The organism is Mesobaculum littorinae (genome assembly GCF_004011175.1).
Lineage (GTDB): Bacteria > Pseudomonadota > Alphaproteobacteria > Rhodobacterales > Rhodobacteraceae > Tranquillimonas > Tranquillimonas littorinae.
Map to the genome: position 1 here is coordinate 956,847 of NZ_RQXX01000001.1, position 99,422 is coordinate 1,056,268.

The following is a 99,422-nucleotide window of genomic DNA, read 5'->3' on the forward strand; positions in this document are numbered from 1 at the left end:
AGTAGCTCGAGCGCGAGCGAGGCCCAGAGCTGGTACTCATCAAGATCGCCGACGCCCTTCCGCGCGAGGGCGCGACCAACGTAGACCTTCGACTTGGCATGCAGCGCATCGCTGTCGATGGCGATGTAGACATTCTCAGGCATCGATGAGAATCCTCGCGAGGCTTCGGCCGGACCCGTGGGCCGACCGGCTGCGTCCGTGTAGGACGCGCCAGTTGTCAATGATTAGGATGTCGCCCTGCCGCCAATGAAGCGCGTACGAATGGGCGCGCGTAATCCTGTCCGCGACTAGTTGCATAGCTTCTCGGCCACGCTCGCCCAGAGGCTCAAGGCAGCCGGGATCGTAGCGCAGAAACGTTCCGCCCGGCGCAAGGATGGTCGAATAGAAGGATCGTCGACCAGTGCGAACGAGGACAGGTGCCTCTTCGAGAAGCGCAAGCTCCTCGCGCTCAAAGCCGAGCTTGCGCCAATCGAGCAACGTCGTTGCCGCAGGTGTCTCGCCTGGATCGATACACCCGAGAAGCAGGTAGCGGCATGGTCTCGGGCGATGACTGAGTTCAATATGAAACGGCAAAGCGCCTAACCCATATTGCGCGCTCAGGGATCGTGGATGCGCATCTTCGGCGACAATCGGTTGGACAACCTCACGTAGTTGCCCCGAACGTCCGGCAACACGGGTGCCTAGGCAATCGCCTAGCTTGACCATCTCCTGCAGTATCGCGTCGGAGGTCTCTCCATCGCTTCGATGGAGAGACCAGCCGCTCTCGTACAATGGTCCGGAATCTTGTTCGGGATCCGAGACGACGACGTCGCCTGCAGTCATCTGGCAGCCCTGGATTGCTTTCTTCACAGCACAATATAATCAATGCTTAATGCAGTGCGTCAAGCGCCCCTTGCATCGAGCTTCGGTTGACCACAGATTACGGCATGTCCGCTTTCTCGCCAGAGCCATCTGCAGTGAATAGGATGACGAAAAGGCCATGGGCGAAATGGCTGCCTTCCCATATTTTCACCTGAAGGCTGATGGGGTAGTTTTCGTCACACACCTGACATTGATCGCTGTCGCAGCGCATATCCAATCCCGCCCTTGGCCGCGAGCACACCTTTGACCCCACTCTTTAGAAGCCGGTTCGCAGACTGAGGACGCTCCTGATAGCCCGCAAAACGAATGGCTTGCCCGCCGCCACTAGTCAGATCGCTGTCAGCCCCTTCGGGCAATGCCAGGGCAAGAGCTTGTCATACTCAGACAATGGCAACTTATTTGCAAGCTTTTCGAAAACCCATGTGAAGTAGGCATGCGGCTCAACTCCATTCAGTTTGCATGTGCCAATCAGGCTGCTCATAATTGTCCAGACCTTGCCGCCGAACTCTGATCCAGCGAAAAGGGCATTCTTGCGAAGCAAAGCCAGGGGCCTGATCGTGTTCTCTACCGCGTTGTTGTCCATCTCCACGCGTCCATCTGTCAGAAATATGCGCAATCCGTGACGAATTTTCATCGTGTAATTAACCGCTTCACCGAGGACTGATTTCGATGGGATCTGAGAGCTGAGCACCTCCAGGTAACCGAACAGATCATCAACGATAGGTTTGCTTTGAACCTCTCGAACAGCCTGCCGGACCGCTGCCGACGCATTTTGTGACAGCAACACCTTTTCGATTCCGTAGAGCTCTCCTATGCGCCTCAGCACCTCTCGTGCCTCGATTGAACCACTCTTCTCTATCGGCTCGAATTTCCGCCTCGCATGCGTCCAGCAGAAGGCAAGGGTGAGTGGCCCGCCAGCTCGATCTTTCCTAGTCAAGCGGTTGTATCCCGCATAGGCATCTACTTGCAGGGTGCCTTTGAACCCTTCGAGAATTGCCTCTGCGTGCCGCCCTTCGCGCGAAGTGGCAAAGTGAAACGCAACGGCGGATGGCTTATTGCCCATCCAGCGACGGTCATCTCGACATAAAGCCCAAGCAAAACAGGTTTTAGTCTTTCCCAGGCCGGGCTGTAAAACAGGTATTCGCGTTTCATCTGCAAAAAGCTTCGAGTCGGCCTTGATATCTATAAGCAACGCTTCATAGATCGGCTTCAGTAGAGCGCCCGCCTTCAGTGTTAAGCGGCTGAGCGTAGCTCTGCTCAATCGGGCTCCTGAGCGGCCAAATATTTGCTCAAGTCGGTACAGTGGTAGGAAATCTGCATACTTCGATACCAAGATGCCAACCACCGCACTATCGTCGAAACGAGTGTAGTCAAATACGCGGGATTTCGTTCGGGCTTGCACAAAACGATCGCAGTTTCGACAAGTGTATTTTTGATAGACCTCTTTTTTGATGTATATCTCGGCAGGTTTATGAGCCAATTTTTCAATTATCTGCGGAACCATTCTCACTCTGCCGCAGCCACAGGAACAAAACTGGTCAGGCTCCGGTTCGATGATCTGCGTTTCGCGACGAAGGTGCTATGGGGTCTTAAGGTGTTTTTTGCCGAGCATCCCACGAGGCTTCGCCTCTACCTTTTCGGTTGTCGTGCCGACCACGTTCTCAATATCATTCACCTCAGATACGTTGCTTCCGCTGGATTGAATGGTATTCAATGAATTCTTCCCAACGCGAATGCCTCTGAGGTGGCTCTTCTCGCTACTTGGCCCAAACCTTTCCCTTTGGAAGTTCTTGAGCTGAGCTTCTTTTCTCTTAAGAGCCGCGTGCAATACCTTCGTCTCCGCTGTCGCTGTCGACAGTCTGGCTTTCAGTTTGACAAACTCATCATCGCGTTGACGATCCGCCTGTTTGATCGTATCCGAGAGATCTTGAACATACCTGTCCTGGTGGCCTGCGAGTTGGGCGCAGGCCGCTTGTATAATATCCATCCCATCATCCCAGTGGCCCAAAAGGGTCTTGGCTCAAAACCGCAAGCAAGACCCGAGTGTGCATGCCCGTGGGGTGACGGGCATGAGGCTTGGCTTCTTCGTTCTTGTCGGGGATAGATGCGATGTCGCGCCGAGCGATTTTTCGAGGCCCTCGGGATTGGCGTCCCGGGGCCTCAACTCTTCCAGAGCCCTTTGCTTCTAGTTCATGTTCCGTCTCCGCCGTTAGCAGTGTAGCGGTCCGGAAAAAGAACTTCAGGGCGAGTAGCCAATGCTTGCGCCAAGATCAGCTCGATGCGCGCGGATCTACTTTTCCCAAGTGAAACCGCACTGACAGAAGACACGCTAACCTCAGCGCGTCTCGCAATCTCAGCGAAGGTCAGGCCACGCAGGGAAAGCTCGTATCGGATTCGAGCATGTCTTTCTCTATCGATGGCCAAATCCAATGGGGCGCCTTTCACATTCGCGAATCACTTAAGAGGGAAGTGGCGCACTGAACAATGAAGATCAATAGTGAAGTTGATATAAGAAGTTGACGGATATTTGTGAAACGCTGCTGTCGGTCGAATAATCAGAATTTTTCGCAAGGGCAATAATAAGTTTTTCGCAAGTCGTCATCTCAGCTATAATGGATTAGTAGTATGCGCTTTGCGCGGGATTCGCCCTATTTTTCGCAAATCCTTAATTAATTTTTCGCAATTCTTTCGGACGCTTGCTTGGCGTCGTTTTTTTCTGCACCTTTTTTGACGTTGCCGGCCAGTAGCCCATTCAGGGTCGGCAGTTTCAAGGTCTTGGCTCGACTTGGTCAGGCAAGGTGTATCTGTTCCTCGCGGCCAAGAGGCGCTAGACCTGAGATCAACTCGCGCGAAGAGAATGCGGGCGACTTGGCGAAGGGCAGAGCACGATGGCTATCAAGAAGAGCGATATCTACAGATCCCTGTGGGACAGCTGTGACCAGCTGCGGGGTGGCATGGATGCTTCCCTCTACAAGGACTACATCCTCACGCTTCTGTTCGTGAAGTACGTCTCTGACCGCGTGGGCAAGCCCGACGCGTTGATCGAGGTCCCCCAGGGCTGTTCTTTCGAGGACCTTCAGAAGCTTCGTGGCACCAAGGACATTGGCGAAGGTATCGACACGGCCATCGCCGGGATTGCCGAGGCCAACGACCTCAAAAACGTCATCGACCGTGCCTACTTCAACGATTCCGAGAAGTTCGGCCGTGGCGCCAAGATGGTCACGACGCTGACCGCGCTCATCAACATCTTCAGCCGGGAAGAGCTAAACTTCAGCCGCAACCGGGCCGATGGCGACGACATCCTGGGCGACGCCTATGAATACCTGATGCGCAACTTCGCGACCGAGTCCGGCAAGAGCAAGGGGCAGTTCTATACACCTGCGGAGGTTTCGCGTGTCGTCGCCGCCGTTGCGGGCGTCAGTCGCGCCACGAGCCCGAAGCAGACCGTTTATGACCCCACCTGTGGCTCCGGATCGTTGCTCCTGAAGGCCGCTGACGCCGCCGACGTCCCGCTCACCATCTACGGGCAGGAATTCGACATCACCACCCGCGGCCTGGCCAAGATGAACATGATCATGCATGGGCGCGAGGATGCAGATGTCGCCCAAGGCGATGTCATCGCCGAGCCCCAGTTCAAGGCGTCAGAAACCGAACTTCTCACCTTCGACTTCGTCGTCGCCAATCCGCCGTTCTCGGCCAAGGCCTGGGGCTCAGGCCTGACCAGCGAAACCCGCTATGGCCGCTTTGACCTCGGTATGCCGCCCGACAAGAACGGCGACTTCGCCTTCCTGCTGCACATCTTGGGTTCGATGAAGGCCGCCGGCTCCGGCGCGGTCATCCTGCCCCACGGCGTGCTCTTCCGCGGCAACAAGGAAGCCGAGCTTCGCGAGAAGATCCTCAAGCGCGGCTACATCAAGGCGATCATCGGCCTGCCCGCGAACCTCTTCTACGGCACCGGCATCCCGGCCTCGATCATCGTGCTCGACAAATCCCAGGCCCAGGCCGAGCGCCCCGTCTTCATGATCGACGCCTCGCGCGGCTTCATCAAGGACGGCAACAAGAATCGCCTGCGTGAGCGGGACATCCACAAGATCACCGACGCCTATACGCGCCAGGCCGAGATCGCGGGCTATTCCCGCCTCGTCCCCTGGGCCGAAATCACGCGTAACGACTTCAACCTTAACATCCCGCGTTACATCGACGGCTCCGACCCCGAGGATCTGCAGGACATCGAGGCGCACCTGAAGGGTGGCGTGCCCAACCGCGACATCGACGGGCTGGCTGAGTTCTGGGAGGTCATGCCCGGCATCCGCGCCACGCTCTTCGGGCCGAACCCGCGCCTGGGCTATTCCGATCCGCTGGTCGAGCCGGAGGAGGTGCGCAGCACCATCCGCAACCACGCCGAGTTCGCCGCCTTCCAGACGCGCGTCCATGGCATCCTCGATGGCTGGGCGGGGGCGAATGCGCCGCGCATGGATGGCATCCAGGTGGGCGAAAAGCCCAAGGAGCTGATCCACACCATCGCCGAGGACATGCTCGACCGCTTTGCCGATGCGCCCCTGATCGACCGCTACGAGGCGTATCAGCGGCTCATGTCCTACTGGGCCGAGACCATGCAGGACGATGTCTTCATCATCGCTCATGACGGCTGGGAGGCGGCGAAAGAACTTCGCACTGCACGGCATGAGTACGTAAAGTCAAAAGACGGCAAGAAAGATAACATCAAATGGCTGGAAGAAGCCGACCTCACCGTGAACAAGGTGCGCCTTGTGGCCGATGTCATCCCGCCCCGGCTGATCGTCGCGCGCTTCTTCCCTGAATTGCAACAGGCCGTCGATGACGCGCAGGCCAAGGCCGAAGAGCTGGGCCGCGAGATCGAGGAACTGGTCGAGGAACACGGGGCCGAGGGCGGACTGCTGGCGGATGCACTGACCGAGGCGGGCAAGCTGACCGCGGCCTCCGTCAAGGCACGCCAGAAATCCGGCGAGGCCGAGCCGGAGGAGGCGAAGCTGCTGAAGCAGGTGGCCAAGCTGATGACGGCCGAAACGGCGGCGAAGAAAGCGGTCAAGGAAGCCGAAGAGGGGCTGACCGAGACCACGCTGAAGAAATACCCTGAGCTGACCGAGGAAGAGATCCGCTCCCTGGTCGTGGATGACAAATGGCTGACCGATATCGCCGATCTGATCGAGGCCGAGATCGAGGCGCGGACCGAGCAGATGACCGCCCGGGTGCGGGTGCTGACGGAGCGGTATGGGCTAACCATCGGATCAGTGCTCGAAGATTGCCGCGCCGCCGATGAAAAGGTCTCGAAGCACCTCTCGGCAATGGGGTATTCAGCATGAACCCCATTCCAGATGATTGGTCTCGACTGACGCTTTTGGATCACCTGAAGCGACCGGCCACATACGGCGTGGTTAAGGCGGGAACTTTCGTATCTTCAGGCGTGCCAATGTTGCGCGGCGGCGACATTAAGTCGGGTCGCATCTCTACTGATGTGCCCTTAATTACCCATGAAAAAGATGCCGAGTATGCGCGAACGCGCTTGGAGGCGGACGACGTGGTTGTCGCACTGGTCGGCTATCCCGGCGAGAGTGCTATAGTCCCGCCTCGGCTCGTGGGCGCCAATATTTCGCGGGCGGTTGGTCTTTTGCGCCTTTCAGGCGGATTGAGACCGGACTACCTCGTCCACTTTCTTAATTCGTCTATGGGGCGCTCGGAATTCCTTCGTCCGGGTGCCGGATCAGCGCAAATGGTCGTCAACCTAAAGGACCTGAACAAGCTCGAAGTGCCTTGCCCGCCAACCTCCAAAGAACAGGAAGCCATCGCCGAAGCGCTTTCGGATGCGGATGCGCTGATCGAGGGGCTGGAGCGGCTGATCGCCAAGAAGCGGCTCATCAAGCAGGGCGCGATGCAGGACCTCCTGACCGCCAAGCGCCGCCTTCCAGGGTTCTCGGGGGACTGGGACAGCTTCCTGCTCGGCGATTTCTTGAACTTCAAAAACGGTCTCAACAAGGCGAAGTCTTTCTTCGGACACGGGACGCCGATCGTGAACTACATGGATGTGTTTGGCGGTGGCCGCATTGACGCTGCGTCGATCGCCGGCTTGGTGGAAGTGACGACCGCAGAGCAATCTGCCTACGGGGTGAAGGACGGAGACATCCTCTTCACTCGAACTTCCGAAACCCCCGATGAGATCGGCTTGGCCGCCGTCGCGGATGGCGTCCCCGAAGGAACGGTATTCAGTGGCTTCGTGCTTCGTGGTCGGCCCCAGAATGAAAAGCTCACACGGAACTTCTCGAAGTATTGCTTCCGCTCCGAACCGATCCGGAGACAGATCATCTCAAGGGCGACCTACACCACGCGCGCACTGACGAACGGGCGACAGCTTTCTCAGGTCGAGATCTACGCGCCGAACGACGCCGCCGAGCAGGATGCAATCGCCTCCGTCCTGACCGCCATGGAAGCTGAGATCCAAGCCCTCGACACCCGTCTCGAAAAGGCGCGGCAGGTGAAGGAGGGAATGATGCAAAACCTTTTGACCGGACGGATCAGGCTGGTCTGACACCTTATTTGAACGAGTGATTTCCAGAACGGAGAGGTCCCCATGAGCAAGATCGGCGAGGCGGAACGCAAGGCCCAAGATAGGGTCATCGACCTGCTCTGTGGTGACAAATCCGGCACCTCGGGCGGCCTCGGCTGGCGCTACCTGGGCGACTGGCAAAAGCGTGAGGGCAACGCCAACATCGAGCCCTCCCTGCTCCGCCCCTGGCTGGAGGCGCGCGGCTATGCGCCCGAGGTCATCACTCAGGCCATCACCCGCCTTGAGCGCGAGGCGCGGATGGAGGGCACCAAGCTTTACGAGGCCAACCAGAGCTTCTACGACATGCTCCGCTACGGCGTGGCCATCGCCCCTGGCCCGGGCGAGGCCCCCGTCACCGTGCGCTTTGTCGACTGGGGCGATGCGGGCGCAAATGACCTCGGCGTGGCCGAAGAGGTCTCGATCAAGGGCAAGGACGCCAAGGCCTGGAACAAGCGGCCCGACCTGGTGCTCTATGTCAACGGTATCGCGCTTGGCGTGGTGGAGTTGAAGAGATCCACCGTGGGCGTGGGGACCGGCATCCGCCAGACGCTCGACAACCAGCGGCCCGAGTTTATTCAGCACTTCTTCACCACGGTGCAGATCACCTTTGCGGGCAATGACAGCGAGGGGCTGCGGTATGCCCCGATCAAGAAGCCGCAGCCCTATTGGCTGGCCTGGAAGGAAGAGAGCGAGATCTCGGCCCGGCTTGACCGCGATGTGACCCAGATGATGGCGCCGACGCGGTTCCTAGAACTGATCCACGACTTCACGTTGTTCGACGCGGGCATCAAGAAGATCGCCCGCCCGAACCAGTACTTCGCCGTGAAGGCCGCACAAGAGCGCGTCGGCTCGCGAGAGGGCGGGATCATCTGGCAGACTCAAGGCTCGGGTAAGAGCCTGATCATGGTGATGCTGGCACGCTGGATCCGGGAAGCGTTCCCGGATGGCCGTATCCTGGTGGTCACCGACCGCAAGGAGCTGGACAGCCAGATTGAGGACGTATTCGGCAATACCGGCGACAAGGTGCGGCGCGCGCGATCAGGCAACGACCTGATGGCCGCACTCGCCGATCCGACGGATCGCATCATCTGCTCCCTCGTCCACAAGTTCGGCAAGAAGGAAGAGGGGGAGCTGGAAAGCCTGATCTCCGATATCCAGAACGCCAACATCGGTGCGCCCAAGGGCGAGTTCTTCGTCTTCATCGACGAGGCGCACCGCACCCAGTCCGGCAAGCTGGCCAAGGCGATGCGCAAGGTGCTGCCCAAGGCGATGTTCATCGGCTTTACCGGCACGCCCCTGCTGCGGTCCGACAAGGGGACTTCGCTTGAAACCTTCGGCCCCTACATCGGCAAGCCTTACCGATTTGACGAGGCAGTCGAGGACGGCGTGGTGCTGGACCTGCGGTATGAAGCCCGCGACATCGACCAGAGGATCAGCGCTCCTGAGAAGATCGACGCCTGGTTCGAGGCCAAGACAAAGGGGCTGACGCCGATCGCTAAGGCGACGCTCAAGCAACGATGGGGTACACTTCAACGTGTGCTGTCGAGCCGTGACCGGCTGGAGCAGATCGCCAACGATATCATTCTGGATATGGAGATGAAGCCGCGCCTGAACGCGGGCATGGGGAACGCCATGCTTGTGGCGGGCTCCATCCCCGAAGCGTGCGAGCTCTTCGAGATATTCCGGAAGTCCGGGTCAATTTTGGCCGACAAGTGCGCAATCGTGACGTCCTACAAACGCGCCGCCCCGGAAATCACCGGTGAAGAAACCGGCATGGGCGAGACCGAGAGACAGCGCGTCCACCGAGTCTACACCGAGCTCTTGGGCGATACGTCGGAGGAAGAGTACGAGGAAGAGGCGCTACGGCTGTTCAAAAAAGAGCCGGGGCGGATGAAGCTGCTGATCGTAGTGAGCCGACTGTTGACCGGCTTCGATGCGCCGACGGCCACCTATATCTACATCGACAAACAGATGCGGGACCATGGGCTGTTTCAGGCGATCTGCCGGGTGAACCGCTTGGACGGGGATGACAAGGATTTCGGCTATATCGTCGACTACAAGGATCTGTTCCGGAACATCGAAAGCGCGGTGGACGACTATACGTCCGAGGCATTCGATGCCTTCGACAAGGAGGATGTCGAAGGCCTGATCACGGATCGTGCCGAGCAGGCCGATACGGATCTGCGGACGGCGCGCGATGCCTGGCTTGGGCTTCTCGATGCGGTCGAGCAGCCTAAGGGCGATGATGAGCTCTTCGCGTATTTCTCCAGCCCCGAAGGCATCGAAAGCGATCCGGACGCGGAAGAGAAAGCTCGCCGCCGCCAAGCGCTTTACAAGTTGGCGGGGCGCTATGCGCGTGCCTACACGAACGTCGCCGCCGAACCGGACGGATCGGGCTTCAACGAGCTGGAGCTGGCGGAAATGCGCAAGGAGGTCGAGCATGCCATCGGCGTCCGCGATGCCGTGCGGCTCCACAGCGGCGATGCCGTTGACATGAAGCTCTACGAGCCGGCCATGCGCCACCTGATCGACAATTATATCAGGGCCGACGACTCTCAGGCCATCTCTCACCTGGATGACATCAGCCTGATTGACCTGGTCGAGAGCAAAGGGGCCCAAGCCGAGGATGATCTTCCGGCGCCCTCCAAGCGCAAGCGTGAGAACGTCGCCGAGGCGATCGAGAACAACGTCAGGAAGCTGATCATCGACGAAACACCGGTGAACCCAAAGTTCTACGAGAAGATGTCAGAGTTGCTGACTGACCTGGTGGCGCAGCGCCGAAGCGGCGCGATCGAGTACGCCGAGTATTTGGAGAAGATCGCGGAGCTGGTAAGGGTCGCGAAATCCGGGCATGGCAATACCTATCCTGAGAGCATGAAATCGCCCGGGCAGAAGGCGTTGTTCGACAACCTGGGACAAGATGAGGCCCTAGCGCGCCGGGTCGACGAGGCAGTACGGGCGACTGCCCCCCACGGGTGGCGCGGTCATACGATGAAAGAAAAGAAAGTCAGACGCTGCCTGGAAGCTGAGATTTCGGATCCCGACACTGTGGATACGCTACTGCAGATACTGAAGAACCATGGTGAATACTGAACACCACATCATCGGAGGAACGCCGGTCGAGGTCCGCTGGAAGGCGATCAAGAACCTCCATGTCGGTGTCTATCCGCCTGTCGGCCAGGTCAGAGTTGCCGCCCCGCTGAGCGTCAGTCTCGATGCCGTCAAGCTGGCTGTCCTCACGAGAATGGATTGGGTTCGTCGCAAGCAAGCCCGTTTCCTCGCTCAGGAGCGCCAGACGCAACGGCAGTACGTCTCCGGCGAGACACACTTCGTTTTTGGCCGGCCTCTTCGACTGGATGTGATCCATTGGGACAAGAAGGTCCACCGGATCGAACTCATCGGCAGTGACCGGCTCCGCTATTCGGTGCCGGCAGACACAACGCCTGCAGTACGCAGGCGTTGGCTGGAGAATTGGTACAAGGCTCGCCTGAGGGAGCACGTGGCTCCACGGCTCGAGCATTGGTCATCGCATTTAGGCGTTGCCACCGAAACCTGGGGCATCCGGCCCATGAAAACGAAATGGGGCAGCTGCAATCCGGACAAGAAAATCGTCTGGCTTAATCTCGAGCTCGCCAAGAACCCCGTTGGGGCGATTGAGTACGTACTGCTGCATGAGCTCGCCCACCTGATATCGCCGCGCCATGATGAGCGTTTCATCAAGGTCCTTGACGACAATATGCCGAAGTGGCGCAGCATACGCGACGAGCTCAATCAGTATCCGCTTGCTGCGTGGGAAGATCTGCAGACTTTGGCTCGGTGACGTCGTCGCTCGGCCTGTCGGTTGCGCGCGATTTTTCCAGGGCCTGCCGCCGCAGCTCCATTCCCCGTTCCACAAATCGCCGAACACGTTCCGGATCTGGTTCGACATCTCGTATCGAAGAGCGGTAGGCGATGGTGACCTGGATGGCGCCAACGATGCATGCGCCGATACCAAACACGACGAAGATGATCTCGAACTCAATCACGAAGCCGCCTCCCTAGTGTGATGAGCGCGTGAAATCGGTTCAATGCAACGTGGGGTGACATTCGAGATCAGCTGCCCTTTGCAGCACCCGTGCCGCAGTTCTCAGACTCGGTTGGCTCGCCTGGCCGGCACGCTTGAAAGCTTCGACAGCGGCGTCCAGGGCCACGTCGCTGGTGCCCTGCCTGCGCCCTTCGCGCCAGATGAACATGACCAGTTCGTCAGTCGTTAACGCTCGTAGGGATATCGGTGGGCATCTGCTCAGAAGCGGCTCGGGCAACGCGTGGTAGTTGTTGAATGTCAGGACCCAGATGACCCAGCTCATGTCGAACTTGACCTGATAGAATGGGCAACTCCAGCTTCGTGCGGTCAAGGGCTCCAACAGGGGTAGCAGCGCCTCCGACAGTCCGAATGCGCGGCCTGACATGGACGTCGCAGTCCCAGACTTCTCGACCTCATCAACGACCATGACCGGATTGCCGACATGTTCCATAAGGATCGTGGAAATGAGACGCCCGAGGCCGGCGCTTCCCCATCCACGCTGGGACCCGACGACACCGAATGAAGCATTTTCATTCGTTGCCTCGATAACGGTCGTGGGTACGGTCAAGAGGCGGCCAAGACGCCGCGCCCAAAAGCTCTTGCCAATCCCGGGAGGGCCATCGAGCAGGATGGGCGGCAGGCGAAGACCTATGGTGCCTTCTCTTACCGACCTGCGCATGGCCCTCCAGACCTGTTCGGTCGCGGGCCCCATCCAGGGCATTTCATCGTGAAGGGCCGCCGCGATTTCGTCCGCTTGGTGTTCGGTCTTCACCGTCGCAAGCCGAACGCCGCCTGCCAAGGCGGTCAATCGCTCCCGTTCATCCCTCTGCAAATGGCCCATCCCTGACGCTTCCTGGCGGCGTGCAATAAGCTTCTTGACGCGTTTCTGGATCCTGCTCCTCTCGAGATGGGTTATCCTCGTCTCATGCAATTCCTGATTGTCAACTCCAAGCAGTTCGACTTCATGCGCCGGCTGGTCGACCTGGCCACTTCGCAATAGCCGCAGGTGCTTGATGAAGCGCTTTTCAAGGTAGTCAGCGGTCTGCTCGACGGGAAAGATCTTGCACTGAATGAAAGGGATCGTCGCCATCTCACTCGACCTCCGCTCTTGTTTTGTTGAAAATGGATGGGTGGTGATAGGCGGCCGAAACGACGCGGCGCCAATCGATCCCTTCAAAGAGCGCTTCAAACTGTGCCTTCGTCAGGGTCATCGTCCCGTCGGAAAGTTTGGGCCAGACGAAGCCTGCGCCTTCGATACGCTTGTAGATCAGCACGAGGCCGGTGCCGTCCCACATCAGGACCTTGATCTTGTCACGACCCTTCGAGCGGAAGACGAAGAACGCACCGGAGAAGGGATCGAGTTCGAAATTGGTCATGACGTAATTGGCCAAGCCATCCATCCCCTTCCGGAAGTCGACAGGGTGAGTGGCCAGATAGATACGATAACTGCTGGACGGCGCGATCACTGACACTGCCCCGCAACATGGATCAGCTTCAGAAGGTCTGCTTCGTTGATGGACAAAGGAAATTGTAGGCAGATCCCGCCCACGTACAGATGAGCAGAGCCGGCTGAGCCATTGCCTGCAGTGGTCGTTTGGGGCGCCGCCGGCGCGACAGCCGGTTCGACTGATATCTGCGCGAAGGCTGGCCCATCGACGGAGATCTTTTCGCCTCGCTCTCGCCGATCAGCAACCCACCACTTTCTCACCAGGCATTCGTGGGCATCCAGCTCGGCGGCGACATCTCCAGGTGACATGCCATCTTCCCGAAGGCGCCTGGTCGCCTCGCGTTTGAGTTCGCTCGGCCAAATCCTTTTGCCCGACGGGGAGGTCCGGATCTTGAACCCCCAGACTTCACGTTCCGCCATAGTCGCCTCCGATCGTAGTTCGGATGCAGACTAGCGGACGACAGGTGGTCAGGTTTAGAGGGCAATCAGGGGGTCAGATGCAACGCTTACCTTTCGACCGGGGATACAGGCGCGTATGCCCTTGCTCTGCAACGCTTCCCTGAACCAATCAGCGTCGTAGCCTCGGTCGCCGAGCAACCACTCGACATCCGGCAAGCTGCTGAGCAGCGCCCGCGCGCCGATGTAATCGCTGACTTGTCCTGCTGAGACGAAGAAATTGATCGGACGGCCCTTGCTGTCGCAGATGGCATGCAGCTTCGTGTTCATACCGCCCTTGGTGCGACCGATCAGGCGGCCACGCCCCCCTTTTTTACGCCCAGGCTGGACGCCGTGCGATGAGCCTTCAAGTAAGTCGCATCAATCATAACAGTCTTCTCCTCGTGGTCCTCGCCCGCCAACCCCGCCAGCATCTGAGCAAAGATGCCCTTCTCACTCCACCGCTTCCAACGATTGTAGAGTGTCTTGTGGGGGCCGTATGCGGCAGGAGCATCGCGCCACCGCAAGCCGTTACGATTTATGAAGATAATCCCACTCAACACGCGCCGGTCATCGACGCGCGGCTTGCCATGCGACTTCGGGAAGTAGGGCTCCAGGCGCGTCATCTGCGCATCGTTCAGCCAGAAGAGATCAGACATATCACCGCTCTGTTTTGGCGCGGTGAATCATCTCACGCAGCTCAAATCAATGGGTCCTGAGCCTAGGCGGCCTGGGAATCCGCATTCCAGGCGCGACCGTTTTTGCGGATCGGGATGCGCGCTTCGGCCCCTCGCTCGTTAATCGCGACAAGGCATCGCCTGGTGTCATAGGCACCGTCGGCCGTGACCGAGCCGATCTCTTCATGCTCGGGAAGTTGCGCCAGCAAATCCGGCAGCATCGGGCTGTCGCCTTGCCGACTGGACGTGAACTCGACGGCCCGGACATCGCCGGTCTGCCGTCCATGCCAATATGGACCTTGCGCCACTGCCTACGACGCGAAGCACAATGCTGGCGCGCCTGCCATTCGTCGTCACCGCGGAACTTGATGCCGGTGCTATCAACAGGCAGGGTCACGGGGCCGTCCGAGCGGCGATAGGGGAAATGCACGGCAAGCGGGCCTGGCGCCGGCAGAGCGTGGAATAGTCCGGAACGGGCGAATCCAGCCCCGCCATCTCGATCAGGCTGGCAACAAACCCGACAGCTTGTCGTAACGGCAGGCCGAACAACACCTTCAGCGTCAGGCAGGTCTGAATCGCGCTCTCAGAGAAGGTCTCGGGATGACCGCGCTTGCCGATCTTCGCTGCATGCCAAGTCATCGCGGGTCTAACCAGATCGAGAGAGACCCGCGTCGGCGCAGAGCGGCATTGTAGTCGGGCCAGTCCGTCGTGCGCCAGCGGGGAGAGGGGGGCTTCGGCATGGTCGGAAGCTAACGGTCAGGATTCACGACGTGAATCCGTCTCACCGATAAGTGCAAAAACGCCCAAACTCACAGAAAAAAGCGTCAAACCCTGACAAGGGGAGCTCATCAGATGACTAAAATCAATTTACTTTCTATGAATTTAAATGGTGCCCGGGGGCGGAATCGAACCACCGACACGAGGATTTTCAATCCACTGCTCTACCCCTGAGCTACCCGGGCACGGGTTCGCGGGCTGGCCGTTTCTGGCCTGTCCCGCTGGGGTGGCGACCTTCTAGACCCCGCATCGGGGGGTGTCCAGAGGCTCGGCGCCAAAAAAACGCCGCCCGGCCTAGTGCCGCTGCGGAAGCGGCGCGGCGGAGGCGGCATCCTCCTCGCCCTCCTCCTCGCTCGGCACAGCATAAGATCCGGTCAGCCACCGCCCGAGGTCGATATCGGCGCAGCGACGCGAACAGAAAGGGCGATACTCGTGCACCGTCTCACGGGCGCAGATCGGACAGATCATGAGAAAACCTCCTTCGGCAGAAGCGTAGACAGCGGCAGACGGTCGCGGCGGCGCTGGAGTTCGAAAAGCCCCAGGGGGGTCCACCCGGCCAGCACGGTCTCGACCGGGTCCGAGCGGAAGGCGGCCCGCAGGATCTGTTCGAAGTTCCGCCGCTCCTTCTTGGCCAGCGGCGCAAGATCGATGACAATCTGTCCGCCCAGGCCCCGGCAACGAAGCTCGGCCGGAAGCCGGCGGGCCATGGCGATGTCGGCCTTGAGGCCGGCGGCGAGTGACGTGTCACCCCCGGTATTCACGTCGACGGCCACAAGCGCGCGGGTCGGTTCGATCCACAGATGGCCGCCCCCGGGCAGATCGACGCGCGGCGACAGGCAGCGCGCGACCAACTCCTCGGCACCTGTGCGGGCCAAGGACCCCGGCCCCTCCTCCAACGCGTCGGGCGTGGGCCAGTCGCGCCACGCAAGCTCATGCGCGCCGGGGCCGTCGGCCAGAAGCTCGGCCCCCTTCCCGGGGTCACCCAGGACCCGGTCGGCAAGGTCGGCCATCGCCGCGATGTCGGCGGCGATTTCGTCGTCATCCGCCGTCTCGCTGGCCGATCGCAGGATCAGGCCGGCGCCCTCGGGCAGCTCCTGCCCGGAGGCGATCTCGAGCAGCGCGACGCGCCGCTCTTCGTCGCGGATGGCGCGGGACACGTTGATCCCCGGCGCACCGGGCGTGACGATCGCATACCTGCTTTTGAACAGAAGCCTGCGCGCGGCGGTCGCGGCCTTGCCGTCCATCGCCCAGCCCTGGACCTGCACCAGCAGGCTTTCGCCCGGCTTCAGCCCCTTGCCGTCGCGCAGGTAAAGCATCCCCTCGGGCAGGCGCAGCATCGCCCCGCCCTGCCCCGTCATCGCCCTGTCGACCGTCGCGCGGGCGATCGCCCCCGGCCGCAGGGGCGTGTCGGGCGCATCGACCAGCAGGTCCTCGATCTGACCGTCCTCGATCAGCACCGCGATATCGCGATCCGCGACGTGGTCCAGCACGACCTGTCGGCCCTTCATGTGTTTTCTCCGGCGATGGCGCGGGCGACGGGATAGCCTGCGGCATCCAGCAGCTGCGCGGTCTCGTGAAGCGGCAGGCCCACCACCCCGGTGAACGAGCCCTGCATCCACGGCACGAAGGCGCCCGCGGGGCCCTGGATGGCATAGCCGCCGGCCTTGCCCTGCCAGTCGCCGCTGGAAAGGTAGGCGTTAACCTCGGTATCCGAGAGAGATTTCATGCGAACCGTCGACACGGAATCGCGGGTCCAGACCCGGCCACCCCGCCGGACCGCCATGGCCGTGATCACGCGGTGGCGCCGTCCGGACAGGGCGTAAAGGAACGCCGCTGCCTCGCCCGCATCGGCCGGCTTGCCCAGGATACGGCGGCCAAGCGCGACCGTCGTGTCGGCGCACAGGACGATGTCGTCATCCTCTGCTGGCACGGCAGCTGCCTTCTCCTGCGCCATGCGGGTGCAGTAGGGGCGCGGCAGCTCGGCCTTTGCCGGCGTTTCGTCGATGTCGGGGGCGCGGATGTCGTCCGGCACGATGCCGATCTGCGCCAGAAGCTCGCGCCGCCGCGGGCTGCCCGATCCGAGGATCAGGCGCGGGCGCGCGGTCTGGGCCCCTTGGGCCCGGGCCTCGTCCGCCACCTTAGCGGAAGCGATAGTTGATGCGTCCCTTGGTCAGATCGTAGGGCGTCATCTCGACCTGGACCTTGTCGCCTGCGAGCACGCGGATGCGGTTCTTCCGCATCTTGCCTGCCGTATGCGCGATGATTTCATGGCCGTTTTCCAGCTCGACCCTGAACGTCGCATTCGGCAGGAGCTCCTTCACGACGCCGGGAAATTCGAGCAGTTCTTCCTTGGCCATGTTTACTCCTGAGTGCGTTATCCCGCCTCTGGGGGCGAGCGGCCCTTAAATGCGCCCAATGCGCAAAGGTTTCAAGGCCTTTGACACAGAACGCTTGGCGGACGGGTTCGGTTCGCCCGGCTTTGTTCGCCCCAATGCCCCGCCACATCGACTTCGCCCGCGCCCCGACGCGCGGCGATGGCGGGCATATCGACGTCATGGATCAGCCAGCCCGGCCTGTCCGCCTCGGCCTCGGCCAGGACACCGGTTTCGGGCCAGCCGGTGTCGGGGGGGGCGTAGATCCCCGCCTGCCCGCGGTTGACGTCGATCACCGCGCAGCCGTCCACCCGCCCCAACAGGGGGGCAACCGCCGTGACCGCGCCGCCCTCCAGCGCCCGGGCCATGGCGGCGACGCGCAGCCGGGACGCCCCGTGGCGCGTTTCGGTGCAGGCGGGCAGCAGCAGCAGATCGGCGCGCAGCGCGGCGGCCAGCGCGGGAAATTCCGAGTCGTAGCAGACCAGCACGCCGATCCGCCCCAGGTCTGTGTCGAAGACCGTCAGCGGATCGCCGGGGGTAAGCGGCGTCTCGGCCCGTTCCCACGGCGTCATGATCTGCTTGTCCTGATGCGCCGTCGCGCCATCGGGCGCAACCATGTGGGTGCGGTTGATCGCGCCACCCGGCCCCGTGGGGCAGGAGCCCACCAGGATATGCGTTCCCGTCTCGCGGGCCAGCGTGGTGCAGAGGTCAAGCAGAGCGGCCTCGGCCCCCGCCGCGCGGGCATACCAAGCCCTTACGTCGCGCGGCGCGGGCGTGCCGATCAGCGCGGCCTCAATCCCGGCATATTCGGGAAAGACCAGAAGATCGGCCCCCTGCCCGACCGCATCTTCAACCCAACCGCGCAGCTTGGCGGCAAAGGCGTCCCATGTCGGGTGCCATTCGGGCGCGTATCCCGCGACGGCCAGCCTCACAGCGGCTTGGCCCACAGCGTCATCGGCTTCTCCGTCTCCTCGGCCTGCCCCAGATCGCGCCACGCGAACCGCGCCTGCGGCGCATCCAGCGGGGCATAGCCGCGCCGCCGCCAGAAACCGTCGAGCGGGCGATACTCTGCGGGGCGCGCGGGATGGTCGGCGGGGCGGTCCACGGCGGCAAAGACCGACAGCCGCCGCCCCAGCGCGCGGGCGTGATCTTCGCGCGCATCGAAAAACGCGTGCCCGGCGCCCTGCCCGCGATAGGCCGGCAAAAGGACGCTTTCGGCACAATAGAAGACCTGCGCGGGGTCGAGCCCGGCAGCCGCGAGCGGGCGCGCGAAATCCTCGGCATGCGCCTCCATCGGGGTGCCGGTCGCGGCGCCCACCAGCCGGGTCCCGTCGCGGGCGGCAACGACGATCGCCCCCGGCGCGCGGTAGGCTTCGAGGTACCGGCGTTCGTAGGCGCGGTCACCGTCGTAAAGGTAGGGCCAGTCGCGGAACACCGCGATCCGCAGGCCTGCCAGATCGTCGAGAACCGGCGTGACCGCATCACCCGTCAGCACCTGATACTCCAGCGTCACAGGTTCACCTGTTCGATCCAGTCGATCAGGTTGTAATGCGTGGAAACGCGCGCGATCCCGTCGCCCCGCACCTCGAAGAAGCTGCCCACGGGCAGGACGTAGCGCTGCCCGCGGGCGGCTGGCAGGCCGTCCTGCGTGGCCTTGTAGACGCCGTTGATCGTGAACTCCGCGGCATAGCGGCCGGGCTTGTCGCCCTCGAAGATGACCAGAGACTCGACCCGCTCGGCATAGGCCTCGGCGGTTTCGCCCAGAAACCTGCGAAAGGCGTCGCGGCCATGGCGCACCTCGCCCTGGTTGACGTGGTGCGCGACATCCTCGGTGACGAGCGCGGCCATGCCATCGGCGTCGCCCTCGTTGAAGGTCTTGAAATAGTGGCGAATCAGGTCGCGGCTCATCACGGGGTCCTTTCGGCTGGTGAACTCTGGACGGAACGCGCGGCGGCGGACCTAGGTGCCCGCCTGGATCGCGCAGATCAGGGTAAAGAGCCGCCGCGCGGTGGCGAGATCGAGCGTCACGCGCCCGGCCAGACGGTGCTGCACGAGGCGCGCGCCCTCGGTATGGATTTCGCGCCGGGCGGTGTCGATCGTCTCGATCCGGGCGGGCGGCAGGCTGTGCACCGCGTCGTGGTAGCTGTCGCAGATCTGGCGGTAATCCTTGGCGACCTGCCGCAGCGCGTCCATCGACAGGTGCTGGCGGACCAGCGGCTGCCCCTCCGCGTCCGCAATGTCGAACCACAACCGCCCCTCGCTGCGCGACAGAACCAGGCGGAACCCGTCGCCCGGCAGCGGCGCCCCCGCGGGATCGAGCGGCACGAAGCTGTTGGCTTCGAGCAAATCGAAAATCGCGACGCGCCGCTCCTGTTCGGTATCCGCATCGGCGGGTGGCAGTCCCGCCGCATCGACCCGGATGTCGACCAGCCGGGTCATTCGTTCAGCCGGTCGAGCCTTGCGCGTACCGACGCACCATGCGCGCCCAGACCTTCCGAGGCGGCCAGCGTCTCGGCAGCGGGGCCCACGGCGGACAGCGCCCCGGGCGTCATGCGGGCCATCGTCGTGCGTTTCATGAAATCGAGCGCCGACAGACCCGAGGAAAATCGCGCCGAGCGGGCGGTGGGCAGCACGTGGTTGGGCCCGCCGACGTAGTCGCCGATCGCCTCGGGCGTCCACTTGCCCAGGAACATCGCGCCCGCGTGCTGGATGTTGGCGGCCAGAACGTCGGGGTTGGCGACGCACAGCTCCAGGTGCTCGGGCGCGATCTGGTCGGCCAGGGCCGCCGCTTCGCCCAGGTTGCCGACCTCGATGATCGCGCCGTTGTCGCGCCAGCTGGCGGCAGCGATCTCGCGCCGCTCCAGCCCGTCCAGCAGGCGGTTGACCGACTCGGCCACCGCGGCGCCCATCTCGGGGCTGGTGGTGATCAGGATCGACTGGGCGCTTTCGTCGTGCTCGGCCTGGCTGAGAAGATCCAGCGCGATCCAGTCGGGATCATTGTCGGCGTCGGCGATCACCAGGATCTCGGACGGGCCCGCGATCATGTCGATGCCCACGCGGCCGAAGACGCGGCGCTTGGCGGCGGCCACGTAGGCGTTGCCGGGGCCCGTGATCTTGTCCACCGGGGCGATGGTGCTGGTACCATAGGCCAGCGCGGCGATCGCCTGCGCCCCGCCGATGCGGTAGACCGTATCGACCCCCGCAAGACGCGCGGCGTAAAGCACCAGCGGGTTGACCGCGCCGCCGGGCGTGGGGGCGGTGATGACCAGCCGTTCGACGCCCGCCACCTTTGCCGGGATCGCGTTCATCAACACCGACGACGGGTAGGATGCCGTTCCGCCCGGGACGTAAAGCCCCGCAGCCGACACCGGCCCCCAGCGCCAGCCCAGCGTCGCGCCGGCGTCGTCCTTCCACTCCGCATCCTCGGGCAGCTGACGGCGGTGGTAATCGCGGATCCGCTCGGCTGCGAGGTCGAGCGCCGCGCGCTCGGCCGGCGGCACCTGCGCGCACTGGGCCTCGATCTCGTCCTCGGTGAAGGCCAGCGTGTCGGGCGTCAGCGTCAGGCGGTCGAAGCGGCGCGTCAGTTCGATCACCGCGTCATCGCCGCGGGCACGGACATCGGCGATGATCCCGGCGACCGCGTCGTCGACATCGGGACTGTCTTCGCGCTTCGAGGTCAGGAGCGCATCGAACTGCGCATCGAAATCGGCGTCGGAGGTCGAAAGATACTTGGGCATGGCAACCTATTCCGGGTGGCGCGGCCGGGCGCCGGATGGCGCGCGGTAGGGCCGCGTGACGTCGCGCAGAAGGCATTCCAGCGCCTCGACCTCGATCCTGATCGCGCCGTCGCCGGCCAGCGTCAACACGATGTGGCCCGAGGGCGCGTCGGTCTCTTCCCACGACAGTGACAGGACCGACAGGATCTGGTCGGGGTCGGCGCGGTCTATGCCCTGCACCTGCACGCCCAACACGTTCTCGACCACCAACATGCTGCGGATCCGTTCGGGCCCCTCGCGGCGCAGCGCGGCCTCCGACAGCTCCCACCGGAACCGGTTGGCCAGCAGCGCAAAGCGCCGCGCGCCCTTCTGCCACGCCATCTCGGAGACCGGCAGGACGGCATCCTGCAACAGCGCCGAGATCGCGCCCAGGTCCTCGGCATCGAAGGCGGCGAGCCGCAGCGGGCGGTCGCCGCCCTCCTCGAAGCGGGCGTCTTCGCTCATTCCTCGCGGACCCTCTCGATGCTGGCGCCGCAGGCGCGCAGCTTGTCCTCGACCCGTTCGTAGCCGCGGTCGAGATGGTAGACCCGGTTCACCCGCGTCTCGCCCTCGGCGGCAAGCCCGGCCAGGATCAGCGACACGCTGGCGCGCAGGTCGGTGGCCATCACCGGCGCGCCCTTCAGCCGCTCGACCCCGGTGACGGTCGCGGTCCCGCCCGAGACGTCGATCTTGGCGCCCATCCGCGTCAGTTCGGGGGCGTGCATGAAGCGGTTCTCGAAGATCCGCTCTTCCAGCACGCTGGTGCCTTGCGCGGTGCAGAGCAGCGCCATCATCTGCGCCTGAAGGTCGGTGGGAAAGCCCGGGAAGGGTTCGGTTTCGACGTTCACCGCCTTGACCCGCCCGTTCTTGCGAGAAACCTTCACCCCGCGCTCTGTCTGCTCGACAGAGATCCCGGCCTCGTCGAGCTTTTCGCAGAAGGCCCCGACCAGGTCGATCCGGCCGCCCAGGCACTCGACCTCGCCGCCGGTGATCGCGGGAACCAGCATGTAGGTGCCCAGCTCGATGCGGTCGGTCACCACCGGGTGGGTCGCGCCGTGCAGCGCGTCGACCCCCTGCACGGTGATGGTCGAGGTGCCTTCGCCCTCGATCTGCGCGCCCATGCGACGCAGGCACTGCGCCAGGTCCACGATCTCGGGTTCGCGCGCGGCCTGCCGGATCTCGGTCGTGCCCTTTGCCAGCGTCGCGGCCATCAGCACGTTCTCGGTGGCGCCGACCGAGACGAGGGGAAACTCGACGATGCCGCCCTTGAGCCCGCCGGGGGCCTTGGCATGCACGTAGCCGTCGCGCAGGTCCAGCTCGGCCCCCAGCGCCTCGAGCGCGCGCAGGTGCAGGTCCACGGGGCGCGCGCCGATGGCGCACCCACCCGGCAGCGACACCTTGGCCTGCCCCATCCGTGCCAGCATCGGCCCGAGGACCAGGATCGAGGCGCGCATCTTGCGCACGATGTCGTAGTGGGCCGTGAGGTTGTCGATCGAATGCGACGACATCGCCAGCACACGCCCGCCTTGCAGCGACGAGACCTCGGCGCCCAGGCTTTGCAGCAGCGCGGTCATCGTGGCGATGTCCGACAGGCGCGGCGCGTTGGTCAGCGTCAGCGGCTCGTCCGCCAGCAGCGTCGCCGGCATCAGCGTCAGACACGCGTTCTTGGCCCCCGCGATGGGGATTTCTCCGCGAAGCTCGGCTCCGCCCTTGACGATGATCGAATCCATGTGCCTGCCCTTATCGTCTCGAAACTGCCGCGCGAAGTTGCCGTATCTAGCCCCCGCGCCTGTTATGTGCTGCGGCCCGGATCGTCGTCCGGTGCCGCGTCCTGTTCCCCGGGGCCCGCCCCCGCCTCGCCGTCCTGCGCCCCGCGGGGTGCAGCGGCGCGGCTGCGGGCCTGCGCCTTGCGTCGGCCGAGGTTGGCCTTCAACGCGGCCTTCAGACGGTCGGCCCTGTGCTGTGCGCCGCCCGCTCCGGTCTTGCCCTGCCTGTCGTCGGAGCCTGAGCCTTGTGTCATGGGGCCTGTCTAGCGCAGCCATCCGCCGGGGTCCAGAATCCGCCGCGCGTGTCGGCGGCATGGCAGGCCTCTGCCGACATCCCCGGCCCGGCGCGCCGCCATTGCAGGGTGTCGCGACGAAAACAGGCGGATTTCCGTCTTGCGCCCCGCGACGCATCCGTCTATTCACCCGCCACGCACCGCAGGACGGCCCCGCACGGGACGGTCGGGCGGCGCAAAGGCCCCTCTCCGCCGCGGCGGATCGACGAGGCAGGCTGCCGTAGCTCAGGGGTAGAGCACTCCCTTGGTAAGGGAGAGGTCGAGAGTTCAAATCTCTCCGGCAGCACCATTCACCAGGTCCGACGTTCCCGCACAGCGCCCGTGGCGCATTCAAGGTTTGCCGGTGATGGGCAGGGCCTTCGCCCCCTTGCAGCGGATGACGCAGCGCCGCCCGGTGGCCCTTCGGGCTCATAAAGGGAGCCAGACCAGGTGAGGCGGACCCACCGTGCGGATCGGCCCACCCGGCCAAGCCCACCCATCATGCAGGCAAAAGACGCCCTGCCCTATGGCGCCCCCGCCGCCCGGTACGAAAACCGGATGACAGCAGGGTCGGCGCGTCAGGCGTCGGCGCGGCGCTCCAGCAAAGCGGCTACGGCGCGGACGACACGATACTGGCCTTCCTGCGCGATGCGGAAATCCTCGCCATAGATCGTCTCGTCCGCGGCTTCGGTAATCAGGCTCACGGGGTAACCCGGATCACCCTCGGCACGGCGGGTGATCGGGATGCATCCCGCCTCGACCTCGAAGGCGCGGCTGGCGACGTACCGGTCGTAGAGGTTCAGCATCCGCCGGTTCTGCGCCGCCAGGTCGGGGAAATCGGCAAGCGCCTGGACCGCAGCCTGCGCCACCTCGGCCGCCAGAGCCTCCTCCGCCGGATCATAGCGCAGGATCAAAAAGAACCCCTTGGGGATCGTCCACTGGGCAAAGCCGTCGGGAATGTAGCCCGACAGTGGCCGGGTCCATTCATGCGCCGGATAGCCGTGAAGGTTCACATGTACCGGCGCCGCCAGCCGGGCACGCGCCAGATCGCGGATCGCGCTTTCGTGCCGCCCTGCCCCGTGGCTGAGATCCGCGCCGCTGGCCGTATAGCGCGCCGCGTGATGCATGTGGTTGGGGTGAATCGCGCAAAGTTCGCGAAACAGCGCATAGCCGTCGGGATTCTCCAGCGGATTGACGGTGAAGCTGACGCGCCCCTCGGCAGCCAGATCGCGGGCCGCCCGCAATGCGCCGACCATGGGCGAGCTTTCGTTGGGATGCTGCCCGGCCGAGATCGCCAGCCGCGCGGGGCCCGTGCCCTCGATCATCCGGCCCGACACCTCGCGCCCCTGCCGCGACCGGCAGGCATAGGGCGTGCCGCCGAGTGCTGCCAGATGGGCCGCGATCTCGGACGGCATCAGCCAATGCGTCGCGGCATCGAGCGACGGGCGCCCGCCCCGGTCGCTGTCGCGGTCGGGCGCCGCCGCGGCCAGACGCATGGTGACCGACGGCGCCGCACCGACACGGATCCGCGGCACCACCTGCCCCAAGCAGACAGAACGTTGCCCGGGGTCCAGCCCCAGCCGCGCGCGAAAGATCTCGAGGCTGGCGAAATAGATCTCCTCGTGCAGCGCCTCGGCCAGCGACACGGTCTCGCACCCCACGGGCAGGACCATGTCCTCGGCCGGGACCGTCGCGTCGATCTCGAGACGGTCGAAGAACGGGCCTTCGGGTTCGTCGGGCGTCAGCGGATCGAGGGGGAGCGCCGCGATCACGCCGCAGATCTCGTCGAAAAGCCGTTCGTAGTCGGTGTAAAGCGGCGCCTCGCCCCCGTCCCGCATCGCGACCAGGCCGCAGCCCGCCAGAACGGGCCGCCCGTCGGCGCCGTCGCGCCAGCGAACGGGCACGCGCACGCGGTGCTGTCCCAGGTCGGTCTCGATCTCGTAGGCCGCGTCCTCGGCCGGATGCTCTGGCTGGGGCTCGAACCGGATCTCGCAGCCCTCGACCAGCGCATGCAGAGGGTAGCATTCCAGGCGGAACCTGTCCGCATCGGCGCCCGCCACCACGGGATAGCGGATCACCGCGCGGGTGGCGCCCTCAAGCAGGCCGTCCTCGACCACGTCGTGCAGCAAGGTCTTGTAGGCCGAGCGCACGCGCAGGGCCCGGCCCCGTGCCTGCGCGCGCCGTTCGGCGGCGCGGCGGTCGGTGACGCTGTCGAAGGTCCAAGCCGTCGCCGCGTTTTCGGGCAGCGTGTCGAGCGTGCGCGGCAGGGTCAGATTCAGCAAATCGGTCATTTGGTCTGCCCCAGCGGATCCAGCCGGTCGCGCAGCCAGTCGCCCAGCAGGTTCAGCCCCAGCACGGTCATCATGATGGCGAGCCCGGGAAAGATGGTGACCCAGGGCGCGGTCTGGATGTAGTTGCGGCCGTCGGCCAGCATGCCGCCCCAGCTGGGGATCAGCGGGTCGATGCCCAGTCCGAGGAAGGTCAGGCTGCTTTCCAGCAGGATGTTGTTGGCCACGTTCAGCGTGCCCAGGATGACGAGCGGCCCCATCGCGTTGGGCAGGATGTGCACGAAGAGGATGCGCAAATCGCCCAGCCCGTAGCTTTTCGCCGCCTGCACGTATTCGGACTGGCGCAGCGACAGGACCGAGCCGCGGATCAGCCGGGCGTATTGCACCCATTGCGCGACGATCATCAGGATGATGATCCGGTCGAGCCCGGGACCGATGATGGCGATGACGGTCATCGCCAGCAGAATGAAGGGCAGTGCAAGCTGGATGTCGGCGAAGCGCATCAGGAACATGTCCCACGGCCCGCGGTAGTAGCCGGCGAAAAGCCCGATGACCGTGCCGATGACGACGGCGCCCAGGGCCGAGACGATGCCCACGAAGAACGAGATCCGGCCGCCCACGACGACGCGGGCCAGGATGTCGCGCCCCAGCGGATCGGTGCCCAGGGGATATTCGGCGCTGGTCAGGGGCGGGGTCAGTCGGGCGACCAGGTCCTGCCCCATCCCGCCACCGGGAAACAGCAGGGGCGACAGGATCACGGCCAGGCCCATGATCCCGGTCAGGATCAGGCCGGCGGTGAATTCGAAGCTGCGGAAGGCTCTCATTGGATCACTCCAGCCGGATGCGCGGGTCGAGCGCCATGTAGACCAAATCGACGATCAGGTTCACGAGGACGATCATGATCGCGAGGATCGAGATGACGGTTTGCAGGATGGGATAGTCGCGCTGCGAAATCGCCTCGACCGCCAGTGTGCCCATGCCGGGCCAGTTGAACACCAGCTCGACCACCACGAGCCCGCCCATCAGGGTCCCGAACTGCAGCCCGAGGTAGGTGACCAGCGCGATCGACGAGTTCCGCAGCGCGTGCTTGTAGATCACCGACCGTTCGCTCAGCCCCTTGGCGCGGGCGACCATGATGAACTGCGCCGACAGCACCTCGAGCATCGTGGTCCGCACGATGCGCAGGTTGGTGGCGGTCAGGATGACGCCGATTGTCACGGCCGGCATGATCAGCGAGGCCGGGCCGGTCAGCCCCGAGGCCGGCAGCCAGCGCAGCGTGACCGAGAAGATCAGGATCAGCATGATGCCGAGCCAGAAGTTCGGGAACGACAGCCCCGCCAGCGACAGCACCCGGATCACCTGGTCACCGAAGCTGCCGCGGTGGCGCGCGGCGTAGATCCCGAGCGGGATCGAGATGAGCAGCGACACGATCAGCGAGGTCATCGCCAGAAGCAACGTCGCCCCCAGCGCGCCGGTGACGATGGGCGCGATGGGACCGCGGAAGAAACTGTTGCCCAGGTCGCCCGTGAAGAGGCCCGAGACGAAATCCCAGTACTGGACGAGGAACGGGCGATCCAGCCCGAGCCCTTCGCGCACGCGCGCCAGGTCGTCGGCCGAGACGTTGGCGCTTTCGCGCAGCATCATCACGGCGGGGTCGCCCGTCAGGCGGATCGCGAACGAGATGAAGAGGGTGACCACGAAGAGGACGAACAGGGCCTGCAATCCCCGCTTCGCGATGAAGCCTATGACTGGCATGGCTGCTCCTGCCGGTGGCCGGCGCCGGAAGAACCGGCGCCGGGTGGGGGGTTACTGGTCCGAAAGGCTGACGCTGTTCAGGCGCAGCCGCTTGTCGGGGGCAGGCACGAACCCCTCGACCCCGTCGGCGACGGCATAGACCGTCTCTTCGTTGTAAAGCGGGATGTGGTACGCCTCTTCATGGGCGAGACGGGCGATCTCTTGCAGGATCTCCTCGCGCTCCGCCTGGTCGGTCGAGTTGCGTTGCTCTTCGAGCAGCGCGTTCATCTCTTCCGAGGTGCCGTAGGGGTTCCACTTTTCGCCTTCGTGGTAGGACAGGTACGCGGTGTTGTCGAAATCGAAGGTCCAGCCGCCCCAGCTGAACTGGTACATCTCGTTGGTCCGACCCTGCGGGACGATCTCGTTCAGGAACACGCCGTCCTCGATCGGGTTCAGCCCGACCTTCAGGCCCACGTTCGCGAAGAAGCCGGTCAGCGCCTGCGCGACCTCGTTGAAGGTCGAATTGCCGGCCCGGTAGTCGATGGTCATCTCGGCGCCCTGCGGCACGCCGGCCTCTTCCAGCAGCGCCCGCGCCGCTTCGGGATCATAGGCGTAGCCTTCCATCTCGGGATCGTAGCCGAAGGACAATTCGCCCTGAAGACTGTCGATCGGCTGGCCGCGTCCGGCGAGGAAGGCATCGATCAGCGCCTGCTTGTCGATCGCCATGTTCAGCGCCTTGCGCACGCGCAGGTCCGCGGTGGCCGCGGGCTCGACGGTCTTCAGCGCCAGAGAGTAGATCGTGGGCCCGGGCACCGACACGATTTCGAGGTTGCCCGCGGAGTCGATCGTCGGCACGGCCGAAAACGCCACGTCCGCCATGATGTCGACCGCGCCCGACTGAAGCTCGGCCAGCCGCGTCGCGTCTTCGCGGATGAAGCGGAAGACGAGGCCGTCGACCTCGGGCACGCCATCGAAATAGTCCTCGTTCGCGGACAGCTCGACCTGCGCGCCCTGGGTGTAGCTTTCGAACTTGAACGGGCCGGTACCGACCGGGTTCATGTCGAATTCTTCCTCGCCCACTTCCTCGATGTAGTCGGGCGGCACGATCATCGCGCCGTAGCCGGCAAGCTTGGTCAGCATGACCGGATCGGGCTGCGCCATGTGGAAATCGACGGTGTAGTCGTCGATGATCTCGACATGGTCGATGGTGGTGTAGTTCGATTGCTGCGGGCCGGTGCCACCGACCTCGCCCAGAAGACGGTCGAAGGTGTACTTCACCGCCTCGGCGTCGAAGGGTTCGCCATTGTGAAAGCTGACGCCTTCGCGCAGCTTGAAGCGCAGGCGCATGCCCTCGTCCAGCACCTCCCAGCTTTCGGCAAGCCCGGGCTGAAGGTCGAGGTTCTCGTCACGGCGGACAAGGCCGTCGTAGATGTTGCTGGCGACCGATCCCCAGGCCACGAGGAAGGTGTCGACCGGGTCCCAGTTCTGCGGGTCCTGCCGCTGCGCGACGGTCAGGATGTCCTGCGCCGCGGCGGGCGCCGCGAGGCTTGCGCAGATCCCTGCGGCGAAGACGGTGGAGAGATTGAGTCTCATGCTTGGATACCTTCCTGCAGTGCTTTTTCGAACAGATGATGGTCGTCGGCCAGGATGTGGCCGGGCGCCACCTCGATGAACCCGTGGCTTTGCAGCGGCGCATCCACCGCACGCACGGGGCTGGGGATGTCGCGCCCCAGTTCGACACGCTTCGGCGGCGTCTCGGGGTCGAGCACGGGCACCGCCGCCAGCAGGCGACGCGTGTAGGGATGCTGCGGGTTCTCGAAGATCTGCCGGCGGGTGCCCATCTCGACGATCTCGCCCAGGTACATGACGGCGATGCGATGGCTGACCCGTTCGACCACGGCCATGTCGTGGCTGATGAAGAGATAAGCGAGCCCCCGCTCGGCCTGCAGCCGCATCATCAGGTTCAGCACCTGCGCCTGCACGCTGACGTCCAGCGCCGAAACCGCCTCGTCCGCGATGATCAGCCCCGGCTCGACCGCCAGCGCCCGGGCGATGCAGATCCGCTGCCGCTGGCCGCCCGAGAACTCGTGCGGAAGCCGGTCGGCATGGTCTGCCGACAGGCCCACCGCCTCGAGCAGGTCCGCCACCTGGCCGTCGGGATCGCGCAACAGGCCGTGCGTGGCCATGGGTTCGGTCAGCGACTGCTTGACCGTCCGGCGCGGGTTGAGCGATCCGTAGGGATCCTGGAACACGTACTGGATTTCGCGCTTGAACCGCTTCCGCTCGGCCTCTTGCAGGGCAAAGATGTCGGTGCCGCGATAGAGCACGCGCCCCGAGATGGGCTGGACCAGCTGCTGCAGAGTCTTGCCGACCGTCGATTTGCCCGAGCCGGATTCGCCCACCAGCGCCAGCGTCTCGCCCGGCACGATGTCGAAGCTGATGTTTTCCGCGGCATGGACGCGGTGCGTCACCCGGCCCAGGAAGCCCGAGGTCAGGTCATAGCGCGTGGTCACGCCCTCGAGCTTGACCAGAGGATCGCCATACTTCGGCGCGGGGTGGTCGAAGGCCGCGTCGCCCTCGCCCGTCAGGGCGAAGGGCTTCGGCGCGTCCGCGCCCTTCATCGCGCCGATCTTCGGCACCGCCGCCATCAGCGTGCGGGTATACTCGGCCTGCGGCGACAGGATCACGTCACGCACCGTGCCGGTCTCGACCGTCTTGCCGTGGCGCATCACGACCACCCGGTCGGCCATCTGCGACACCACGCCCATGTCATGGCTGATGAAGATGACCGCGGTTCCCAGTTCGTCCTGCATGTCGCGGATGATCTGCAGGATCTGCGCCTGGATCGTGACGTCGAGCGCGGTCGTCGGTTCGTCCGCGATCAGCAGATCGGGGTGGCACGACACCGCCATCGCGATCATCACCCGCTGCCGCATGCCGCCCGACAACTGGTGCGGATACCGCCCCAGCTGGTCGCGCGCGTTGGGCATGCGCACGAGGTCCAGAAGGCGGATCGCCTCGGTCCGCGCATCCTTGCGTGACAGGCCGCGATGCAGGCGCAGCGCCTCGGATATCTGATCGCCGATGGTGAAGACCGGATCGAGCGAGCTCATCGGTTCCTGGAAGATCATCGCGATACGGTTGCCGCGCACCCGGCGCAGGGTGGCATCGTCGGCCTTCGTGATCTCAAGCGGACCGGTCTCTTCGTACAGCGTGATTCGACCCGAGGTGACCGAGCCGCCGACATGCCGCAACAGCCCCATCGTCGCGAGCGAGGTGACGGACTTTCCCGACCCGCTTTCGCCCACGATCGCGAGGGTTTCGCCCTTGCCGACGCTGAACGAGAGGTTCTGGACCACGGATTTCGGACCGAACGCGATCGACAGGTCGTCGACCTCAAGCAACGTCCCCGTGCTGGCCATGCGCTACCCCTTCTCAAGACCCAAGGCGGAGGTTCGTAGGTGCTACGATTTCAGGCGAAGCACAAGTAACGGGCACCCGGGCGCGGCCGCGCCCCCCGGTCAGCCGCCGCCACACGCGGCCCAGTGACGCCCAGGCACGGCGAGTGGGCGGGAAATGCGGGGCTGTATCCAAAGGTCCCTCGGCCGACACAAAGCAACCCTGAGGCGCTTACGCAAACCCGAGGATACCCGACGAATTGCATACAAGAATATGATCTTGTGCGACACTCCGCCGCAACCCAAGTCCAAGGTGCATCGAGATCGCGCGCCCTGCCCTGCGCGGGCGGCGTCGGACTGTCGCCCGGGCCGCGCCGCCACGCCACTTCGCCGATGCATGGTAGAGCGGCAGCGCGGCGCCCGGGCAAAGGCGGCACCCGCCCCCGGACTGGTTGGACCGGGGGCGGCGCGGATCAGATCGATTTGACCAGGCGCAGCGCGTCGTAGATCGCCGCGTGGGTGTTGCGCGCGGCCACCGCATCGCCGATGCGGAACAGCTGGTAGCGGCCCTCAGGATTGCGCGTGATGTTTTGCGGGTTGCCCGCGACCAGCGCCTCGTAATCGACCTCGCCCAGGTTGGTGGAGCCGGGACGCAATTCGAAATACACGTCGTCGAGCGGGCGCGTGCCATGATTGACGACGACCTGATCGACATGCCGGTCGGGGCCCTTGCCGCCGTAATCGCTTCCGACCGACGCGCAGAGCGCGTTGCCGTCGCGCCGGACGGCGTCCAGCCGCCAGAGCACGGAAAAGGTCACGTCGCGCGCCTGAAGCTCGCGCACCGCAGGCGTCAGCGACATCGCCATGACCTCGGACGCAAAGCCCCGGTCGCGGGTCATGATCTCGACCCGGGCGCCGGTGGCGGCGATCTTCTCGGCCGCCTGCAACGCGGCATAATCGCCCGCGTCGTCGTAGATCAGCACGTTCGATCCCGGCTGTGCGTCGCCCGACAGGATGTCCCAGGCCGACACGACCAGATCGTCGCCCGCGCTCAGAACCTCGGTATGCGGCAGACCGCCCGTGGCCACGATCACCACGTCGGGATTTTCCTCCCGCACCGTGCCCGCGTCGGCGAAGCTGTTGAAGCGGAAGGTCACGCCCATGCGTTCGCATTCGGCAAAGCGCCACTGAATCAGCTGCATCATCTCGTGCCGCCGCGGCGTCTGCGCCGTCAGCCGCACCTGCCCGCCGGGATCATTCGCGGCCTCGTGCACGATCACCTCGTGCCCACGCTCGGCCGCGACGCGCGCGGCCTCAAGCCCCGCCGGGCCGGCGCCGAGGATCACCACCCGACGCGCCGTTTCCGCGGGGACGGCGACATGCGGCTGCTCCAGCTCGCGCCCCGTCGCGGCGTTGTGCAGGCACAGCGCCATGCCGCCCTGATAGATCCGGTCGAGGCAATAATTCGCGCCGACGCAGGGCCGGATGCGGTCCTCTTCGCCGCGCATGATCTTGGCCACGATATGCGGATCGGCCATATGCGCCCGGGTCATCCCCACCATGTCCAGCTTGCCGCTGGCGATGGCATGCCGCGCGGTCGCGACATCCTGGATCTTGGCGGCATGGAAGGTGGGGAATTGCGTGGCCGCACGCACCTCGCCCGCGAAATCCAGATGCGGCGCGCTGCGCATGCCCTGCACCGGGATCACATCGGTCAGGCCCGCGTCGGTGTCGATATGCCCTTTCACGACGTTCAGGAAATCGACCAGACCGCTATCCTTGAGCCGGCGCGAAATCTCGAGACCGTCGTCGCGCGACAGGCCGCCCGGCAGATCTTCGTCGCCGGTGTAACGCACGCCCAGCAGGAAATCCTCGCCGCAACGGTCGCGGATCGCCTTGAGCGTCTCGAAGGTGAAGCGCAACCGGTTGTCGAGGCTGCCGCCATAGGGGCCGTCCAGGTCGTTCGTCAGCGGCGACCAGAACTGGTCCATCAGGTGCCCGTAGGCCTGGATCTCGATCCCGTCGAGCCCCGCGGCCTTCATCCGTTCGGCGGCGCTGGCATAATCCTCGATGATTCGGGCGATGTCCCAGTCCTCGGCCAGTTTTGGGAACGCCTTGTGCGAGGGTTCACGCTCGTGCCCTGCCGACACGACGGGCAGCCAGTCGGCCTTGTCCCACCGGGTGCGGCGGCCAAGATGCGTCAGCTGGATCATCACCGCGCAGCCGTGGTCGTGGCATTCGTCGGTCAGCTGCTTCATCCAGCCGACGACCTCGTCCTTCCAAGCCAGGATGTTGTTGAAGACCGGCGGGCTGTCCCGCGCCACGCTGGCCGATCCGGCGGTCATGGTCATCGCCACGCCGGCCCGCGCCCGTTCGGCATGGTAGGCGCGGTACCGCTCCTTCGGCATGCCGTCCTCGGGGTAGGCGGGTTCGTGGCTGGTGATCATCAGCCGGTTCTTCAGGGTCAGGTGCTTGAGCTGGTACGGCTGGAGGAGCGGATCGCTGGTCATCAAGATCTCCCTTGCTGACCCGAGCGATTCCACAGAATGTGCAGTTGCGTCAAGTTCGCGTTCATCGCTGTTCATTTCAGTGTTGCGATCCGGGGCGCGGCGGGGATACACACCGCCCATGGGCGAGACCGTGGATAACAGCGACGACGCGAAGGGCTGGCGCGGCTCGCGCGAGGTATGGCTGGACGCGGCGCGCACGGCGTTTCTGGAAAACGGCATCGACGCGGTGAAGATCCAGCCGCTGGCCTCGGGGCTGAACCTGTCGCGCACCAGTTTCTACTGGTTCTTCAAGGACCGCGCCGCGATCCTAGAAGCGCTTCTGGACGACTGGGAGGCGACGAACACCGCGGCACTGGTCGCCGGATGCGAGGCCTATGCCGACACCATCGCCGAGGCGGTTCTGAACCTGCTCGCCGTGTTCCTCGACGAAAGCCGCTTCGTGCCGCGGTTCGACCTCGCGGTGCGCGGCTGGGCCCACGGCGCGACGGCGGTGATGGACAAGGTGGCCGAGGCCGATCTGCGCCGTCTGGCCGCGATCCGGGCCATGTTCGCCCGATTCGGATACGCGGCCGAAGAGGCCGATGTTCGCGCCCGGACGATCTATCTGGTGCAGATCGGCTATATCTCGATGCAGACCCGCGAAAGCCGGGCCGACCGGCTGGCGCGGATTCCCGCCTACGTGAAGACCTACGCAGGCCAGCCCGCGACCGAGGCCGAGCTTGCGCGGTTCCGCGCCCACTTCGCCGACCTGCCCGACCCCGCCTAACCCGCCGGCGCCACGCCCCTTCCCCGCCCGCGTCTTCCCCGCCCGCCTCTTCCCAGCATGCGCCCCACCGGGTCGCGACTAGCGCTGCGCCGCGACCAGCCAGTCGCGGAAGGTGCACGCGCGGGCCGAGGCGCGGGGATGCGTGCGCAGGTAGAACCCGTGCGGCGAGGGCATGCGGTCCGGCACCGCGATCATCAGCTCTCCGCTTTCCAGAAGCGGTCCGATCAGCCCGGTCCAGCCCAGCACCGCCCCGGCCCCGTCGCGCGCCAGCTGCAGCGCGATCATGTGGTTGTTGACGGCCAGCCGCGGCCCCGTCGGCGCGCCCAGCCCGAGGCTGTCGAACCATTCCGGCCAGCCGGTCCAGTCGGTCTCCTCGGCCACCAGGTGAATGAGCGGGGTGTGCAGCAGGTCCTCGGCCCGCGTGATCCCATGCGCAGCCACGTAGGCCGGGGTGCCGACGGCAACGATCTCGTCGTGGAAGAGCAGGCGGTGGGTCTCGTCATCCGCGTCGACCGCGCCGTAGTGGATCCCCAGATCGGCCCGCCCGCCAACAACGGTCACGTCGCTGACCATCTGCGACACGACGATATCGGGATGGCTGCGCCAGAAGGCGGCGATCTGCGGGGTCAGCCAGAAGGCGCTGACCGTCGTGGTCGCCTGGATGACCACGTCCTCGCTTTCCGCCGCGACGCGGATCTCGCGCACCGCGTCCGACATCCCCTCGAACCCGCGCTGAAGTGCTACGAAAAGATAGGCGCCGGTCTCGGTCAGATCGACGCCACGGTGCTGGCGCCGGAACAACGGGCGCGCCAGCTCGGCCTCGAGCCCCTTTATCTGGTGACTCACCGCGGCGGGGGTGACGTTCAGCTCGGCCGCGGCCTCCTTGAAGCTCAATCTTCGGGCGGCAGCCTCGAAACAGACCAGGGATGTCATCGACGGCAGGTTGTAAGGGCGGGCCATGAGGTCGCATTCGCTCGTGGAGATGTCGGAAATCGTCAAGGTTAGTTTAACTAACCCGACATTAGAATTCTTGGCATTGTCGCGTGGTAACTCCTAGCGCAAGGCATCAGATCAAGTAAACCAGAACCCCGCTTGGGAGGTAGCCGCCCGTGACCCACACCCTCGCCGAACTCCTGTCGCGCCGCGAACCCGGGTTTTCACTTGAACGCGAGTTCTACAACGATCCCGGCATCTATGATGCGGATCTCGATACCCTGTTCTACCGTGACTGGCTTTACGCCATCCCCGCCTGCCAGCTGACCAAGACCGGTGCCTATGCCAAGGTGCAGATCGGCGCCTACAACGTGATCATCGTGCGCGGCGCGGACGGCGAGATCCGGGCCTTCCACAACTCCTGCCGTCACCGCGGGTCGGTGCTGTGCAAGGCCCGCGAAGGCCATGTTGCCAAGCTGGTCTGCCCCTATCACCAGTGGACCTACGAACTGGACGGGCGGCTTCTGTGGGCCCGCGACATGGGCCCCGATTTCGACCCCAGCAAGTACAGCCTGCGCCCGGTGCACCTGCGCAACCTCTGCGGGCTGATCTACATCTGTCTCGCCGAAAAGGCGCCCGATTTCGACGCCTTCGCCGACCTCGCCCGTCCCTATCTCGAGGTGCATGACCTCGACCGCGCCAAGGTGGCCTATAGCTCGACCATCATCGAAAAAGGCAACTGGAAGCTCGTGTGGGAAAACAACCGCGAATGCTACCATTGCGGCGGGACCCACCCCGCGCTCTGCCGGTCCTTCTCGTCCGACCCCGAGATTGCCGGCGTGTCGCCCGATGGCTCGATCTCGGACAAGCTGCAGGCGCATTTCGACCGCTGCGCCGCCGCCGGCGCCCCGGCGCAGTTCCGGCTTGCGGGCTTCGCCGGGCAATACCGTCTTGCCCGGATGCCGCTGCAGGACACCGCGGTCAGCTACACGATGGACGGCAAGGCCGCCGTCAGCCGCCCCCTCGGCCGGGTGGCGCTGCCCGACGCGGGGGCGCTTCTGGCGTTCCACTATCCCTCGACATGGAATCACTTCCTGCCCGACATCTCGCTGACGTTCCGCGTCGTCCCCATCGGCCCGCAGGAGACCGAGGTCACGACCACGTGGCTGGTCGACCGCGATGCCGTCGAGGGCGTTGACTACGACCTCAAGCGCCTGACCGAGGTCTGGATCGCCACAAACGACGAGGATCGCGAAATCGTCGAGGCCAACCAGCAGGGCATCAACTCGCCCGCCTACCGGCCCGGCCCCTACAGCCCCGAACAGGAAACCGGGGTCGAGCAGTTCATCGACTGGTATATTCGCAGCATGCAGCGCGGCGTCACCCCGCAGGCGATGGCCGCGGAATGAGCGGGATGACGTCCCTGCCCCAGTCGATCGCATACTGGTCGGACTCCGAGCCGCTGGAATGCGTGTCGTCCCTCCCCGAGGCGCCGAACGTCGTGACCTTTACCTTTCAGGCCCCGTCCGGCGCGCTGTTCCACTTCAAGCCCGGGCAGTTCATCACGCTTGAACTGCCGGTGCCGGGGGGGCCGCTTCACCGCACCTACACGGTGTCGTCCTCGCCCTCGCGGCCGACATCCCTGACGGTGACGGTCAAGGCGCAGAACGCGTCGCTGGGCACACGCTGGATGCTCGACCACCTGCGCCCCGGCGTGCGTCTGAAGGCAACGGGCCCGGGCGGCAGTTTCTCCTATTTCGACCACCCGGCCGAAAAGTACCTGTTCATCTCGGCCGGCTCGGGCATTACCCCGATGATGTCGATGATCACGCACATGTACGACGCCGGGCGCGACCCCGACGTCGTGTTCGTCAACTGCGCCCGCCGCCCGTCCGAGATCATCTTTCGCGAGCGGCTGGAACACATGGCGTCGCGGATCACCGGGATCGAACTGGCGTGGGTCATCGAAGAGACCGACCGCTATCAGCCTTGGACCGGGTACCGGGGCACCCTGAACCAGCTGATCCTTGGCCTCGCCGCGCCGGACTACCTCGATCGCGAGGTCTTCTGCTGCGGGCCCGAACCCTTCATGACCGCGGTGCGCGAGGCATTGGCGGGCCTTGGCTTCGACATGGTTCACTATCACCAGGAAAGCTTCCACGCGCCGCTGCCGGAAACCGGCTACGTGCCCGAGGACGTCACGCTGGACGAAGAGGCCAAGGCCGTGATCGAGTTCGTCTCGTCCGGCGTCACCGTCGAATGCTCGGAAACCGAAACGCTTCTGGGCGCGGCGCGCACGGCGGGCCTGGCGATCCCTTCGGGCTGCACCTTCGGCGTCTGCGGCACCTGCAAGATCAAGAAGACCGAAGGCCAGGTGCACATGGTCCACAACGGCGGGATCACGGACGAGGACATTGCCGAGGGCTACATCCTCGCCTGCTGCTCGAACCCCATCGGCAAGGTCAAGGTCGAGGCCTAGGTTCGCGCCGAGGGATCGGGCCACGCGCCTTTCCGGGTTGGGCACCACACGGGGCCCTATTCGGGGGGGGGCATTCTGGGCCCGCCTTGGTAGACCGTCTCGCAATCCTAGATCGCCTTGCCCGTGTCGAGGCTTTCCATCACCGCCGGGTCCCGAGCGTTGCGCGTCATCAGCTTGCACAGCCGGATCATCACGTCCTTGCGCTCGGTCGGGTGCAGCCGCCGCCAGCGACCCTCGTCGAAGGCCTCCCGCGCCTTCAGGGCAGCGAGGTCGACATCCTCGGACCCGCAGGCGGCGACCTGCGCCAGGTCCGTGCCCGTGCCGATGCGGGGGTGATCGTTCAGCAGGCGGTGGAGCGAGGGCCGCAGATCGATATTGCCCGCCATATCTCCGGTGATCTCGGGGAACGCGGTGTTGGCCAGCGGCCGACCCGCTGCGGTGCTTCGGCGCAGGGTGTCGCGGAACCGCTCCCGCGCGGCGCGCAACACCTCGCCCGGGCGGTGCTATACCGAGCTGCGGCTGAAACGGGCACGCCGCCTGCTAATGCGGACCGGACCTTCGGTGTCGGAGGTGCCCGTGGCCTGCGGCCTCCAGAGCCCCGGCGATTTCATTCGCCTCTACCGCACTGCCTTTGGAAAGACGCCGCGCCAGCAGGGCGGCCGCATCGCCTGACCCGCGGGCGCGGGCCATTGCGACCGCCTGCCGCGTGTCGGTGGACAAAGCGCGAGGCGGATGGTTGACTTCGCGCCAACTTGGCGGTTCAGCGTCACTAAGGGCCTGCCCTGCCGACGCCCCCCGGCGTACCGACCCTTGCGCCACGCCCGAGGTCGGGCTGCGCCATTCGACGGAGACAGGACATCATGCCCAGCCACCCCAGCCGGACCGCGGCGCGACCCGACGCCCACCACCCAAACGACCTTCCCGCCGGGACCGCCCGGCCCCCTGACCACGCCGCGCCCCTCTCCCGGCGCGCGCTCCTGACCACCGTGGCGGCGGGCGGTGCGGCGCTTGCCATGCCCGGTATCATCGGTCGGGCCACGGCGCAGGCGGGCGATGCGATCCGTCTGGGGGCCCCGTTCCACCGCACAGGTGTCGGCGCCTCCTACGGGCGGTGGTACGAACGCACCGCCGCCGCCGCGGTGAAGGTCATAAACGAAGAGGGCGGCATCAACGGCCGCCCCGTCGAGATGATCGTCGAGGATGACGGCACGGACCCCCGCCGCGGCGTCGAGGTGATGGAGAAGTTTGCCGCCGAACACCGGGTCGACGCGGTGTTCGGCCATCTCTTCAGCCACGTCGTCGCCGCCACCGCCCCCCGGGCGGGCGAGCTGAAGATGCCCTATTTCCTGTGCTCGGAAACCCATGCGCTGGCCGCGGGCGCGTTCAACCGCTACTGCTTCCAGCCCTCGATGTCCGACGTCAAAAGCCAGGTTCGATCGATGGCGCCGTGGATCGCCGACACCCTGGGCCGCAAGATCACGCTGATCTACCCCGACTATGCCTTCGGCTACGATCACCGCGACAACATGACCGCCGCGATCGAGGCGCAGGGCGGAGAGGTCGTGGCTTCGATCGCGATCCCACCGGCCGAGACGTCCTTTACCCGCTACATGCCGCGGATCCCGTTTTCGACCGAGGTGATCTATCACGTCATGGTCGGCCCTGCTGTGCTGACCTTCGTGCGCGAACTGGGCGAGTTCCTGGGCGCGAACCGGCCCGAGATCTTCGGCTTCATCGACAGCCTCGAGGCGGTCAAGCTGGACATCCCACAGCTGGCGTTCCTCGATGGCACCTACCTGTGGGAGGGGCATCCCCGCCACGCGCAGAACGACCAGAGCGCCTTTGATGTCTTCTACCGCGACCGGGTGGGTGTCGACGCCATGGGCGCCAGCCTCTCCGATCCGCAGGACGTATCGACCTACGCGCACATGTTCTCGGTCTGGGAGACGCTGTTCGCGATGAAGCAGGCGATGGAGGCCGCCGATTATCGTGGCCCGGGGCAGAAGACGGAATTTCTTGAGGCAATGGAGGCGATCGGCGGCTTCGACGCGTCCAACCGCTTTCCCCAAGGCAGCAAGATCTTCAACGGAAGGACGCACCAGGCCTTTGCCGACCAGATGATTTCGCAGGTGCGCGACGGACGGCTGGAGCAGGTGCACAAGGTCGCCGCGGCCGACACGGTTTACGAGGACGAGACGGATTACACCAAGATGTCCTTTTGACCGGCCCTCAGGCGATCCCGACGCGCTCAGGTCCGGGCGCGGCTCTGTGCAGGGGCCGGCAGGGCCCGGTCTCTCCACCGGGTCCGCGCCCGGGACGCCCCGGATCCCTCGGACGTCGCGCAGGTCGGCTTGTGCCGCACAGGTGATCTTTGCCACCACCGGCCCGTCGCGAACGCCTGCGCTGCCGTTTCCTTTCCGCCGTCTTGCCTATCGCCCGCGTCCCGCCCACCCTGGCGGCCTTGGCCCACCCCGAGCCGTCGCGCATCGACCTGCCACCCACCCCCAACCACGAAGGACCTCCCGCCATGGATCTTGCCCCCTACCTCCTGCTGGCGCTGCTGGAGGGGATGGTCCAGGCCTCGGTGCTGATGCTGACGGCGCTGGGGCTGTCGCTGGTCTTCGGCGTGATGCGGGTGGTCAACGTCGCGCACGGGCAGTTCTTCATGCTGGGCGCAGTTGGCGCGTGGCTCTGTGCACAGGCCATCCCCGGCCCGCCCGCGATCGGGTTCGCGGTGGCGCTGATCGCGGCACCGCTGGCCGTGGGCGCCATCGCCTGGGCGGCAGACCGGGCGATCCTGCGGCGGATCGGCTATGACCCCGAGGGCACCATCGTGTCGACCATCGGGCTGCTCTACATCCTGCAGCAATCCGCCCTGATCGGGTTCGGTCCCGACGCCCGCGCGGTCGATCCGCCCTTCTCCCACACGCTGCGCACGCCGTGGTTCGGCTATTCCAGCTACAAGCTGTTCATCGTCGCCGTGGCCATCGCGCTGGTGGCCGCACTCTGGCTGATCCTGCGGCGCACCCGGCTGGGGCTGATCATGCGCGCCACCCAGTTCGACCGGGAGACCGCGCAGAACTTCGGCATCCGGGTCGACCGCGTCTATTCCGCCGTCTTCGCGGTGGGCGCGATGCTGGCCGCGGCGGGCGGGGTGCTGGTCGTGCCGAACCAGCAGGCGCACTACCTGATGGGCACCGACCCGCTGCTTCTGTCCTTCGTCGTGGTGATCGTGGGCGGGCTCGGTTCGCTTCCCGGCACCATCGCGGCGGCGGTGCTGATCGGGCTGTCCGACGGGCTGTTGTCGGTCTTCTTTTCGCCCACCCTCGCCGCCATCGCCTCGACCCTCCTCGTCGCGCTGGTGCTGATCTTCCGCCCGCAGGGCCTTTTTGGAAGGGCCGCGGCATGAGGTCCGCAAATCCCCGCCTGCTGCTGCTCTGCGCCGCCGTCGTCGCAGCGCTCTTCGCGCTGCAGTTCGTCCTGTCGGAGTATCTGGTGCTGACGGCGACGCGGATCCTGATCCTCGCGATCTTCGCCATGGGCTACAACATGCTGATGGGCTACACCGGGATGCTCAGCCTGGGCCACGCGATGTTCTTTGCAGCCGGGGTCTACGCGGCGGGGCTTTCCAGCTACTACTGGGGCCTGTCGCTGCCCCTGGCCTTTGTCCTCGGCGTTGGCGCGTCCTTCGCGGTATCGCTGGTGACGGGGCTTCTGGTGCTACGCACGCAGGCCGTGGCCTTTATGATCGTCACGCTGATGTTCGCGCAGGTGACCTACCTGACGACGCTGCAGTTCTCGGACATCACCGGCGGCGACCAGGGGCTGACGCTGCCGACCGGGGCGCGGGGCTTCACGCTCATGGGGATCGCGGTCGACCTGACCCGCGACAGCCACCGCTACAACCTTGCCCTTGCGCTTTTCACCGCGACCCTCGCGGGGCTCTTCGCGCTGACGCAGGGGCGGCGGGGGCGGCTCTTCGCGGCGGTGCGCGAAAATGCCGGGCGGACCGAGATGCTGGGCTTCAATACCTTCCGCATCCGGCTGGTGGCCTTCGTCGTGTCCGGCACCCTGTCGGGGATGTCGGGGGCGCTCTACGCGCTGATGTTCGGCTATATCGGTTCGGCCTTCGCGGGGTTCGAGCTGTCGATCGAGGCGTTGCTCTTCACCCTCGTCGGAGGGCCCGGCACCCTGCTTGGCCCGCTTCTCGGTACCGGCGTGATGACCCTGCTGATCGACCGGCTGAGCGGCGTGACCTCGGCCTACCTGATCGTCGTCGGTGCCCTTCTCATCGCGGTCAACCAATGGGCGCCCGCGGGCCTTCTGGGCACCCTTCGCGACCGGAGGCTGCCATGGCTGAAGTGACGCTGCTCACCACCCGCGGGCTCTGCCGCGACTTCGATGGCCTGAGGGCCGTGGACGATGTCGACTTCACGCTGGAAACGGGCGAGATCCACGCGATCATCGGACCCAACGGAGCGGGCAAATCGACCTTTGTCAGCCTGCTGTCGGGCCGTCTGCGCCCCACCGCGGGGCGGGTGATCTTCGACGGGCGCGACGTGACCCGCCTGCCCGCCCACGCGCGGGTGCGCCTGGGCATCGCCTATACCTTCCAGATCACCAACATCTACACCAGCATGAGCGTGGCCGAGAACATCGCGCTGGCCGCGCAAAGCCGCCTCAGCCCCGGTCTTTTCGGGCGCGGCGGGGTCGGCCCCCGGATCACCGAGGCGACGCAGGCGGCCGCGCGGGCCGTGGGCCTGACCGAGCGGCTGAACGCGCGCGCCGGCGATCTGGCCTATGGTCACCAGAGGCTTCTGGAAATCGCGATGGGCCTTGCCCTGTCGCCGCGGCTTCTGATCCTCGACGAACCGACGCAGGGCCTCTCGGACGCCGAGATCGCGGGCGTCACGGAGGTCGTGCGCCAGCTGGCCAGCCGTGCCACCATCCTGCTGATCGAACACAACATGGACGTGGTGATGGCGCTGGCCCGGCGGATCACCGTTCTGGACCGCGGCGCGATCCTGGCCCAGGGCACACCCGAAGAGATCGTCGCCGATCCAGCGGTGCAGGCCGCCTATCTGGGAGACGGGGCATGACGCGGATGCAGGTCGAGGGGCTGGAGGCGCGCTACGGACGTGCGCAGGTGCTGCACGGCGTATCGCTGTCGCTGCGCGGCGGCGAGGTGCTGTGCCTGATGGGGCGCAACGGCGCGGGCAAGACCACGACGCTGCGGTCGGTCATGGGCACGCTGCGCCCCACGGGCGGGCGCATCACGCTGGACGGTCGGGACCTGACCGGCCTGCCCGCCGCCGAGATCCCGCGCGCCGGCATCGCCCATGTGCCGCAGGGACGACGGCTGTTCAGCGACCTGACCGTGCGCGAGAACCTTGCGCTGGGGTTGATGACCCGGGGCGCGGACACAGCGGTGCAGGAGGCCGCGCTGGACCTCTTTCCGGTGCTGCGCGACCGGCTGTCGCAGCGGGCGGGCACCCTGTCGGGCGGAGAGCAGTCGATGCTGGCGATGGCGCGAGCGATCTGCGTCGGGCCCCGTGTGCTGCTGCTGGACGAGCCGACCGAGGGGCTGATGCCCTCGGCTGTGGCTACGGTGCGCGCGGCGATCGCCCGGCTGCGCGCCGACGGAGTGGCGGTCCTGCTGGTCGAACAGCGAGTCGAGGCCGTGCTAGAGGTCGGCGACCGGGTCGCGTTCATGGAGCATGGCCGCATCCGCGCCGACCACCCGATTGCGGAGGTCCGCGCCGATCCGGGGCTGCTGAAGCGCTATGTCGGGCTGAGCGTCTGATGTTCGCACCGCACGGTCGCCCGCGGCCTGCAGGCCGCGCCTCCGAACGCCGCCAGGGGCCCCCGGGCCACGCCCTCTCCGTGCTGGGCTCGGGCTGCTCTCGGCAGGCCCCCGGGGCGGTCGCGACACGCCCCCGCACGGAACCGGCGACCCTGCTGCCCCGGCGCCGAAGGTCCCACCCCTCTGCCCCGATCGCTTTGTCCGACGACCACCCACAGGACGGGCGCCAAACCGGTCAGCACCGGGCATTCCCTTGCAACGCCTCCCCCGGGGCCATTACGCCCGCAGCGGGACGTTGCCCCGCCGAGGGCCGGGTGCATCGCCTTTGGGCCGCCCGCGCGGCACTCCTGCTCGCGGCGCTCGTGGTCGCGCGCCCGGCCGCGGCGCACGAGGTCGGGGGCGGCTTCGTGCTGCTGTTGCCGACGCATCTTTACGTGGCCGGGGCCGGGCTCGCGGTGCTGGCGAGCTTTCTTCTGCTGGCCGCGGTACCGCCGCGGCGTGTCGCCCGCCTTTACGATCGCGCGGTCACGCTCCCCGCGCCTCCGCGTCGTGGGAGGATCGCGCTTTCGCTGCTTTCGACCCTCTTCGTCATGGGCCTGATCGTCGCCGGCATCGCGGGCCCCGAGGATCCGCTGTCGAACCCCCTGCCCTATGGCGTCTGGACGCTGGGCTGGGTCTGCATGACGCTGGCCTGCGCCGTCTTCGGCGACCTCTGGCCCTGGCTCAATCCCTGGAGCGGCCTCTTGCGCGTGGCGGGCCTCGGCCGGCGCCCGGTCCTGCGCCTGCCCGCGCGGCTGGGCCACGGGATCGCGCTGCTGCAACTGGCGGGGATCCTCTGGGTCGACCGGATCTCGATCCACTCGGTGGACCCCGACCGGCTGACCGACAGGCTCGCGGTCTTCTGGCTGTTCAACCTTGCGGGCATGGTCGTCTTCGGCAGGCGCGACTGGTGCGCCCGGGCCGAGCCGTTGCACGTGACCTTTCGCCTGATCGGGCGGCTCGCGCCTTTGGGGCCCGGCGGCGCGGGGCGGATTGCGCTGCGCTGGCCGGGTGGGCATGCCCTGACCGCGCCGCCCCTGGCACCGGGAGAGCTGGCCTTTGCCCTTCTGCTGCTGGCGGCGGGCACCTTCGACGGGCTGATCTCAACCTTCGCGTGGCTCGGATTTCTGGGGCTGAATCCGCTGGAGTTCGGCGGACGCTCGACGGTGACCTGGCCCAACACGCTGGGCCTCGGGGTCGCGTGGGCGACGCTGGCGGCAATCTTCTGCGGGGCCGTGGCGCTGGGCGCCGCGCTGGCCGGGGCGCGACCGCTCTGGCAGGTGGCCGCCGCGCGGCTGGGCTATTCGCTGATCCCCATCGCGATAGCCTACCACGCGGCGCATTTCCTGCCGCACCTGCTGGTCGATCTGCAGGACATCGCGCGCATCGCCTCGGACCCGCTGGCGAGGGGGTGGGACCTGTTCGGCACCGCCCGCTCGCATGCGACGCTGTCGATGTTCTCGGACCCCGGCCGCGCGGTCCTGATCTATGATGCGCAGACCGCGCTGATCCTTGGCGGACACCTGACCGGCATCGCCCTGGCCCACGCAACCGCGCTGCAGGTCTTCGGCACCGGTGCGCGCGCGCTGCGTAGCCAGATCCCGCTGGCCGCGGTGATGGTGGGCTACACCGCTCTGGGCCTGTGGCTGCTGTCGCAGCCGCAGGTCTAGCCCGCGCGCGCCGCCGATCCCGCACCCGTCCCCGCGCCCGACAGGCGGGCGGAGGTGAGGCGCAGCAGGCCCTTCTGCAGCAGGATGAACAGAAGCAGCAAAAGACCGATCACGATCTTGGTCCACCAGCTGGACAGGCTGCCGTCGAAGACGATGTAGGTCTGGATCAGCCCCATGGTCAGCACCCCGAACAGCGTGCCCAGCACGTAGCCCGCCCCGCCGGTCAGCAACGTGCCGCCGATCACTACCGCGGCGATGGCGGTCAGTTCGGTCCCCACTGTCGCCAGCGGGTAGCCCGAGCCCGTGTAGACCGAAAAGACCAGCCCCGAGAGCCCGGCCATGAATCCGGAGAACGCGTAGATCCCCACCGTGGTGCGCCCCACCCGCACCCCCATCAGGCGCGCCGTCTGTTCCCCGCCGCCAAGCGCGAAGACGCTCGCGCCGAAGCGGGTGCGGTGCGCCACCAGCGCGCCACCCAGCACCGACAGCAGCATCAGAACGCCGATCAGCGTCAGCCGTCCCTTGCCGGGCATCAGCCAGTAGGCATCCTGCATCAGGTCGTAGAAAGGGTGCGCGATCGGCACCGAGTCGATCGTCAGCATGTAGGCGGCACCGCGGGCCAGGAACATGCCCGCCAGCGTGACGATGAAGGCGGGCATCGCGAGGACGTGGATGATCGCCCCCATCGCCGCGCCGAAGGCGGTGGTGATAAGCAGGAGCAGCGCGAAGACGGCCAGCGGATGCAGCCCGCTGTCGCGCAGCATCACGGCGACGAAGACGCCCGAGAAGGCGATGACCGATCCCACCGACAGGTCGATCCCGCCCGACAGGATCACCACCGTCATGCCCACCGCGACGATGCCGAGATAGGCGTTGTCGGTCAGCAGGTTGCCCGCGACCCGCGTCGACAGCATGTAGGGGAACTGCGCATAGCAGACGGCATAGGCCGCGACAAAGATCGCGATGGTCGCGGCCAGCGGATAGAAACGGGGGTTCATCGGCGGGCCTCCTCGGCCGGTGTGGTGCGGGGCTGCGCGCCCGGACCCTGCGGCGATGCCGCCGGCGCGGGCTCGGCCCGGCGGCGCATCTGGGACCGCAGGAAATGCCAGTGCGCCCCGAGGTTCGGCGACTGCAGCACGAGGATCACCAGCACCAGCGCGGCCTTGATCACGAGGTTGTATTCCGACGGGAAGCCGGCCAGCAGGATGCCCGTGTCGATGGTCTGGATGATCAGAGCCCCCAGCACCGAGGCCGCGACCGAGAACCGCCCGCCCATCAGCGAGTTGCCCCCGATCACCACGGCGAGGATGGCGTCGAGCTCCAGCCACAGCCCGGCGTTGTTGGCGTCCGCCCCGCGGATGTCGGCGGTCGCGACGATCCCGGCCAGCGCGGCGCAGAGACCCGAGGCCATGTAGACCGCGATCAGCAGCACCCGCGCGTTGACCCCGGCCAGCGCCGAGGCGCGGCGGTTGATACCCACAGCCTCGACCAGCAGCCCCAGCGCGGTGCGGCGCATCAGCTGCGCCACGAGGATCGCGGTGAGCAGCCAGAGCACCGCCGGCACCGGCACCCCGAGAAGCGACCCAGACCCGAACCATGCAAAGGCGGCATCGTTGAAGGTGAGGATCCGCCCCTCGGTGATCAGCTGGGCGATGCCGCGGCCCGCGGTCATCAGGATCAGCGTCGCGACGATGGGCTGGATGCCGATCACCGCGACGAGGCAGCCGTTCCAGAGCCCCGCGGCAAGCCCGGCCGCCAGCGCCAGCGCGACGGCGCCGCCCCAGCCCCAGCCGGCACCGATCGTCCACGCCGCCACCGCGCCGGTGATCGCCATGACCGTGCCGACCGACAGGTCGATGCCGCGGGTGGCGATGACCAGCGTCATGCCCACGGCCAAAAGCGCCACCGGCGCACCGCGCTTGACCACGTCGACGGCGGGACCGACCAGCCGCCCGTTCACCAGGTCGACGTCGAGAAAGCCGGGGAACACCGCGCTGACCAGCGCGACCACGGCCAGAAGCGTCAGGGCCTGCGGCAGGATGCGGGACAGGGTGCGGGGCATCATGCGGCCTCTCCCTCGGGCGCATCCGTGCCGTGGCTCGCGGCGATGGCCTGCACGATGCGGTCGGTGGTGATCTCGGCGCCGATCAGCTGGGCCACGTGCGCCCGGTCGCGCAGGACGATCACCCGGCCGGCGACGGCGATCAGCTCGTCCAGCTCGGACGAGATGACCAGGATCGCCATGCCGCCTTCGGTGATTTCGTGGATCAGGCGCAGGATTTCGGCATGTGCGCCGACGTCGATGCCGCGCGTGGGCTCGTCGAGGATCAGGAACCGCGGGTTCATCGCCAGCCAGCGGGCCAGCACGACCTTCTGCTGGTTGCCGCCGGACAGGTCTCCGACCGCCTTGTCGGCATCCGAGGTTCGGATGTCGAGGCGGCGGATATACTCCTCCGCCAGTCGCGCCTGCTCGGCCCGCGGGATCGGGCGGGCCCAGCCCCGCCGAGCCTGCAACGCAAGCGCGATATTCTCGCGCACCGACAGGTCGGCCACGATGCCATCGGTCTTGCGATCCTCGGGCGCGAAGCCGAAGCCCGCGGCAATGGCTTCGCGCGGTGTGGCGAGCGGCACGTCCCCGCGCGCGTCCCGGGCGGTGCCCGATTGCGCGGCATGAGCCCCGAACATCAGCTCGGCAGTCTCGGTCCGGCCCGAGCCAAGAAGCCCCGCCAGGCCGATCACCTCGCCCTCGTGCACCGTCAGGTCGAAGGGCGCGACATGGCCCGGGCGGCCGAAGCCCGCGAACCGCAAAAGCTCGGGCCGGGTCGTGGCCTGCGGGTCGGTCAGGGCGTGTTCCGCCCGCTCCGCCGCCTCAAGCTCGTGCCCCAGCATGTGCTCGATCAGGCGCAGGCGGTCCAGCTCGGCCGTGACCTCGGTCGCGACCTTGCGGCCGTTGCGCAGCACGGTCAGCCGATCGGTCAGGTCGAACACCTGGTCGAGGAAATGCGAGACGAAGACGATGCCCAGGCCCCTGTCGCGTAGGCCCCGCACCACGTCGAACAGCATCGCCGTTTCGGCCGCATCCAGGCTGGCGGTGGGTTCGTCGAGGATCAGCACCTTGCCGGAAAGCGCGACGGCCCGGGCGATGGCGACGATCTGGCGCACGGCGACCGAGTAGGTCCCCAGGTCGCGACCGACGTCGATGTCGAGCCCGTAGCCTTCGAGCATCCTGCGCGCCTCGGCGCGTTGCGCACGCCCGTCGACCATGCCGAAGCGGCGCGGCTCGCGCCCGAAGGTCAGGTTCTGCGCCACGGTGAGGTTGGGCAGCAGGTTGACCTCCTGGTAGACCGTGCCGATGCCCAGATCCTGCGCCTCGGAGGTCGAGCCCGGCGAAATCGGCTGCCCGTCCAGCGTGATCTCGCCCCCATCCCGGCGATAGGCGCCGGTCAGGCACTTGATCAGCGTGGATTTCCCGGCGCCGTTCTCTCCCAGAAGCGCGTGCACCTCGCCCGCGGCAAGGTCGAAATCGACCCCGTCCAGCGCCTTGGTGCCCGGGAACCCCTTGGATAGCCCGCGTATCGTCAACAGCATGTCCGCCCCTCCCCAAAGGCCCGCCCCGCATGTGGGGCGGGCCGGGGCGCGTGGCCCCGGCCCGCCCGATCCGCGTGGGATCAGTAACCCAGGTCCTTGCGGGCCTCGTATTCGGCCATCGGATCGTCGGACTGGGTGTAAAGCGTCGAGTCGGTCTGGATGAACTTCTCGGGCTCGGTCCCGTCGGCCCAGTAGGCTTCGAGCGCGTCGAAGGCGGGCCCGGCCATGTTGGGCGTCAGTTCGACAGTGGCATTGGCATCGCCGTCGGCCATCGCCTGGAAGATGTCGGGCACCGCGTCGATCGACACGATCAGGATATCCTCGCCCGGGTTCAGGCCGGCCTCGTTGATCGCCTGGATCGCCCCAAGCGCCATGTCGTCGTTATGGGCGTAAAGCGCACAGATGTCCTGCCCGCCGCCTTCGGCCTGCAGGAAGCTCTCCATCACCTCCTTGCCGCCCGAGCGGGTGAAATCCCCGGTCTGGGAGCGCACGATCTCGATATTGTCGTGGCCTTCCAGCGCGTTGCGGAACCCCGTCGCGCGGTCGATCGCGGGCGAAGATCCGGTCGTGCCTTCCAGCTCGACCACGCGGCATTCCTCGTCGCCGACCTCGCCCACCAGCCAGTCGCCCGCAACCTCGCCCTCGTGCACGAGGTCCGAGCCGACGGCCGTCATGTAAAGATCCTCCGCACTGTCGACCCGGCGGTCCAGCAGGATGACGGGGATCTCGGCCTCGGCGGCCTCTTCCAGCACGGAATCCCAGCCGGTGGCGACAACGGGGGCCAGCAGGATCGCATCGACCCCCTGCGCGACGAAGGACCGGATCGCGGCGATCTGGTTCTCCTGCCGCTGCTGGGCGTCCGAGAACTGCAGGTTGATGCCGCGCTCTTCCGCCTGCTGGCGGGTCAGCGTGGTCTCGGCCGCGCGCCAGCCCGATTCCGAGCCGATCTGCGAGAAACCGACCGTCTGCTGCGCGGCGGCCATGCCTGCGGTGCCGGCGATCAGGGTGGCGGTGGTCAGAAACAGCGTCTTCATTGTCATGGTCTCCTCCTCTGTCGGGGCATAGGGGCCCCATCCCTTGGTGCGCCCGGCCCGCGTGGGGCCGGCGCGCGGTGCCGCGGGGCCGCGGCTCCTCCGTCGTCAGCCCCGCAGATCGTCCGGCAACAGCGCCTCGGGCATGTTCTGGTAGCAGACCGGCCGCAGGAAGCGGCGGATCGCCAGGGTGCCCACGCTGGTGGCGCCGAAATTCGTGCTGGCGGGATAGGGCCCGCCATGGACCATGGCATCCGCCACCTCGACCCCCGTCGGGAAGCCGTTGACCAGAAGCCGTCCGGCCTTTCGCTCGAGCACCGGCACGAGGTGCCGCGCGGCATCGGTATCGCCGTCGTCCATCAACAACGTCACCGTCAGCTGCCCGACCAGACCGCGCGCGATCTCGGCCGCCTGCTCCATGTCGCGGGCGCGCACGACGATGCCCGCGGGTCCGAACATCTCGTGCGCCAGCTCGGGATGCGCCAGCCAGTCGTCGCCGGACAGGGTGAAGAGCGCGGGCGAACCCGCGCGGCCCTCGGAGTCGTGCCGCAGCAGCGTGGTGGCGACGCCGGTCCCTTCCGCCGCCGCAACGCCACGGCGATAGCCCTCGGCCACGCCCTGGGTCAGCATCGGCTGCGCGTCCGTACCGTCGAGCGCCGCGCGCGCCGCGTCGAGGAACGCGTCGGCCCCCGCCCCTTCGGTCAGGATGACGAGGCCGGGGTTGGTGCAGAACTGCCCCACGCCCATCGTCAGCGACCCGGCCCAGCCGGTGCCCAGATCCGCGCCGCGCGCGCCCTGCGCTTCCGGCATCACGAAGACGGGGTTGATCGAACCCAGTTCGCCGAAGAAGGGGATCGGCTCGTCCCGCCCCATCGCCAGGTCGAACAACGCCTTGCCGCCGTGGAACGAGCCGGTGAAGCCCACAGCGCGGGTCAGCGGGTGGGTCACCAGCGCCTCGCCCGCCGCGGTATCGGCCGATTGCACGAAGCCGAAGGTGCCGGCGGGCAGGCCCTGCGAGGCGATGGCGGCGGCGATGGCCTGCGCCACGATCTCGCCCGTCCCGGGATGGCCGGGGTGGCCCTTGTAGACCACCGGGCACCCTGCGGCGAGCGCGGCGGCGGTATCGCCACCGGCCGTCGAGAAGGCGAGCGGGAAGTTCGACGCTCCGAAGACGCCCACCGGCCCGATCGGGCGCTGCATCATCCGCAGGTCCGGGCGCGGCAGCGGTTCGCGGTCGGGCAACGCCCTATCGTGACGCCGGTCGAGGTAAACGCCCTTGCGCAGGTGTTCGGCAAACAGGCGCAGCTGGCCGCAGGTGCGCCCACGCTCGCCGGTCAGACGCGCCTCGGGCAGGCCGGTCTCGGCACTGCCGATCGCGGTCAGCGCATCGCCCCGCGCCTCGATTTCGTCCGCGATCGCCCCGAGGAACGCCGCGCGCGCCTCGCGCGTGGTCCAGCCGTAGGTGGCAAAGGCCTCTTCGGCCGCCTGCATCGCGGCGTCGATCTCGGCCACGCCGCCCGAATGAACCTCAAGCGGGTCGCCCGAAACCGGGTCGGACCGGAAGGTCCGACCGCCCTCCATCCAAGCCCCCGCGATCAGGTGGCGTCCGGTCAGCGTGGTGTCTGGCATGGCGGTCTCCTTCGAAGGTCTTGCAGCAGGGGTCAGTCGTGGAACGGGTCCACCGCGATGCGGCGGCCCAGCATGAAGGCATCGGCGACATGGATCAGCGGGCTGGCGTCGACGTCGCTGGCCCCCTGCGCGATGAGCGAGGCGAAATGGCTGTAAAGCGCGGGATATTCCCCGGGCGAGGCCACGCCCTGGTCGGCATCGCCGATGGCCAGCCGGGCGCCGCCCTCGGTCAGCCGCAGGGTTCCGGCATCGGTCTCGACCTCGATCTGCCAGATCTCACCGCCCTCCTGCCGCCAGTCGAAGGCGGCCGCGACCGTCAGGTCGGCGCCGTCGGTAAAGGTCAGCTCGGCCGCGATGGGCGTATCGCGGTTTTCTGGAAAGGACAGCTGCGCCTCGGTCAGGTGAACCGGCGCGGGCAGGATCGCGGTCAGGATCGACAGGGCGTTGATGCCGGGATCGAAGACACCGAGGCCCCCGGGCTGCCAGACCCAGTCCTGCCCGGGGTGCCACTTGCGCACGTCTTCCTTCCAGTCGATGCGGACCGAGGTCAGGCGCTTGTCGGCCAGCCAGGCCTGCGCCATGGCGACCCCCGCCGCAGCGCGGGAATGCCACGAGGCGTAAAGCGTCACGCCCGCCCTCCGCGCCAGCCGGTCCAGCGTCAGAACCTCGGATACGCTGGCGCCGGGCGGCTTTTCCAGCATCACGTGCCGGCCCGCGGCAATAGCCGCGCGGGCGGCTTTGAACCGCACCTGCGGCGGCATGCACAGCGATACCGCCGGGATGTCGGGCCGCGCCTGCAGCAGGGCATCGAGGGTCTCGTGGTTCTCGACCCCCTCGAGCCCGCCCGACCGGCTGACCGTCGCCGCCAGGTCAAAGCTCGGGTCGGCGGCGATGGCGGGCACGTGTTCGTCGCGCGCGATCTTGCCGACACCGACGATCGCCACCGGCATCGCCCCGTCCTGCATCGCTGCCGCCATCTCCTGTGTCTCAGTGACTGTCACGCGGCACCTCGTTCCCCCGGCATCCCTTGAGGAAATCGAAGTCGGCGCCGGTATCCGCCCCTTCGACATGGTCGTGGTAAAGCCGCGCATAGCCGCTGTCCGGCGCGCCGGGCGGCGTCCAGTCGGCCAGCCGCGCGGCAAGTTCGTCGTCGGAGATGTCGAGGTGGATGCGACGCGCCGGCACGTCGAGCTCGATCATGTCGCCGGTGCGCACCACGGCCAGCGGACCGCCCATCGCCGCCTCGGGCGCGGTGTGCAGCACGACGGTGCCGTAGGCCGTGCCCGACATCCGCGCGTCCGAGATGCGCACCATGTCGGTGATGCCCTTCTTCAGCACCTTGGGCGGCAGGCCCATATTGCCGACCTCGGACATGCCGGGATAGCCGCGGGGGCCGCAGTTCTTCAGGACCATCACGCAGGTCTCGTCGATCTCCAGCGCGTCATCGTTGATCCGCGCCTTGTAGTCGTCGATATCCTCGAAGACGACGGCGCGACCGCGATGCTGCATCAGCTCGGCGCTGGCGGCCGAGGGTTTCAGCACCGCGCCGCCGGGGGCCAGGTTGCCCTTGAGCACCGCAATGCCGCCCGATTGCGTCAGCGCGCGGTCGGCGGGCAGGATCACGTCCTCGTTCCAGTTGCGCGCCTGCGCCACCTCGTCCCAGATGGCGCCGCCCGACACGGTCAGCGCCTCCTTGTTCAGCATCCCGGCCTCGCCCAGACGCTTCAGCACGACGGGCAGTCCGCCGGCGTAGAAGAACTCCTCCATCAGGTACTTGCCCGAGGGCATGAGGTTCACGATCGTCGGCACGTCGCGCCCCAGCCGGTCCCAATCGTCAAGCGTCAGGTCCAGCCCGACGCGCCCGGCAAGCGCCAGAAGATGGACGACCGCGTTGGTCGAGCCGCCGATGGCCCCATTCACGCGAATCGCATTCTCGAACGCTTCTTTCGTAAGGATATCAGAGGGTTTCAGGTCGTCCTTCACCATCTGCACGATGCGGCGGCCGGTCATCTGCGCCATCACCCGGCGGCGGGCGTCGACGGCGGGGATCGCCGCGTTGCCCGACAGGGCCATGCCCAGGGCCTCGGCCATGCTGGCCATGGTGCTGGCGGTGCCCATGGTGTTGCAGGTGCCCGACGACCGGCTCATCGCCTGCTCGGCCTCCAGGAAATCCTCCTGGCTCATCTTGCCGGCCTTGATATCCTCGGACATCTGCCAGAGCGCGGTGCCGCTGCCCACGCGTTCGCCGCGGAACCAGCCGTTCAGCATGGGCCCGCCGGTGACCACGATGCTGGGGATGTCGGTCGAAGCCGCCCCCATCAGCAGCGACGGCGTGGTCTTGTCGCAGCCCACCAGCAGCACGGCGCCGTCGATGGGCTGGGCGCGCATCACCTCTTCGACCGCCATGGCGGCGAGGTTGCGATACATCATCGCCGTCGGGCGAAAGGTGTTTTCCGAGGCCGAGAACACCGGCACCTCAAGCGGGAAGCCCCCCGCCTCCCACACACCGGCCTTCACCTTCTCGGCCAGCTCGCGGAGGTGGCCGTTGCAGGGCGTCAGCTCGCCCCAGGTGTTGAGGATGGCGATCACCGGGCGGCCGTCGAACAGGTCGTGCGGATAGCCTTGGTTCTTCAACCAGCCGCGGTGATAGATGTTGTCGCGCGAGGTGCCGCCATACCACTCCTGCGAGCGAAGCTTGCGCGGCCAGTCTGCGGGGGTGAAGGTCATGGCGGGCTCACAGGCTCTGCACGGCGACGCGCGGCGCGGTGGCCGGCGCGGGGTCGTGCGCAAGGGGGTTTCGCAACGGCAGCCCGAACTCGGGCGCCTCGATCTCGAACACGTCGCCTGCCTCGGCGCGGATGCCTTGCGCGAAGGACAGCGTGGCGGTGCCGAACATGTGGACATGCACGTCGCCCGGCTGACGGAAGAGGTCGTACTTGAAGTGATGGTGTTCGAGGTTGGCGATCGAATGCGACATGTTCGCCTCGCCCGACAGGAAGGGCGCTTCGAAGATCACCTGATCCCCGCGGCGTATGCGGCTGGTGCCAGTGACGCTGGCGGGCAGCTCGCCCACCCGCAGCTCGGGCCCCACCGCCGCGGGCCGCAGCTTTGAATGCGCGAGGTACAGGTAGTTGCGCCGCTCCATCACGTGGTCCGAGAACTCGTTGGCCAGCGCGAACCCGAGGCGGAATGGCGTGCCGTCGGGGCCGATGACGTAGAGCCCGGCAAGCTCGGGCTCCTCGCCCCCGTCCTCGGCAAAGCCGGGGCTGGCGAGCGGCGCGCCGGGCGCGGCCAGCGCGGCGCCGGTGCCCTTGTAAAACCACTCTGGCTGGACGCCGGCGCCGTCGTCGGCGGGCTTGCCGCCCTCGACCCCCATGCGGAACATGCGCATCGAGTCGGTTTCGTCCTCTGCCGTCGTCTGGGCCGCCTTCGCGTGCATCGCGGCGCGGGTCGAGGCCGATCCCAGATGCGTCAGTCCGGTGCCCGTCAGGTGCAGGTGCGCCGGATCGGGATGGGTCAGCGGCGGCAGCAGGCGGCCATCCTCGTAAAGGCGGGCCAGGTCGACGGCGCCGTTCAGGCCCAGGTCCATCACCCGCTCCTGCAGGCCCGTGCCGGTTTCGGCGCAGCCCATGGCCAGGTCGTAAAGCGCCAGGTCGGTGCGCACCTCGTAGGCCTCGGTTCCGTCCCGGGCGACGACCTGGATGCGGCCGTCCTGCCGGCGGTATTGCGACAGAAGCATCTGCATCACCCTTTCTTCTTGTTCATGACGTCGAAGATCACCGCGGCCAGAAGCACAAGCCCCTTGATCACCTGCTGCCAGTCGATCCCGATGTTGAGCAGCGACATGCCGTTGTTCATCACCCCCATGATGAAGGCGCCGACGACGGCCCCCACCACGGTGCCCACGCCCCCGGCCATCGACGCGCCGCCGATGAAGACCGCGGCGATCACGTCCAGTTCGAACCCGGCGCCCGCCTTGGGCGTCGCGGTGTTCAGCCGCGCGGCAAAGACAAGGCCCGCCAGCGCAGCCAGCATGCCCATGTTGGCGAAGGTCAGAAATGTCAGCCGTTTCGAGTTGATGCCCGACAGCATCGCCGCCTTTTCATTGCCGCCGATGGCATAGATCCGGCGCCCGGTCGTGGTGCGGCTGGTGATGAAGGTGTAGATCGCCATCATCAGGGCCATCACGATGAAGACGTTCGGCAGGCCGCGGAAATCGGCCATCAGCCAACTCATGTAGGCCAGCGCGGCAAAGACCAGCACGGTCTTCGCGGCGAAGAACACGAAAGGTTCGGTCGCGCGGCCGGTCTTTTGTTCGCGCGTGCGGGCCCGGATGGTGAACAGCGCGATGCCCGCGGCCACGACGATCCCCAGAGCGAGCGAAAACAGGTTGATGCCGTCGCCACCCAAGAGATCGGGGATGAAGCCCGACGAGATCAGCTGGAATTCGCGCGGGAATGGCCCGACCGACTGGCCCGCCAGCAGCCACAGGGTCAGCCCCTTGAAGACCAGCATGCCTGCCAGCGTCACGATGAAGGACGGGATGCGGAAATAGGCGATCCAGAACCCCTGGGCCATGCCGATCAGCGCCCCGGCGCCAAGGCACAGCACCCCGGCCAGCAGGTAGGGCATGTCCCAGTTGACGATCATCACCGCGGCCAGCGCCCCGATGAAGCCCAGAACCGACCCCACGCTCAGGTCGATATGGCCCGCGACGATCACCAGCAGCATGCCGATCGCCATGATGACGATATAGCTGTTCTGCAGGATCAGGTTGGTCAGGTTCACGGGTTTGAGAAGGATCCCCCCCGTTGCGAGCTGGAAGAAGCCCATGATCGCGATCAGGGCGAACAGGATCCCGTATTCCCGCAGGTGCGTCTTGAGGAACCGCCAGCTTGCCTTTGCCTGATCGGCGGCAGTGCCGGAGGCGCCGGTGTCGGTGATATCGGTCATGCGGCCTCTCCCTTCCGGGTCTCGGCGGATTTGATGATCCGCGCCATTATCTTTTCCTGACTGGCGTCATCCGTCGCCATTTCGCCCACGAAGCGGCCTTCGTTCATGACGTAGAGGCGGTCGGTGATGCCCAGAAGCTCGGGCATCTCGGACGAGATCACGATGATCGCCTTGCCCGCCGCGGCGAGATCCCGGATCACGGTGTAGATCTCGAACTTCGCCCCCACGTCGATGCCTCGGGTGGGCTCGTCGAGGATCAGCACCTCGGGGTCGGCGAAGAGCCATTTCGACAGCACCACCTTCTGCTGGTTGCCGCCCGACAGGTTCACCGTCTCCTGCTCGATCGACGACGACTTGATGTTCAGGCGGGTCCGGTAGCGCTGCGCCACCTCGGCTTCACGCGCGGGGTTCACCACCAGCCCGTCGGCAATCGCCTCGAGCTTGGCCAGCGGCACGTTGCGGCGGATGGTGTCGTCCAGGATCAGGCCGTAGGTCTTGCGATCCTCGGTGGCATAGGCAAGTCCCGCGTCGATCGCAGACCGGACCGAGGAAAGGTCGGCGGGCTTGCCGTCGATCAGCGCCTCGCCCGAAATGTCGCGCCCCCAGCTGCGTCCGAACAGGCTCATCGCCAGTTCCGTGCGGCCCGCGCCCATCAGGCCGGCGATGCCCAGCACCTCGCCCCGCTTGACGTGAAAGCTGACATTGTCGACCACCTTGCGGTCGGAATGCAGCGGGTGGTGGACGGTCCAGTTGCGCACCTCCATCGCCGTTTCGCCCTTCGCGTGGGGCTGGCGCGGCGGATAGCGGTCGTCCAGCGACCGGCCGACCATGTCGCGGATGATGTCGTCTTCGCTGATGCCGTCCGCGCAATCCAGCCGCGCCACGGCCGAGCCGTCGCGCAGCACCGTGATCCTGTCCGCCACCCGGCTGATTTCGTTCAGCTTGTGCGAGATGAGGATCGAGGTCAGGCCGCGGCGACGGAACTCGACCAGCAGGTTCAGAAGCTTTTCGCTGTCGGCCTCGTTCAGCGACGAAGTCGGCTCGTCCAGGATCAGAAGCCGCACGTCCTTGGACAGCGCCTTGGCGATCTCGACCAGCTGCTGCTTGCCCAGGCCCAGATCGTCGACCAGCGTCTTGGGGCTTTCCTTCAGGCCCACGCGGTCCAGCAGCTCGGCCGCGCGCTCTTCGGTCTCGCGCCAGTCGATGACACCGCGGCGGGCGCGTTCGTTGCCCAGAAAGATGTTCTCGGCGATCGACAGCAGCGGAATCAGGGCAAGTTCCTGGTGGATGATGATGATCCCCAGATCCTCGCTGTCGGTGATGCCCGCAAAGCGCCGCACCTCGCCGTCGTAAAGGATGTCGCCCGAATAGCTGCCGGCCGGGTAGACGCCCGAAAGAACCTTCATCAGCGTGGATTTTCCCGCGCCGTTCTCGCCGACGAGCGCGTGGATCTCGCCCTCTTCGACGCGCAGGTTCACGTCGTCGAGCGCCTTCACCCCGGGGAATTCCTTGGTGATCCCCCGCATCTCGAGGATGGTGGCCATGCCTTGTCGTCTCCGGTCAGGATCCCCGGACCGGCACGCGCGCGTGGCAGCCCGGGGGGAAGGGGCGCGGGCGGAAGGGCCCGCGCGCAGGGGAGGTTCAGTCGGGGATCACTCGATCTCGGAGCGGTCGTAGTAGCCGCTGTCGATCAGCAGCTCTTCCCAGTTGGCCTCGGTCACCGGCTGCGGTTCCAGCAGGTAGGACGGCACCACCTTGACGCCGTTGTCGTAGGTTTCGGTATCGTTGATCTCGGGCTCGCCGCCCTGCAGCAGCGCGTCGACCATGCCGACGGTCACGCGGGCCAGTTCGCGGGTGTCCTTGAACACGGTGGCATACTGGTCGCCGCGCAGGATCGCCTTGATCGAAGGCACCTCGGCATCCTGCCCCGTCACGATGGGCATCTCCATGTCGCCCGAGCCGTAGCCGACGCCCTTGAGCGACGAGATGATGCCGATCGACAGCCCGTCATAGGGCGACAGCACCCCGTGCACGCGCTGGTCGCCGGTGTAGTTGCCGGACAGAAGGTTATCCATCCGCGCCTGCGCGACCGAGCCGTCCCAGCGCAGGGTGCCCACGGTGTCCATGCCCATCTGGCCTGACACGACGTCGATGCTGCCGTCGTCGATCATCGGCTGCAGGACGCTCATCGCGCCGTCGTAGAAGAAATAGGCGTTGTTGTCGTCGGGGCTGCCGCCGAACAGCTCGACATTCCAAGGCTCGGCATCGGGGAACCGCTCTTCCAGCCCTTCGACGAGGCTGGTGGCCTGCTGCACCCCGACCTTGAAGTTGTCGAAGGTCGCGTAATAGTCGACGTCCCCGCTGTCCCGGATCAGGCGGTCATAGGCGACGACGGGGATGTCCATCGCGGCGGCGTTGGCCAGGGCGTTGGTCAGGGTGGTGCCGTCGATGGCGGCGATCACCAGCGCGTCGACGCCGGTGGTGATCATGTTCTCGATCTGCGCCAGCTGGTTGGGGATGTCGTCTTCGGCGTATTGCAGGTTCGCCGTGTATCCCGCCTCTTCGAACTGGCGCACCATCGACTCGCCGTCCGAAATCCAGCGTGCCGAGGATTTGGTCGGCATCGCGATCCCGACCGTGCCCTTGTCCTGCGCGGCAACGGGCGCGGCCAGGGGCAGCGCCAGGGTGGTGGCGAGCGCGGTGGTCAACAGAGCGCGTCTGTTCAAAGTCATAAGAAGTCCTCCCAGTGGTCCGGGCGTTTTCAGCCCCGGTCATTGCGTCAGCCCTGCCCCCGATGCTCCTCCGACGGGCGGTCTGCGATGGGCGCAGGGTTGCCCCAGCCGTCAGCACCGGTCAAATAGTGTTAAGGCTTCTGGATATATCAGGATTGTCATGTCGAAATCCCCCGCTCCGGCCCTGCGCCCCGATGATCTGGTCCGCCGCGGGCTGAAATTTTCGCAGCTGCGGCTGATGGCAGCGCTGCGCGAAACCGGGCAGATCGGCGCCGCGGCGCAGCAGGTGGGCATGACCCAGCCCGCCGCCTCGCGCCTGCTGACGCAGCTCGAAACGCTGATCGGGACCGCGCTCTATCTGCGTCACCCCCGAGGCGTGGTGCTGACCGAGGCGGGGCGCATCGTCGCCGACCAGGCGCAGGCCACGCTGCGCGGGCTGGACCTGAGCCAGGAGCGGGTGACGCAGACGATGCAGGGCGCGCGCGGGCTGGTCGGGCTGGGCTCGGTCACCGGGCCATCGCTGGAGCTTGTCCTGCCGATGATCCGCGAGATGCGCATCGCCTACCCCGAGATCGAGATTTCGGTGCAGGTCGACACCTCGGATCGGCTGGCGGATGCGCTGCTGTCGCAGCAGCTGGATTTCTTCATCGGTCGCATTCCCGACGGGGCCGACGCGCGGCCCTTTGCCGTCGAACCAATCGGGGTCGAGCCGCTCAGCCTGGTCGTGCGACTGGACCACCCGCTGACGCGCCGAAGCGGCCTGCGGCTCGAGGACTGCCTAGGCTACGACTGGGCGATGCAGCCGCCGGGCGGGCTGTTGCGGCGCACGGTGGAGAACTACCTGCTGGCCCGCGACCTGATGCTGCCCGCGCGCACGCTCAGCACGCGGTCGACGCTGTTCACCCTGGCCTTGGTGCATGAATCGAATGCCATCGCGCCCCTGTCGGCGGCGGTCGCGGATTTCTTCATTGGCCGTGCTGCGCTGGGGTCACGGCTGGACCGGCTGCCCGTGGCCCCCGACCTGTCGGTCGCGACCTATGGCATCATCCGGCGCGCCGGCGACCCGCTGTCGCCCGCCGCAGAACGCATCCTGACGGCGCTGCGCCGCGTCGTGTCCGGGCGCCGCTGACCCCGTGCCCGGCGGCCCGCGGGCGCCGCCGGGCCTTTGCCCCTGCCCCACGCGCGCCGCGTCCGCTCATGAAACGGCCGATCACATAACGGCATCGGCAGGAACAATCGGTCTCACGGGCTGTTCGGGCCATGATGGGGGATGTCAGCCGGAACAGGGTTGGTCCCCGTTGCATGCACTTCGGGCAGCATCACAGCCACCAACAGTCAAAGGGCCACCCTCATGGCAGACGATCCCCTTTATCGCCCCTCCGCCGACACCCAGACCACGACCGACCAGGGCGACTATCCGACCGAGCCCGGCTCAGGCGGCGAGCTACATCAGCGCCCCGGCGCTGACGCCCCTCGGATGACGACGTCGCAGGGCATTCCCATCGCCGACGACCAGAACAGCCTCAAGGCCGGCGAACGAGGCCCGACGCTGCTGGAAGACTTCCACATGCGTGAGAAGATCTTTCACTTCGACCATGAGCGCATCCCCGAGCGTGTGGTCCACGCCCGCGGCTACGGCGCGCACGGGTATCTCGAGATCACCGACCCGATCCCCGAGCTGACTTCGGCCAAGCTGTTGTCGGAAAAGGGCAAGAAGACCCCCGCCTTCGTCCGCTTCTCGACCGTGGCGGGCAACAAGGGGTCGGCAGACCTGGCGCGCGACGTGCGCGGCTTTGCGGTCAAGCTCTACTCCGAAGATGGCAACTGGGATATCGTCGGCAACAACATCCCCGTCTTCTTCATCCAGGACGCGATCAAGTTTCCCGACCTGATCCACTCGGTCAAGCCCGAGCCCGACCGCGGATTTCCGCAGGCTCAGTCGGCGCACGACAATTTCTGGGACTTCATCTCGCTCATGCCCGAGGCGATGCACATGGTCATGTGGACCATGTCCGACCGCGCGATCCCACGGTCCTTCCGCTTCATGGAAGGGTTCGGCGTCCACACCTTCCGCTTCGTCAACGACGAGGGCAAGGGCACCTTCGTCAAGTTCCACTGGAAGCCCAAACTGGGTCTGCAATCCGTGGTCTGGGACGAGGCGGTGACGATCATGGGCGCCGATCCCGATTTCCACCGCCGCGACCTGTGGCAGGCGATCCAGAACGGCGACTTCCCGGAATGGGAGCTGGGGGTGCAGGTCTTCGACGACGACTTTGCGGACAGCTTCGAATTCGACGTGCTGGACGCGACCAAGCTGATCCCCGAAGAACAGGTGCCGGTGCGCATCATCGGGCGGCTGGTGCTGGACCGGATGGTCGACAACTTCTTCGCCGAGACGGAACAGGTGGCCTTTTGCACGCAGAACATCGTGCCGGGCGTCGATTTCACCAACGACCCGCTGCTGCAGGGGCGGAACTTTTCCTACCTCGACACGCAGATCAAACGCCTTGGCGGCCCGAACTTCACCCATATCCCGATCAACGCGCCGAAATGCCCCTTCCACCACTTCCAGCAGGACGGGCACATGGCGATGCACGCGCCCAAGGGCCGCGCGAATTATGAACCCAACTCCTGGCAGAAGGGCGGACCGCGGGCCGAGCCGGTCGGCAGCTACCAAAGCCTCGCCGAACCCGTGCAGGGCGAAAAGCGGCGCATCCGGGCCGAAAGCTTTGCCGACCACTACAGCCAGGCACGGCAGTTCTACAAAAGCCAAACCGAGGTCGAGCAGACCCACATCGCCAACGCGATCGTCTTCGAGCTGTCGAAATGCGAAACCCAGGCGATCCGCGAACGCATCGTGGCCCATTTGCGCAACATCGACGAGGGGCTGGCCAAGTCGGTCTTCGACGGTCTGGGCCTGCCCGAGATGCCCGAGCCGATGAAGCCCGCCCGCGATCCCATCGACCTGCCCGTGTCGGACAAGCTGTCGATCCTGAAGAACGGCCCCGGCCGGTTCGAGGGGCGGAAGCTGGGCCTGCTGGTCACCGACGGCGCCGACGCCGCTCTGGTCAAGGGCCTGCAGGACGCGGTAGCGGCCGCGGGCGGCATGGTCGAGGTCGTGGCCCCCAAGGTGGGCGGCGCCAAGCTGTCGGACGGAAACCACCTGCCTGCGCAGCAGAAGGTCGATGGCGGGCCGTCGGCGCTTTACGACGCGGTGGCCGTCATCGCGTCGAAAGACGGGGCCGAGGCGCTGGCCAAGATGCACCCGGCAGGCATGTTCGCCTCCGAGGCCTATGCCCACGCCAAGTTCATCGCGATGTCGAAAGAGGCCGAGACACTGTTCGACAAGGCCGGCGTGACCGAGCGGGACGAGGGCATGACCGTGCTGACCGCCCCCGACGAGGCAAAAGGCTTTGTCGAGGCCTGTGGCCAGATGCGTTACTGGGCCCGGTTCGCCTGATCGGCCGCGCAACCCACTGATGCAGCCTCGCCCCCTGCCGGGGGCGGGGCCTTTTTCACTGCACGCCGCACGGGCCCTGCCCGCGTTCGGCGGATCGGCAGGGCGTGCCGGTTTCCTTCGCGGGGCTGTCCCCTTGCCCTGCGCCTGCCCTCTGCCCCGGGTTGCGGACGGGTAAAGCCATGTCAGGTCACGGCGAAGGCGCGCAGGAAGGTCGCGAGACCCAGTTCGAACCGGGCGGCGATGTCGGCCTCGTTCGGCCGGCAGGAGGGATCGACGAGGATTTCCAGCACCGGGCACTGGATCATGTCCTTGAGCAGCTGCGCCGCGGCGCCGACATCCTCGCACCGGATCTCGCCGCGCTGGCAGGCGCGCTCAAGTTCGGCCTGGATCAACCCGCGCACCTGTCCCGACCCGTTCTCGCGGCATAGACGCCCGAGGTCGGTGGGCGCCGCGCCGTCGGCCACTGCGATGCGCAGGATCTCAAGCGGCAGATCCAGCTGGGCGGAGATGCCTTCGGGCTGCAGCATGAGGCGCAGGCGTTGCTCAAGCGGGGCATCGCGGGCCTCGGGCGGCAGTGGACGCAGGAACCGCGTCTTCGCGCGCTCCATGTAGGCTGCAAACAGCGCATCGCGGTCGGCGAAAAGACCGTAGAGCGTGCGCTTGGACATGCCCGCCCGCCCCGCGATCGCGGTCATCGTCAGGCCCGCCATCCCGGCTTCGCCGAACTGGTTGTCCAGCGCGTCCAGCACGATACGGCGGCGGTCCTCGGGCGAAATTGCGACGGGCCGCCCCGGCCGGGCGCCGCAGATTTCGGCACCGCAGGCGTTTTTGTCAGCCTTCGCCATTGTCGCACCGCCGCAATTTACGCTGCATGACAGCAATCCCTTGCAATTCCCGAGCCCGCACCATTATGAAACCCGAGAGTTTTGTAATGCCACCCGGGGGATCGCGGCAAGCCGATTCGCCCCGTTCCCGCTGAAGGAGCCAAAAATGGCCCGGATCATCCAAGCCGCGGCGCTGGCCGCCGCTGTTCTCATGCCTTTGTCCGCCGGGGTCGCCGCAGCGCAGCAGGGCGGCGGCGGCGACGCTCCGCCGCCGGCGGTCACCGTCGTGACGCTGCAGCCGCAGGACCTGACGCTGACCACCGTGTTGCCCGGCCGTGTGCGCGCCTCTTCCGAGGCCGAGGTGCTGCCGCAGGTCAGCGGCATCATCACCGAACGACTGTTCACCGAAGGGTCGCAGGTCTCGGAGGGCGACGTGCTCTACCGCATCGACCCCACGACCTACGAGGCCGCCGTGGCGCAGGCGCAGGCCAGCGTCAGCCAGGCACAGGCGCAGCAGCGTGCCGCCGAACGTGATTTCGAGCGCGTGTCGCAGCTGTCGGACCGCGGCGTCTCCAGCCAGCAGGCCGCCGATGATGCGGCCTCGGCCCGCGATTCGGCGAATGCGGCGGTCGAGGTGGCGCAGGCGCAGCTGCGCTCGGCCGAGATCGAGCTGGACCGGACCGAGATCCGCGCCCGCCTGTCGGGACGGATCGGCCTGTCAAACGTCTCGCCCGGGGCGCTGGTCACCGCCAGCCAGGCCACGCCGCTGGCCACGATCCGCGAACTCGATCCCGTCTATGTCGACGTGACCCAATCGGCGGCCGAGCTTCTGGCCTGGCGCCGGGGCGATACGGCGGCCGACCTGGGCGAAGGCAACCGCGAGGTCGCGCTGACGCTTGCCGACGGCAGCATCTTCGAAGAGCGCGGGCTGGTCACCGCGGCCGAACCGCATGTCGACGAGCAGACCGGCGTCGTCGTGCTGCGGATCGAATTCGACAACCCCGAGGGGCTGCTTCTGCCCGGGATGTACGTGCAGGTCGAAATGCCGACCACGCAGGCCGAGGGCGTCTACCTCGCCCCGCAGGAGGGTGTGACGCGTGACCGCCGCGGCAACCCGCTGGCGATGGTCGTCAGCGACGAGGGCGTGGTGGAATCGCGGCAGCTGACCGTGCTGCAGGACCGTGGATCTGACTGGATCGTCAGCGACGGACTGGAACCCGGCGACCGCATCGTCGTGGCCGGCATGTCCGCCGCCCAGCCCGGCGCGCAGGTTACCCCCGAGGAACGCGCGCCCGAGGGCGCCGAAAACGCCCAGCCCGGCAACGGACAGGCCCAAGGCGCACAGGCTCAAGGTGCTCAGGTCCAAGGCGCTACGACCGAAGGCGCGGAGGGAACGCAGCCCGCCCCGGCCACGGATGCCGCCCCCGGGACCGCCGAAACCGAAGCCACGGAAACCGAAGGCCCCGCCGCAGGGCAGGACGCCCCCGCCGGGGCCGCGCAGGCGGCAGAGGGCACCGCGCCCGATGCGCAGGCCACTGAGGCCGCGGCGGAAACCGCCGCCGGCGAAGAGGACTGATCGCATGGCCCGCTTCTTTATCGAACGCCCCGTCTTTGCGTGGGTGATCTCGATCCTCATCATGGGGATCGGCGTGCTGTCGATCCTGACCCTGCCGATCGCGCAGTATCCGCAGATCGCGCCGCCGACGATCAGCGTGTCGGCCAGCTATCCCGGCGCCTCGGCCCAGACGGTGGCCAACACGGTCACGCAGGTGGTCGAACAGCAGATGACCGGGCTCGACGGGCTGCGCTACATCTCGTCGAACTCGACCTCTGCCGGCACCGCCAGCATCAGCCTGACCTTCGAGACGGGGACCGACCCCGACATCGCGCAGGTGCAGGTGCAGAACAAGCTGAGCCAGGCGACCCCGCTTTTGCCCGAGCCGGTGCAGCGGCAGGGGGTGAGCGTCCAGAAATCCTCGGCCGGGTTCCTGATGGTGATCGGCCTGATCTCGACCGACGGGCGGCTGGATGAAACCGACCTCTCGGACTACCTCAAGACCAACCTCGTCAATGATATCAGCCGGATCGAGGGCGTGGGCTCGGTCCAGGTCTTCGGCGGGCAATACGCGATGCGGATCTGGCTCGATCCGTCGAAGCTGGCCGCCTACGAACTGACCCCCGCCGACGTCGTCAACGCCGTCAGCTCGGAGAACGCGCAGATCTCGGCCGGGGCCTTCGGCAACCGGCCCACCGACGAAGGCCAGATGCTGAACGCCACGATCACGGCGCAGTCGCTGCTGTCGACGCCCGAGGATTTCCGCCAGATCGTGCTGCGCGCCCAGAGCGACGGCGCGCTGGTGCTTCTGGGCGATGTCGCGCGGGTCGAGATCGGCTCGGAAAGCTACAACTTCGAATCCCGCTTCAACGGCAGCCCGTCCTCGGGCATGGCGATCAGCCTCGCGGCGGGCGCCAACGCGCTGGACGTGTCCGAAGAGGTGCGCCACCGGATCGACGAGTTCGCCGAGTTCTTCCCGGAAGGGGTGGAATACGTCGTGCCCTACGACACCACGCCCTTCGTCGAGATCTCGATCGAAGAGGTGCTGCACACGCTGCTCGAGGCGATCGTGCTGGTGTTCCTCGTCATGTGGCTGTTCCTGCAGAACCTGCGCGCCACGCTGATCCCCACGCTGGCCGTTCCGGTCGTGCTTCTGGGGACCTTCGGGATCATCGCCGCGGCGGGCTTTACCATCAACACGCTGACGATGCTGGCAATGGTGCTGGCGATCGGCCTGCTGGTCGACGACGCCATCGTCGTGGTCGAAAACGTCGAGCGGGTGATGGAGGAAGAAGGCCTCTCGCCCCGCGAAGCCACCCGCAAGAGCATGGGCCAGATCACCGGCGCGCTGATCGGCATCGCCATGGTGCTGTCGGCGGTGTTCGTGCCGATGGCGTTCTTCGGCGGCTCGACCGGCGTCATCTACCAGCAGTTCGCGATCACCATCGTGTCGGCCATGGCGCTGTCGGTGGTCGTCGCGCTGACGCTGACGCCCGCGCTTTGCGCCACGCTGCTCAAGAACACCGGCCACGCGACCAAGCGCGGGCCCTTCGGCCTGTTCAACCGCGGCTTCGACAAGACGCTGAACGGCTATAGCGGCTTCGTGGGCTGGATCATCCGGCACCGCATCCTGAGCGGCCTGGCCTATATCGGGATCGCCGTGGCGATGGTGCTGATGTTCATGCGCACGCCCACGGGGTTCCTGCCCGAAGAGGACCAGGGGATCATGTTCACCATGATCCAGCTGCCGACCGGCGCCACGTTGGAACGCACGCTTGACGTCATCGACCAGGCCGAGACCTACTACCAGACCGCCGAAAGCGAGAACGTGCAATCGGTGTTCTCGGTCGCGGGCTTCGGCTTTGCCGGCCAGGGACAGAACATGGGCCTGGTCTTCGTGCGCCTGAAGGACTGGGAGGAACGCCCCGATCCCGGTCAAAGCGCGCAGGCCATCGCGGGTCGCGCCTACGGCGCCTTCAGCCAGATCCGCGACGGCATGGTGATCCCCATCGTGCCGCCCGCGGTGACCGAGCTGGGCAACGTCTCGGGCTTCGACTTCTACCTGCAGGCCCGCGGCGGGCAGACGCATGAACAGCTTCTGCAGGCGCGCAACCAGCTGCTGGGGATGGTGTCGCAAAGCGACCTCGTCGCGTCGATCCGGCCCAACGGGCTTGAGGATGCGAGCCAGTTCAACCTTCAGATCGACTGGCGCAAGGCCGGCGCGATGGGGGTGTCGGCCACCGATGTCAGCAACCTGCTGTCGATCGCCTGGGCGGGTCGTTACGTGAACGACTTCATCGACCAGGGCCGGATCAAGCGGGTCTACGTGCAGGGCGACGCCAACTCGCGCTCGACCCCCACCGACATCGACAAGTGGCGGGTGCGCAACGACAGCGGCGGCTTGGTGCCCTTCGCCAACTTCGCCGAAGGCGACTGGCAGTTGGGCGCGCAGGGCGTCTACCGCTACAACGGCGTGCCGGCGATGCAGCTTCAGGGCTCGCCCGCGCCCGGTGTCACGACCGGCGAGGCGATGGCCGAGGTCGAGCGTCTGGCGGCCCAGCTTCCGCCCAGCTTCTCGCTGGCCTGGACCGGCCTGTCGCTCGAGGAACGCGAGTCGGGCAACCAGGCCCCGCTGCTCTACGCGCTGTCGCTGGCGGCGGTGTTCCTGTCGCTCGCCGCGCTCTACGAAAGCTGGACGATCCCGTTCTCGGTCATGCTGGCCATGCCCATCGGGGTGCTGGGCGCGCTGCTGGGCGCCTTCCTCGGCGGGTTCGAGAACGGCGTGTTCTTCCAGGTGGGCCTGCTGACCGTGATCGGCCTGACCGGCAAGAACGCGATCCTGATCGTCGAGTTCGCGCGCGAACGGATGGAAAGCGGCGAGCCGCTGATGATCGCCACCAAAGAAGCCGCGCGCCAGCGGTTCCGGCCGATCATCATGACCTCGATGGCGTTCTCGCTGGGGGTGCTGCCGCTGGTGCTGTCCTCGGGCGCGGGGTCGGGCGGGCGCAACGCCATCGGCGCGGGCGTTCTGGGCGGGACGCTTTCCGCCACCATCCTCGGTGTGCTCTTCGTGCCGCTGTTCTTCGTCCTCGTGATGAAGATCTTCGGTCGCGGCAAGACCGACACCTCGGACAATCCCAAGCCGGTCTCTGAGCGTCCCGCGGACGCCTGAGGCGCCCGACGGCACGAACCCTGTCATGCAAACGGGCGCCTTCGGGCGCCCGTTTCGCATTCCCCCCTCGGCCCCTTTTTCACGACGATGACCCTGCGGGAGGGCGGTTCTGTCATCGGGGTGATACATCCGCTTGGCACGTGGCGCGGGACACCGCAGTCCACGGCAAAGGATACCCTCCACGTGACACTCAAGACCGCCCTTCTGACCACCGCCGCCATGACGCTCGCGCTGCCCGCGGGGGCCGAAAGCTTCAACCGCATCGCCTCCTTCCCGGTCGCGCAGAACCTGCCCGAGGGGATCGAGCCCACGCAGCCGACCTCGGCCGAGATCATCGATGTCAGCGGCGACGGCATGACGCTGATCTACACCGACAGCCCCGCCGGGCTGGTCGGCATGATCGACATCACCGACCCCGCGGCGCCGGCGCCGAAAGGCGCGCTCGACATGGGCGGCGAGCCCACCTCGGTCGCGGTGATGGACATGTCGGCCTTCGTGGGCGTGAACACCTCGAAAAGCTTCACCGACCCCTCGGGCCATCTGGCCCTCATCGACATGGCGACTGGGCAGGAAGACGACGGCGTGCGCTGCGATCTGGGCGGCCAGCCCGACAGCGTCGCCGTGGCCCCCGACGGCAGCGTCGTCGCCATCGCCATCGAGAACGAGCGTGACGAGGATCTGGGCGACGGCCGCGTCGGCCAGATGCCCGCGGGCTACCTGTCGATCGTCCCGCTGAAGGACGGCATGCCCGACTGCGACGGCCAGATCCGGGTCGACCTGACGGGCCTGGCCGAGGTCGGCGGCGACGACCCCGAGCCCGAGTTCGTCGACATCAACGACGCCGGCGAAATCGTCGTGTCGCTGCAGGAAAACAACCACATGGTCGTGGTGTCTTCGGAGGGCGAGATCCTGTCGGACTTCTCCGCGGGCGCGGTCGATCTAAACGGCATCGACACGACCGAGGACGACGCGCTGATCTTCGACGAAAGCCAGACCGGGCGCGTGCGCGAACCCGACGCGGTCAAGTGGATCGACGACGATCACTTCGCCACCGCGAACGAAGGCGACATGGACGGCGGCAGTCGCGGCTGGACGATCTTCCACAAGGACGGCACCGTGGTCTACGACAGCGGCACGTCCTTCGAGCACGCGATCATCGAGATCGGCCACTACCCCGAGGGCCGGTCCGAGAACAAGGGTGTCGAGCCCGAGTCGATCGAGACCGCGACCTTCGGCGACACGCCCATGGTCTTCGTCGGGTCCGAGCGTGCGTCGGTCGTGGGGGTCTACGACGTCACCGACCCCTCTGCGCCCGTGCTTTCGCAGCTTCTGCCATCGGGGATCGGGCCCGAAGGCTACGTGGCGATCCCCGAGCGCAACCTGCTGGTATCGGCGAACGAGAATGACCTGATCGAAGACGGCGGCGCCCGCGCGCATGTCATGCTGTTCGAATACCAGGATGCCGAACCGACCTACCCCATGCTCACCTCCGCCGGCGCGGATGAGCTGATTGGCTGGGGCGCGATCTCGGGCATGGTCGCGGACGAGGACGGCACGATCTACGCGGTCAACGACAGCTTCTACGCCGGGCAGCCGACGATCTTTGTCATCGACCCCGCGCAGACGCCCGCCCGCATCACCCGCGCGATCCGCGTTACCCGCGACGGCGCCCCCGCCGCGCATATGGATATGGAGGGCATCACGCTCGACGGCGACGGCGGCTTCTGGATCGCCAACGAGGGCCGCACCGACCGCGATATCCCGCACGCGCTCTACCACGTCTCGGCCGAGGGTGAGATTACCGAAGAGGTGACGATCCCCGAAGAGCTGGCGCAGCACGAGGTCCGCTTCGGCTTCGAAGGCGTCACCATGCTGGACGGGGCGCTGTGGATGGCGGTGCAGCGCGAATGGGGCGACGACCCCGAGAACACGGTCAAGCTGGTGGCCTACACGCCCGAGACCGGCGAATGGGGCGCGGTGCGCTATGAAAAGGCCGCCGCCCAGACCGGCTGGGTGGGCCTGTCGGAAATCTCGGCTCAGGGCGACTGGGTCTATGTCGTCGAGCGCGACAACCAGCTGGGCGAGGCCGCGAAGGTCAAGAAGGTCTACCGCATCGCGGCCGCCGACATGCAGGCGGCGCCTCTGGGGTCGGACCTGCCGGTCGTGGTCAAGGAAGAGGTCCGCGACCTGATCCCCGACCTGACCGCAACGGGCGGCTACGTGCTGGACAAGGTCGAGGGGCTGGCCGTGATGTCGGACGGCGAAATCTGGGTGGCGACCGACAACGACGGCGTCGACGATCACTCGGGCGAGACGATGTTCTTCTCGATCGGGCGCGCCGACGACTGACCGGCACAGGCCTGCACGCCGAAACGCGCCCCGCGGAGCACTCCGCGGGGCGTTTTTCGTGGCCCCTCCCCGGCCGCAGCGCCGGGTCGGTGGCCTGCCGCGGCCATCCCCGGGGACACTGGCGGGCGTCGGACCGAACCGCGGCTGGACCGCCCCCCACCGGGGCCACGCGGCGCGGTTGCCGATCCCCTGCCGGTCGACCCCGCGAGGCCGGTTGCCCCATGGGCCGATCACCGGCGGCATTCCCCTTTGCCGCCCATGGGGTTAGGGTCGCCCGCATCAGGCCCCGGACCGCCCGCGCGGCCGGAGCACCGCAACGGGGGACGCATGACGGGACACTTGCCGCACACAGGCCGGCCCGATCCGGGACTGCGCCCAGGTGCCCCCGCGATCGCCCCGCGCATCTTTGCCCTGGCCGCGACGCTGCGCCGGTCGTTCAACGCCGAGGCCGCGCCACGCACCGGGCTCAGCCACGAAAAGGCGCGAATCCTCATTCTGATCGGAGATTTCCAGCCGGTGCAGATGGCCGACCTCGCCCAGCACACCTCGCTCGATCCCGGCCAGCTCAGCCGCGGTATCTCCGAGCTGGTCGCGGCCGGCCTCGCCCGGCGCGAGGCACGGGGACGGACGCGCGTGCTGTCGCTGACGGAGGCGGGCGCACCGGTCTATGCCGAGCTTGGCGCCTATACCGCCGCCCGCAACGCCGAGCTGTTGCAAGACCTCGACACCGCCGCTCAGGCCGGCCTTTGCCACGCGCTGGACCTGATCCTGTCGCGGGCCGACGCGATGCTGGACCGCGACCGCGACGGTCCCCAAGACGGACCCCGCGACGGACCCCGGGCCGAGACCGCCCGCCCCACGGGAGGGCACGGGGAATGACCGCCCGCGTCGCCCCCGGCATCGACTGGAACGATGCCTTCGACAACTCGGGCCACGTGCCCGGCGCCGAGGCGCTGCTGGCGGCGATGTCCGACGCCGCCGCGGCCTTTCGCGCCGCCCATCCACCGCAAGTTCTGGCCTATGGCCCGGGCCCGCGCCAGAAGCTTGACCTTTTCCACCCGGACGGCCCGGCGCACGGCCTCGTGACCTTCATCCACGGCGGCTACTGGCGGTCCTGCGACCGCGCCGATTTCTCGCACCTCGCGCAGGGCGCGCTGGCGCGGGGCTGGATGGTTGCCCTGCCCTCCTACACCCTCGCGCCCGAGGCCGGGATCGGGCGGATCGGGCAGGAGATCGCCGCCGCCATCGCCTGCGCGGCCGAAAGGACCGGCGGCCCGATCCGCATCGCGGGCCACTCCGCGGGCGGCCATCTGGCCCTGCGCATGGCCTGTGCCGAAGGCCCGCTGGCCCGCGCCCTGCGTCCCCGGGTGGCGCGTATCCTCGGGATCAGCGGCATCTACGACCTGCGCCCGCTGCTGCTGACCGAGATGAACGACACACTTCAGCTGACACCCGACGGCGCGGTTGCCGAAAGCCCCGCGCTGACGCATGGCCTGCCCGTACCCGTCACGCTCTGGACCGGGGCGGCGGAACGGCCCGAGTTCCTGCGGCAGGCCCGGCTGATGGCCGAGGCCTGGCCGGACTGCACCGACCACTACGCGCCGGGCCAGCACCATTTCTCGGTGATCGACGGGCTCGCCGATCCCGACCACCCCCTGACCGAGGCACTTTTGACATGACGTTTCCCCGCAAGGACCTCTTCGATCTGCCCGCGGGCGTGATCTATCTCGACGGCAATTCGCTGGGCCCCCTGCCCGCGACAGCCGCCGCGCGCGCGGCGCAGGTCGTCAGCCACGAATGGGGCCAGGGCCTGATCCGCGGGTGGAACGACCACGGCTGGATGGACCTGCCCGAACGGCTGGGCGACCGGATCGCACCGATCATCGGCGCGCCCGCGGGGTCGGTCGTCGTGGGCGACACGCTGACGATCAAGGTCTACCAGGCCTTGTCCGCGGCCCTGTCCCTGCGCCCCGACCGCCGCGTGGTGCTGAGCGACAGCGGCAACTTCCCCGCCGACCTCTACATCGCCGAAGGCCTTCTGGGCCTGCTGGGCGAAACCTACGAGCTGCGCATCGTCGCGCCCGAGGACGTGGCCGGCGCCATCACCGACGACATCGCCGCGGTGCTTCTGACCGAGGTCGATTATCGCACCGGCCGCCGCCACGACATGGCCGATCTGACAGCGCGCACCCACGCGGCAGGCGCGGTCTCGATCTGGGATCTCGCGCATAGCGCGGGTGCCGTGCCTCTGGACCTCGAGGGCTGCGGGGCCGAGTTCGCGGTGGGCTGCAGCTACAAGTTCCTGAACGGCGGACCGGGCGCGCCGGCCTTCATCTACGCCCGTCCCGACCTGGTCGAGGGCCTTCGCCCGACGCTGGCGGGCTGGCTGGGCCACGCCGCGCCCTTCGCGTTCGAGCAGGGCTACCGCCCCGCGCCCTCCGTCTCGCGCCTGCGTGTCGGCACACCGCCGGTGGTGCAGATGAGCCTGCTGGAGGAGGCGCTGAAGATCTGGGAGGGCGTCGACATGACCGCCCTGCGCGCCCGCGCGATCGACCTGTCAGAGATCTTCATCACCGAGGTCGCGGCCCGCTGCCCCGACCTCACCCTCGCCTCCCCGCGCGAAGCGGCGCGGCGCGGCTCGCAGGTGTCGTTTTCGCATCCTCAGGGCTATGCAGCGATGCAGGCCCTGATCGACCGCGGCGTGATCGGAGACTTCCGCGCCCCCGACATCATGCGCTTTGGCATCACCCCGCTTTACCTCGACGAAGGCGACATCCGTGCCGCGGTGGACGTGCTGGAAGAGGTGATGACCAATCGGCTCTGGGACGATCCGAAGTACCTCGAGCGGAAGGCGGTGACGTGATCTTTTGCATTTAACTAGGTGTCATGATGAACTAAAAACTACAGATACTGAGAAAATTGCATCCATGACGAACGCAAAAATTTACCTAGCGGAACTAAAAAATGGATAAAAATAGCAGGGAAGAATATTAGTAAAGCGAAACTCAACCCGCAAATCGCTCCGCTTTTCCACTTGAGAAAATCTTCTCTTTTAAGACGTTCACAGAAAATCGGACGATCCGCATAACGCAAAAACTTCTTGAATATTGAGGCTTCAAGTTTAGCGCGCTCCCAGTCGTGCTTCAGCAATATAGAAACTCTCTTCGATACCTTACCCGCACAGGTCTCCTCTAATATAGATCGATCCATGTCATCGGAGGGGTTCAGGTTCATACGAATTTCATCACGTAACAGCTGAGCTTTCGTTTCTTCTTTGTCCCGCATCGCAGAGGCAAGCCCTAGAGCAAGTTTCCGCATTTTATTACGCCACTTGCGGCGCTCGTCTATAACTGCGCTGGCATGTATATTTCTGACCGCCGCAAAATAAGTTATTACAGATCCAACAATTGCTCCGATTGCCGCATGCCATATCACATTGTACACTACTTTATTTCTTTCTTTTTTTGAAATTCATTTAGCAAACACCACCCTAGTTCGGGAACAGGTCCGGCACGATCGTCACGACGCCGGGGAAGAACCACAGCAGCGCCAGCCCCAGCACCTGGATCAGCACGAAGGGGATCACGCCGCGGTAGATGTGGCCGGTCGTGACGCTCGGCGGGGCTACCCCGCGCAGATAGAACAGCGCAAAGCCGAAAGGCGGGGTCAGGAACGAGGTCTGAAGGTTCACCGCGATCATGATCGTGACCCACTTGGGATCGAGCGTGCCGCCGTAGATTACCGGGCCCACGATGGGGATCACGATGTAGATGATCTCGAGGAAATCCAGCACGAAGCCCAGCACGAACAGCACCAGCATCACGATCAAGAACACCACCCATTCCCGGTCGAAGCTGCGCAGGAAGTTCTGGATGTACTCCTCGCCCCCGAAGGAGATCACGACAAGGTTCAGAAGCTGCGAGCCGATGAGGATGGTGAAGACCATGCTGGTGACCTTCGCCGTCTCGCGCACCACCGGCGTCAGAACGCCGCCCGCAAAGAGCACCCAGCAGGCGTAGAGCAGCCCGAAAATCGCGAAGAGATAGCAGGCCTGCGCGGCGAGAAAGGCGATCCAGTCGCCGGGCGAGGTCGTCCCGACACCCACGCGCAGGTCGAAGTTCACGCCCAGAAGCAGCATCACCACGATGGCGAAGGCCGTCAGCAGGATGATCCGGCCCGACCGCCCCTCGTCGTGCAGCCGGCGGTAGGCGGCCAGCAGGATCGCGCCCCCGGCCCCCAGCGCCGCGGCGGGCGTGGGGTTGGTGATGCCGCCCAGGATCGAGCCCAGCACCGCGACGATCAGCACCAGCGGCGGAAAGACCACGCGCAGCAGGTCGTTGCGGGCAAGGTAGCGCACGGCCCGGCCGCAGCCCCACAGGGCAATCCCCACGGGAATGGCCAGGATCAGCACCGTTGCCCCGGACGACAGGGTCGGCCCGATCAGGAAGACGTCGGCCAGAAGCGCCAGCAGGATGCCCGCCGCGCCGATCGCCAGCGGCCGCCCGTTGGCCGAGGGGGCGACGCCGCGCGCCGTGGTCAGGATCAGCCCCAGCACCAGCATCGCCAGCGCGATGCCCGTCCCGATCGGTGCGCGGCTGGCGATCATCTGCGCCGTCGCCTCGGCCATCTCGTCCTCGGTCAGGGCGCGGCTCTGTTCGACCGGGCCGCCATTGGCCCGGGCTTGCGTCACGGCCGCGTCCCACTTGTCCTGCCCATGCAGCTCGATCATGGCGTCCTGACAGGCAGGCGAGACGTTGGTGCGCAGGCCCGACTGGGCGGCGACCTCGGTATAGCTCGCGACATAGACGGACTGGCTGCCGACAAGGTTCAGGCTCATCGCCAGCACAAGGCCGCCGATCAGCACGATGGGCGCACCCAGGAACCAGGTCAGTGCCTCGTGGCGGGTGATGATTTCGCCGCCCGTCACATCCTCGCCCACCGCGACAGGCGGGGCCTTGGACGGATTGAAGACGGCGTAGGTAAAGGCATAGAGGCCATAGAGCACGGCCAGCAGCACACCCGGCAGGATGGCAGCCTGGAACAGCGTCCCGACCGACACGACAGCCGCCTGGCCCAGGTAGGTCAGCGCGTCGCCGCAGCCCACCGCCTGCGCCCGCGCATCCTGGGCCGAGGCATAGATGTCGCCCGCGAGCGTCCCCAGCAGCACGATCACGATCGAGGGCGGGATGATCTGGCCCAGCGTGCCACTGGCGGCGATGACGCCGGTGGCCAGCTGCGGCGAATATCCGTTGCGCAGCATGGTTGGCAGCGACAGCAGGCCCATCGTCACCACCGTCGCGCCGACGATGCCGGTCGAGGCGGCGAGGAAGGCGCCCACGACCACCACCGACACCGCCAGGCCGCCCGGCAGCGGCCCGAAAACGCGTGCCATGGTGGTCAGCAGGTCGTTGGCAATCTTCGACCGTTCCAGCACGATGCCCATCATCACGAACATCAGCACGGCCAGCAGAGTCTCGATCGACTGGCCGGCGAGGACGCGTTCGTTGATGCGGTTGACGATGAAGCTGAGGTTGCGGTCGACGGCCAGCTCCCACCCGCCGGGAAAGATCGGCTCGGAGATGCGCGGCAGGTCGGGGTATCGGAACTTCGATATGTTGATCGCGCGCTCGCCCTCGGCCAGCAAGGCGCGATAGGCCTCGGACGAGGTGTCGACCGCCTGATGGATCAGGATGCCGGCGCTGTCGAGCGCGGCGATGATCGCGAAGGAGATGACCGCCGCGCCACCAATGGCGAAGGCCACCGGAAACCCCGACAGGATCGCGCCGAAGAGGCACAGGAACACGATGATGAGGCCAAGCTCGACGCCGTCCAGACCGAAAAGCATGTGGTGCGGGATCCCTTAATGCGTGCCTTCGAAGGCCGTCTCGCCCGCGCCCAGCGTGTCGCGGTCGAGGTAGCGGCCTTCGGCCAGCGGCCCCCCCTTCCATTCAAGGTAGGAGCGGTAGAAGAATGCGATGGCCTGCAGGAAGATCAGCCCGGCGAAGAGCACGAGCAGGATCTTGAACAGGAAGTAGGCGTTGAAGCCGTTCGGAGAGAACCCGATCGTCTCGACATTCCAGCGGATGGCGCGGGCCTTCATCAGCGTCCGGTCCAGCGTGTCCGAGGCCGAGACCTTGGGCGTCACGAGATGGCGCCAGAGGAAGAACCACGAATACATCCAGACGACGGCGGCGAAGGGCATCATGAACAGCAGGCTGCCCACCATGTCGATCACCCGTTTCGTGGCGTGGCTGACCGGCGAATAGACAAGGTCCACGCGCACGTGCCCCCCTTGGACAAAGGTGTAGCCTGCGCAAAGAGTGACGATCAAGGCATTGTAAAGCTTGAGTTCCTCGGACCACCAGGAGACGTCGAACTGGAAGACCGAGCCGAAGCCGACCGAGATCGACGAGGCGGCGAAGACGCGCTGCATGAAGACGATGACGATCTGCTGGATCACCATCAGAAGGCCCGCCCAGGCAAACAGGCGCCCAAGCCCGTTGGCCATGCCTTCAAGACCCCGCACGCAGCCCCACATGAAGCGGTTCGACCAGAGGCCCACGGCAGTGACGACGAGAAAGGCCACGAAGACCACGAAGAAGAACTCGACCGACCCGCCGTAGTAGATGAAGCGCATCAGCGCCTCGCCGTTCGACCAGTCGAGCCAGAGCCCCGGATGCGTGATGGCATAGAAGAAATGCCAGAAGGCGAGCCCGATTTGGCTCACCAGCCAGATGATGAACTCCATGACGCTGCGGTGCCGTCCCCTCTGGGCGCAGGTTCACCCTTGCCCTTGACCTCTGCATGATCCGCCGCGGCCCCAAAGCCGCGAGCGGAGGGCCCGGCGCGCACCGATGGGCACGCCGGACCGGTTCGGCGCTGGCCTACATCTCGCCCATGACGCGGTTGCGCTGCTGCGAGAAGGCGCCTTCGGACATCTGGATCCACGACGTCGTCGAGCGCAGCGACTCCATGTAGCTGTCATGGGTGCGGGCGTAGAGATCGTCGTCCATGTTCTCCTGCAGAACCTCGGCCGAGGCAGTGCCAAGCGCATCCCACACGCTGTCGGGGAACTCGAAGGTGCGCACGCCGCCCGATTGCAGCTGTTGCAGGGCCCGGCCGTTATTGGCCAGGAACAGCGACAGCGTCCACTGGTGGCTTTCGGCGGCCGCCATCTCGATGATCTTCTGGTGCGCGGGCGACAGGCTTTCGAAAACGTCGCGGTTGGTGGCAAGGCTCAGCCCCGGTCCCGGCTCGTGGAAGCCTGCGGTGTAATAGATATCGGTAATCTCCTGGAAGCCCGCCGACTGGTCCGACCACGGCCCGATCCACTCGGTCCCGTCGATCGCCCCCGAGGACAGCGCCTGATAGACCTCGCCGCCCGGCAGGTTCTGAACGCTGGCGCCCAGCTTGCCCAGCACCTGGCCGCCCTGCCCCGGCATCCGGAACCGCAAACCCTGGAAATCCTCGGGGCCCGTGATCTCGTTCCGGAACCAGCCGCCGGACTGCGCGCCGGTATTCCCGGCGAGAAAGGACTTCAGACCGAAGATCTGCCCCAGCTCGTCATGCAGCTCCTGCCCGCCGTTCTGGTAGTACCAGACCGCAAGCTCCTGCGCGGTCATGCCGAAGGGCACCGAGGCAAAGAAGGCATAGGCCGGGTGCTGCCCCAGGAAATAGTAATCCACGCCGTGATACATGTCTGCCTGACCCGCGGTGACGGCATCGAAGACCTCGAACGCGCCGACCAGTTCGCCCGCGGCCTTGAGGTCGACGGTCAGCTGGCCATCCGACATCGCGCCGATCGTGTCGGCCACGTGCTGCGCGCTGTCATGCACCCCCGCCAGACCCCGCGGCCAGGTCGTGACCAGCGTCAGCGTGCGGTTGCCCTGGGCGATGGCCGGTGCGGCAAGGCCGGACGCCGCAGCCGCCGATCCGCCAAGCGCCGACGTCCGCAGAAATGATCTACGATCCATGAATTCTCCTCCCATGTCGCCCGCCCTTTGACGGGCGGATCCTTGCTAGTACGTCCGAGCCTAGCGCAGAGATTGTCGATCCGGGAACACAGAATTTACGTCGATTTGCGCAAAAGCTTGACCTGACGTAACGTCGCCACGCCACATCCTCTTGATTGCTCAGATCCTCCCTCCGTTTTGGCCCGCACCTTGCGCGCGCGAGGGCCGGACCTAGGTCGCGGTCCGGCGCGCCCCGCCGCAGCGGGGCCCGGGACGAGGAGACGGCACATGACGCGTGGTGACGACAGGCACACCCCTTGGTGGCGCGACAAGGTGGGCTACCAGATCTATCCGCGCAGCTTTGCCGACAGCAACGGCGACGGCATCGGCGACATCCCCGGCATCATCGACCGGCTGGATCACCTCGACCGGTTGGGCGTGGGCTTCATCTGGCTCTCGCCCGTCTACCGCTCGCCCATGGTCGACAACGGCTACGACATCTCGGACTACCGCGACGTGGCGCCGGAGTACGGAACACTCGACGATCTCGAGCGGCTGCTGGCCGAGGCGCGCGCCCGTGACATCGGCATCGTCATGGACCTCGTCGTCAATCACTCCTCGGACCGCCACGTCTGGTTCGAAGCCGCGCGCGCCGACCGCGGAGCACCGACGCGCGACTACTACATCTGGCGCGACCCGGCCCCCGACGGCGGCCCGCCCGACGACAGGCGGTCGTTCTTCGGCGGGCCCGCCTGGACGCTCGCCCCCGAAACGGGGCAATACTACCTGGGCCTCTTCTCGCCCGCCCAGCCCGACCTCAACTGGCGCAACCCCGCGCTGAGGGCCGAGATCTACCAGATGATGAACTGGTGGCTGGACCGCGGCATCGCAGGGTTCCGGATGGATGTCATCGACCTGATCGGCAAGGATATCGAGACGGGCGAGATCGAACAGGGCCCCTACCTGCACCCCTATCTGCAAGAGATGCACGCCGCCACTTTCGGCCCCCGCGACGTCGTGACCATCGGCGAAAGCTGGAACGTCAGCCCCGAGACGGCGCTGCTTTACTGCGGCCGCGACCGGGCCGAGCTGGACATGGTGTTCCACTTCGAACACATCGTGCAGGACTGGGACCCGGAGGTCGGCAAGTGGCGGCCGCAGCCCTTCTCGCTGCCGAAGTTCAAGGCCGTCTTTGCCCGCTGGCAGGAGGCGCTGGCCGAGGATGGCTGGAATTCGCTCTTCCTGTCGAACCACGACCTGCCCCGGCAGGTATCGCGCTACGGCGACGACAGCCCCCGCTGGCGCGCCGCCTCGGCCAAGATGCTGGCCACCGTCATGCACCTGATGCGCGGCACGCCCTTCATCTACCAGGGCGAAGAGATCGGCATGACCAATGCCGATTTCACCCGCATCGACCAGTTCCGCGACCTGGAAACCCTGAACCTCTATGCCGAGCAGACCGCCAAGGGGATGAGTGTCGAGGACTTCATCGCTGGCGCCAATGCCAATGGCCGCGACAACGCGCGCACGCCGGTGCAATGGACCGGCGGACCGCAGGCAGGGTTCACCACCGGCAGCCCCTGGATCGGGATCAACGCCAACCACGCCTCGGTCAACGTGGCCGCACAGCAGGACGATCCCGACAGCGTCCTGTCGCACTACCGGCGCCTTGTCGCGCTGCGCAAGCAGCATCCGGTCATCGTCGAGGGCCGCTTCGCGCTCTGCCTGCCGGACCACCCGGCCATCTTCGCCTACACCCGCACCCTGGGCGCCACACGCCTCTCCGTCGCGGCGAACTTCACCGACACCGCGCAAGAGGTCGAGGTTCCCGCCGAGCTTGCCGCCAGCGGCACCACGCTGATCGCGACCGCGGGTCCCCGCGCCGCGCTCGAAGGTCGCATCACCCTGGTCCCGTTCGAAGCCATCGCGATCCTCCAGCCCGGCTGACACTTTCGCGGGCGCGCTGTTTCTTCTCTTCCCAAATACTCCCGCCGGAGGCATCGACCGCTCAACCATCGACCCGGCAGCCATGGGGGCCCCGCCCCTCTTCCACCCCGACATCGCGAAATATTGTTGCGCATACCTCGCCCGTTCATGACATTTGCATCCGAAAATCCCCGCCTTGCGGTTGACGCCCCCTGCCAAAGCCCATAGGGAGTCGTCTACGAAGTGGGAGCCCCTGGCATGGACAGCCTTGTTGTCATCGTAGGAAAGTGGCGCATGGGCCGGTAACGGCAGACCATAACGGTTTCCCATGCGCCCCCGGATCACCCCCGGGGGCTTTTTTGTTGCCGTGGCCGGCAGTCGGGCCGGCGGCGCGTTGAGCGGAGAGAAGACGATGGATGGTCAGATGACCGGCGCGAAGATGGTTGTGCAGGCGCTCAAGGATCAGGGGGTCGACGTCGTGTTCGGCTACCCCGGCGGCGCCGTGCTTCCGATCTATGACGAGATTCACCAGCAAAACGACATCCACCACGTCCTCGTCCGGCACGAACAGGGCGCCGTGCACGCGGCCGAGGGCTATGCCCGCTCGACCGGCAAGCCCGGCGTCGCCATCGTGACCAGCGGCCCCGGCGCGACCAACGCGGTGACCGGCCTGACCGATGCGCTGATGGATTCGATCCCGATCATCGTCATCTCGGGCCAGGCGCCCACCTTCATGATCGGCACGGACGCGTTCCAGGAGGCAGATACCGTCGGCATCACCCGCCCCTGCACCAAGCACAACTGGCTGATCAAGGACACCGACCGGCTCGCCAACACCCTGCACGAGGCATTCCATGTCGCGATGTCGGGCCGCCCCGGCCCGGTCCTGGTGGACATCCCCAAGGACGTGCAGTTCGCCACCGGCGGCTATGTGCAGCGCACCGACATGAAGACGCATTACGCGCCCCCGACGCTGGGCGATGCAGCGTCCATCGAACAGCTCGTCACCGCGATCGAGACGTCCGAGCGCCCGGTGCTCTACACCGGCGGCGGGGTCATCAATTCGGGCCCCGAGGCCAGCCGCCTCCTGCGCGAATTCGTCGCCGAAACCAATATGCCCATCACCTCGACGCTCATGGGCCTCGGCGCCTACCCCGCCTCTGGCGAGCGCTGGCTGGGCATGCTGGGCATGCACGGGCTTTACGAGGCCAACATGGCGATGCACGGGTCCGACCTGATGATCTGCCTCGGCGCGCGCTTCGACGACCGGATCACCGGTCGCGTCGATGCCTTCTCGCCCGGCTCCACCAAGGCGCATATCGACATCGACCCCTCGTCGATCAACAAGGTGATCCGCGCCGACATCCCGATCGTGGGCGACATCGCGATGGTGCTGGCCGAGGTGCTGCGCGTCTGGCGCGAGCGCGGGTCGAAGACCGCCGACCACTCGGCCTGGCTGGACCAGATCGCCAAGTGGAAAGCCAAGAACTGCCTGCGCTACACCGACAGCAAGACCACGATCAAACCGCAATACGCGCTGCAGCGGCTTGAGGCGCTGACCAAGGATCGCGACCGCTACATCACGACCGAGGTCGGCCAGCACCAGATGTGGGCGGCACAGTTCCTGGGCTTCGAAGAGCCCAACCGCTGGATGACGAGCGGTGGCCTCGGCACCATGGGCTATGGCTTCCCCGCCTCCGTGGGTGTGCAGATGGCGCATCCGGACAGCCTGGTCATCAACGTCGCGGGCGAAGCGTCGTGGCTGATGAACATGCAGGAAATGGGCACCGCCGTGCAGTATCGCCTGCCGGTCAAGCAGTTCATCCTGAACAACGAACGCCTCGGCATGGTGCGCCAGTGGCAGGAGCTTCTGCACAACTCGCGCTATTCGCAAAGCTGGTCCGAGGCGCTGCCCGACTTCGTCAAGCTGGCCGAGGCCTTCGGCGCCAAGGGGATCCTGTGCAAGGATCCCGCCGACCTCGACGACGCGATCATGGAGATGCTGGACTACGACGGCCCGGTGATCTTCGACTGCCTCGTCGAGAAGCACGAGAACTGCTTCCCGATGATCCCCTCGGGCAAGCCGCACAACGAGATGCTGATCGGCGAGGTCGCGACCGAACAGGCCATCGAGGCCGGCGGCGCGGTGCTGGTGTAAGGAGCAGGTCATGGCACAACTGAAGATCGAACAGGGCTCGACAAGCCACTCCGCCTACAACCTGCGCCCGAGCTTCTCGGACGTCGAGGAACGGCACACGCTGGCCGTTCTGGTCGAGAACGAGCCCGGGGTCCTGGCCCGCGTTATCGGGCTCTTCTCCGGGCGCGGCTACAACATCGAAAGCCTGACGGTGGCCGAGATCGACCATACCGGGCACCGGAGCCGCATCACCATCGTCACCACCGGCACGCCGCAGGTGATCGCCCAGATCAAGGCACAGCTGGGCCGCATCGTGCCGGTGCACGAGGTTCACGACCTGACCGAAGAAGGCCGCAGCGTCGAACGCGAACTCGCGCTCTTCAAGGTGCGCGGCCAGGGCGACAAGCGGGTCGAGGCGCTGCGGCTGGCCGATATCTTTCGCGCCAGCGTGGTCGACACGACGCTGGAAAGCTTCGTGTTCGAAATCACCGGCACGCCGGAAAAGATCGACGCCTTTGCCGATCTGATGCGCCCGCTGGGGCTGGTCGAGGTTGCGCGCACCGGGGTCGCCGCCCTGTCACGCGGGGCTGCCTGACCATGTGATCCCTACGCAGGGTTCATTTGATCTTTGCCAATGATCCATATGGCCCTATATATGGGGTCATATGGAGGCATCGCCCATGCAGAATCTCGTCAAGGAACGCGCGTCGGACGACATGCAGGCCGTCGGACTGAAGGCGGTGGCCCGCATCGCCGAAGCATGGGCGCTGCCCCTGCGCGACGCCGCGGCGCTGGCCGACATGTCGGAATCGACGTGGAAACGCGCCCGCCGCCCCGGCTACGCGGGTGATCTGACACGCGACCAGATGCTGCGGCTTTCCGCGCTGGTGGGGCTTTACAAGTCACTTGAGCTTTACTTCGACGCGCCGCTGGCCCGCAGCTGGATCACCCGGCCCAACACCGGGCCGGAATTCGACGGCGCGCGCCCGGTCGACGCGATGATCCGCGGCGGCCTGCCCAAGATCCTGCGCGTGCGCGGCTATGTCGATGCGCTGCGGGGCGGTGCCTGAGCCCCGATGCCCAGCCCCGTGTCAGACGCCCCGCGCCCCGCCCGCATGGACCTGTCCCCGGACCTGCCGGACGCCCTGCGCCTGACCTCGATCAACGACCGGGCGCTGGTGCGCCTGATCCCCGAGACCTATCACAAGCCGCCGGTGCTGCGCGGTCTCGTCGATACCGAGGCCGAGGCCGCGATCCTGGCCGAGCTTGAGGGTCAGACCAGCGACCGCCTTATCGCCGAACGCGAAGGGGCGCGCGGGCTCGACCGGCGCGAACTGGTCTTCGCGCGGCGGGCCCAGGACCTGCAGGTCTACGGGCAAAGCCATATCAACGCGGCCTTCACCTATACCCGCCCCACGGGCAACCGGTTCAACGACGGTGATCGGGGCGCGTGGTATTGCAGCTACCACAGCCTGACCTCGGCCGAAGAGGTGGGGTTTCACCGAACCCGAGAGCTGGGCTTTGCCGGCGTCTACGAAGACAGCGCCCGCTATGTCGAGCTGTTGGCGGATTTCATCGGCGATTTCCCCGACCTCGCCGACTGCACAGATCACCCCGCCCTGTCGCCCGACACCGGGCCGGGCTACGCCGCGGGGCAGCGGCTGGCGGGCGCGCTGCGCCGCGCGGGCCATCGCGGGCTGCTCTACCCCTCGGTCCGGGCGCCGGGCGGACGCTGCTTCGTGGCCTTCGACCCCGGCGTCGTCCAGAACGTGCGCCCCGGCGCGGGATGGACCCTGCGCTGGACCGGCACGCCCGAGTTCAGCATCGCCGCGACACCGTCGGCCTAGGCCACGGTCCGGCCTGGGCCACCGGCCCGCCCGTGCCCCGGTGACCTTTCCACCGACCCGCCGCACGTCCGGCCACGACGCGCGGGCCCGCACGACCGCCCGGGCAAGCCCGGCGTCCCGGCGTGCACCGCACCGGAACGGCTCCGGCGCCCGCCGGGCATTCGAGGATTGGGCAGCGCCCCGGCACTGACGGCCGATGAGCGGGCGCGGCCCGTCCCGGCAGGGCCCGGTGGCCGACGGGCGTCGCGACGCCCGTGCCCCGGCCTGCGACCTCAGGCGCCGGTGTTGGCGCCCATCATGCCCTCGATCTCGGCCATCGCGAAGTCCAGCGTCGCGGCATCGGTCAGCACCCCGTCCTCGACCTTCTTGCCGGCCTGCGGGATCACCACCTCCATCCCCGGATGGACCTGCGCCAGCATGCCGCCCAGCACGTATTTCAGGTGCGCCTGCGCGCGCACGCCGCCCAGCGCGCCGCCCGACACGGTCATGACAAGGCAGGGCTTGCCCTTGAAGACCGACCCGTAGGCCGGGCGCGAGGCCCAGTCGATCGCGTTCTTCAGCACCCCGGGGACCGAGTAGTTGTACTCCGGCGTGACGAAGACCACGCCGTCCGCCGCGCCGATCGCCTCGCGGAACGCGGCGGCGGCGGCGGGTTCGTCCAGATCGGCGTTGTAGTGCGGGATGGTGCCGATCTCGGCCAGCTCGGTCGTGGCCCGCCCCTCAAGCCGCTGCATCAGCGCCCGCGCGGTCGCGGTGGCCGAGGACGCCGCGCGCAGCGAGCCGGAGACGAAAAGGATACGGGGCATCAGGCGGCCCTCCTGTCATTGGTCATGGGTCATCGCGAGGAGCTATCACAGGCACTGCCTGTTGTCAGACCTCGAGGCGGTGCAACCGTGCCGCAACCCCTGTGCGGCCCCGCCTGTCCCCCGTCTGCCCCCGTCTCTCCGAGGCCCGGCCCGTCCCGGCGTGATGCGCCCCCTTAACCGAAGCGGCGGCGCAGCGCTGCGGCGGCAAGGTGATCTACGGCGCGGTGCAGCGCGATGGCCAGGACCGCCAGCACGACCAGGGCGGCGAACATCAGGTCGGTCTTGGCCCGCCCGTTCGCCAGCAGCATCAGGTAGCCCAGCCCGCGCGAGGCGCCGACCCATTCGCCGATCACCGCGCCGATGGGGGCATAGACCGCCGCCAGCTTCAGCCCCGACAGGAACCCCGGCAGGGCGGCGGGGATGCGCAGATACCACATCTGTCGCCAGCCCCCGCCCCCCATGACCCGCGCCTGCGCGAGCCAGGGCGCCGGCGTCTGCAACAGCGCGTCGAGGAACGAGGACGTGACCGGGAAATAGATGATCAGAAGCGCCATCGCGACCTTCGACCCCAGCCCGTAGCCGAACCACAGCGTCAGGATCGGGGCCAACGCGAAGACCGGGACCGCCTGAGTGAAGACCAGGATCGGCCCGATGGCCCCGCGGGCGGCGGGCGACAGCGCCAGCGCCACGGCCGACAGCCAGCCCAGCACGGCGCCCAGGCCCAGGCCCAGCGCGACCTCCAGCCCCGTCACGGCCGCGTGCCCGGCGATCAGGCCGGCATTGTCCACCAGGGCCGCAGCCACCCGGACCGGCCCGGGCAGAATGAAGGACGGCACCTGCCACAGCCACACCGCCCCCTGCCACAGCACGAGGCCGAGCAGCAGCGGTAGCGCGGGCCGCAGCGCCTTCACGCGGGACGCCCCGCTGCGCGGACGGCCGGGGTGGCGGGATGTGACGGCAAGCCTGCGGGCACCGGTTCCGGTGCGGGCCCGAACCGGCAGCGGTCGTCATGCGGCGCGCGGCGGCACCCCGGCTTCGGCCATTGTTCCTCGGTTGCGCACGGGGCGGCTCGGCGCCCTCCACGAGATGGGGCCGCCGCCCCTGAACACCCCCACCCCGTCATGTCAGGCCCTCCGCGGACGGAGCTGCCGCGGGCTGGCACTCGCACGCCAGCAGGTGCCGGGTCAGGGCTCCGGTCGCTTCCAGCGTTTCCGGCGCGTCGGGGGGGCGCGGTGCGGGAGCGCGCGGCGGGGCAAGCTCGGTCAGCCCCCGGTGCGTCAGCAGAAGGATATGGTCGCCCAGCCGCGCGGCCTCGGCCGGATCATGGGTGACGTGAAGGATGGTGCGCCCCCGCAGCAGCGCGGCGGCAAGGTCCTGCATCCGCACCCGCGTGGCGATGTCGAGGGCCGAGAAGGGTTCATCGAGCAGCACCACGGGGCGGTCCTCGATCAGCGTGCGCGCCAGCGCGACCCGCTGCCGCTGCCCGCCGGACAGCGCGCGGGGCTTGCGCGCGGCCATCCCCGATAGGCCCACCCGCTCCAGCATCGCCTCCGCGGCACGGGTATCGGGCGTCTCGCCGCGCAGGCGGGCGCCGATAAGCAGGTTGTCGCGGGCCGTAAGCCAGGGCAACAGCATGTCCGCCTGCGCCATCAGCGCCACCCGTCCTGCCAGGGGCGCACCGTCGGCGGCCCCGAGATCGCCGGCAAAGGAGATCCCGTCGGCGATCCCCGCCAGGAGGTGCAAAAAGGTCGACTTCCCCACGCCCGACGGCCCCAGCAGGCAGGTCCACCGCCCCGGCGCCACGGCAAGGTCGAGCGGACCGAAGAGCGTCTGCGCGCCAACCCGGGCCCGGCCCCGCAGCCTCAGTCCCGGCGGCGCGCGACGGTCGGGGCCGACCGGCCCATTTTCCGGGCGCAGAATGCAGGGCGGGTCGGTGCGGTCGACACCAGCCCGCTGGCCATAGGGTCCGGGCCACGCCCTAGGCATCAGGAGACATCCCGGTAGATGCCCGGCAAGCTGCCGGGTCGCCGGGGTAACGGGTCTCCGGCGGTGGTAGACGCAGGGCCCGAGAAAACGGTCCCCTCCCCGGGATCGTTGTGCGCGCGCTCCCCTGGTCGCTGGACCAGCCTCCCCGTCGCTCCAAAGGCTGCCGGGCATCGACGGGCCCCGGGGAACCGCCGCAAAACCCCCGGCGCGGAGGAAGGACGGCATCTGCCTTGCCTGCCGCATACGCCGCCTGACCGACCGCCGCGGCCGCGAAAACCGTGGCCCGCCCCTCGCAATACGTGGGCAGCCGTCCCGCCGAGGGCTTTCTACCCGACATCCCGACCGCCTCTCCCCCGGCCTTTGGTGCCCGGAGGGAGGTCCGGCATTCCGCCCCCCCCCCCGCTTATTAGTGCGGCCACGTGGCGTGCCCTTGACCGTCCCTTGAGCCATCCAGCGCGCGGTACCCGGAGGGAAGTCCGGTATCCCGCCCACCCGCGTTCTCGTGCAACCGCATGGCGCCCCCTTGTCCGTCCCTTGCGACACCCGGCCCGTGGTACCCTAAGGGAGGTTCGGCATCCCGGCCCTCCGCATCTTCGGGCGACCGCCTGAGGCCCCCTTGGCCGTCCCTTGCGGCCCCGGCACAAGAGCCGGCGACGCCGACGGCCCCCTCCGCATACCGCTTGCGGGGTCACGGACGCAGACCCATGTCCCAGAACCCCACCTCGAGCCGGGTCGCGGTGGCGAACCTGTCGCACAGCGACGCCCAGCGCGGGCTGTCCTGCATCCCGGGGCCCAACCGGCGGGCCACGGCGCCGTCGATCAGGCCACCGACCCGGGTGCAAAGGTCCTGATAGCCGGGCCCCCCGTAGGTTTCGATCCAGTCGCGATAGGGCGTCTCGCCCGCCTCCGCCAGAAGCCGCGCGCCGATCTCGCCATAGCCCAGGACGCAGGGCGCCAGCGCCGCCAGCAGGTCGAGCAGGTCGCCCGCGTGGCCGGCATCCAGCACGTAGCGGGTATAGGCCAGGGTCGCGGGGGCCTCCTGCGTGGCGAAAAGCGTCGCCTCGTCCAGCCCTTCTGCCGCGCAGGTCGCGACATGCAGGCGCATCTCGTCGTCTATCAGTGCATGCAGCGTCGCGGCGCAAAGACGCATGTCCTCGATGTTGTCGCACTTGGTCGCCGCCAGCGCCCAGGCGCGCGAGAAATGGACGAGGAACACGTAGTCCTGCCGCAGGTAGTGCAGGTACGCCACGCGCGGCAGGTCGCCCCGCCCCAGCCCCGCGACGAAGGCGTGGCGGGTATAGGCGTCCCAAGCGGGCCCCGCAGCCGCGCGCCACGCAGGGAATGTCGCGCCGTAGCTCATTCCCCCGCGCCCTCCTGCGGGGCGGAAAGCGCCGGATCGATCTCGATGGCGAGGCCGGACACCGGGCGCGTTCCGGTCACCAGGCCCGCGCCCTCCAGGAACGCTTCGAACCGCACGTAGCGCCCACGGTCCAGCGCGGCGGGACGCAGCGCGAAGCGGGGCAGCGTGTCTGCCCAGGCCGCCCGGTTCAGATCGTCATCCAGCTCACCCGCGTAGCCGGCGAAGACCTCCCACGCCTTGTCGGGATGGTTCAGCATGTAGTGCCTGGCCTTCTCGGTCGCGGCGAGGAAGCGGGCGACACGGTCGGGGTCCATCAGTTCGGGGTTGGCGACGTAGATCAGCTCATCATAGATCGGCACGCCATGCTCCTCGGGGTAGAAACAGCGACCGGCGACGCCCTCGATCTTCATCTGGTTCAACTCGAAATTGCGGAAGGCGCCGATCACCGCGTCGACCTGCCCCGCCATCAGCGCGGGCGAGAGGGCGAAGTTCACGTTGACCAGCTCGACATCGTCGAGCGTCAGGTCCGCGCCGCGCAGCATCGCCGCCAGCATCGCCTCTTCGACGCCGGCGATGGAAAAGCCGATCTTGCGGCCCTCGAGGTCGGAAAGGTCGGCCACCGGACCGTCGTCCCGCACCAGCAGGCAGTTGAGGGGCGAGGCGATCAGCGTGCCGACACGTTGCAGCGGCACCCCCTCGGCCACCTGCAGGTGCAGTTGCGGCTGGTAGGACACCGCAAGGTCGGCCCGCCCGGCCGCCGCCATCTTGGGCGGATCGGCCGGGTCGGCGGGCGCCACGATCTCGACGTCCAGCCCGGCATCCTCGAAATAGCCCAGCTCTTCGGCCAGTATGATTGGCCCGTGGTCGGGGTTCACGAACCAGTCGAGCGCCACGGTCATCTCGTCCTGCGCGATCGCGGGGCTGGCAATAAGGGTGGCGGCACAAATCGCGGCACGGATCATCGAAGGTCTCCTTCCAATCGGGTGTCGCCGAGGGCGACGAGGGTGATGTCGCCGTCCCAGACGGCGGCGAGACGGCGGGCGGCGTTCCAGGAGCGCTGGCCCGAGCGGCAGCAGAGAACCGCGCGCTGTCCCGGCTTCGGGCGCGGCCCCTCGGCACCAATGGCCTCGACCGTCAGGCGCCGCGCCGCCGGGTGGGCCAGCGGCCCCTCGTCGGGGCGGCGCAGGTCGACGACGAAGTCATCTGCCCCGATCCGGTCCGCCGCGATGAAACGGTGTGCATGCTCGGGTTCGGGAGCACCGGAAAAACCGAACCCGCCCATCCGCCACGTCGCGGCATCGAAGCTTGCGACCCGGCCCAGCGGGCTTGGTTCCAAGCCTGCCGCGACGGCCAGCGCCATCTGCGCCTGCAGCGCGCCGATCACGCCAACCACCGGGCCCAGCACGCCGTCCTCGGCGCAAGAGCCCAGCCTGTCGGGCAGATCGGGAAACACCGCGCGCAGCGACGGCGCCCCGCCGCAGAACCCGCCCGCGTACCCCTCGCGCCCGACGACCGAGGCGTGGATCAGCGGCAGTTGCGCGTCAAGGCAGTGGTCCGACAGGATGTAGCTGACCGCAAAGCTGTCGGCGCAGTCCAGAACCGCGGCAGCGCCCTCGGCCAGCTGCGCGACGTTGCCCGGGTCGAGCGCGCCGATCACCGGGTCGATTCGGGTGTCGGGGTTGAGGGCGCGCAGCGTCTCGGCCGCCGCGACGGCCTTGGGCTGGCCCAGATCGGTCTCGCGGAACAGCGTCTGGCGATGCAGGTTGCCGCGATCCACCCGGTCGGGATCGACCAGGCGGATCGCCCCCACGCCGGCACCCACGAGGTATTGCAGCACCGGCGCCCCGAGACCGCCGGCGCCCACGACCAGCAACGTCGCACCGCGCAGCCGCGCCTGCGCCGCGGGGCCGACCCCCGGCACCGCCACCTGTCGGGCATAGCGGGTCATCGCGTGGCCTCGATCCAGGCGCGGATGCGGGCCTCGGGGTCGCGGTTCAGGGTGATGTCGGTGACGACCGACACGATATCGGCCCCCGCGGCAAAGGCCTCTGCCGCGCGCGGCACGCTCAGCCCGCCGATGGCGACGAGGGGAAGATCGCCCACCGCGGCCTTCCATGCGCGCACCCGGTCCAGCCCCTGTTCGTGCCAGCGCATCTGCTTGAGGATCGTGGGCCAGACAGGCCCCAGCGCCACGTAGGCAGGGGCGCAGGACAACGCGCGGTCAAGCTCGGCCTCGTCGTGGGTCGACAGGCCAAAGGCCACCCCCGCCCGACGCAGCGCGGGCAGGTCGGCGGTCTCCAGGTCCTCCTGCCCCAGGTGCACCCAGTCGCAGCCCAGATCGATCGCGAGGCGCCAGTGGTCGTTGACCACCAGCGTCGCGCCATGCCGACGGCAGAGATCCCGCGCGGCGGTCAGGGCCGCGCGCAGCTCGGGCTCGGGCCTGTCCTTGATCCGCATCTGCACGAACCGCACGCCCAGGGGCAGCGCCCGGGTCAGCCACGCGGGATCGTCGAAGATCGGGTAGAACCGGTCCGTCGGCCGCCGGGCGGCCCCGTCATGGGGGCCGCCGGTAGGTGCATCGGGGGTCGCGTCGGGCGGCATGGCGGCCGTCATGACAGCACCGCCAGTCCCAGTTGCGGGGTCGAGGGCGCGGCCATGTCGCGCGGCTCCATCGGATCGGCCTCAAAGGCCAGCCGCCCCGCGCGCAGCGCCAGCGCAAAGCCTTCGGCCATCGCGGCCGGATCGCCCGCCCGGGCGACGGCGGTGTTCAGCAGCACCGCGTCGAACCCCAGCTCCATCGCATGGGCGGCCTGGCTGGGCAGGCCCAGCCCTGCGTCGATCACCATCGGCACGTCGGGGAACTGCGCCCGAAGCGTACGCAGACCGTAGATGTTGTTCAGCCCCAGCCCGGTGCCGATGGGCGCCCCCCAGGGCATCAGCACCTCGCAACCCGCCTCGATCAGCCGCCCGCCCAGCACCCCGTCCTCGGTGGTGTAGGGAAAGACGCGAAAGCCGTCGTCCGAGAGTATCCGCGCCGCCTCGACCAGGCCGAAGGGATCGGGCTGCAGCGTGTCCTCGTGGCCCACGACCTCAAGCTTGATCCAGTCGGTGCCGAAATACTCGCGCGCCATGTGGGCGGTGGTGACGGCCTCGCGCACCGAATGGCATCCGGCGGTGTTGGGCAGGACCGGCACGCCCATGTCGCGGATCAGCTCCCAGAACGCCGCGCCGGCGCCGTCACCCGCGCCCTCGCGGCGCAGCGAGACGGTGGCGATCCCCGCGCCCGAGCGCAGGAAGGCGTCGCGCAGGATCCCGGGCGACGGGTACTGTGCCGTGCCCAGCATCAGCCGCGATCCGACCTCGGTACCGTAGAAGACCGGCATGACTCAGCCCCCCTGCCGCGGTGTCAGGACCTCGACCCGATCGCCGGGGGCGAGAAGTCGGTCGCGCAGGGGGGCGGGCACGAAGGTCTCGTTCACCGCCGTGGCGACGCGGGCCTCGCCATAGCCCAGCTCGTCCAATGCCGCCGCCAGCGTGGTCGCGGCGATATCGCGGGGTTCACCGTTCAGCATGATCTGCATGGTCTGCCTTCCGTGGATGTGCCTAGGATCATGTCCGCCGCCCGCCGCGCCATCGCGGGCGCCAGCAGAAAGCCGTGGCGGAACAATCCGTTGACGTGGATGGTATCGCCCTGCCGCAGCACACGCGGCAGGTTGTCGGGAAACGCCGGGCGGGCGTCGGCGCCGATCTCCAGAACCTCCGCCTCGCCGAAGGCGGGGTCGAGCGCGTAGGCCGCGCTGAGCAGTTCGACGACCGACCGCAGGGTCGCGGGCCCGCGTGCGGCGCTTTCGATCTGCGTCGCCCCCAGCATGTAAAGGCCATCGCCCCGCGGCACGATGTAAAGCGGGTGGCGCGGGTGCAACAGCCGCACGGGCCGGTCGAGCGTCACACCCGGTGCCCGCAGCACCGCCATCTCTCCCCGCACGCCCCGCAGACCGGGCAGCAGAGGGCAAGAGGCCAGCCCGCGGCAATCGACGGTCAGCTCTCCGGGGGCCGTGTGCCCCGCGTGCGGATCACCGGCCCGCCCGGGGTCGGTCGGCAAGGCAATACGCGTTGGGTCGCCCATGCCAGCGTCGGCTGCACGTTCGCGGCCAGTGTCTGCCTGCCCGCCCTTCGCGCCCGGCAGGGGGGCGCCGCCGGTCACGAGCCGGGAACGGGTTTCCGACCCGAGCCGGTCCGGCGACCGCTCTTCGGCGACCGCCCGTCCGACGGCAATTTCGACCCCGGCACCGCCCATCGGCGCGCCGGCCACCCGGCCGGCGGCCTCGCCGGTGGCGTAGTCGCACCGCGGCGTCGCATCTTGGCTGGCCCCGGAGGGCCGCGCTGCCCCTGCGTCAGCATCAGACGGCGCGTCCGGATGGTGGGTGGGAGCCGCCTCGGTCTCGATCACGACCCCGGCGCGGTCGAGGCCCGCGACCAGGGCCGCAAGGGCCGCCCGAGGATCGACATGCGCTTCCTCCGGGAAGTGCAGCGCTGTCGTGAAACGGTCGGCAAGCCCCGGCTCGACCCCGGCCAGCCCGGCGCCATCCAGCCGGACATGTCCCCCGGTCCGCCGGGCAAAGCGGTCGAGCTCTCGCCGGTCGCGCGCCAGCGTCACAACCAGCGACCCGCGCCGGTGCACCTGCGCGCCCGCCGCCTGCCACCAGTCGGCGGCGGTCAGGCCCAGCCGGGTGACCTCGGGCTCGGCGCTTTCGCCCTCGCAGAAGGGCGCGAGCATGCCACCCGCCCACCACGAACATCCGTGCCGCCCCGGGGCGCCCATGGGGTCGAGGATGCGCGGCCGCAGCCCCCGCGCCACCAGCTCGGTCGCAACGCAAAGCCCCGCCACCCCGGCACCGAGGATCGTGACCCGCGAGCTCATGGTCGCGCCTCCAGCCGCCGGGCTGTCCAGACCACCCGCGGCGCCGCCGGATCGGGGGCGCGGTGGGGTGTGCGGGCCGGTGCACACTCGCCCCTCGGCTGGGAAACCGCGCCCACTGCCCGACGTCCGCGCCTGGCGTCCGGGTCCGCGCAGCCGGACGCAACGCGCCTGCGGCTGGCCGCGACCGCGGGGACCGGGGCGGTCATTGCCAGACCTCGTGGAAGTGGTGCACCGGGCCTTGCCCCCGGCCCACCCCCAGCCCATCGGCCGCGCGGATCGCGCCCTGCAGCCAGCCATGGGCGGCGGCGACCGCCTGTGGCAACGCCTGGCCCTTCGCCAGCTCGGCCGTGATGGCCGAGGCGTAGGAGCACCCGGTACCATGGGTGTTGCGCGTGGATTGGCGCGGCGCCTCGAACAGGTGGCGGCCCGCCTGCGTCACCAGCAGATCCGAGCAGACCGGCCCTGTCGCGTGCCCGCCCTTGACCAGCACGGCCCCGGCGCCCAAGGCCAGAAGCCGCGCGCCAATGCCGCCAGCCGAAAGCGGATCCTCCCCGGCGTCGTCACGGGCCATTGAGGAAGAGGCCGGGCTGGACGCGCCTGCGGCCTTCGCCCCTTTCAAGTCTGGATCCCACGCCCCTGCCCCATGCGCCGTCGTTGCCCCGTCGGCGCATGGGTCGCGAGGGCCCGCGATCCCGGTCTCTGCCAACTGTGCACCGTGCGCCGCCGGGTCGAGGCGCTCGGTCTCCGCCCCCTCTCGCCTGCCGGGTTCAGAGTGGGCTTCGGCCCTGTTGCCCCGGCCCTGCGCGGCTGTCTCGTGGACCCTGCCCCCGGACATCTTGGCGTCGGTGTGATCCTGCAGCAGGGCGGCGGCCTCGGGCAGATTGGGGGTCAGCAGGGTGGCGCGCGGCAGAAGATGGGCGATCAGAGCCGTCTCGGCATCCTGGTCGAGCAAACGGTCTCCGGACTTCGCCACCATGACCGGATCGACCACGACCGGGCCCGCGTAACCGTCCAGCGAGCGGGCGACGGCACGGGTGACGGCGGCGTTGCCCAGCATTCCGATCTTCACCGCGTCGATGGACAGATCCCCGAGCACCGCTGCAATCTGCGCGGCGACCAGATCGGGCGGCAGGACCGTGACGCCCCGCACGCCGCGGGTGTTCTGCGCCGTGATCGCGGTGATGGCGGTGGCGGCATAGACACCGCGGGCCGAGGCGGATTTGATATCCGCCTGAATCCCGGCGCCGCCGCCGCTGTCCGAACCGGCGATGATCAGCATCTGTTGTACGCGGTCCATGGCCATCCCTTCCGCTTTGCGGGCGATGCCATGGCAGGGCGCGGTCTGCGCAACACGGGCGCAGGATGGATGCCTGCGCCCCGATTGTCGGTCCCGTTCCCTACGCCGGCATTGCCCGGATCAGGTTCGATGGGTTGGCATGCGCCTCTCAGCCCCCGCGCCGCGATACCGCCGCGCAAGGGCACCCCAACGGTGCAAGCGGAAGGCTAGGCCGCTTCGCCGTGCCGCACAAGCCCCCTCCTCGTCCTGGCGCAGGCCCGGCACAGAAGCGGGGCTCGGGCCCGCACCCCGGCCCCGACAGCGGGATCGGGGCGCCGCAAGACCACCGCGGCGCGCGCGCCGGGTGGGAGGACCCGAGCGCCCGAAGCGCTTCGTGATCGGGAAACAGAGTGTTCGTCGCGAAACCCACACCTGCGCGAACCGGATCAGGGCCCGGCCCATTCGCAGGCCGGGTCGGAGCGCATGGGCAGACGCGGCACCCTGCCCTGCAAGGCCCTCCGCGCCATCCGGCCCCCCGCACGCGCATCCGCGATCCTAGTGCATGTTGCCTGCACTTCGGGCACCGCGGCGCGTCTTTGGGCATGTGCAAAAGCGGTTTGACCTTCGCCGCGGGCTGCACCAATGTCCGCGCGCACCGAGGATAGGGAGGCCTTATTATGTTCCGCCGTGATTTCATGGGCACCGCGATCGCCGCGACGCTCGCCGCAACCGGGCTGCACGCCGCGCCCGAGGATTTTGCCGACATGGACCCGGTGACGCTGCGCCTTGCGCATGTCGTCAACGAACAGGACGCCTATCACCTGGCCGCCGTCGAGTTCCGCGACCTCGTCTCTGAGCGCACCGGCGGCAAGATCACCATCGAAATCGCGCCCAATGCCTCGCTCGGGGACGAACGCACCCTGCTCGAAGGCATGCAGATCGGGTCGATCGACATGGGGCTGATCACCAATGGCCCCGTCTCCAACTTTCTCGAAGAGATGGCGGTGTTCGAACTGCCCTTCCTCTTCCCCTCGCGCGAGGCGGCGTACGAGGTGCTGGACGGCGAGATCGGGCAGGAGCTGCTCGACCGGTTGTCCGAGGTCAACCTCAAGGGTCTCGCCTATGCCGAACGCGGCTTCCGCAACCTGACCAACAGCCAGCGCGCGGTGTCCGAACCCGCCGATCTGGACGGCCTGCGCATCCGCGTGATGGAGAATCCTGTCTACATCGACACCTTCCGCGCGCTTGGCGCCAACGCCGTGCCGATGGCCTGGACCGAGGCGCTGACCGCGATGCAGCAGGACACCATCGACGGCCAGGAAAACCCGGTGGGCGTGGTCCATGCCTTCAAGCTGGACGAGACGCAGGACTACATGACCATGACGCGGCACACCTATGCGCCCGCGATCTTCGTCATGGGCCAGCCGGTCTGGCAGCGCCTGCCCGAGCCCGCGCAGGACGTGCTGGTGCAATCCGCCAAGGATGCCGCCGCCTTCGAACGCGACCTGATCGCCGAGATGGAGGCCGAGCAGATCGCCGAGCTGGAAGAGCGCGGGATGGAGATCAACGACAGCCCCGACCTGACCGCCTTCCAGGAGCAGATCACCCCGGTCTACGAGGAATACGGCGAGCGCTTCGGCGATTACCTCGGCCGCATCCAGTCCGAGCTGAAGTAAGATGATCCGGCTCGCCCTGAGCCTCGAGACTGCGATCCGGGCGCTTCTGCGCCCGGTCGTCTTTGCGGTGATGGCGGCGCTGGTCGTCGTCATCACGACGCAGATCGTCACGCGGGTGCTGTTCTCGGCCACTGGCTGGACCGAAGAGGTCGCGCGCTTTCTGCTGGTCTGGCTGACCTTTCTCGGCGCGACGCTGGCGCTGGCCGAGGGGCGGCACATCGCGGTCACCGTCCTGACAGACCGCCTGCCGCGCCTGCCCGCCCGGGCCTTGTCGGTGCTGGGGCACCTCTCCGCGGCGCTGTTCCTGGGCGCGCTGGCGTGGATCGGCTGGCGCTACATGAACATGCAAAGCTACCAGAAATCCGCGGCCCTGCGCGTGCCGATGATGTACATCTACTCGGTCATTCCGCTGACCTGCGGCGTGATGGCGGGCCTCAGCCTCGTCTCCGCCCTGGCCGGCGGCAGCCGCAGCGCGGGGTCGGACCTCGCTTCGGGACAGGCCGAATGACGCTTCTTCTCTTCGGGATCTTCCTCGTCCTTCTGGTGATCGGCGTGCCGGTGGCGATCGCCATCGGGGCGGGCACCATGGCCGCGGTCTGGGCCGGGGGCACGCCGCTTCTGGTGATGCCGCAGCAGATGTTCGCGGGCATCGACAGCTTCGCGCTGGTCGCGGTGCCGATGTTCGTGCTGGCGGGCGACATCATGGCGGCGGGCAAGATCTCGGCCCGGCTGGTCGCGCTGGCCGACGCCCTGGTCGGCGCGCTGCGCGGCGGGCTGTCGGTTGTGTCGATCCTCGCCGCGATGTTCTTTGCCGCGATCTCGGGCTCGGGCGCGGCCACCACGGCGGCGGTCAGCGCCTCGCTGGTGCCCGAGCTCAAGGCCAAGGGCTATCGCCCCGCCTCGGCCGCCAGCCTGATCGCCGCGGGCGGCACCATCGGCGTGGTGATCCCGCCCTCGGTGCCGATGATCCTTTACGCGGTGATCGCGCAGACCTCGGTCGCCGACCTGTTCCTTGCCGGGATCCTGCCCGGTCTCGCCATGGGCGGCGGGCTGATCGCGATCGCGCTCTACCAGGGCTATGCCCGCGCCTACCCCAAGGGCGCGCCCTTCTCGCTCACCACCATCTGGCGCAGCTTCCTGTCGGCCTTCTGGGGACTGATGACGCCGGTGATCATCCTGGGCGGCATCTTCTCGGGCATCTTCACCCCGTCCGAGGCCGCGGTGGTCGCCGTCGACTACGCCATCCTCGTGTCGCTCTTCATCTACCGCGACCTGTCGCTGCGCGACATCTACCGGCTGACGATCCGCGCCGGCATCACCACCGCCGTGGTGATGTTCGTCATCGCCACCTCGGCCGCGCTGTCATGGGCGCTGTCGAACTGGCAGGTGCCGCGTGCGCTGGCCGATGCGGTCCTGTCGCTGTCGCCCAACCCCGTGGTGATCCTCGGCCTCGTGCTGCTGGTGATCCTCGTCACCGGCGTGTTCCTGGAAACCGCGTCGGCGCTGATCATCCTGACGCCGATCCTCTTGCCGCTGGTGATGCAGCTGGGCGTCGATCCGGTGCATTTCGGGATCATCATGGTCGTGGGGCTGGCGATCGGGATGATCACGCCCCCGGTGGCGATCAACCTCTACGTCGCCTCCTCGGTCACCGGCATCCCGCTGGAGCGGATCGCGGGCGCCGTGGTGCCCTACCTGCTGACGCTGATTGTCGTCCTTCTGGGCATCGCCTACCTGCCGATGCTTCTGGGCTAGGCCCCGTCCCCGCGCCGCATGGGCGCGGGGCGGGTCCAATCCAATGTCACCGCGGGGGCGGAGCCGCGGCCCCTCCCGTCCGCAAGGTCCCTTGCTCTGTGCTGTACATGGCATTTGTGCAGGGCCGCCCGGCGCGCCCCGTTCGGCCCGCCTGTGCCCCGCCGAAAGGCGGCGCCTAGTCCGAGGCGTTTTCGATCAGCGGCACAAGCCGCAGGCTGCGGCCGCCCAGATCGCGAAAGGCCCGCTGGCGACAGGTCAGGACGAGGATCTGCAGATCCCCCGCCTGCCGGTGCAGCGCGTCGAACATCCGTTCGATCCTGTCGTCGTCGGTGAAGACCAACGCATCGTCCAGGATCACCGGCGCGTGCCGCCCGGACCGTGCCAGCATCCGGGCGAAGGCCAGCCGCACCATCAGCGCGATCTGCTCCTGCGTGCCGCCGGACAGGATGCCCAGCGGCTCTTCCTGCCCGTCGCGGGTCAGCGTCGCGGGCAGCAGCGTGTCCTGCCCCCAGGCCAGTTCCGCGTCCGGCCAGATCAACCGCAAGAGCGGGTCGAGCTCGGCCGTCACGGGGGCGAAGTAGCGGTCGCGCGCGGCGGCCCGGGCGGTTTCAAGCGCCTCTTCCAGACGCCGCAGCACCGCGACCTCGTGCTCGATCCCGGCCAGCTCGGCCTCGGCCGCGGCGAGTGTCTGCTGGGTCTCGGCCAGACGTTCCTCGACCGCGTCGCCGGCGCCACGGCGGATGCGTTCGTCGAGCGTGGCGATCTCGGGGCGCAGGCGGCCGATCTCGGCTGCAGCCTCGTCCTCGATCGCGCGGGCCCGGGCCAGGGCGGCCTCGGCCGCGGCGATATCGGGGGCGTCGCGCGCGGCCTCATCGTGCAGCGCCTCGNTATCGGGGGCGTCGCGCGCGGCCTCATCGTGCAGCGCCTCGGCCGCCGTCAGCTCGGCCGCCGCCGTGCTGACGCCCGTGTCGAGCGTCGCGGGGTCAAGCGGGCCCAGCCGGTCGAGCGCCGCCGCCGCGCGCGCCTGACGGTCGGCGGCGGCGGTCTCGGCGGCTTCGGCGCGGGCGGCATCGCTGCGGGCCTCGGACTGCGCCTCGGCCGCGGCGTCGCGCCGGGCGGTGGCGGTGCCGCGCGCGGCGATCGCGGCGTCACGGGTGGCGCGCGTCGTCTCGGGATCGGGCGCGGGGCCATCGGTGCCCGCCTCCGGATCTTCCTCGGCCACGGGGATCCGCGCCAGGGCGGCGCGCAAGGGGTCGAGCCCGTCGGGCGCGAGGTTGCGAAACGTGGTGCGCGCGGTGTCGAGCTTGCGCGCCGCCCCGGCCCGCGCCTCGGCCAGGCTGCGGGCGGCCTCGACATCCGCGGCCCCGATGGCGTCGAGCGCCCGGCGCAGCTCGGCCTCCGCCGCCTCGACCGCGCCGGCCTCCTGCCCCTCGGCACCGGGGTCGATCGTCAGCTCGCCGATCCCGTCGATGCGCAGGCGCGCGGCGCGCAGCACGGCGGTGGGCGTGTCGTCCGAAAGCTCGGCGCCGTCCAGCGTCAGCCGCGCCGCTGCGTCGGGCAGGTAAAGCATGCGCAACTGGGTCGCCGCGGCGCGGCGGGCCGCGCGGGCGGTGGTGCAGGCGGCGACCAGCGCCTCGATCCGGCGCAGGTCCGAGGCGTCGGGCCCATGCGCCGCGGCGGCGGCCAGCGCCTCGCCCTCGGCGCGGGCGGCCTCGGCCCGGGCGATCCGGTCGGCCAGTTCGGCGCGGCGGGCCGCGCCCTCCTCGGCCGCGATGCGCCGTTCCGCCCGGCGATGGGCCTCTTCGGCTGCCGCCAGATCGGCCTGCGCGGCGTCAAGCGCCGCCTGCGCGGCGACCTGCGCC

General features: G+C 67.4%; 83 protein-coding genes, 2 tRNA genes, 6 pseudogenes and 1 riboswitch (1 of these 92 only partly in view). Of the genes and pseudogenes, 31 read left to right on the plus strand and 60 right to left on the minus strand.

The window, feature by feature from the left end:
- The 5 genes and pseudogenes from EKE94_RS04385 to EKE94_RS04405 form a co-directional block, all read right to left on the minus strand.
- Positions 1-143 carry the 5' end (the start) of a hypothetical protein gene (locus EKE94_RS04385; protein ID WP_127905348.1) on the minus strand. Its footprint begins 796 nt before the window's first position, so the window shows 143 of its 939 coding nt (coding positions 1-143); the start codon lies at positions 141-143; its stop codon lies beyond the left edge, outside the window.
- Positions 136-822 carry a TauD/TfdA family dioxygenase gene (locus EKE94_RS04390; RefSeq protein ID WP_127905349.1) on the minus strand — a complete coding sequence of 229 codons (687 nt, stop codon included), beginning with the start codon at positions 820-822 and terminating at the stop codon, positions 136-138. Before EKE94_RS04390 ends, EKE94_RS04385 begins: the two co-directional genes overlap by 8 nt.
- Positions 823-1,189: 367 nt before the next feature.
- Positions 1,190-2,428 (minus strand): annotated as a pseudogene (gene tnpC / locus EKE94_RS04395) (IS66 family transposase); the annotation flags it as partial.
- Positions 2,429-2,440: 12 nt separating this feature from the next.
- Entirely contained in the window at positions 2,441-2,848 is a 408-nt protein-coding gene (locus EKE94_RS04400; protein WP_127905351.1) for a hypothetical protein, read from the minus strand.
- Between the two features lie 203 nt (positions 2,849-3,051).
- A complete protein-coding gene (locus EKE94_RS04405; protein WP_235855892.1) occupies positions 3,052-3,306 on the minus strand; it encodes a helix-turn-helix domain-containing protein in 255 nt (84 codons plus the stop codon).
- Between the two features lie 443 nt (positions 3,307-3,749).
- Between EKE94_RS04405 and EKE94_RS04410 the strand changes: the two genes are divergently transcribed.
- The 4 genes from EKE94_RS04410 to EKE94_RS04425 are packed head-to-tail and all read left to right on the plus strand — an operon-like array spanning position 3,750 to position 11,261.
- Positions 3,750-6,203, plus strand: a complete 2,454-nt coding sequence (locus tag EKE94_RS04410; RefSeq protein ID WP_127905352.1) for a type I restriction-modification system subunit M — start codon at positions 3,750-3,752, stop codon at positions 6,201-6,203.
- The gene (locus EKE94_RS04415; RefSeq protein ID WP_127905353.1) at positions 6,200-7,423 is read left to right on the plus strand and encodes a restriction endonuclease subunit S; all 1,224 of its coding nucleotides are present in this window, start codon (positions 6,200-6,202) and stop codon (positions 7,421-7,423) included. The genes EKE94_RS04410 and EKE94_RS04415 overlap by 4 nt, the downstream gene beginning before the upstream one ends.
- A gap of 42 nt (positions 7,424-7,465) precedes the next feature.
- Entirely contained in the window at positions 7,466-10,534 is a 3,069-nt protein-coding gene (locus EKE94_RS04420) for a type I restriction endonuclease subunit R (protein ID WP_127905354.1), read from the plus strand.
- Positions 10,521-11,261 (plus strand): M48 family metallopeptidase, encoded by a 741-nt coding sequence (locus tag EKE94_RS04425; RefSeq protein WP_127905355.1) that lies wholly within the window; start codon positions 10,521-10,523, stop codon positions 11,259-11,261. The genes EKE94_RS04420 and EKE94_RS04425 overlap by 14 nt, the downstream gene beginning before the upstream one ends.
- Here EKE94_RS04425 and EKE94_RS04430 read toward each other — a convergent pair.
- From EKE94_RS04430 to EKE94_RS04520, 19 genes and pseudogenes are all read right to left on the minus strand, one after another.
- Positions 11,209-11,466, minus strand: a complete 258-nt coding sequence (locus tag EKE94_RS04430) for a hypothetical protein (protein ID WP_127905356.1) — start codon at positions 11,464-11,466, stop codon at positions 11,209-11,211. The two genes, EKE94_RS04425 and EKE94_RS04430, sit on opposite strands and share 53 nt — an antisense overlap.
- Positions 11,467-11,505: 39 nt before the next feature.
- Positions 11,506-12,594 (minus strand): AAA family ATPase, encoded by a 1,089-nt coding sequence (locus EKE94_RS04435; protein WP_127905357.1) that lies wholly within the window; start codon positions 12,592-12,594, stop codon positions 11,506-11,508.
- 1 nt (position 12,595) lies between these two features.
- The gene (tnpB, locus tag EKE94_RS04440; protein ID WP_206615005.1) at positions 12,596-12,976 is read right to left on the minus strand and encodes an IS66 family insertion sequence element accessory protein TnpB; all 381 of its coding nucleotides are present in this window, start codon (positions 12,974-12,976) and stop codon (positions 12,596-12,598) included.
- The gene (locus EKE94_RS04445) at positions 12,967-13,371 is read right to left on the minus strand and encodes a hypothetical protein (protein ID WP_127905358.1); all 405 of its coding nucleotides are present in this window, start codon (positions 13,369-13,371) and stop codon (positions 12,967-12,969) included. Before EKE94_RS04445 ends, tnpB begins: the two co-directional genes overlap by 10 nt.
- Before the next feature lie 90 nt (positions 13,372-13,461).
- Positions 13,462-14,045: pseudogene (locus EKE94_RS04450) on the minus strand (IS5 family transposase); the annotation flags it as partial.
- A 65-nt stretch (positions 14,046-14,110) separates the two neighbouring features.
- Positions 14,111-14,803 (minus strand): annotated as a pseudogene (locus tag EKE94_RS04455) (IS5 family transposase); the annotation flags it as partial.
- A gap of 147 nt (positions 14,804-14,950) precedes the next feature.
- Positions 14,951-15,025, minus strand: a tRNA-Phe gene (locus EKE94_RS04460).
- A gap of 109 nt (positions 15,026-15,134) precedes the next feature.
- Positions 15,135-15,308 carry a DNA gyrase inhibitor YacG gene (locus tag EKE94_RS04465; RefSeq protein WP_127905359.1) on the minus strand — a complete coding sequence of 58 codons (174 nt, stop codon included), beginning with the start codon at positions 15,306-15,308 and terminating at the stop codon, positions 15,135-15,137.
- Positions 15,305-16,348, minus strand: a complete 1,044-nt coding sequence (locus EKE94_RS04470) for a ribonuclease E/G (protein WP_127905360.1) — start codon at positions 16,346-16,348, stop codon at positions 15,305-15,307. Before EKE94_RS04470 ends, EKE94_RS04465 begins: the two co-directional genes overlap by 4 nt.
- The gene (locus EKE94_RS04475; protein WP_127905361.1) at positions 16,345-16,977 is read right to left on the minus strand and encodes a Maf family protein; all 633 of its coding nucleotides are present in this window, start codon (positions 16,975-16,977) and stop codon (positions 16,345-16,347) included. Before EKE94_RS04475 ends, EKE94_RS04470 begins: the two co-directional genes overlap by 4 nt.
- 1 nt (position 16,978) lies before the next feature.
- The gene (infA, locus tag EKE94_RS04480; protein ID WP_127905362.1) at positions 16,979-17,197 is read right to left on the minus strand and encodes a translation initiation factor IF-1; all 219 of its coding nucleotides are present in this window, start codon (positions 17,195-17,197) and stop codon (positions 16,979-16,981) included.
- Between the two features lie 71 nt (positions 17,198-17,268).
- Positions 17,269-18,144, minus strand: coding sequence for a nitrilase-related carbon-nitrogen hydrolase (locus EKE94_RS04485; RefSeq protein ID WP_164870820.1), 876 nt, complete (start codon positions 18,142-18,144; stop codon positions 17,269-17,271).
- A complete protein-coding gene (locus EKE94_RS04490) occupies positions 18,141-18,719 on the minus strand; it encodes a GNAT family N-acetyltransferase (protein WP_127905482.1) in 579 nt (192 codons plus the stop codon). Before EKE94_RS04490 ends, EKE94_RS04485 begins: the two co-directional genes overlap by 4 nt.
- A 2-nt stretch (positions 18,720-18,721) precedes the next feature.
- Complete coding sequence (locus tag EKE94_RS04495) at positions 18,722-19,120, minus strand: nuclear transport factor 2 family protein (protein ID WP_127905364.1); 399 nt, start codon at positions 19,118-19,120, stop codon at positions 18,722-18,724.
- A 51-nt stretch (positions 19,121-19,171) separates the two neighbouring features.
- Positions 19,172-19,651 carry a UPF0262 family protein gene (locus tag EKE94_RS04500; RefSeq protein ID WP_127905365.1) on the minus strand — a complete coding sequence of 160 codons (480 nt, stop codon included), beginning with the start codon at positions 19,649-19,651 and terminating at the stop codon, positions 19,172-19,174.
- Positions 19,648-20,949, minus strand: a complete 1,302-nt coding sequence (gene hisD, locus EKE94_RS04505; RefSeq protein WP_127905366.1) for a histidinol dehydrogenase — start codon at positions 20,947-20,949, stop codon at positions 19,648-19,650. Before hisD ends, EKE94_RS04500 begins: the two co-directional genes overlap by 4 nt.
- A gap of 6 nt (positions 20,950-20,955) precedes the next feature.
- Positions 20,956-21,432 (minus strand): DUF2948 family protein, encoded by a 477-nt coding sequence (locus EKE94_RS04510; RefSeq protein ID WP_127905367.1) that lies wholly within the window; start codon positions 21,430-21,432, stop codon positions 20,956-20,958.
- Positions 21,429-22,697: a UDP-N-acetylglucosamine 1-carboxyvinyltransferase gene (gene murA / locus EKE94_RS04515; RefSeq protein ID WP_127905368.1), complete on the minus strand. Its 1,269-nt coding sequence runs from the start codon at positions 22,695-22,697 to the stop codon at positions 21,429-21,431. The genes EKE94_RS04510 and murA overlap by 4 nt, the downstream gene beginning before the upstream one ends.
- A 62-nt stretch (positions 22,698-22,759) precedes the next feature.
- Positions 22,760-22,987: a hypothetical protein gene (locus tag EKE94_RS04520; RefSeq protein ID WP_127905369.1), complete on the minus strand. Its 228-nt coding sequence runs from the start codon at positions 22,985-22,987 to the stop codon at positions 22,760-22,762.
- A 253-nt stretch (positions 22,988-23,240) separates the two neighbouring features.
- On the opposite strand from EKE94_RS04520, the gene EKE94_RS04525 reads away from it, so the two are divergent.
- Positions 23,241-23,315 (plus strand) — tRNA-Thr (locus EKE94_RS04525).
- 268 nt (positions 23,316-23,583) lie between these two features.
- Here the strand turns inward: EKE94_RS04525 and EKE94_RS04530 are convergent.
- The 6 genes from EKE94_RS04530 to EKE94_RS04555 all read right to left on the minus strand — a co-directional run bounded on the left by EKE94_RS04530 (position 23,584) and on the right by EKE94_RS04555 (position 32,935).
- Positions 23,584-25,296, minus strand: a complete 1,713-nt coding sequence (locus tag EKE94_RS04530) for a M14 family metallopeptidase (RefSeq protein WP_127905370.1) — start codon at positions 25,294-25,296, stop codon at positions 23,584-23,586.
- The gene (locus EKE94_RS04535) at positions 25,293-26,117 is read right to left on the minus strand and encodes an ABC transporter permease (RefSeq protein WP_127905371.1); all 825 of its coding nucleotides are present in this window, start codon (positions 26,115-26,117) and stop codon (positions 25,293-25,295) included. The genes EKE94_RS04530 and EKE94_RS04535 overlap by 4 nt, the downstream gene beginning before the upstream one ends.
- A 4-nt stretch (positions 26,118-26,121) precedes the next feature.
- Positions 26,122-27,048 (minus strand): ABC transporter permease, encoded by a 927-nt coding sequence (locus EKE94_RS04540; protein WP_127905372.1) that lies wholly within the window; start codon positions 27,046-27,048, stop codon positions 26,122-26,124.
- Positions 27,049-27,099: 51 nt separating this feature from the next.
- On the minus strand, positions 27,100-28,620 hold the full coding sequence (locus EKE94_RS04545) for an ABC transporter substrate-binding protein (protein ID WP_127905373.1): 1,521 nt from the start codon (positions 28,618-28,620) through the stop codon (positions 27,100-27,102).
- Positions 28,617-30,449 carry an ABC transporter ATP-binding protein gene (locus tag EKE94_RS04550; RefSeq protein WP_127905374.1) on the minus strand — a complete coding sequence of 611 codons (1,833 nt, stop codon included), beginning with the start codon at positions 30,447-30,449 and terminating at the stop codon, positions 28,617-28,619. Before EKE94_RS04550 ends, EKE94_RS04545 begins: the two co-directional genes overlap by 4 nt.
- 449 nt (positions 30,450-30,898) lie before the next feature.
- Positions 30,899-32,935 carry an NADH:flavin oxidoreductase gene (locus tag EKE94_RS04555; protein WP_127905375.1) on the minus strand — a complete coding sequence of 679 codons (2,037 nt, stop codon included), beginning with the start codon at positions 32,933-32,935 and terminating at the stop codon, positions 30,899-30,901.
- A gap of 118 nt (positions 32,936-33,053) precedes the next feature.
- On the opposite strand from EKE94_RS04555, the gene EKE94_RS04560 reads away from it, so the two are divergent.
- Entirely contained in the window at positions 33,054-33,701 is a 648-nt protein-coding gene (locus EKE94_RS04560; RefSeq protein ID WP_127905376.1) for a TetR/AcrR family transcriptional regulator, read from the plus strand.
- A gap of 78 nt (positions 33,702-33,779) precedes the next feature.
- Here EKE94_RS04560 and EKE94_RS04565 read toward each other — a convergent pair whose 3' ends face one another.
- Positions 33,780-34,661 (minus strand): LysR substrate-binding domain-containing protein, encoded by an 882-nt coding sequence (locus EKE94_RS04565; RefSeq protein ID WP_127905377.1) that lies wholly within the window; start codon positions 34,659-34,661, stop codon positions 33,780-33,782.
- A 149-nt stretch (positions 34,662-34,810) separates the two neighbouring features.
- On the opposite strand from EKE94_RS04565, the gene EKE94_RS04570 reads away from it, so the two are divergent.
- Together EKE94_RS04570 and EKE94_RS04575 are read left to right on the plus strand one after the other, a co-directional pair.
- Entirely contained in the window at positions 34,811-36,043 is a 1,233-nt protein-coding gene (locus tag EKE94_RS04570) for an aromatic ring-hydroxylating oxygenase subunit alpha (protein WP_127905378.1), read from the plus strand.
- A gap of 5 nt (positions 36,044-36,048) precedes the next feature.
- Entirely contained in the window at positions 36,049-37,113 is a 1,065-nt protein-coding gene (locus EKE94_RS04575; protein ID WP_127905379.1) for a hybrid-cluster NAD(P)-dependent oxidoreductase, read from the plus strand.
- 110 nt (positions 37,114-37,223) lie between these two features.
- On the opposite strand, the pseudogene EKE94_RS04580 reads toward EKE94_RS04575, so the two are convergent.
- Positions 37,224-37,433, minus strand: a pseudogene (locus EKE94_RS04580) (aldehyde dehydrogenase family protein); the annotation flags it as partial.
- A 133-nt stretch (positions 37,434-37,566) separates the two neighbouring features.
- Between EKE94_RS04580 and EKE94_RS19195 the strand changes: the two are divergent.
- The 7 genes from EKE94_RS19195 (at position 37,567) to EKE94_RS18605 (ending at position 44,625) form a co-directional block, all read left to right on the plus strand.
- Positions 37,567-37,785, plus strand: a complete 219-nt coding sequence (locus tag EKE94_RS19195; RefSeq protein WP_407940868.1) for a helix-turn-helix domain-containing protein — start codon at positions 37,567-37,569, stop codon at positions 37,783-37,785.
- Positions 37,786-37,973: 188 nt separating this feature from the next.
- Positions 37,974-39,335, plus strand: coding sequence for an ABC transporter substrate-binding protein (locus EKE94_RS04590; protein WP_127905380.1), 1,362 nt, complete (start codon positions 37,974-37,976; stop codon positions 39,333-39,335).
- Positions 39,336-39,640: 305 nt separating this feature from the next.
- Positions 39,641-40,522 carry a branched-chain amino acid ABC transporter permease gene (locus EKE94_RS04595; protein ID WP_127905381.1) on the plus strand — a complete coding sequence of 294 codons (882 nt, stop codon included), beginning with the start codon at positions 39,641-39,643 and terminating at the stop codon, positions 40,520-40,522.
- On the plus strand, positions 40,519-41,478 hold the full coding sequence (locus EKE94_RS04600) for a branched-chain amino acid ABC transporter permease (protein ID WP_127905382.1): 960 nt from the start codon (positions 40,519-40,521) through the stop codon (positions 41,476-41,478). The genes EKE94_RS04595 and EKE94_RS04600 overlap by 4 nt, the downstream gene beginning before the upstream one ends.
- A complete protein-coding gene (locus EKE94_RS04605; protein WP_206615017.1) occupies positions 41,475-42,212 on the plus strand; it encodes an ABC transporter ATP-binding protein in 738 nt (245 codons plus the stop codon). The genes EKE94_RS04600 and EKE94_RS04605 overlap by 4 nt, the downstream gene beginning before the upstream one ends.
- On the plus strand, positions 42,209-42,916 hold the full coding sequence (locus tag EKE94_RS04610) for an ABC transporter ATP-binding protein (protein ID WP_127905384.1): 708 nt from the start codon (positions 42,209-42,211) through the stop codon (positions 42,914-42,916). The genes EKE94_RS04605 and EKE94_RS04610 overlap by 4 nt, the downstream gene beginning before the upstream one ends.
- Positions 42,917-43,230: 314 nt before the next feature.
- Positions 43,231-44,625: a hypothetical protein gene (locus tag EKE94_RS18605; RefSeq protein ID WP_164870822.1), complete on the plus strand. Its 1,395-nt coding sequence runs from the start codon at positions 43,231-43,233 to the stop codon at positions 44,623-44,625.
- On the opposite strand, the gene yjfF is transcribed toward EKE94_RS18605, so the two are convergent.
- The 11 genes from yjfF to chvE all read right to left on the minus strand — a co-directional run bounded on the left by yjfF (position 44,622) and on the right by chvE (position 58,558).
- Positions 44,622-45,623 (minus strand): galactofuranose ABC transporter, permease protein YjfF, encoded by a 1,002-nt coding sequence (yjfF, locus tag EKE94_RS04620; protein WP_127905385.1) that lies wholly within the window; start codon positions 45,621-45,623, stop codon positions 44,622-44,624. The genes EKE94_RS18605 and yjfF overlap by 4 nt on opposite strands.
- On the minus strand, positions 45,620-46,690 hold the full coding sequence (locus EKE94_RS04625; RefSeq protein ID WP_164870823.1) for an ABC transporter permease: 1,071 nt from the start codon (positions 46,688-46,690) through the stop codon (positions 45,620-45,622). The genes yjfF and EKE94_RS04625 overlap by 4 nt, the downstream gene beginning before the upstream one ends.
- Positions 46,687-48,213 carry a sugar ABC transporter ATP-binding protein gene (locus EKE94_RS04630; RefSeq protein WP_127905386.1) on the minus strand — a complete coding sequence of 509 codons (1,527 nt, stop codon included), beginning with the start codon at positions 48,211-48,213 and terminating at the stop codon, positions 46,687-46,689. Before EKE94_RS04630 ends, EKE94_RS04625 begins: the two co-directional genes overlap by 4 nt.
- An 80-nt stretch (positions 48,214-48,293) precedes the next feature.
- Positions 48,294-49,253 (minus strand): galactofuranose ABC transporter, galactofuranose-binding protein YtfQ, encoded by a 960-nt coding sequence (ytfQ, locus tag EKE94_RS04635; RefSeq protein ID WP_164870824.1) that lies wholly within the window; start codon positions 49,251-49,253, stop codon positions 48,294-48,296.
- A 99-nt stretch (positions 49,254-49,352) separates the two neighbouring features.
- Positions 49,353-50,873, minus strand: coding sequence for an aldehyde dehydrogenase (NADP(+)) (locus tag EKE94_RS04640; protein WP_127905387.1), 1,521 nt, complete (start codon positions 50,871-50,873; stop codon positions 49,353-49,355).
- A 32-nt stretch (positions 50,874-50,905) separates the two neighbouring features.
- Positions 50,906-51,823, minus strand: coding sequence for a Gfo/Idh/MocA family protein (locus tag EKE94_RS04645; RefSeq protein WP_127905487.1), 918 nt, complete (start codon positions 51,821-51,823; stop codon positions 50,906-50,908).
- Positions 51,824-51,860: 37 nt separating this feature from the next.
- Positions 51,861-53,600, minus strand: a complete 1,740-nt coding sequence (gene araD, locus EKE94_RS04650; RefSeq protein WP_127905388.1) for an L-arabinonate dehydratase — start codon at positions 53,598-53,600, stop codon at positions 51,861-51,863.
- Positions 53,601-53,607: 7 nt separating this feature from the next.
- Positions 53,608-54,618 (minus strand): AraD1 family protein, encoded by a 1,011-nt coding sequence (gene araD1, locus EKE94_RS04655; protein WP_328590464.1) that lies wholly within the window; start codon positions 54,616-54,618, stop codon positions 53,608-53,610.
- A complete protein-coding gene (mmsB, locus tag EKE94_RS04660; RefSeq protein WP_127905389.1) occupies positions 54,618-55,826 on the minus strand; it encodes a multiple monosaccharide ABC transporter permease in 1,209 nt (402 codons plus the stop codon). The genes araD1 and mmsB overlap by 1 nt, the downstream gene beginning before the upstream one ends.
- Positions 55,823-57,370 carry a multiple monosaccharide ABC transporter ATP-binding protein gene (mmsA, locus tag EKE94_RS04665; protein WP_127905390.1) on the minus strand — a complete coding sequence of 516 codons (1,548 nt, stop codon included), beginning with the start codon at positions 57,368-57,370 and terminating at the stop codon, positions 55,823-55,825. Before mmsA ends, mmsB begins: the two co-directional genes overlap by 4 nt.
- Positions 57,371-57,478: 108 nt before the next feature.
- Complete coding sequence (gene chvE, locus EKE94_RS04670) at positions 57,479-58,558, minus strand: multiple monosaccharide ABC transporter substrate-binding protein (protein WP_127905391.1); 1,080 nt, start codon at positions 58,556-58,558, stop codon at positions 57,479-57,481.
- Positions 58,559-58,718: 160 nt separating this feature from the next.
- Here chvE and EKE94_RS04675 point away from each other — a divergent pair, with 160 nt between their 5' ends.
- Both EKE94_RS04675 and EKE94_RS04680 read left to right on the plus strand, forming a co-directional pair.
- Positions 58,719-59,687 (plus strand): LysR family transcriptional regulator, encoded by a 969-nt coding sequence (locus EKE94_RS04675; protein WP_127905392.1) that lies wholly within the window; start codon positions 58,719-58,721, stop codon positions 59,685-59,687.
- Between the two features lie 222 nt (positions 59,688-59,909).
- Positions 59,910-62,018 carry a catalase gene (locus tag EKE94_RS04680; RefSeq protein WP_127905393.1) on the plus strand — a complete coding sequence of 703 codons (2,109 nt, stop codon included), beginning with the start codon at positions 59,910-59,912 and terminating at the stop codon, positions 62,016-62,018.
- A gap of 182 nt (positions 62,019-62,200) precedes the next feature.
- Here EKE94_RS04680 and EKE94_RS04685 read toward each other — a convergent pair whose 3' ends face one another.
- Positions 62,201-62,863, minus strand: a complete 663-nt coding sequence (locus EKE94_RS04685) for a TetR/AcrR family transcriptional regulator (protein WP_127905394.1) — start codon at positions 62,861-62,863, stop codon at positions 62,201-62,203.
- 145 nt (positions 62,864-63,008) lie between these two features.
- Between EKE94_RS04685 and EKE94_RS04690 the strand changes: the two genes are divergently transcribed.
- From EKE94_RS04690 to kynU, 6 genes are all read left to right on the plus strand, one after another.
- Positions 63,009-64,418: an efflux RND transporter periplasmic adaptor subunit gene (locus tag EKE94_RS04690; protein ID WP_127905395.1), complete on the plus strand. Its 1,410-nt coding sequence runs from the start codon at positions 63,009-63,011 to the stop codon at positions 64,416-64,418.
- A 4-nt stretch (positions 64,419-64,422) separates the two neighbouring features.
- Complete coding sequence (locus tag EKE94_RS04695) at positions 64,423-67,569, plus strand: efflux RND transporter permease subunit (protein ID WP_127905396.1); 3,147 nt, start codon at positions 64,423-64,425, stop codon at positions 67,567-67,569.
- Between the two features lie 183 nt (positions 67,570-67,752).
- Positions 67,753-69,918, plus strand: coding sequence for an esterase-like activity of phytase family protein (locus EKE94_RS04700; RefSeq protein ID WP_407940864.1), 2,166 nt, complete (start codon positions 67,753-67,755; stop codon positions 69,916-69,918).
- Between the two features lie 327 nt (positions 69,919-70,245).
- The gene (locus EKE94_RS04705; protein ID WP_164870825.1) at positions 70,246-70,797 is read left to right on the plus strand and encodes a MarR family winged helix-turn-helix transcriptional regulator; all 552 of its coding nucleotides are present in this window, start codon (positions 70,246-70,248) and stop codon (positions 70,795-70,797) included.
- Entirely contained in the window at positions 70,794-71,597 is an 804-nt protein-coding gene (locus tag EKE94_RS04710; RefSeq protein WP_127905399.1) for an alpha/beta hydrolase, read from the plus strand. Before EKE94_RS04705 ends, EKE94_RS04710 begins: the two co-directional genes overlap by 4 nt.
- Complete coding sequence (gene kynU / locus EKE94_RS04715) at positions 71,594-72,781, plus strand: kynureninase (RefSeq protein ID WP_127905400.1); 1,188 nt, start codon at positions 71,594-71,596, stop codon at positions 72,779-72,781. The genes EKE94_RS04710 and kynU overlap by 4 nt, the downstream gene beginning before the upstream one ends.
- A gap of 38 nt (positions 72,782-72,819) precedes the next feature.
- On the opposite strand, the gene EKE94_RS04720 is transcribed toward kynU, so the two are convergent.
- The 4 genes from EKE94_RS04720 to EKE94_RS04735 form a co-directional block, all read right to left on the minus strand.
- Positions 72,820-73,362: a hypothetical protein gene (locus EKE94_RS04720; protein WP_127905401.1), complete on the minus strand. Its 543-nt coding sequence runs from the start codon at positions 73,360-73,362 to the stop codon at positions 72,820-72,822.
- A 46-nt stretch (positions 73,363-73,408) separates the two neighbouring features.
- On the minus strand, positions 73,409-75,763 hold the full coding sequence (locus EKE94_RS04725; protein ID WP_127905402.1) for a TRAP transporter large permease: 2,355 nt from the start codon (positions 75,761-75,763) through the stop codon (positions 73,409-73,411).
- Positions 75,764-75,778: 15 nt separating this feature from the next.
- Positions 75,779-76,666, minus strand: a complete 888-nt coding sequence (locus EKE94_RS04730) for a TRAP transporter small permease subunit (protein ID WP_127905403.1) — start codon at positions 76,664-76,666, stop codon at positions 75,779-75,781.
- A gap of 136 nt (positions 76,667-76,802) precedes the next feature.
- Positions 76,803-77,891, minus strand: a complete 1,089-nt coding sequence (locus EKE94_RS04735) for a TRAP transporter substrate-binding protein (RefSeq protein WP_127905404.1) — start codon at positions 77,889-77,891, stop codon at positions 76,803-76,805.
- Between the two features lie 267 nt (positions 77,892-78,158).
- Here EKE94_RS04735 and EKE94_RS04740 point away from each other — a divergent pair, with 267 nt between their 5' ends.
- From EKE94_RS04740 to EKE94_RS04760, 5 genes are all read left to right on the plus strand, one after another.
- Positions 78,159-79,817, plus strand: a complete 1,659-nt coding sequence (locus EKE94_RS04740; protein WP_127905405.1) for an alpha-glucosidase — start codon at positions 78,159-78,161, stop codon at positions 79,815-79,817.
- 391 nt (positions 79,818-80,208) lie between these two features.
- Positions 80,209-81,954 (plus strand): acetolactate synthase 3 large subunit, encoded by a 1,746-nt coding sequence (locus tag EKE94_RS04745; protein WP_127905406.1) that lies wholly within the window; start codon positions 80,209-80,211, stop codon positions 81,952-81,954.
- A 10-nt stretch (positions 81,955-81,964) separates the two neighbouring features.
- Complete coding sequence (gene ilvN / locus EKE94_RS04750; RefSeq protein WP_127905407.1) at positions 81,965-82,528, plus strand: acetolactate synthase small subunit; 564 nt, start codon at positions 81,965-81,967, stop codon at positions 82,526-82,528.
- 85 nt (positions 82,529-82,613) lie between these two features.
- Complete coding sequence (locus EKE94_RS04755) at positions 82,614-83,003, plus strand: antitoxin Xre-like helix-turn-helix domain-containing protein (protein WP_127905408.1); 390 nt, start codon at positions 82,614-82,616, stop codon at positions 83,001-83,003.
- 75 nt (positions 83,004-83,078) lie between these two features.
- Positions 83,079-83,780, plus strand: coding sequence for an RES family NAD+ phosphorylase (locus tag EKE94_RS04760; protein ID WP_127905489.1), 702 nt, complete (start codon positions 83,079-83,081; stop codon positions 83,778-83,780).
- A gap of 272 nt (positions 83,781-84,052) precedes the next feature.
- On the opposite strand, the gene EKE94_RS04765 is transcribed toward EKE94_RS04760, so the two are convergent.
- From EKE94_RS04765 to thiD, 12 genes and pseudogenes are all read right to left on the minus strand, one after another.
- Positions 84,053-84,586: an NADPH-dependent FMN reductase gene (locus tag EKE94_RS04765; protein WP_127905409.1), complete on the minus strand. Its 534-nt coding sequence runs from the start codon at positions 84,584-84,586 to the stop codon at positions 84,053-84,055.
- Positions 84,587-84,759: 173 nt separating this feature from the next.
- Positions 84,760-85,497, minus strand: coding sequence for an ABC transporter permease (locus tag EKE94_RS04770; protein WP_127905410.1), 738 nt, complete (start codon positions 85,495-85,497; stop codon positions 84,760-84,762).
- Between the two features lie 208 nt (positions 85,498-85,705).
- Entirely contained in the window at positions 85,706-86,572 is an 867-nt protein-coding gene (locus EKE94_RS04775; protein WP_127905411.1) for an ABC transporter ATP-binding protein, read from the minus strand.
- 688 nt (positions 86,573-87,260) lie between these two features.
- Positions 87,261-87,932 (minus strand): TenA family protein, encoded by a 672-nt coding sequence (locus EKE94_RS04780; protein WP_127905412.1) that lies wholly within the window; start codon positions 87,930-87,932, stop codon positions 87,261-87,263.
- Positions 87,929-88,894 carry an ABC transporter substrate-binding protein gene (locus EKE94_RS04785; protein WP_206615006.1) on the minus strand — a complete coding sequence of 322 codons (966 nt, stop codon included), beginning with the start codon at positions 88,892-88,894 and terminating at the stop codon, positions 87,929-87,931. The genes EKE94_RS04780 and EKE94_RS04785 overlap by 4 nt, the downstream gene beginning before the upstream one ends.
- Positions 88,891-89,880: a HesA/MoeB/ThiF family protein gene (locus tag EKE94_RS04790; protein WP_127905413.1), complete on the minus strand. Its 990-nt coding sequence runs from the start codon at positions 89,878-89,880 to the stop codon at positions 88,891-88,893. Before EKE94_RS04790 ends, EKE94_RS04785 begins: the two co-directional genes overlap by 4 nt.
- On the minus strand, positions 89,877-90,545 hold the full coding sequence (locus tag EKE94_RS04795; RefSeq protein WP_235855894.1) for a thiamine phosphate synthase: 669 nt from the start codon (positions 90,543-90,545) through the stop codon (positions 89,877-89,879). The genes EKE94_RS04790 and EKE94_RS04795 overlap by 4 nt, the downstream gene beginning before the upstream one ends.
- On the minus strand, positions 90,542-91,315 hold the full coding sequence (locus tag EKE94_RS04800; RefSeq protein ID WP_127905414.1) for a thiazole synthase: 774 nt from the start codon (positions 91,313-91,315) through the stop codon (positions 90,542-90,544). Before EKE94_RS04800 ends, EKE94_RS04795 begins: the two co-directional genes overlap by 4 nt.
- A 3-nt stretch (positions 91,316-91,318) precedes the next feature.
- The gene (thiS, locus tag EKE94_RS04805) at positions 91,319-91,513 is read right to left on the minus strand and encodes a sulfur carrier protein ThiS (RefSeq protein WP_127905415.1); all 195 of its coding nucleotides are present in this window, start codon (positions 91,511-91,513) and stop codon (positions 91,319-91,321) included.
- A pseudogene (locus EKE94_RS04810) lies at positions 91,498-91,974 on the minus strand (FAD-dependent oxidoreductase); the annotation flags it as partial. The pseudogene EKE94_RS04810 and the gene thiS, both read right to left, overlap by 16 nt.
- A gap of 399 nt (positions 91,975-92,373) precedes the next feature.
- A pseudogene (locus EKE94_RS19130) lies at positions 92,374-93,150 on the minus strand (FAD-dependent oxidoreductase); the annotation flags it as partial.
- A complete protein-coding gene (gene thiD / locus EKE94_RS04820) occupies positions 93,056-94,150 on the minus strand; it encodes a bifunctional hydroxymethylpyrimidine kinase/phosphomethylpyrimidine kinase (protein ID WP_235855895.1) in 1,095 nt (364 codons plus the stop codon). The gene thiD and the pseudogene EKE94_RS19130, both read right to left, overlap by 95 nt.
- An 80-nt stretch (positions 94,151-94,230) precedes the next feature.
- Positions 94,231-94,349: riboswitch (TPP riboswitch) on the minus strand.
- A 457-nt stretch (positions 94,350-94,806) separates the two neighbouring features.
- On the opposite strand from thiD, the gene EKE94_RS04825 reads away from it, so the two are divergent.
- The 3 genes from EKE94_RS04825 to EKE94_RS04835 are packed head-to-tail and all read left to right on the plus strand — an operon-like array spanning position 94,807 to position 97,560.
- Complete coding sequence (locus EKE94_RS04825; protein ID WP_206615007.1) at positions 94,807-95,805, plus strand: TRAP transporter substrate-binding protein; 999 nt, start codon at positions 94,807-94,809, stop codon at positions 95,803-95,805.
- A 1-nt stretch (position 95,806) separates the two neighbouring features.
- The gene (locus EKE94_RS04830) at positions 95,807-96,313 is read left to right on the plus strand and encodes a TRAP transporter small permease (protein WP_127905416.1); all 507 of its coding nucleotides are present in this window, start codon (positions 95,807-95,809) and stop codon (positions 96,311-96,313) included.
- Positions 96,310-97,560 carry a TRAP transporter large permease gene (locus EKE94_RS04835; RefSeq protein ID WP_127905417.1) on the plus strand — a complete coding sequence of 417 codons (1,251 nt, stop codon included), beginning with the start codon at positions 96,310-96,312 and terminating at the stop codon, positions 97,558-97,560. The genes EKE94_RS04830 and EKE94_RS04835 overlap by 4 nt, the downstream gene beginning before the upstream one ends.
- Positions 97,561-99,422 lie beyond the last annotated feature (1,862 nt).

What these genes read in the sequence shown, in the direction of transcription:
- EKE94_RS04390 (WP_127905349.1), bottom strand. Translation starts at nt 822, where the DNA reads ATGACTGCAGGCGACGTCGTCGTCTCGGATCCCGAACAAGATTCCGGA.
- EKE94_RS04400 (WP_127905351.1), bottom strand. Translation starts at nt 2,848, where the DNA reads ATGGATATTATACAAGCGGCCTGCGCCCAACTCGCAGGCCACCAGGAC.
- EKE94_RS04410 (WP_127905352.1), top strand. Translation starts at nt 3,750, where the DNA reads ATGGCTATCAAGAAGAGCGATATCTACAGATCCCTGTGGGACAGCTGT.
- EKE94_RS04415 (WP_127905353.1), top strand. Translation starts at nt 6,200, where the DNA reads ATGAACCCCATTCCAGATGATTGGTCTCGACTGACGCTTTTGGATCAC.
- EKE94_RS04420 (WP_127905354.1), top strand. Translation starts at nt 7,466, where the DNA reads ATGAGCAAGATCGGCGAGGCGGAACGCAAGGCCCAAGATAGGGTCATC.
- EKE94_RS04425 (WP_127905355.1), top strand. Translation starts at nt 10,521, where the DNA reads ATGGTGAATACTGAACACCACATCATCGGAGGAACGCCGGTCGAGGTC.
- EKE94_RS04435 (WP_127905357.1), bottom strand. Translation starts at nt 12,594, where the DNA reads ATGGCGACGATCCCTTTCATTCAGTGCAAGATCTTTCCCGTCGAGCAG.
- EKE94_RS04445 (WP_127905358.1), bottom strand. Translation starts at nt 13,371, where the DNA reads ATGGCGGAACGTGAAGTCTGGGGGTTCAAGATCCGGACCTCCCCGTCG.
- EKE94_RS04465 (WP_127905359.1), bottom strand. Translation starts at nt 15,308, where the DNA reads ATGATCTGTCCGATCTGCGCCCGTGAGACGGTGCACGAGTATCGCCCT.
- EKE94_RS04470 (WP_127905360.1), bottom strand. Translation starts at nt 16,348, where the DNA reads ATGAAGGGCCGACAGGTCGTGCTGGACCACGTCGCGGATCGCGATATC.
- infA (WP_127905362.1), bottom strand. Translation starts at nt 17,197, where the DNA reads ATGGCCAAGGAAGAACTGCTCGAATTTCCCGGCGTCGTGAAGGAGCTC.
- EKE94_RS04495 (WP_127905364.1), bottom strand. Translation starts at nt 19,120, where the DNA reads ATGAGCCGCGACCTGATTCGCCACTATTTCAAGACCTTCAACGAGGGC.
- EKE94_RS04500 (WP_127905365.1), bottom strand. Translation starts at nt 19,651, where the DNA reads ATGACCCGGCTGGTCGACATCCGGGTCGATGCGGCGGGACTGCCACCC.
- hisD (WP_127905366.1), bottom strand. Translation starts at nt 20,949, where the DNA reads ATGCCCAAGTATCTTTCGACCTCCGACGCCGATTTCGATGCGCAGTTC.
- EKE94_RS04510 (WP_127905367.1), bottom strand. Translation starts at nt 21,432, where the DNA reads ATGAGCGAAGACGCCCGCTTCGAGGAGGGCGGCGACCGCCCGCTGCGG.
- murA (WP_127905368.1), bottom strand. Translation starts at nt 22,697, where the DNA reads ATGGATTCGATCATCGTCAAGGGCGGAGCCGAGCTTCGCGGAGAAATC.
- EKE94_RS04520 (WP_127905369.1), bottom strand. Translation starts at nt 22,987, where the DNA reads ATGACACAAGGCTCAGGCTCCGACGACAGGCAGGGCAAGACCGGAGCG.
- EKE94_RS04530 (WP_127905370.1), bottom strand. Translation starts at nt 25,296, where the DNA reads ATGACCGATTTGCTGAATCTGACCCTGCCGCGCACGCTCGACACGCTG.
- EKE94_RS04535 (WP_127905371.1), bottom strand. Translation starts at nt 26,117, where the DNA reads ATGAGAGCCTTCCGCAGCTTCGAATTCACCGCCGGCCTGATCCTGACC.
- EKE94_RS04540 (WP_127905372.1), bottom strand. Translation starts at nt 27,048, where the DNA reads ATGCCAGTCATAGGCTTCATCGCGAAGCGGGGATTGCAGGCCCTGTTC.
- EKE94_RS04545 (WP_127905373.1), bottom strand. Translation starts at nt 28,620, where the DNA reads ATGAGACTCAATCTCTCCACCGTCTTCGCCGCAGGGATCTGCGCAAGC.
- EKE94_RS04550 (WP_127905374.1), bottom strand. Translation starts at nt 30,449, where the DNA reads ATGGCCAGCACGGGGACGTTGCTTGAGGTCGACGACCTGTCGATCGCG.
- EKE94_RS04555 (WP_127905375.1), bottom strand. Translation starts at nt 32,935, where the DNA reads ATGACCAGCGATCCGCTCCTCCAGCCGTACCAGCTCAAGCACCTGACC.
- EKE94_RS04560 (WP_127905376.1), top strand. Translation starts at nt 33,054, where the DNA reads ATGGGCGAGACCGTGGATAACAGCGACGACGCGAAGGGCTGGCGCGGC.
- EKE94_RS04565 (WP_127905377.1), bottom strand. Translation starts at nt 34,661, where the DNA reads ATGGCCCGCCCTTACAACCTGCCGTCGATGACATCCCTGGTCTGTTTC.
- EKE94_RS04575 (WP_127905379.1), top strand. Translation starts at nt 36,049, where the DNA reads ATGACGTCCCTGCCCCAGTCGATCGCATACTGGTCGGACTCCGAGCCG.
- EKE94_RS04590 (WP_127905380.1), top strand. Translation starts at nt 37,974, where the DNA reads ATGCCCAGCCACCCCAGCCGGACCGCGGCGCGACCCGACGCCCACCAC.
- EKE94_RS04595 (WP_127905381.1), top strand. Translation starts at nt 39,641, where the DNA reads ATGGATCTTGCCCCCTACCTCCTGCTGGCGCTGCTGGAGGGGATGGTC.
- EKE94_RS04600 (WP_127905382.1), top strand. Translation starts at nt 40,519, where the DNA reads ATGAGGTCCGCAAATCCCCGCCTGCTGCTGCTCTGCGCCGCCGTCGTC.
- EKE94_RS04610 (WP_127905384.1), top strand. Translation starts at nt 42,209, where the DNA reads ATGACGCGGATGCAGGTCGAGGGGCTGGAGGCGCGCTACGGACGTGCG.
- yjfF (WP_127905385.1), bottom strand. Translation starts at nt 45,623, where the DNA reads ATGAACCCCCGTTTCTATCCGCTGGCCGCGACCATCGCGATCTTTGTC.
- EKE94_RS04625 (WP_164870823.1), bottom strand. Translation starts at nt 46,690, where the DNA reads ATGATGCCCCGCACCCTGTCCCGCATCCTGCCGCAGGCCCTGACGCTT.
- EKE94_RS04630 (WP_127905386.1), bottom strand. Translation starts at nt 48,213, where the DNA reads ATGCTGTTGACGATACGCGGGCTATCCAAGGGGTTCCCGGGCACCAAG.
- ytfQ (WP_164870824.1), bottom strand. Translation starts at nt 49,253, where the DNA reads ATGACAATGAAGACGCTGTTTCTGACCACCGCCACCCTGATCGCCGGC.
- EKE94_RS04640 (WP_127905387.1), bottom strand. Translation starts at nt 50,873, where the DNA reads ATGCCAGACACCACGCTGACCGGACGCCACCTGATCGCGGGGGCTTGG.
- EKE94_RS04645 (WP_127905487.1), bottom strand. Translation starts at nt 51,823, where the DNA reads ATGCCGGTGGCGATCGTCGGTGTCGGCAAGATCGCGCGCGACGAACAC.
- araD (WP_127905388.1), bottom strand. Translation starts at nt 53,600, where the DNA reads ATGACCTTCACCCCCGCAGACTGGCCGCGCAAGCTTCGCTCGCAGGAG.
- araD1 (WP_328590464.1), bottom strand. Translation starts at nt 54,618, where the DNA reads ATGCAGATGCTTCTGTCGCAATACCGCCGGCAGGACGGCCGCATCCAG.
- mmsB (WP_127905389.1), bottom strand. Translation starts at nt 55,826, where the DNA reads ATGACCGATATCACCGACACCGGCGCCTCCGGCACTGCCGCCGATCAG.
- mmsA (WP_127905390.1), bottom strand. Translation starts at nt 57,370, where the DNA reads ATGGCCACCATCCTCGAGATGCGGGGGATCACCAAGGAATTCCCCGGG.
- chvE (WP_127905391.1), bottom strand. Translation starts at nt 58,558, where the DNA reads ATGACTTTGAACAGACGCGCTCTGTTGACCACCGCGCTCGCCACCACC.
- EKE94_RS04675 (WP_127905392.1), top strand. Translation starts at nt 58,719, where the DNA reads ATGTCGAAATCCCCCGCTCCGGCCCTGCGCCCCGATGATCTGGTCCGC.
- EKE94_RS04680 (WP_127905393.1), top strand. Translation starts at nt 59,910, where the DNA reads ATGGCAGACGATCCCCTTTATCGCCCCTCCGCCGACACCCAGACCACG.
- EKE94_RS04685 (WP_127905394.1), bottom strand. Translation starts at nt 62,863, where the DNA reads ATGGCGAAGGCTGACAAAAACGCCTGCGGTGCCGAAATCTGCGGCGCC.
- EKE94_RS04690 (WP_127905395.1), top strand. Translation starts at nt 63,009, where the DNA reads ATGGCCCGGATCATCCAAGCCGCGGCGCTGGCCGCCGCTGTTCTCATG.
- EKE94_RS04695 (WP_127905396.1), top strand. Translation starts at nt 64,423, where the DNA reads ATGGCCCGCTTCTTTATCGAACGCCCCGTCTTTGCGTGGGTGATCTCG.
- EKE94_RS04705 (WP_164870825.1), top strand. Translation starts at nt 70,246, where the DNA reads ATGACGGGACACTTGCCGCACACAGGCCGGCCCGATCCGGGACTGCGC.
- EKE94_RS04710 (WP_127905399.1), top strand. Translation starts at nt 70,794, where the DNA reads ATGACCGCCCGCGTCGCCCCCGGCATCGACTGGAACGATGCCTTCGAC.
- kynU (WP_127905400.1), top strand. Translation starts at nt 71,594, where the DNA reads ATGACGTTTCCCCGCAAGGACCTCTTCGATCTGCCCGCGGGCGTGATC.
- EKE94_RS04725 (WP_127905402.1), bottom strand. Translation starts at nt 75,763, where the DNA reads ATGCTTTTCGGTCTGGACGGCGTCGAGCTTGGCCTCATCATCGTGTTC.
- EKE94_RS04730 (WP_127905403.1), bottom strand. Translation starts at nt 76,666, where the DNA reads ATGGAGTTCATCATCTGGCTGGTGAGCCAAATCGGGCTCGCCTTCTGG.
- EKE94_RS04735 (WP_127905404.1), bottom strand. Translation starts at nt 77,891, where the DNA reads ATGGATCGTAGATCATTTCTGCGGACGTCGGCGCTTGGCGGATCGGCG.
- EKE94_RS04740 (WP_127905405.1), top strand. Translation starts at nt 78,159, where the DNA reads ATGACGCGTGGTGACGACAGGCACACCCCTTGGTGGCGCGACAAGGTG.
- EKE94_RS04745 (WP_127905406.1), top strand. Translation starts at nt 80,209, where the DNA reads ATGGATGGTCAGATGACCGGCGCGAAGATGGTTGTGCAGGCGCTCAAG.
- ilvN (WP_127905407.1), top strand. Translation starts at nt 81,965, where the DNA reads ATGGCACAACTGAAGATCGAACAGGGCTCGACAAGCCACTCCGCCTAC.
- EKE94_RS04755 (WP_127905408.1), top strand. Translation starts at nt 82,614, where the DNA reads ATGCAGAATCTCGTCAAGGAACGCGCGTCGGACGACATGCAGGCCGTC.
- EKE94_RS04765 (WP_127905409.1), bottom strand. Translation starts at nt 84,586, where the DNA reads ATGCCCCGTATCCTTTTCGTCTCCGGCTCGCTGCGCGCGGCGTCCTCG.
- EKE94_RS04775 (WP_127905411.1), bottom strand. Translation starts at nt 86,572, where the DNA reads ATGCCTAGGGCGTGGCCCGGACCCTATGGCCAGCGGGCTGGTGTCGAC.
- EKE94_RS04780 (WP_127905412.1), bottom strand. Translation starts at nt 87,932, where the DNA reads ATGAGCTACGGCGCGACATTCCCTGCGTGGCGCGCGGCTGCGGGGCCC.
- EKE94_RS04785 (WP_206615006.1), bottom strand. Translation starts at nt 88,894, where the DNA reads ATGATCCGTGCCGCGATTTGTGCCGCCACCCTTATTGCCAGCCCCGCG.
- EKE94_RS04790 (WP_127905413.1), bottom strand. Translation starts at nt 89,880, where the DNA reads ATGACCCGCTATGCCCGACAGGTGGCGGTGCCGGGGGTCGGCCCCGCG.
- EKE94_RS04795 (WP_235855894.1), bottom strand. Translation starts at nt 90,545, where the DNA reads ATGACGGCCGCCATGCCGCCCGACGCGACCCCCGATGCACCTACCGGC.
- EKE94_RS04800 (WP_127905414.1), bottom strand. Translation starts at nt 91,315, where the DNA reads ATGCCGGTCTTCTACGGTACCGAGGTCGGATCGCGGCTGATGCTGGGC.
- thiS (WP_127905415.1), bottom strand. Translation starts at nt 91,513, where the DNA reads ATGCAGATCATGCTGAACGGTGAACCCCGCGATATCGCCGCGACCACG.
- thiD (WP_235855895.1), bottom strand. Translation starts at nt 94,150, where the DNA reads ATGGACCGCGTACAACAGATGCTGATCATCGCCGGTTCGGACAGCGGC.
- EKE94_RS04825 (WP_206615007.1), top strand. Translation starts at nt 94,807, where the DNA reads ATGTTCCGCCGTGATTTCATGGGCACCGCGATCGCCGCGACGCTCGCC.
- EKE94_RS04830 (WP_127905416.1), top strand. Translation starts at nt 95,807, where the DNA reads ATGATCCGGCTCGCCCTGAGCCTCGAGACTGCGATCCGGGCGCTTCTG.
- EKE94_RS04835 (WP_127905417.1), top strand. Translation starts at nt 96,310, where the DNA reads ATGACGCTTCTTCTCTTCGGGATCTTCCTCGTCCTTCTGGTGATCGGC.